The organism is Brevundimonas sp. NPDC055311, assembly GCF_053645695.1.
Map to the genome: position 1 here is coordinate 1 of NZ_JBSHMV010000005.1, position 106,216 is coordinate 106,216.

Consider the following 106,216-nt stretch of genomic DNA (forward strand, 5'->3'; position numbering starts at 1 on the left):
AGCAGGTGGCCGCTGGCGCTGGATCGCGCCCCGGCCAGCCCCGAGCCGCGCTCCTCGTCATAGGCCGAGGCGCGTAGCGACACGCTGGCCTCGCCTGCCGGCGCATCCAGCCGCACGGCCGCCGCACGGGCTTCCAGATCCAGGGGCGTGTCCGCCGCCCCGGCCGCCGCGCCGCGCACGGGCCTGTAGTCGTCGCTGGTCTCATAAAGCGTCGAGGCCGTCAGCCTCGCCCGACCGAGGTCCAGCCCCCCTGATCCCGCCAGGCGCGCCCCGCCCCGTTCCGACACCGAGGCCGACAGCACGCCGCCGCGCTCACGCTCGCGCAGCTGGATCACGCCGGTCAGGGCGCCCGCGCCATAGGGGCCGGCTCCCGCCCCGCGCACGATGTCGAGGCTCTCCAGGCTCTCGGTCGGCAGTTGCGACCAGATCACCCAGCCGCCGAAGGGATCGTTCATCGGCACGCCGTCCAGCGTCACCAAGGTCCGCCCCGCCCCCGACGGCGCGATGGCGCGCAGGGAGATCCCCTGTGTCGTCGGATTGGCCGCCAGGCTGGACGTGCGCCGGAACAGCGACACCGCCGGAACGCTCGCCAGGGCCTCGTCCAGACGCGCCGACCTCGCCAGCGCCGCCTCGTCCAGCCGGATGACCGAGAACGCCGCCTCCCCCGCCGCCGCCGGCAGACGCGCCGCCGTCACCACAACCTCGTCAACGACAACCGGCTGAGACTCAATCACCTGGCCCCCCCCTCAAACTAAACACAAGACGACGGCGACGCATGGGAAAGGCCATCAATCGCTGCCTCGATATCGGTGGCTCTGTGCAGAGTACGACCAAGGGCCGCTCGGCGCGTCATGCTCGCATCCCTGGTCGGGCCAAGCTCCCTCAACTCCGGCTTTGCGCCATGAGCTTGCGCGCTTTCGTCCGAACTCGGACCACAGCATGATTCGACGACATGTAGAGATGACCGTCTGCAGCCAGCTCACAGTTGGAAATGACCGCATCGGACGTGATCACGCCGAGGCGTTGATCGCCTTGAAATATGGACAGGCCGTCGCGGCTCGACGCCCAAAGGAAGCCCTGATCATCGAATTTGAAGCCGTCTCCGCCTTGAACGCCGGAGACCTGCCGGTCGATGTGGGTCCGGCGCGGCCCGGGCCGCCCGGCTTCATCGAGATCCCAGGCCACCCATCCAACCCGATCCGTCGCGAAAAGCGTTCGACCGTCCGGCGACAGACCGATCCCATTCGGCATGACGCCGTCATCAATCAGCGTCACGCTGTTGTCCGGCGCCAGACGAAACACGCCTGTAAAGCTCATTTCACGACGCGGAGAGTCGTGCCCGCCTTCCAGGCCATAAGGCGGATCGGTGAAATAGATCGACCCGTCAGCCGCCAGCACCAGATCGTTCGGACTATTGAAGCGGCGACCTTCATAGTGGGTGCACAGCGGAATTTTTTCACGGGTTCGCAGATCGATGCGAGCGACAGATCGATTGCCGCAGTCAGCGACCACCACGCCTCCGCGCGCCAGGATGAGCCCGTTGGTGCCCGGTTCTCGCAGACCCGGATCCTCGCCGCCTTCATAGCCTGAAGGGCTGCGCCAGATGGAGCCGCCCTCGGCGGACGACCAGCGGTGGATCGCATTGCCGCGCACGTCTGACACCAGCAGATATCCGTCAGCCCCGCCGACCCAGCATGGCCCTTCGCTCCAGATCAGCCCATCCAGCACCTTCTCCACTACAGCGTCCGGATCGATCAGGGCGTCCAGCGCAGGGGCCAGCCGCCGCACCCCGCCGACCACCGGAAAGCCGGCCTTTTCACGCCTAGGGGCCGCCGCTCCGAGACAACCCAAGGCCCCTGCGGCCGCCAGGAATACACGGCGATCCATGGAATCCATCATGTTGAGCCTCCAATTTCAGGGGATTGGCGTCAGCTTGAGCAGGGAGGCGTCGCTGGCGCCTTCCGTCAGCACCCACAGAGCGCCGTCGGGACCGACCTCGACATCACGCAGGCGCTGCTTGCGCTCGGTCAGCAACCGCTCTTCACCTACGACCCGGTCCCCATCCAGCGTCAGCCGCGCAAGATGCCGACCGGCAAGACCGGCGATGAACAGACTGCCTTTCCAGGCAGGCGCCGCATCGGAGTTGTAAAAGGCCATCCCGGACGGGGCGATCACCGGATCCCAATAGTAGATGGGCTGGAGCATCCCCTCAGCCTGGGTGATCCCGGCGCCGATCGTTTCGCCGGTATATTCGATGCCATACGTGACGACCGGCCAGCCGTAGTTGCCGCCGGATTCTGGAATGTTGAGTTCATCCCCCCCGCGCGGACCGTGTTCGTTGGTCCATAATCGCCCTGTGACCGGATGAATGGCTGCGCCCTGCACGTTGCGATGTCCGTAAGACCAGATTTCCGGCCGCGCGCCCGCCACGCCGACGAAGGGGTTGTCGGGCGGAACGCCGCCATCCCGATCGATCCGCACCACCTTGCCCAGCAGGCTGTCGAGTTGTTGCGCCTGCGGTCGTCCCTCCGGGACATACCGCTCGCCGGTCGTGACATACAGCCGGCCCTGGCGATCAAACGCCAGACGCCCGCCATAGTGCTGGCGGGAATCCAGCTTCGGCTGTTGACTGAAGATGATCGTCAGGTCTTGCAGCGATGGAGCATCTCCGTCTTCGGACAGACGCGCGCGCGCTACGGCCGATCCCGTCAGTGGCGGCTCGCCCGGCTGCGAAAACGTAAAATAGATCAATCCATTGATGGCGTAATCTGGATCAAGAACCACATCATGCACCCCACCCTGATCACCGATGTCGACGGCGGGAACGCCTTGGACCGGTGCGGATACCTCGCCCTCCGGCGTAATGATGCGCAAGGTGGTGCGCTCGGTGATCAGCAGGCGGCCGTCCGGAAGAAAGGTCATTCCCCACGGCTTGTTCAGACCCGTCGCCACCTGCTCGGTCTCGAATCTCACCCCCGCCCGCATCTCTGGCGCTCGAGTCTGCGCCTTAAAGGCGGGCTCCAGGGCGGCGGCGTTTCTCGGACGAGTCTCCAACGATGTCGAAGGCTCTCCAGCCGCCGGTTGGACCGCCCCCGACAGGATGCCGGCAAGGCCGATCAACAGAAAGCGCATGGCAAATTCCGGAATAGCGAGAATGAAAAAGGGCCTCTGGCGGCCTACCGCTGGGTCTGCAGATATCGGATGATCTCGGCGCGCTGCGCGGGCGACGGCGCGACGATGGACATCTTGGTGCCAGGCACGGCAGTACGCGGAGCGGCCAGGTAGAGCTCCAGATTAGCGACAGTCCAGGTCCGCCCCCACTCTCTCAGAGCCGGGCTGTAGTTGTACCCCGGCGCCGTGCCGGCCTTCCGGCCCACCACGCCCTGAAGCGCCGGCCCCATACGGTTCTGAGTTCCCTGAACCGTATGGCAAGAGCCGCACCGCTGGCGGAACAAGGTCTCGCCGGACGGGGATGTCTGAGCCGAGGCGGCGGTAGCCGAAACGGTCAGAGCGGCTACGACAAACCCGATCTTCAACACTGACGTCAGCATCACTAAAGCCTCACATTATCAAGGAGAAAACAAGGAATTACAGACTCATGCCGCCGTCTATGATCAGGGTGTGGCCCGTCATGAAATCGGCCTCGCCGCTGGCCAGCATGACCGCGATGCGGGCGATTTCCCGGGGGTTTCCGATCCGTCCCATGGGCTGGCGGGCGGTGAACGCGGCCAGAGCCGCAACCGGATCCGCCTGCGCCGCCATTCGCTGATGCAGCGACGGGCTTTCGACGGTTCCGGGACAGATGGCGTTGCAGCGGATTCCATCAGCGATGAAATCCATGGCGACGGACTTGGTCAGACCGATTACGGCGGCCTTCGTCGTCGCATAGACGAAACGGTCCGGCGCCGCCTTGATCGATGACACGACCGAGGCGATGTTGATGATCGTCCCATCCTTCCGTTCGCGCATGCGCGGCAAGAAGGCCTTGATGGTGTTAGCCATGGAGCCGACGTTGATACGGAAACTTCGGTCCATCTCCGCAGGTTCGTGATCGAGCACCGTGCCTGCCGCGACCACGCCTACGCAATTCACCAGCACCGCAGTCTCTGGATAGCGGCCCGCCAGGTCGGCGACTGAGACCGGGTCGGTGACGTCCAGCAACGCGCTTGTCACGCCCGCCGCCGCCGTCCATGTCACTAACGGCTGCTCGGACAAGTCAATGGCGATCACCGTCGCACCCTCGGCCGCCAAAGCCTCGGCGATGGCGCGGCCAATGCCTTGCCCAGCGCCCGTCACCACGCACGTCTTATCCGTCAAACGCTTGGTCATCTTCGCTCGTTTCATGATGTGGCTTAGAGGAGCGAGGCGGTTCGTCGCTCTCGCCCGATCAGGGCGTCAGGCAGCGAACAGGTTCGCGCCGCCGTCGACCCTGAGCACTTGGCCGCTGACGAAACGGCTCTGTTCGGAGGCCAGAAAACCAACCACGTCGGCGATCTCCTCCGCTACGGCATAGCGGTTCAGAGACGGCCCCTCCTCCATCATGATCGGATCGACCGTGCGCGTAGCCAAAAAACGCGCGGTCTTGGCCGGGCCAGGACTGACGGCGTTGACGCGCACCCCTGACGTCCTCAGCTCGGCGGCCAGGCACCGGGTGTAATGCACGACCGCAGCCTTGGCGCAGGCATAGGCCGTCTCATTGGCTGCTCCCATGTGGGCGGACACGGTCGAAATATTGATGATGGTCCCAGCCTGCCTCGCAGCCATGCCTGGTGCGACAGCGCGGCTCATCAGCATGGTGCCGATAAGGTTTCGATTGACGATCGCCTGAACGTCTTCGAGCAGAAAGTTGAGCGCCGTATTCGGATCCGGCTTTCCGCCCTGGGCGCCGATGTCGCCGCCGGCGCAGTTGACCAGAATAGTGATGGGCCCCAGAGCCGCCTCGGCCTTGGCGACCATGGCCCGCACCGCGTCTTCCTGAGAAATGTCGCCGGTGACGGCCACGGCTCGGGCGCTGGGCGTCGTCATGGAGTCCGCAACCGCCGTCAGATTGGGGAACTCTCCATACTTGGCTGGCGCGTCCTCCGAAATGTCGTGGACGGCGAGATCAGCGCCCAGCGCCATCAGAGCCCGCCCTATGATGTGGCCCAACCCCCGCCCCGAGCCTGAAACAAAAGCGACCTGCCCCTCTAGCGGCCCCCGAGACAGCGAGGATTCGACGGCCTCAGTCGCGAACGCGTCATTCATTCTTCTTCCCCTTGTCAGTTTTGATTTTTCCCAGCGCCTGGTGCGTGGGAGCGTCGGATTTCGAAGGCGCGACGCCTCGTCCCTCCAGCGTATGGCTCGCGTAGCGATCCGGGTTCTCGTAGCCCGTCCGCAGGTGCGCGATCACAGCGTCCTCGGGCGACACTTCGGATCGCCCCAAAGCCACGTCCAACAGTTCCCGATGGTGATGAAGCCGCCACTGCTTGGTCTCGACGCTGGCGTTCTCCAGCGCCTTGTGCGCGAACAGAACGGTAGCCAGCGCATCCAGCGCCTTGACCAGATAGGGATTGCCCGACGCGCGCCAGACTTCGCGGTGGAAGGCCAGATCCAACGCCGCCGCTTCCATCTCGGCGCCCTGCTCCCAGGCCTCCATCTCATTGACCAGAGCGGTTAGACGGGCTGCTTCCTCCGGCGTCATGTGGATTCGGCACAGCTTCAGCGCTTCAGCTTCCAGGACCACGCGAAGGCTGTTGATTCGCTGGACATCCTCTTCTTCCAGCATCGTCACGAACATGCCGCGACGCTCATGATTCATGACCAGTCCCTGCTCCTGAAGCGTCATCAGCGCCTCGCGAATGGGAATCCGGCTGATTTCAAAATCACGGGCCAGCTTGCTTTCATTCAGGCGATCGCCCGGCTTGTACCGGCCGGCGATGATGGCGTCCCGTAGCCGACGCAGAACGTGCGCCTTCAAAGTTGGCGGCGCAGTTTCCTTTTCATAATCAACGCTCATACCCGGGGATTTCACCTGATTCATAAAAGCTCTCCGCTGAGTTTATGGTGAAACGAGCACCCGCTCCTTCCCCGTTGACCTCACCGAATACCGCACTTAGTATACAGTTTAGCGGCCTGATGGAAAGAGGGCGAGAGACCTCGATCGTCACTGCGAACTAAAAAATTTTCGAACTCAATGCCTCAGAATGGCGCAAGGCGCACCCCCTTCGGAGCGCGGCCCGCCATCTGCGAGAACATCAGCACAACCTTGATACCTGGGGAGGGGATTTCATGAGCAGGTGCGACAAGAATGCAAGGACATGGGCGGTGCGCCCATGATGCGCCCGACCAAGGCCCGATTGGGCGTCGTCGGCTTCGCCGTCACCCTGGCCATGCTGGCCTATATTCAACGCGTCGCCATTTCACAGGCCGCCTCGCCCATGTCGACCGAGTTGGGTCTCGACAAGGGACAAATGGGCTGGATCTTCGGCGCCTTCGCCCTGTCCTACGCCCTGCTTGAAATCCCTATGGGCGCCTTGGGCGACAAATTCGGCGTTCGTCGGGTTCTAGCTCCGCTGGTGCTCATCTGGTCCGCCTTCACGGCGCTGAGCGGCGCAGCCTGGAATTTCACCTCCCTGCTGGTCATGCGCTTCATCTTTGGCGCCGGCGAAGCGGGCTGCTTCCCCAATCTGACCAAGATGCTCAGCGTCTGGCTGCCTCGCCGCGAGCGCGTCCAAGCTCAGTCGCTGATGTGGGCTTGTACACGCTGGGCCGGGGCGGTGACGCCTCCCATAGCATTGCTGGTCATCACAGCCGTCGGATGGCGCTGGGGTTTTGCGGTCTTCGGCCTGCTGGGCGCCTTGTGGGTCGTCGCCTTCTGGTTCTTTTTCAAGGACGATCCCGCCAAGCATAAAGGCGTCAACGAGGCCGAGTTGCAGTTGCTGGAGGGCTCTCGCGCCCTGGCCGAAGAAGGCGGCGGCGGCTGGTCGAAGATCTTCACCGACGTCAACGTCCTGCTTCTCGTGATCCAGTACACGGCTTTTTCGTTCGTCTGGTATTTCTACGTCACCTGGCTGCCGACCTATCTGATCGAAGCCTGGGGGCTGACCTTCGCCCAGGCAGCCGGCTACGCCATCCTGCCCCTGCTGTTCGGCGGCTTCGGCGCCCTGATCAGCGGCATGATTCCAGCCCGCATTCCGCGCCGCGCTATCGCCCTGTTCGGTTTCGTGGCGACAGCCGCCCTGTTGTTCACCGTCACCAAGATGCAGAACGCCATGGTCGCGATGGTGCTGATGGCGCTGGCCAGCTTCTGCAGCGATCTGACCATGCCCATTTCCTGGAACACCTGTGTGGAGATCGGTCGGCGCTACACCGCTACCGTGGCCGCCACCATGAACATGTTCAGCGGGCTGGCCGGCTTCGCGGCTCCGGTTCTGGGCGGCTACATTCTGTTGTCCGAGAGCCGGAACTGGGACGCCCTCCTCTACATGATGGTCGCCGCCGCCTGTATCTCGGCCGTCTGCTGGCTGTTCCTGAATCCTGACAGGCTGGCTGAAAAGAACGCTGAGATCGACGGCTCGAAGAACTGACCCCTGACGCCGCCCGGTCGTCGGGCGGCGTCTCACGCGAAACGAACGCCGCGCATCACGGCGCAGCGTTCAGGAGTAAGAACAATGCATATCGACTTGGCCGGCAGAACAGCCGTCATCACCGGCGGCAGCCGCGGCCTGGGTCGGGCGATGGCCGACGCCCTGGGCGGCGCCGGCGCGGACCTGGCTCTGATCGCGCGTGATCAGAGCATGCTGAACAAGGCCTGCGCCGAGTTGGCCGAGACGGGCGTCAAGGTGCAGGGCTTTGTCGCCGACGTCACCAACGAGGCCGATGTCGCCCGCGCCGCCCAACAGATTCAGGACGCCTTTGGTCACCCGCACATCCTGATCAACAACGCCGGCAATAATGTCCGCAAGCACCTGCACGAACTGTCGCTTGAGGATTTTCGCAGCGTCATCGACGCCAGCCTGACCTCGACCTTTCTGATGTCGCGAGCGCTGACTCCCGGCATGAAGGGGCGCGGCTATGGCCGGGTCATCAACATGACCTCCATGCTCAGCCACATCTCTCTGCCGGGTCGCGTCCCCTATTCTTCGGCCAAGACCGGCCTGCTGGGGTTCACGCGCTCCCTGGCGTTGGAGTTGGCCGACCAGGGCATCACCGTCAACGGAATCAGCCCCGGGCCGTTCGGCACGGACCTGAACAGACCCGTGATGGAGGACCCGACCGCCAACGCGCACTTCCTCGCCAATCTGCCGGTCGGACGGTGGGGCAAGGTCGAGGAGATCGGCGCCCTCGCCTGTTACCTGTGCTCGGACCTGGCGGGTTTCATCACCGGCACGGATATCGTCATCGACGGCGGCTGGACCACCAAATAGCGCGCCTGATCCGAGGCGAGCTCACAACAACGTAGGGGCAGGACATGGCGACGAGACGACAGTTTCTGGGAACAATGGCTTCGGCCGGCGTGGCGCTCTACGCGGCGCCTGGCCTGGCGCGGGGCTATGAGGAAGTCGAACTGCCCCCGAAGTCGAAGATCGGCGTGGCCAGCACCGCCATGGCCATGCATCTGTCCGGACTCGGCGCGGCGCCTGCGATGCGCGACGATCCCGTGCGCTACATCGAGTATCTGCGCTCCCTGGGCGCCGGCGGCGTCCAGCACGCCATCCGAAAGGACCTGCGGCAAGCTCGCGCCAAGCTGGAAGAGCTGGGCATGTTCTATGAGGGCGAGGCCGCCCTGCCCGCGCATCCTGACGACGACCTGAGCGCATTCGAGAACTCCATGCTTCAGGCCAAGGAGTTGGGCGCCAACTGCGTTCGCGCCGTCAGTCGCCAACCCCCCGGCGGCAACCGCCGCTATGAGACCTTCGCCACGCTCGAGGACTATCGCGCCTGGGAAGCCCAGGCCAATGCGGTGATCGCGAAGGTCATGCCCATCGTCGACCGCATCGGCGTCGGCCTGGCGCTAGAGAACCACAAGGACCGCACCGCCGACGAACACCTGGCGGTCCTTCAGCGCTACTCCAGCGAACACCTCGGCGCCCTGATCGACCCCGGCAACAACATGTCGCTGATGGAAACCGCCCAGGAGACCGTCAACAAGCTCGGCCCTTACGCCATGGCCAATTCCATGAAGGACATGGGGGTCGCCCCCTACGCCGACGGCTTCCTGCTGTCAGAGGTGCGTTTCGGCAAAGGGATCAACGATCAGAAGGCCCTGTTCGAGATCATGCGGAGCCACAACCCGCGTATCAATTTCGTGCAGGAGATCATCACCCGTGATCCGCTCGAAATCCCTGTCCTGACCGAAGGCTATTGGAAGACCCTACCGGGCATCGGCGCCGAAAGACTGGCGGCCTTCATGGCCAATGTCCGCGCCAAGGCCTCGGCCCTGCCGGTCGTCACCGGCCTCAGCCCACAACAGAGACTGCAGGCCGAAGAGGACAACAACCGCAACACCTTCGAGTGGGCCATCGCGCAATTCGGCGCCGCTTGATCAACCTTCAGCTCGAAAGCCCAAAATGTCCGCCCGAACTCCCAAACGCCCCTTCCGGTCCCGCGAATGGTTCGCCGCGCCCGAACGGGCCGACATGACCGCTGTCTATCTGGAGCGGTTCATGAATTCAGGCGTCACGCCTGAGGAGCTGCGCAGCGGCAAGCCGATCATCGGCATCGCTCAGTCCGGCAGCGATCTGGCCCCCTGCAACCTGATCCATGTTCAGCTCGCCCAGCGCGTCAAGGCGGGCATCCGCGACGCCGGGGGAATTCCGATGGAGTTCCCGGTTCATCCGATCTTCGAAAACTGTCGCCGACCGACGGCGGCGCTGGATCGCAATCTGTCGTACATGACCCTGGTCGAGATCCTGCATGGCTACCCGCTGGATGCGGTGGTCCTGACCACAGGCTGCGACAAGACTACGCCGGCCGGGATCATGGCGGCCTCGACGGTCAACATTCCCGCTATCGTCCTGTCCGGCGGACCCATGCTGGACGGCTGGTTCCAGGGCAAACAGGTCGGTTCAGGCACAGTCATCTGGCAGAGCCGTCGCCGCCTGGCCGCCGGTGAGATCACAGAAGAGGAATTCTTCGACGCTGCGACCGCATCCGCTCCGTCGCTGGGCCATTGCAACACCATGGGCACGGCCTCAACGATGAACGCCATCGCCGAGACGCTGGGCTTGTCCCTGCCGGGGTGCTCCGCCATTCCAGCGCCCTATCGTGAACGCGGCCAGATGGCCTACCGGACAGGTCAGCGCATTGTCGAAATGGCCTATGAGGACCTTCGGCCGCTCGACATCCTGACGCGCGAAGCCTTCCTGGACGCCATCGCCCTGACCACGGTCATCGGCGGCTCCACGAACGCCCAGCCCCATATCACCGCCATGGCCCGCCACGCCGGGGTGGAGATCACCAGAGAGGATTGGGTCGAACACGGTTTCCCGTTGCCTCTGATCCTGAACATGCAGCCGGCCGGCGAGTTTCTCGGCGAGCGCTTCTACCGGGCCGGCGGCGTCCCCGCCATTCTTTGGGAGCTCCAGAACGCTGGAAAATTGCATGGCGACCGGATCACCGTCAGCGGCCGCAACCTCAGCGACGCCCTGTTCGAGACCCCTGACCGCGAGATGATCCGCCCGTTCGATCAGCCGCTCAAGGAGAACGCGGGATTCATCGTTCTGCGCGGCAATCTGTTCGACTTCGCGATCATGAAGACCAGCGTCATCTCTGACGAATTTCGCGAACGCTTCCTCCGGAACCCCGGCTCCGAAAACATCTTCGAGGGCGACGCCGTCGTTTTCGACGGCGCTGAAGACTACCATCACAGGATCAACGATCCGGCGCTGGGCATAACGGAGTCCTCGATTCTGGTGATCCGTGGCGCAGGTCCTGTCGGATGGCCCGGCTCAGCGGAAGTGGTCAACATGCAGCCGCCCGACGCCTTGCTCAAGCGCGGCGTCAACAGCCTTCCCGTATTGGGCGACGGCCGGCAATCGGGCACTTCCGACAGCCCGGCCATTCTGCACGCCTCGCCCGAAAGCGCAGTCGGCGGCGGTCTCGGCTGGGTTCGCAGCGGTGATCGCATCCGCATCGATCTGAACACGGGCCGCTGCGACGCTCTGGTCTCAGATGAAGAAGTCGCCCGGCGACGCGCAGGCCCCCTGCCCCAGGTTCCCGCCAGTCAGACACCCTGGCAGGAGATCTCCCGCAACCTGGTGGGCAGCCTGGCAGACGGCGGATGTCTCGAGACAGCCGTCAAGTACCGCGACGTGGCCAAGACGACGCCACGTCACAACCATTAAAGATCAAAGCTTAGGGGTAAGCGTCCATGAAACTGTTGCGTTACGGGCCCATGGGCCAGGAACGACCTGGCCTGCTTGATGAAGACGGCGTCATTCGCGACCTGTCCGCCCACATTCCAGACATCGGTCCTGACCAGTTGTCGCCTGCAGCCTTGGCCGCCCTGGCCGACCTTGATACCGCCGCCCTGCCCATCGTCGAGGGCGCGCCTCGGTACGGCCCGCCTGTGACTGGTACGCGGAAATTTATCGCCATCGGTCTGAACTTCGCCGACCACGCTGCGGAATCCGGCGCGCCCGTGCCCGAAGAACCGATCGTCTTCACCAAGGCCACGAGTTGTATCCAGGGGCCGAACGACATCGTCATGCTGCCCCAGGACTCGGTCAAATCGGACTGGGAAGTCGAACTGGGCGTCGTCATCGGCACGACCGCCCGCTACGTCGACGAAGCCAAGGCCCTGGATCATGTGGCCGGCTATGTCCTGATCAACGACCTGTCTGAGCGCGAATATCAACTCGAGCGCGGCGGCAGTTGGGACAAGGGCAAGGGTTGCGACACCTTCGGCCCCATCGGCCCCTGGCTCGTCACCGCCGACGAAGTTGGCGACGTCCAGTCCCTGGGCATGTGGTTGGATGTGAACAGCCAGCGGATGCAGACAGGAAACACCGCCACCATGGTGTTCAGCGTGGCCGCCCTGGTCGCCTACGTCAGCCGTTTCATGACCCTCGAACCCGGCGACATCATCACCACCGGCACCCCGCCGGGCGTCGGTCTCGGCATGAAACCCACGCCTGTCTACCTCAAGCCGGGCGACACCATGCGTCTCGGCATTGAGAAGCTGGGTGAGCAGCAACAGTCGGTAATCGCCTGGCGGCCTTGACCTGCATCAGGTTTTTCTGAACATAGTATACACATTGAGATTGCAAGCGCGGCCGGACGAATTGGATCGCGCGCCGATCGAGGGGAGAGGGAATGAGACAAACAGAAGCAACAAGAATTCGCCGACGCGCGACTATCGGGTGCTCGATGATGACCCTATCGCTTGCGCTTGGCCTGTCGGCGCCGGCCGCCGCGCAGGAAGGTTGGCCGACGATCGGTCGAGATGCTGGAGGACAACGCTTCTCTCCACTCGCACAGATCACCCCGTCCAATGTCGATCAACTGAGGGTCGCCTGGACCTATCATCTCCGACCGGCGAACGACGTTGGCGGCGGCCTCCTGCCGTCGCAAACCATCCCGCTGGTCATCGGCGACACCATGTTCGTAGCGTCGCCCTACAGTCGTATCGTAGCGCTAGACTCCTCCACAGGCGCAGAGAAATGGGTCTTCCAGATACCGGATGATGACCGCCCGTCGTTGCGCGGGGTCGAATACTGGCCTGGCGACGCCACGCATGGCCCGACCATCGTCTTCGGCAGTCGCATGGGTCGCCTTTACTCGATCGACGCCGCAACCGGCCGACCGACGGCGGGCTTCGGCGTCAATGGCGTCGTCGACCTGAAAACGCCCGAAGTCATGCATACTGGCGTCGACAAGTCATACATCCTGCCCTCCCCGCCCATCGTATTCGAGAACCTGATCATTACGGGCGCCGGCCCGGGCGAAGGCCCGGGCGGAACCAACGGCGACGTGGGTCCGGCGGGCGACACTCGCGCCTGGGACGCACGCACAGGCGCGCTGGTCTGGACCTTCCACTCTGTCCCTCGCCCCGGAGAATTCGGTCACGACACCTGGGAGGGCGACAGCTGGCGCCATCGTTCAGGCGTCAACGTCTGGGGTCAGATGACCGTCGATACCGAACGCGGCATCGTCTACATGCCCTTCGGCACGGCGAACAACGATCGCTATGGCGGCGACCGTCCTGGCGACAATCTGTTCGGCAGTTCGATCGTCGCAGCCAATGCTCGCACGGGCGAGTATATCTGGCACTTCCAGGTGGTTCGACATGACATCTGGGATTACGACACCCAGGCTCCGCCCACCCTGTTCGACGTGGTCAAGGACGGTCAGACCATCCCCGCCGTGGGCATCGTCAACAAGACTGGGCTGATGTTCTTTCTCAATAGGGTGACCGGAGAACCGATCCACCCGATCGAGTATCGGGCCGTTCCACCCAGCGAGGTGCCCGGCGAACAGGCCGCGCCGACCCAGCCGTTCCCGGTTATCACCGAGCCTCTGTCGCGCAATTCGATCACGCGTGCGGACCTCTACAAGGAAACGCCTGAACACCAGGCCTTCTGCGAGGCCCTCGTTGACGATAACGACATGTATCTGTCGGCAGATCCCTACACGCCGATCAAGCTCAACCAGTATACGGTGACCTATCCCGGCACCCAGGGCGGCGTGAACTGGGGCGGCGGGGCCTACGACCCGTCCACCGGCCTGTTCGTGGTCAACATCAACAACATGGGCCAACCCATGCGACTGGTGCCCACGCCGGACGGCAAATCCTACATCAACTCCGGCGAATTCGCCGGGTTGAATCGGTTCTGGAACGCCGAAACGCGCCTGCACTGCGCCGCCCCTCCTTGGGGTCAGCTGGTAGCGGTCGATGTCCACTCGGGTCGTGTCGCCTGGCGCTCCACCCTGGGCGTCACGGACACGCTTCCGGAAGGCAAGCAGAATACAGGGCGTCCCTCTCTGGGCGGTCCAACGATGACCGCCGGCGGCCTGACCTTCATGGCCGGCACTGACGACAGTCGCTTCCGCGCCTTCGAAACCCGGACAGGCAAGGAGCTCTGGACCACCCGCCTGCCCGCCACCGCCCACAGCACCCCGATCACCTATTCGGACGCCTCGGGCAAACAGTTCGTCGCTATCGTCGCCACTGGCGGCGGTCTGCTTCGCGCACCCGTCGAGAGCGATTCCCTGGTCGTCTATTCCCTCCCGTAGACGCGCCTCCGCTCTTGCGACAAGCCGGCGTCGTCCCAACGACGCCGGCTTTTTCGCGCCATAGCGCGGCCGCGACACGTGCTCGATCAACGGCCAAAAGAATAGGCCGCCCCTCGAAGGAACGGCCTAATCCAAGAACATCGATGGACGCGCTATTTCTTGGGAAATGATCGAGCCAAATAGTCCGTGATCTGGGCCATTTCGGCAGCTGTTCCCGTCGCTCCGCGATCGCCCATGAATTGAACCAGGTCAAACCACTCCTGTCGCGTCAGATGCTTCTCGGCGACCAGTTCAACCGCATGACAGCCCGAACACACGCGGATCGTGGTGTCTCGTCCCACGCCCTCAGGCAACAGGCTGGCGGTCGCCTCCGGCGGCTGTATCTGCTCACTCTCGAACGGATGAAGCGGCGGCCCCATATCCGCCCGCTCGCTGGCTTGCGACGCAGCGCAACTCGACACGATCAGACCAGCGGTCGCGATAAGGACGCCCGTCTGCAAAAGGCTCGGCATTTTCATGGTCTACTCCCTCCCTACTCACAAAAAAGGAGGTCCGACGAACCTGAAGTTCGTCGGACCTGAAGACGTCCAGCAGGCCGTCAGAAGGCGAATCGAATACCGGTCGTATAGTAAGGCCCCACGACATCGTAGACGGCCTGATTGGTCGGATACATCTGGCCTGGCTGACCGTTGCCGATCAAAGGCGGCTTCTGGTCGAAGGCGTTGTTCACCGTCAGGAAGGCGGTCAGGTCGTGACCACGCACCGAAAAATCACGCTCGACGGTGACATCCACATAGACCACCGAGGGCACGGTCGGCTCTTCATAGAAAACTGTCCGGTCGCGCGTACGCTCCGTCTCGCCGATATAACGGGCCTGGGTCGTCAGCTTCCAGGGTCCCTGAATGTAGTTGGCCTGGACGTTGAAACGATGCTTGGCGTTGACGCCGACATTGGCGTTCTGAACCGGCGCCGCATTGATGTCGGTGCGCGTCTTCCGTCCTGGTACATAGCTGCCGATCAGCCGCAGCCTCAGATCACCATCCAGCGCCCCAACCGTCACCGGCATTCGATAGGCGAACTCATAGTCGATGCCGTGCATCGAGGAGAGCGCCTGATTGTAGGGCAACACACGCGTCGCAAGCGGGAAGTTGTCGCTCGCCGGCACGTGCGAGAACGGGAATGGCCGGATGATGTATTGGCACAGTGACGACGTGCCGTTGCTGGCGATGCACTCCTCATTGGCGTTGTCGCGGTTCAGGTTGGCGATAGCGTCGGTGATCTCGATGCTGAAATAATCAACCGACACAGAAAAACCGGGAACGAAGGACGGCTGCCAGATCACGCCCGCCGTATAGGTGTCGCCGATCTCCGGCTTCAGATCCGGGTTTCCGCTCGACAGGGTGATCACATTGTCATTGCGGCCGCTGTGCGCGTCAAAGAACCCGCCGCGCGCCGCCTGATCGCCAGCGAACAACTCATACAGCGTCGGCGCCCGAATATCGCGAGAGATGGTGTAGCGCAGTCGCACATCGTCGATCGGCGTATAGCTGAGGCCCGCCTTCCATGTGGTGACGCCGCCGCTGGTGGAGTATTCCGTGTAACGCACGGCTCCGTTCAGATCGAGCGCACGCGCCCACGGCTGATCCGCCAGGACAGGAACCGCCAGTTCCAGGAAGACCTCCTTGACGTCGTACTGCCCTTGCGCCCAGCCGACGTTGGTCGAGTTGTACTTGTTGATCGTCTGCGCAACGTTGGTTCTCAACCCGACTGTCGACGTCGGAATGGAGGGGTCGGAGTTGCTGACCTGGTCCAGCTTCTGCTTGCGGTACTCTGCACCCACGGCGAACGACAGAGGACCAGCCGGAAGGTTGAACAGCTCGCCGGCCAGTTCAGCCGCGAAGATGTCCATCTTCTGCGACACGCGATATTTCGAGACGCCGCTCACCCAGTCGAAATCTTCCTCCGTCGGGCTGTTGGCGCCGAACCAGTTGATCGGACGGCAGTCGTCCATCAGCCCAGGATGGGTGAGAGTGATGTTGCAGACGATGTTGCCGCTGCCATCCCGAACTGCGTCCAGGGAGGCGAAATATCGATCCTGATAGAAGTTGCCCGAGTGGGATGAGCGCAGCAGGGAATCCCCATGCGCATAGGTCGCCTTCCAGCTGTAATTCCCCAGGCTGCCGGAAAGTCCCGTCAGGAAGGTATAGGCGACGTTCTGCGCGACGACCTCCTTGAACGGCTGATCGGCATGGATCCGTCCGCCGCCTACACGTCGGTCATCCGCCGTGCCCCAGACGCCGTCCCGCCCAGCATAGGCGTCGAGAAGCGCCGCTGCGCCCGCCGGAAGATAAGGATTGTCGGCAAAAATGTAGAAGGCGTTGGTCTGGGTGCCCGAGCCGATTGTGACGAATGAGTTTTCGGTCTGGGCAAAGCTCAGTTGCGCGAAGGCCTTCAGGTCGTCGGTCAGATTGTAGTCGAAGCGCCCGAACAGCTGGTCCGTCACCTGACCGCCTGTCAGCGTCTTGCCGATGCTTGGCGAGCCGTCTCCGCCGATGCCGACATTGCTGCTGCCGGCCGGCGTGACGCCCGGATCGAAGGGGACCAGACTGCCATCCGGCAGGAAATGCATCCCCGCCAACGGGTTGCCGGTATTTTCGGAGAAGTTGGCGGCATGGGGGAACAAGGTGCCGAAAGTGCCGGTCTGGTAGAAGACCGGGCCTGCATTGCGATAGGGCGCCGCCGCTGTGCCGTTGCCGACCTGGGTGATCCAGTCGCCGCCGCGCGGGCGATCTTCGTTTCGCGGAATGCCGTCGCGTTGATAGTGATCGTAGCTCAGCAACACATGGCCGCGACCGTCCAGCACATCGAAGCCGCCTGCGATGTCAAAGCCAGAGGACAGGTCGTCGCCATAGTCTGAGATGCCGACCTTCGCGCTGCCCTTCACCCCTGTATAGCCCGTATCCAGGATGAAGTTGATCACGCCGCTGACTGCGTCCGATCCATAGGCGGCCGACGCGCCGCCCGTGACGACATCGACGCGCGAAACCAGAGCTGACGGGATAACATTGGTGTCCACCGTGCCCTGGAAACTGGTGGGCGGAATGCGTTGGCCGTCCAGCAGGACGAGGTTGCGGATCGATCCCAGGCCGCGCAAATTCAGGTAGTTGCCGGCATTGGGGCTCGTCGCCTGATTGCCTGTATTCTGCGTCCCGCTGCTCATTGTGAACTGCGGCAATTGATTCAGGCCGTCTGGAATGCTGCCGGGCGCTGTGGCTTGCAGTTGTTCGACAGCCACCACCGTAACGGGGGTAGGCGCCGTGTAGCCGTTCCTAACGATCCGCGAGCCGGTGACCACAATATCCCCCACTTGGGACGCGGTCGTTTCAACCGACGAGTCCTGCTGCTCAATCCCCTCCTGAGCATTGGCCGCTGACGACACAGCCAGCACGCTCACGCCGCCTAGCAGTGATGCAATAAACTTTTCCGTCTTCAATTCTTCCCTCCCCTTTTCATCAACAGCGCTCACGATTTTCTTCTAAGAATCGCTGATATTTCGCTGAAAATTTATAGAATTTCCGATTTTTATTGGAACTTATTGCGCGAAATCATGAAGAAGCGAATCCTCACATCTCGCTCGACTTCCCCGGCGCAGACCTTTCCCGATTGGGAAAGCCTAGCTTCCCATCCCTCTAACTGTATACTAAATGCATATCTCGCCGTGTCAACGGACCGTTTCACCGGCGCGGCGCGTGCGAAAATTCCTGCCGAAAAAGACGACGCCAGCGCATTGAAATATCGAGGGGAGACTCGTTGGATGAGCCCACAGCGCCTATTTGAAATGCGGACCTATCATCCGGCTGCCGGACGGATGGAGGCGCTGGAAGGCCGCTTTCGCGAGCACACGATGCGGCTCTTCGCCCGCCACGGAATAGTTTCGGTCGGTTATTGGAAAACCTATGGTTCCGATGACGTGAGGCTGATCTACATCCTGGCCTATCCGGATCTCGACAGCCGTGAGCGCAGTTGGGCGCAATTTCGCGCCGACCCTGAGTGGCAGGCGGCGGCTGCGGCGTCGGAAACTGACGGCCCGCTCGTAGCGCGACGCGAGTCGATCTATCTACACGCCACCGACTACTCCCCGCTCGAACGGTTCGCGCCGTCGACGCTGACTGCCCGTGGTCGTTAAAATTCGCATGACATCCATGACCCCGACCCGCTTGGCAATTGCTGAGAACGCCGCCTTCATCGCCGAACTGAAGCAATGCGTCGGTGCTGGACACGTACTGACTCGCCCCGCCGCGACAGAGCGTTACCGCCGCGGCTACCGTTATGGCGAAGGCAAGGTTCTTGCGGTCGTCCGTCCCGGCTCCCTGATCGAGCAATGGCGCGTCCTGCTGGCCTGCGCCGCCGCCAACAAGATCGTCCTCATGCAGGCCGCCAACACGGGCCTCACCGGCGGGTCCACGCCACACGGCGATGATTATGATCGTGACATCATCATCATCAGCACGCTTCGATTGAAAGGCGTTCACCTGATCGACAGCGGCCGTCAGGCCATTTGCCTGCCCGGCGCGACGCTGGATAGACTCGAAGCCTTGCTCAAGCCGTTGGATCGAGAGCCGCATTCGGTTATCGGCTCATCGTGCATCGGCGCCTCGGTCGTGGGCGGCGTATGCAATAATTCCGGCGGCTCCCTGGTCCAGCGCGGCCCCGCGTATACGGAGTTGGCGCTGTTCGCGCGCATCGACGCCCGTGGTCAGGTTGAACTGGTCAACCATCTGGGCATCGCCCTGGGCACGGAGCCTGAGGCCATTCTGAAGCGCCTGGACGCAGGCGACTTCACCGACCGCGACGTCAGGCACGATCCAGCCACGGCCGCATCGGATTCAGGCTATGAAGAGCGGGTGCGCGACATCGAAGCGGACAGTCCCGCCCGCTACAATGCAGATCCTGATCGCCTTTTCGAAGCTTCAGGAAGCGCTGGAAAGGTCATGGTCTTCGCCGTTCGGCTGGACACCTTCCCCAAACAATCTGGCGCCCGGACCTTCTACATCGGCGCCAACAGTCCCGACACGCTGACCCGAATCCGTCGTGACATTCTGAGCGGCTTTCGCACCCTGCCCATCGCGGCGGAATACATGCATCGCGACTGCTACGACATCGCCCGAACCTATGGAAAAGACACCTTCCTGGCGATCCGCCTTCTGGGCGTCGGAAGCATCCGCCACATCGCAGCGTTCAAGGCGCGCCTCGATGCTCTCTGCGGCCGCCTGCCCTGGGCTCCGTCGTTCTTGAGCGATCGCCTTGCCCAAGTCATCGGCAGCTGGTTTCCCAACCACCTTCCTGAACGAATGGAAGATTATCGCGCCCGCTACGAACATCATCTGATGCTCAAGGTCTGCGGCGAGGGAGTCGAAGAAGCACGCCGATACCTAGCCCACGCCCTCGATGACGACGATGCCGCCGCATTTGAATGCTCAGATGATGAAAGCGCCAAGGCCTTTCTGCACCGCTTTGCGGCAGCCGGCGCCGCCGTCCGTTTTCGGGCGATCCACCATCAGCATGTATCCGACATCGTCGCCCTGGACATCGCCTTGAGGCGCAATGACCGCGACTGGATGGAGACCTTACCCAACGATCTGGCCGCGCCCATTCTGCACCGGATGTACTATGGGCATTTTCTTTGCCACGTCTTCCATCAGGACTACATCGTCGCCAAGGGCCAAGACCCCCACGCCCTGGAACAGCGCATGCTGGCTTTCCAGGCTCAACGCGGCGCTAAATACCCCGCCGAGCACAATGTGGGCCACCTCTACGAAGCGGGAACACACCAGAAAGCGCATTTCAAAGCGCTGGACCCCTGCAATTGCTTCAACCCAGGCATAGGCCATACGTCACGCTTGGCGCACTGGTCATAGACTGGACCTCAATCGAGGGGCGGTATCTCCTGGCGTCACGCGCCCGGAGGCTTCACAGACAGGCAGCTGTAAAATGCGGCGTAAAACTCGAGCCTTGAAGGGAGCGCCCGGAGCGCTCAAACCCTTACAGGACGGTGGCTGGGGAACTAGGACTCGAACCTAGAATGACGGTACCAAAAACCGTAGTGTTACCATTACACCATTCCCCAGCGGTCCGGCGTTCTCGCCGCCGCAGTGCGTCGCGGCGAGGAGCGGTCATCTACGCCAAGGTTTCGGGGGATGCAACACCTGAAAACGAAAGAAATTTCATCGACCCGAGACTTTTTTCGGGAGGCTCATTTACCCGCTTGCGGGGGGCGGTCGGCATGGCTATAAGCCCCCTCCTCGACGCAGATGGCGGCCCACGGGTCGCATGATTTGCGAAAGTCGGAGTGTGGCTCAGTCTGGTAGAGCACCGCGTTCGGGACGCGGGGGTCGCAGGTTCGAATCCTGCCACTCCGACCATCTTTCCTTACATTGTGAAGATAGGCGACACGGCTCGGTCCGTGCTTTTTGACGTGTCGCTGCTAGGCTTGGGTCATGACCCAACTGCTCACCCCCGCCGAAGTCATCGAATTCTGGACCGACGTCGGTCCCGGAAAATGGTTCGCCAAGGACGCCGCCTTCGACCGCGCCTTCACCGACCGCTGCTGCGACAGCCACTACGCCGCAGCACGACGCGAACTGGATCATTGGATCGAGACTCCTGAGGCCGCCTTGGCCCTGATCATCCTGTTGGACCAGCTGCCGCGAAACGCATTTCGCGACACGGCCCATATGTTCGCGACCGATCCCCTGGCGCTCGGGTTTTCAAAAGAAGCGATCCAGCGAGATCACGACCGCAAGATCAATCCGGAGCTGCGCGCCTTCATGCTGATGCCGCTGATGCACTCCGAAACGCTGGATGATCAGGAGCAGTTGTTGACCCTGCTGAACCCCGAAACGGAGGCTGAGACCTACCGATTCGCCATCATCCATCGCGACATCATCGCTCGCTTCGGCCGCTTTCCTCACCGAAACGCCTGCCTGGGCCGGCCCACGAGCGAGGACGAGGCCGAGTTCCTGCGCTCCGACGGCTTCAAGGGCTGAGGTCGATCAGCGCGGCGTCTTGGGAGGATCACAAAGCTGGGCTATATCCGCCCGTTCTCGAAGAACGGGGGATTATATGAAACTCGCTGCACTGACCGTCGCCGCCCTGGCGGCCTCTACCGCCCTCACCGCCGCCGCGCCGGCCGAAGCCCAGGCCCGCCGCAGCGGAGCCCAGCGCACCCAGGATGCGCAAATGGCCCAGATTCCGCGCTGCAGCGCCAGCCTCGGCTCGATCACCATCGCGGACGGGCAGTCCGATTACTGGCGCGAACTCCAATTGTCGCCGCCGCAAAGCCTGCTGCGCGTCGTGATCCAGCGTTCGGGCTGCTTCACCCTGGTGGATCGCGGCACGGGCATGAGCGTGGCCCAACGCGAACGCGAATTGGCTTCGGGCGGCGACCTTCAGCGCGGTTCCAATGTGGGCGGCGGCCAGGTCCGGGCGGCGGATTACGTCCTCGTCGGCGAGATCGCCAGCCAGAACGCCAACTCCGGCGGCAACGCCCTGGCGGGGCTGGCCGGCGCCGCGCTCGGCGGCCGCGCCGGCGCAATCGTCGGCGGCCTGCGCACGCGCAACATGGAAGCCAACACCGTCCTGTCGCTGACCAATGTCCGCACTTCGGAAACCCAGTTGGTCACCGAAGGCTACGCCTCCAAACGCGACATGAGCTGGGGCCTGGGCGCGGGCGGGTTCGGCGCAGGCGCCCTGGGAGGAGGCAGCTATGAAAACACCGAGATCGGCCGCATCGTGGCCCAGTCGTTCATCCAGGCCTACACTGACATGGTGACCCAGATGGGCGGCCTGGAAGGCGGCTCCGCGGCCCAGGAGGCCCCGATCCAGACCTATACCGTCCAGCAGGCGGCGACCCTGCGCTCGACGCCCAACGGCGGCTCGGTCGTGCGCGCGCTTCCGGTCGGCCTGCGCCTCTATCCGACCGGCAACCGGGACGGCGCCTGGTGGGAGGTGATGGACGACAACGACAACGTCGGCTGGGTCCAGAACGAACGACTCGCTCCGGGCCGGTAAGGGGCGAACGCGAGTTAGAAGCTAGAGAGCGCCCGCTGATCCATCGGCGGGCGCTTTCTTTTCAAGCCCTACGCTCCTCTACCGCTCATCCCGGCAGACGCCGGGATCCAGTAAGAGCCGCGTTCAGAACGGCGTCCGCCGGGATGAGCGGACCTATCAGTCTGACTTTCCTGTGAGCAACCTACCGCAGCGGGTGACGACAAGACTGATTCGGCCCCATGTTCACTCCCCATGAACGCCGCCGTCGCCCTCGCCGATCTTGAAGCCCGCACGGCGGCCGTCCCCGCCGATCATCCCGAATGGCAGTATCTGAATCTGTTGCGGGATATCCTCGACAACGGCGTGCGACGCGACGACCGCACCGGCACGGGAACGCTGGGCGTCTTCGGCCGTCAGATGCGCTTCGACCTGTCCAAGGGCTTCCCCCTGCTGACGACGAAGAAACTGCACACGCGGTCGATCTTCGTCGAGCTGCTGTGGTTCCTGCGCGGCGAGACCAACATCGCCTGGCTGAAGGACAACGGCGTCAGCATCTGGGATGAATGGGCCGATACGAACGGTGATCTGGGCCCCGTCTACGGCAAGCAGTGGCGCTCCTGGGCCGCCCCAAACGGCGCGAGCATCGACCAGATCCAGAAGTTGGTCCACGGCCTGAAAACCAACCCCAACAGCCGCCGCCACATCGTCAGCGCCTGGAATCCGGCCGATGTCGACGACATGGCCCTGCCGCCCTGCCATTGTCTGTTCCAGTTCTTCGTCGCCGATGGAAAGCTGAGCTGCCAGCTATATCAGCGCTCGGCGGACGTCTTCCTGGGCGTGCCCTTCAACATCGCCTCCTACGCCCTGCTCACGCACATGCTGGCCAGGGTCGTGGGGCTGGAGCCGGGCGACTTCGTCCACACCTTCGGCGACGCCCACCTATATCTTAACCACCTGGAGCAGGCCGAGCTGCAACTGAGCCGCGCCCCCCTGCCCCTGCCCACCCTGACGGTGGCGGACAAGGACGATCTGTTCGGCTTCGAAATGTCCGATTTCGTGGTGAACGACTATCAATCCTGGCCGCACATCAAGGCCGCCGTCGCGGTCTGACGCAGCGCCTCTTCATGAAACTCTCCGAACTTCAGGCGGACGTCCTCCGCATCTCCGACATCTATGCGCGTGAGCACGCCATCGACCGTGACCGCGACTGGGCCTTGCTGAAGTTGCAGGAGGAACTGGGCGAACTGACCGCCGAGCACCTGCGCCTGACCTCCCGCGCACGCGGCGCCGCCAACGCCCAGGCTCTGGCCGATGAGGCGGCGGACGTCCTTGGCATGCTGCTGATCTATTGCGACCGGGCCGACGTGGACCTGAACGCTGCGATGGAGCGCAAGTGGCTGCGCTGGCTGAAGGCCGAAACGTAAACTCGAGTAACGCCGACTGGCGAACCTGTCGATTCGAGCGCACCCTCCGTCGATCCGCTTCGATGCGGTGACAGGAAACGGGAGGGTTCCATGGTCAAGAAGTTCGCCGCCGAACTGGTCGGCACGCTGGTTCTGGTGCTTTTCGGGTGCGGCGCAGCCGTGCTGGGCGGATTCGATCACGTGGGGCAGTTGGGCATCGCCCTGGCCTTCGGCTTCGCCCTCATCGCCATGGCCTACGGCATAGGCCCCATCTCAGGGTGTCACATTAACCCAGCCGTCAGCCTCGGCGTCTTCGCCGCGGGACGGATGAGCGCGAAAGACATGATCCTCTATTGGATCGCCCAATTCATCGGCGCGATCATCGCCGCGGCCATTCTGGGCGCGATCGCCAAGACGGGTTTCGCCAATCTGGGCCAGAACGGCTTCGATGCGGGATCGCCGGGCGGATACGGCCTGCAGGCGGCGCTGACGTTCGAGATCGTGGCGACCGCCATCTTCCTGATCGCCATCCTGGGCGTGACCGGGGCCAAGGGTCACGGCGCCTTCGCGGGCGTGGCCATCGGCATCACCCTGGCGGTCATCCACATCGTCGGCATCCAGGTGACGGGCGTGTCGGTCAACCCGGCCCGCAGCTTCGGCCCGGCGCTGTTGGCGGGCGGACAGGCGTTGAGCCAGGTCTGGGTCTTCTTCGTCGCCCCCGCGATCGGCGCCGTGATCGGCGGCTTGTTCTTCCGCCTGAAACTGCTCGAGCCGGACGCCTGATCAGGTCGAGATGGCGCTGTCCGGCGCCGTCATCGGCATCCGCGCCAGCCGGGCGCTGAGCGCATCCTTGTCTTCGGGCGCGGGCACGAGCACCACGCTGTTCTTGACCGCGCCCATCGACACCGTGGCCCGATAGGCGAAGACCATGCCTTCACGCGCCACGAAGCTGACGGTCGCAGCGTTGTTCTGCGGCCCCGCCAGACCGCCGAAGCCGGCCGACAGTTCATGCTCGCCCGGATCCACTGCAATGGCGGTGAACTTGCCGCCCTTGATCTGGGCGAACTCCCGGCGGTCCAGCGCCAGGTTCATGCCCGCCGCCATAGCCACAAACCCTTCGCGATAGACGATGACCAGAGCCTTGCCCGACGGCGGCGTCAGGCTGGCGATGTCGGCGCGCTCGGCGTCGGATGCGGCGACGCCGGCCCGGTTCCCCGCAAGGTTGGCCATGATGTAGGCCGTGAAGGCGCCCGCGAACAGGCCCGCCATCATCGGCAACACCCCCAGATCAGCCCCGACCGCTCCGCCCAGGAAGCCGACAACAAAGGAAACGACCAGCAGGACGATGAATCCGACGATCAGGGGCTTGGCGTACTTGTTCACACGGGGCTCCGAGGGCATTTGAAGGTGAAGTTCCCGCAACAACGGACAATCAGCTTGGCTGTTCCCACCATCGCCCTCGTCGTCGCCCGCGCCAGGAACGGCGTCATCGGTCGGGACGGCGACCTGCCCTGGCGACTGCGCTCGGACCTGCAGCGCTTCAAGGCCGTCACCATCGGCAAACCCTGCATCATGGGTCGCAAGACCTGGGAAAGCCTGCCGCTGAAACCCCTGCCTGGCCGTTTGAACATCATCCTGACCAAGGATGAATCCTACGCCGAGTCAGGCCTGGCCAAGGGCGCGGTGGTCTGTTCCAACCTGGACGAGGCGCTTTCCATCGCCCGCGAACAGGCCGCAGAGGATGGCGTCGACGAGGTTTGCGTCATCGGCGGCACGGCGATCTTCGCCGCCGCCCTGCCCCGCGCCCGTCGCCTGTACATCACGGAGGTCGAAGCCGAACCGCAAGGCGACGCCGTCTTCCCGACCTTCGACGAAGCCGCCTTCGTCCGCACGACGTTCGAACCACACGAAGCGGGAGAGAAGGATGACCACGCCTTCGCCTTCACCGTTCTGGACCGCCGCTGAGCCGAGGAGATTACCATGATCGTCGCGACCACCAACGACCTGACCGGTTACCGTATCGTGCGCCAACTGGGCGTGGTGCGCGGCATCACCGTGCGTTCGCGCAACGTCATCTCCGACGCCATCGGCGGGGTGCAGTCGATGATCGGCGGCAAGGTCGGCGCCTATGTCAAACTGGCCGAGGCTGCGCGTCAGGAAGCCTATGACGACCTGATCGCCCATGCGCGCGATATGGGCGCCAACGCCATCCTGGCCATGCGCTATGACGCCAACGAGATCATGCCTGGCGTGACCGAGGTTCTGGCGTACGGCACCGCCGTGGTGGTCGAACCCGCCTAGCGGGCGATTGTCACGCTGACGGGCGCGCGGGCGGCTACGGCCTTGGCCGTCGAGCCCATCAGCCAGTTGACCAGACCCTTGCGGTCTCCCGTACCCACGACGATGTGGTCCGCGCCCAGAGCGCCCGCCGCCGCGATCAGGGCGTCAGCGACGTCGTGGCCTTCCGTCGTCACCGCTTCAACCGCCTTGCAGTGACGCCGCGCCTCGGCCATCGCGCGCACCAGAATGGCGTCCTGTTCCTCGGCCTTCCAGGCCCGGATGTCGGGATGGCCGCTGGCCGAACTGAGCGGATTGACCGCCACCAGGGCCAGCCTGGCGTCATTCGCCCTGGCCAGTCGCGCCGCCTGGCGCACCGCCGTTTCAGCATGCGCGCTGCCGTCGATGCCGCAGACGATGACGGCCTTTTCCTGTTCAACCATGACGCCCTCCCTCAGAGGCCCAACGCCGCGGCGACCTGCCCGACGATTTGATGGAAACGCTCGGACGCCGGGTGCTGCGGGTCAACGGCGACCAAAGGCCGCCCCGCGTCGCCCGCGCGACGCAACGCCCCGTCTAGCGGGAGATCGCCCAGATAGGGCGCGCCAAGACGCTCGGCCTCAGCCTGGACGCCGCCGGTTCCAAACACCTCGCCGCTCATGTTCTCGATCAAACCCAGGGTCGGCACGTCGACCTTGGCGAACAAGGCGTGCGCGCGGCGCGCGTCCGCCAGAGCGACTTCCTGCGGCGTCGAAACAATTACAGCCCCATCAAGCGGTGTCTTCTGGATCAACGTGAGTTGCACGTCGCCGGTGCCGGGCGGCAGGTCGACGACCAGAACGTCCAGCGGCTCCTCTTCCGTCCCCCAACGCGTCTGGGTCAGCATCTGATTGATGGCCTGAGACGCCATCGGCCCACGCCAGATCATGGCGTCCTCGGCCTTGGTCAACAGGCCGACGGACATGGCCTTCAATCCATGCGCCACATGCGGAACCATGGCGCCGTCTTCATAGGCGGGCTGCCCCGAGATCCCCAGCATGGTCGGCAGCGACGGCCCATAGACATCCGCATCCAGCACGCCGACCGACAGACCGCGAGCCGCCAGGGCCGCCGCCAGATTGACGGAGACCGTCGACTTGCCGACGCCGCCCTTGCCGCTGGCCACGGCCAGGACGCGCTTTACATGGGCGGGGCGATCGGTCGGGACCGGCGCCTTGGGCCGCCCCTGATCGGTCGCGGCCTTCGACAGACCCGCCGTGCGGCGGGGCGGCGCAGCCACGGCCTCGGCGGTCAGGACGACGGACACTCGCTCCACGCCCGGCAGGGCCTTCAGCACCGCCTCGGCCGCGTCACGGACAGGGGCGTAGAGCGCTGTCTCCTTGGCCGGAACCTCCAGCACGAAGCCCGCGCGGCCTTCAGCCACGACCAGTCCCTGCACCAGCCCGGCGGCCGCCAGTCCCTGACCCGATTTCGGATCGGTCACGGCGTCGAGTGCGGCGAGGACGGCGGCGCGGTCGGTCACGATGGAGACTCCTTCATGGCCCGACGGACTTGCCGGACCGATGACGGACGTTCTATCGCCCTAAGCGTCCGTTCGCGAGTTGATCCTTTGTCCCAGCCTCTCGTCACCCTGATCGCCGGCCCCACCGCTTCGGGCAAGTCGCGCCTGGCGATGGAGCGCGCGCGCGCGACGGGCGCCGTCATCATCAACGCCGACAGCCAGCAACTCTACGCTGACCTGCGCGTGCTGAGCGCCCGACCTTCGATAGAAGACGAGGCTGAAATCCCGCACCGCCTCTATGGCGTCGCCGACACCGCTGACGCTTGGTCGGTCGGTCGTTGGAGCCGGGCGGTCATCGACGTGCTGGCCGAACTGGCGGCTCAGGGTCGCTCCGCCCTGCTGGTTGGGGGCACGGGCCTCTACTTCAACGCCCTGACCAGAGGGCTGGCCGAAATTCCGCCGGTCCCGATCGAGATCCGCGACGCGGTTCAGACCGAGTTCGACTGCGAGGGCGAGGCCCCCTTCCGCCGCCGGTTGGCCGAGATCGACCCCGCCGCTGAAGCTGCGATCTTTCCCGGCGACAGACAACGCCTCGTTCGGGCGCTGAGCGTGCATCGCGCCAGCGGCCGCGCGCTCAGCGTCTGGAAAGGAGAGACGCAGCCGCTGCTTCCCCCAGGCAGTTACGATGCCGTCGTGGTGGAGCCGCCCCGCGACCGCCTCTACGCTTCTTGCGACATGCGCGTGGATGCGATGATGGCGCATGGCGCGCTGGACGAGGTTCACGCCCTAACCGCCCGCAAACTGGACCCTGGCTTGCCCGCCATGAAGGCCGTCGGCGTACGCGAACTGGCGGCGCATCTGACGGGGGAGCTATCTCTGGACGACGCGGTGACGGCCGTGAAGCAGTCCACCCGCAACTACGCCAAGCGCCAGTTGACCTGGTTCCGCAACCAGACTCCCGGTTGGCGGCGCCTGACCTAGGTCAGCCGTGACGGGTCCAGGACCACATGCCGGATTCGGGTCCGATCATGGGTATAGGTGACATGGATCAGCCCGTCCGACGCCTGAAACACCGCCGGGTAGGCATAGCCATGCGGCAAAGGCTGGGTTTCCAGCGTCAAGACCTTTCGCCACGATAGACCGTCTTCCGAGAGGCCGACATTGAGGGGATAGCGCGGGCCTCTCCCCGGCCGATCCGGGTCATGGGCGGCGTGGTTATAGATGATCACGTGGCGTCCATCCGCCAGGGTGGAAGCGTCCGTACCCGAATTGGGATTAGGCAGATCGACCGCGCCGATGGGGCTCCATGTCCGCCCGCCATCATGCGACCAACTGGCCGCCAAGGCTCCCTGACGCGCACGCGCCACGGCCTGCAGCGCGCCGTTTGGATGGACCAGGACGCTGGGCTGGATGGCGTCGATATTCAGGGGCGACGAGACCGGGTCGGTCAAAGCCCAGCTGCGTCCCTGATCCGTGCTGATTTCAAAATGGAGTCGCCAATCCGCCCCGAACGCCGAGCCCATGCCTTCGCCCGCCTCAGTGCTGGACGGCGAAAGCCAGGTTCCATCCGCCAGAATGATCGGCTTGTTCTTGATCGGCCCGAGAACGCCTTCCGGCAACCGGCGCGGCGGCGACCATGTGCGCCCGCCATCCGGCGACGTGATGACCATGCCCCACCAGGAAAACGGATCGGGTCCGACCTTGTAGAACAGGATCAGGTCGCCCTGCGGCGGCTGAAACAGGACTGGGTTCCAAGTGGGGTGACGCGTCCCGTCGTCCTGCACGCCGTCCGCCACGCGCGCGCCCTCGGTCCAGCGCCCTCCTTCAAGGCGAGCGAACCAAATGCAGACATCCGGGTGCTTCTCATGCGTGCCTCCGAACCAGGCGGCCGCCATGACGCCGTCGGACGTCTCCACAATGGTCGAGGCGTGGCATTGCGGATAGGGCGCCTGCTCATAGATGAAGCCTGAGCGGACAATGGCCGAGCCTTCCGTCTGGGGCTCCGCCTTAGCGGCGGTTACAGCCGCCAGGCCGCCGCCGACCCCGGCGGCGCCAAGCCCCAGCCCCAGTTGTCTGCGCGTGATATCGCCCATGCCGCATCTCCCCTCCGGTTCATGCTCCCGATCTTGTTCACCGGTGTCAATCATTCCCGGCGCCGACTTCCCTCTTGGACAGGCGCTCGCAAGGACCTATATTGAACCTGCTCGGGTTCGCCCGAGCTATGGCGATAAACGCGCCTGTAATAAGCGGACCGGACCCGGGTGCGATTCCCGGCGGCTCCACCAACTTCTTCCCCGCGTTATCGGCGGAGGCAGCATGGGGCCGACTAGCATCGACGGACGTGTAAAGAGGATTGCTTTCGCTCGTCCTGGCCCACCGTATCGGGCCATTATCTAACTGCGAACGATAACTTCGCTGGAGAAGTCCGCCTCGCCGCGTAATGCGGTTCGGTTGATTTCGAACTTAAACTCCTAGGGGTTCAGATCCTTAGGCGGGGCCTGTCGGGAGCCTGGCAACAGAATCCCGGCGCTTCATCCCGACATCGAAATTCCTGTGCCGACGGCGACTCTTGTGTCTTCCGTCGCTCGCCCTGGACGGGTAACAGTCGCGTGTTCCCCTTTTCTGAGGCGCCGATGACGGATCAAACTCCCCCTGTCGACGAGATGCATTACGAGCAACTCGCCCAGGACGCCCTGCGCGGCGTGATCCGCCTTGCGCTGGAGCGCGCGGCCGAGCCTGAGGGCATTCCCGGCGCCCACCACTTCTACATCACCTTCAAGACCCGCGGGGCCGGCGTCAGCGTTCCGCCGGACGTCCTGGCCAAATACCCGGATGAGATGACGGTGGTGCTGCAGCACCAGTATTGGGATCTGGCGGTCGAGCCCGATCTGTTCTCGGTGATGCTGAAGTTCGGCGGAGCGCCCAAGGTGCTGACCGTTCCCTATAGCGCCGTGGTCCGCTTTTACGACCCCAGCGTGCAGTTTCTGCTGCAGTTCGACGAACCGGAAATCGTCGAGGCCGAGATCGCGCCCCTGTCGCCGCCCGCGCGGGACCCGGACGCCGCCCCGCCTCCGCCCTCGGACGACGATGGGCCGAAGGTCGTGTCCCTGGATCAATTCCGCAAAAAATAACGCCGCCCGTTTGAGGAGGCGCAACCTTTGTCGGCGGGCAAGCATTGCCGTGACCTCCCCTATCCAAGCGAGGTCGTTGTGATGCGCCTGTCTCTCATATCCGTCGCCGTAGCCGCTTTGACGCTGGCCGCCTGCAACCAGACGGAAGCGACGCCGCCCGCCGAGACGCCCGCCGCGCCGGTCGAAATCGCCCCCGCGCCGACCGACGCCGCCGTATCGGACTGGAGCGCCCTGAACGCCCAGGTCGGAAAGTATCCGAACGAGACCAAACTGCTGGAAGACAGCGCGATCACAGCCGACCTGAAGACGCTGCTGGGCGCCAAATTCGACGTCCTGGCCGCCAATATGCAGACCCAGGCGCCGCTACAGAAGGACGGCGCGGTCCTGTTCACCTCGGGCAACAAACAGCATGAGGGCGGCGTCAACGCGGCCTATCTGCTGATCGACCCGGCGACCAAGGCGCTGGAAGTCGGCCTGTGGGAAGGCGGCAAGCTAACGACCTACAAAACCCCCGGCTCGAACATCGCCAAGCCGAAGGACGTCCAGACGATGATTTCGAACGCAGAGGCCTGATCCGTCTCGTGTGATCCGAGTTCCCAGATAGGGGTCGCGCCCAGCGCAGCCCCTATTTTCGTCACCCTCTGGGAAATACGCGAATAGTGATCCGCTCGCGCTCGCCTTCGCATCGCTCGACCAACAGACGGGCGACCTGGCTGTCGTCGTGAAACAGATAGCCCTTGATGGCGTCCAGCAGGGCCTTGGCCAGGTTGTCCAAATCCATCCACGGCGGGTCGCCGACGTGCTCCATCACGATCTCGACGACATAATCCCCCCAGGAGGGGCGCGACGCCCACTCCTTGCGCATGAACTCATAGACCAGAGGCTTGTAGTATTTGGCCTGGGTGGTCAGGCCGTCGATGGTGATCTCGACCGCCTCGCCCTGCTCGCGCGCCCTGACCTTTCCGGTTCCGATCCAGCCGTCCACGCGCCGTCCGCCTTTCGTGATCAGCGGCTCGCCTTGCCCCGCCGCGCCTGCGTGCTACACCGCCCGGCATCTTCCCGCCACGCCTGAGAGACGAGTCCCGCGCACATGAGCAAAGTTCGTATCGAAACCGACACCTTCGGCCCCATCGAGGTCGCCGCTGATCGCTATTGGGGCGCGCAAGCCCAGCGCTCGCTCGGCAACTTCAAGATCGGCTGGGAGAAGCAGCCCCTGCCGGTCGTGCGCGCCCTGGGCATCGTCAAGCGCGCCGCCGCCGAGACCAACCGTGATCTGGGCAAGCTGGATCCCAAGCTGGCCGACGCCATCATCGCCGCCGCCAATGAAGTGATCGAAGGCAAGCTGAACGACCACTTCCCGCTGGTCGTCTGGCAGACGGGTTCGGGCACCCAGTCGAACATGAACGCCAATGAGGTGATCTCGAACCGCGCCATCGAGATGCTGGGCGGCGAGATGGGCTCCAAGAAGCCGGTCCACCCCAACGACCACGTCAACATGAGCCAGTCGTCGAACGACACCTATCCGACGGCCATGCACGTCGCCTGCGCCGAGCAGGTGGTCAACGACCTGATCCCCGCCCTGAAGCACCTGCATGCCGCGCTGGACGCCAAGGCCAGGGCCTGGGCCCACATCATCAAGATCGGCCGCACCCACACCCAGGACGCTACGCCGCTGACGCTGGGCCAGGAATTCGGCGGCTACGCCCATCAGGTCGCCATGGGCATCGAACGCATCGAACTGACCCTGCCGCGCCTGATGGAGTTGGCCCAGGGCGGCACCGCCGTCGGCACCGGCTTGAACGCGCCGATCGGCTTCGCTGAAAAGGTCGCGGCCCAGATCGCGGGCATCACCGGCCTGCCCTTCACCACGGCGCCGAACAAGTTCGAGGCCCTGGCCGCCCACGACGCCATGGTCTTCACCCACGGCGCGATCAACACGGTCGCCGCCTCGCTGTTCAAGATCGCCAACGACATCCGCTTCCTGGGCTCGGGCCCGCGCGCGGGTCTGGGCGAACTGTCGCTGCCGGAAAACGAGCCCGGCTCGTCCATCATGCCGGGCAAGGTCAACCCGACCCAGAGCGAAGCCCTGACCCAGGTCTGCCTCCAGGTGTTCGGCAACAACGCCGCTCTGTCGTTCGCCGGCTCGCAGGGCCACTTCGAACTGAACGTCTACAACCCGGTGATGGCCTACAACTTCCTGCAGTCGGTGCGTCTGGTCGCCGACGCGGCCATCAGCTTCACCGACAACTGCGTCGTCGGCATCGAGCCGCGCGAGGACAACATCAAGCACGGGCTGGAAAATAGCCTGATGCTGGTCACCGCCCTGAACGCCAAGCTGGGCTATGACACCTGCGCCAAGATCGCCAAGACGGCGCACAAGAACGGCACCACCCTGCGCCAGGAAGCCGTCGGCGGCGGTTATCTGACCGACGCAGAGTTCGACGAATACGTCCGTCCCGAAAAGATGATCGCACCACAGTAAGCCGCGCTTATCATCAGACGTGAAGACGCCGGCCGGGTTCGCCCCGGCCGGCGTTCTTCATGCTCAGCCCTTGTCCCGGATGGTCCGCCCCACCGGCGCCAGCGACAGTTTGGCCAGTTCGACATTCTTCAGCGCGAAGGGAATGCCGATCAGGCTGACGAATTGCGGCACGGCGATCAGGATATGCGCCAAAGCGATGTACCAACCCGCCAGCACCAGCCAGATCACGTTCAGCCCGACGCCCAGGCAGCCTGCGCCCAGATCGGCCGGGTTCGGGTCGCGCCAGACGATCTCGCGTCCGAACGGCCAGAAAGAATAGCTGGCGATCCGCCACGCCGAAAAAGCCCACGGCAGGCCGACTACGGTCAGCGCCAGCAGCAGCCCGCCGAACAACCAGGCCAGACCTGAGGCGAAGCCGCCCAGGAAGAACCACAGCAGGTTCAGGATCAGTCGGATCAAATCAATCGCCCCTTTGCGTTGCTCTTCCCTTCATATGGCGAAAGGCCCCGCTGATTGCAGCGGGGCCTGGGATGAAATCGCGGTAAGGCGACGCTAGTGCTTCTCGGTCCAGCGCGCCTTGGCTTCGTCCTTGCTCAGGCTCAAATGGACATGTTCGTCCACGCGAGACACCCAGCTGACCGGAATCATGTGGTGCTTGAGGCCTGAACCCAGGTCCAGCTTGGCGAGCTCGATCTGGTCGCCCATCACGTGATCGACACGGCCGACATGGGCGCCGTCGGAACCGACGACTTCCTGATGTTCCTTGATCATCGAGGCGTTTATCATGGTCTTCTCCATGGCTGTGCGGGACCTCATGAGAACGAGCCCGCCGGTCATGAGTTCATCGCAAGGCCGTCCACGGAGTTCACAATGTCGATGATCGTCCACCACGCGCCGCAGTCCCGCTCGACGCGTCTTCTGTGGCTGCTGGAAGAACTGGGCGCCGACTACCGCGTCCATTACGTCGACATCCTGCGACGCGACGGCCAGGGACGAACCGACCCCGCCAATCCGCATCCGCTGAAACAGGCTCCGGCGCTCGAGGTCGACGGTCAGGTGCTGATCGAATCGGTGCTGATCTTCCTGTTCCTGACGGATCGCCACCCCGAGGCAGGCCTGGCGCCGGGACCGGCCGATCCGCGCCGGGCCGGGCCGAGTATCTGTCGTGGCTGGGCCTTTACAACAATGTGCTTGAGACCGTGCTCACGTCCGGCCCTCCCGACGGCTGGAGCCAGACGCAGCAGGCCGCCTATGCCGAACTGGACCGGCGCTGGCGTACGGCGATCCAGGACGGCGGCTTTATCCTGGGCGACTTCTCCGCCCTCGACATTCTGTTCGGCAGCCTGCTGCAATGGTTCCGCGCCGCCATGCCTGCGGGCGAGCCCTATGACGCCTATGTCCAGCGCATCGGCGCCCGTCCGGCGCTGAAGCGCGCCTGGGCCAAGGACAGCCCGGACGGGCATGTCTGATGGGCGAGATCGTCAACCTGAACAAGGCGCGAAAGGCCCGCGACAAGGCCGCGGCCAAGCGCACGGCCGAAGCCAACCGCCTGACCTTCGGCCGCACACGCGCGGAACGCGACGCGACCAAGGCTGAACGCGAACGCGCTTCCGCCATGCTGGACGGCCACAAGCTCGAAGACGAGACGGACGCCTAGGCCGCCAGGACCTGGATCGAAGCGCGCTCCAGCAAGGCCGCCGGCGACTCGCCCGGCGTCATCTCGGCCACGCCGACGTCCAGTTCGACCACGAAGGGCGAGCGGTTCGTCCCCGCGTCAAAGGCTGTGCAGGCGATCACCGCCGCGATCCGCTCCGCTGTCAGGCGCGCCGCCGCATGATCCGTGGCCGGCAGGGCCAGGGCGAACGTCTCCGACGACAGGCGTGCGGCCGTATCCTCCACGCGCACCAGTCGCGAAACCATGGCGCCGATCTGAGGCATGGCGCGCTCCAGCCAACCGCCCTTCCGCACCGCCGCCATCGTCTCATTGTCCGGCACGCGCAGGACGCAGACCGACAGGCGACGATTTCGCACGCCCGCGCCCTTGGCGATCCGGGCCAGATGCGCGGCGAACAGGTCGCGGCTGAACAGACCGGTCTCCGGGTCCATCAAGTCAGACCCGCGTATGGCGTCCAGGGCGCGCCTCAACCCCTGCCGCCGGCGATGATTGCGCGCCAGGGCCAGCACCCGCTCGGCGGCCTCCTCTTCCGAGGTCTCGGCGGCGGCGACGTCTGCAAAGCCTCTTTCGAACAGGTCGATCAGGTCTGGCTCGCCCTCATCTCGCAGATAGAGGGTCAGGGGGATGTGATAGAGACGCGTGTTACGGCGCATACCGGCTGCGATCGACAGCGCTGGGGCATGGTCCCGATCGCCCCAGAGCACGGCGGCGTCAAAGGCCCTCTCGTGGAGATAATCAAAGGCCGTATAGGGGGTCGGCGCCGCCACCGCCTCGGCGCCGGCCGCCGCCAGGGCGTTCGACAAGGCCAGAAAGCGGCGGTCGGCCGCCCCCGCGGTCAGAACCTGCATCGGCCTGTCGTTCATGGCCGGTTCCGGCAGATCGACTCCGTGCGCCGCAAAGGTGGCCCGGCGCAGCATGAACTCTTCTTCGGCCACGGCGGCCCGCGTCATCTGCTCCAGTCGCAACGCCATCTGCAACGGATGAGGATCTGTTGAGACCACGAGGTCGCACGCGTCCGCCACGTCCTCCGAGGCGGCGCCCAGGCCCAGGATCGACAGATAGCGCGGAGCGGCGGCGCGGCGCAGTTGCTCCAGGCCGCTTTCGGGGACGCTTCCCAGCTGGACCACGGCCGCGTCGACGGGCAGGTCCGACACCGCCAGAAGCGCAGCGTCGAGCGAGCGCGCGGTGACAGTGCGCCAGCCCAATCGGTCCATGTCCTCGCAGAGGGAGCCCAGCTGATCGTCGGCGTCGGCGACGACCAGAACGCGCGGATCAGATTCCAAACATTGTCTCCTTGGCCTGGCCGGTTCGCCCCCGCGACCGCGCCAGACGCCGCCATGATACCGGCGCCGACGAGGCCCGCAATGGGCAAGGTCGATCATCCAATGACGACATTGGGACTTCTCACTGCATGGCGAATGGGGTTAATCCGCCCCCTTCTTTGACGATCGAGACTGCGGATTGACCTTTTCCACGCCGATCACGGCCCAACCCCGACTCTGGCTGCGCCTGACGACCCGGGCCTTCAGCCGCAGTTGGGGACGCGATGTCATGCTCTATACGGGCGGCGTGTCCTTCTTCGCCCTGCTGGCGCTCTTCCCGGCCATCGCCATCCTGATCGGCTTCTACAAGGCGGTCCTGACCATCGGTCAGGTCAGCGAGCAGGCCGCCGCCCTGGCTGACGTCATCCCCTCGGCGGCGCGCACCCTGTTCCTGAACGAGATCGACCGTTTGGCGAACGCCTCGGCGCGCACGGTCTCGGCCCAGAGCGCCATCGCCCTGGTGATCGGCGCCTATGCGGCGCATCGGGGGTTCAAGGCCTTGCTGGCCGGACTGAACCTGATTCATGACGAGACGAACCCGCTCGGCTTCTTCAAGTTCAACATGCTGGCCTTCCTGGTCGCCCTGGCGGCCTTCGTGCTGTTCACCATCGTATCCGGGGCCGTCGTGACCTCGCGCCTGATGGAGCACGCCTATGTGGATCAGCCGGCCGGTTGGCTGGCCTTGCCTCTGGACGGCATTTGGCCCGCGCTCGGCCTGTGGCTGGGGCTGACCATGCTGTATCGCTACGCCATGGCGCACGCCAAGCGCGTCGCGTGGAAGGCGGCGATCATAGGCGGCCTGGTCGCCACGGTCATGTCCAGCTTCTTCTCGTGGCTGTGCACCATCTATGTCGAGCAGATCGTCCACCTGGGCGCGACCTACGGCTCGGTCGGCGCCGTGGTGGTGCTGCTGATCTGGCTGTCGTGGAACGTCAACGCCGTCTTCTACGGCGGCGCCTTCGCCACGGAGCTCGAGATCGAGTGGGAAAGGAACGCAACCCCGCCCGAGCCGGTCGCCCTGCCCGACACCGTCGTCAACCTGTCCGAGCGGCGCCAGTCTCGACAGTAAAGCTCAGGACGCCGTCCGCCTCGTCGATCTGAACCACGCGGCCGCCCAGTTCCTGCATCAGGAAGGGCACGTCGATCCGCGCCATGGCGTCCGTAGCCAGCAAGGTCAATCGAGCGCCCGGCGCCTGGCCCTCCAGCGCCTTGCGCAGGCGCAGGCTGGGAACCGGGCATTTGTGGCCGCGCGCATCAACGGTGATCGTGACCGCGCTCATGCCGGAATGGCGTCCAGCAGGAGACCCAGAGCGGTCCGCACGCTTTCCAGCCGGACCGCGTCGCGCCCGATATCGCCGAAGCGTTTCTCGACATGCGCCGTGCGCCCGTCCGGGCCGTGGGCCGCGAAATGCACCAGGCCCACCGGCTTCTGCGGCGATCCCCCGCCCGGTCCGGCGATCCCCGTCACCGAGACCGTGATGGAAGCCCGCGAGCGCGCCGCCGCGCCTTCGGCCATGGCGCGCGCCGTCGGCTCGGACACGGCCCCGAAGCGCTCCAGCACCTCTTCCGGCACGCCCAGCATCTCGACCTTCGCTTCATTGCTGTAGGTGACAAAGCCGCGATCCAGCACGGCCGAGGAGCCGGCGATCGCCGTCAGCGCGCCCGAGACCAGGCCGCCGGTGCAGCTCTCGGCCGTGGCGATCAGCAGGCCCGCCCCTTCCGCCCGGCGGATCACGGTCTGGGCGGTCGCCTCGATGTCCTGCGGCAACATGGGAATTCGCTCCATCCTCGAGTCGTCATAGCCTCGTCGAACGGAATCAGCCGCCCGACGCCGAAAGCTGCGAATGACCGAACATATCCTGTCTCCGGCGCATCGCAGGATCGATGCGATAACACCTGCGGCCTTCGCCGTCGCTGTCTTCACCTCGGCCAGTCTGGTTTTCGTCGTCCAGCCGATGACGACGAAACTGGTGCTGCCCCTGCTGGGCGGCTCGCCATCGGTGTGGAACACCGCCATGGTCTTCTTCCAGGCGGCCTTGCTGGCGGGCTATCTCTACGCGCACCTGCTGCAGCGCATCCCCTCGATCCGGCTCCAGGCGACGGTTCATCTGATCCTGCTGGCGGCCGCCGCCCTGTTTCTGCCCCTGAGCATCACCCAGGCGCTGGGCGATCCGGACCCGTCCGCTCCCATCGGCTGGCTGCTCGGCGCGCTGGCGTTGTCCGTCGGCGCGCCTTTCGCCGTGCTGTCGGCCACGGCGCCCCTGCTGCAGGCCTGGTATGCGCGAGTCCGCGCAGGGCGGCCCGACGGGGCCAACCCCTATGTCCTCTACGCCGCCTCCAACCTGGGCAGCTTTCTGGCGCTTCTGGCCTATCCGGCCCTGATCGAGCCGCTCGCCTCGCTGTCAGGGCAAAGATGGGGCTGGACGGTCGGCTATGGCGTCTTCGCCGCCATTCTGGTGGGGCTGCTGACGCTCATGCCGCGCACCGGCGGCGTCGTTCAGGCCCGTCCGACCAAGGAGCGCAGCCCGCCCATTCCCTGGCGTCGCAAGGCGGTGCTGGTGCTGCTGGCGGCGGCGCCGTCCAGCCTGATGCTGGGCGTCACCACTCATCTTTCAACCGACGTGGCCTCTGCGCCCTTCCTCTGGGTGGCGCCCCTGGCGCTCTATCTTCTGACCTTCGTCATCGCCTTTCAGGCCAAGCCCTGGATTCCTCTGTCCATCACCTTGCTGGCCCAGGCGACCTTCACCGTCATGATCGCCGCCCTGGTCGGCATGACGACCGGCCAATGGCTGACCCTGCTGGGGCTGCATCTGCTGGGCTTCTTCTTCACCGCCCTGATGTGCCATCAGCAGATGGCGGCCCGGCGCCCAGCCCCGGACCGGTTGACGGAATTCTACCTTCTGCTGTCGCTGGGCGGCGTCCTGGGCGGCGCCTTCACCGCCCTGATCGCGCCGGTCGTGTTCGAGACGGTGCTGGAGTATCCGCTGGTCATGGTGCTGGTGTGTCTGGCCCGGCCCTGGCTCGGCGACCGCCCGACCAAGCGGACAGTCTGGCTGATGACAGCGGGACTGATGCTCGCCGCCTTCGTGCCCCTGCTGTTCGAGATGCTGCGTTACGATCCGCCGCTGAGAGCGGCCTTTAGCGATTTCGGCCTGACCACAACGGCTCAGATCATCCTGGGCGTCGCCGCGCTTTGCGCCTTCCTGATCCGGGACCGGGCGTTGATGTTCACGGCCGTCGTCGCCGCCATGACCCTCTCGGCCCATTACATCGGGCGCGGCTATGACTGGAGCCTGACCGAACGCAGCTTCTTCGGCGTCATGCGCGTGGCGGCCACGGCCGATCCCAAGATGGGAGGCGACATTCATGTGCTGATGCACGGCACAACCCTGCACGGCGCCCAGGCGCGCAATCCTGATTTCGCCTGCGCCCCGACCATGTACTATGCGCAGACCACGCCTCTGGGTCAGGCGGCGGAGCTGATCCAGGCGCGCGGTCCAGGCGCCGTGATCGGCATCGTGGGACAGGGCTCGGGCGCCATGGCGGCCTATAAGCGCGCCTCGGACCAGATGAGCTTCTTCGAGATCGACCCCATGGTCGATCGCCTGTCGCGCGATCCCAAGTGGTTCACCTTCATCTCGGATTGCGCCGACGGTCCGATCCGCACCGTTCTGGGTGATGCGCGGCTGACGCTGAACCGGGAGGCTCCCGGTTCTTATGACCTGTTGGTGATCGACGCCTTCTCGTCCGACGCCGTGCCGACCCATCTGCTCACCCGTGAGGCGATCGAGGGCTATCTCAAGCTGCTCAAGCCCACGGGCGTGGTCGTGCTTCACCTGTCCAACCGCAATCTGGACATCACCCTGCCCGCCGTCGCCGCCGCGCGCGAACTGGGCGCGGCCGAACTGCATCAGGTGTATATCGAACACCCCGAAGCGGCCCTGATGGCCGAGGCCTCGACCGAGGCCCTGGTCATCTCGCCTACGGCCGAAGGACTGGCCGACTTCAGAGCCGACGGACGCTGGCGCAAGCTGGCGCCGACGGAGGTGCGGCCCTGGACCGACGACTACGTCAACCTGTTCGGCGCCGTGATGCGAAGCATGCAGGCGCGAGCCGGCTAGGCCGCGCCCGCCACCCGCGCCAGATCGGCCGTAATCCGCTCGGCGACCTTCAGGCGGTCGTCGGGCGTCGGCCAATCGCCCTTCACGACGATCTTCTGGTCCGGCCGAATCTTCCAGAAGGCGTGGTTCTTCTGGATCAGACCCACCAGACCCATCGGGTTGGGGAAGGTGTTGTTGCGCAGGGTCAGCACCGCGCCCTTGGGCCCGATGTCGATCTTTTCGATCATGGCGGTGCGGCAGTTGGCCTTGATCCCGACGATCCGCAGAAGCTGCTGCGCCTCGTCCGGCAGCGGGCCGAACCGGTCGATCAGCTCGGCGGCCATGGCCTCGCGGTCCTCCATCTTCTCGGCGTCGGACAGGCGGCGATACAGGCTCAGACGGACGTTCAGGTCTGGGACGTAATCCTCTGGAATCAATACGGCTGCGCCGACATTGATCGAGGGCGACCAGCCGCGATCCGGTGTCGCCTCGCCCTGCTCGCGCAGTTCGGCGACAGCGTCCTCCAGCATCTGCTGATACAGTTCAACGCCGACCTCGCGGATGTGGCCCGACTGTTCGTCGCCCAGCAGGTTGCCGCCGCCGCGCTGGTCCAGATCGTGGCTGGCCAGCTGGAAGCCCGCGCCCAGATTGTCCAGCGACTGCAACACCTGCAGCCGCCGCTCTGCCGAGAGGCTCAACGGCTTGGTCGGATCGGTCGTCAGATAGGCGAAGGCCCGCGCCTTGGACCGGCCGATCCGGCCCCTGATCTGGTGAAGCTGGGCCAGACCGAACATGTCCGCGCGATGCACGACAAGCGTGTTGGCCGTGGGAATGTCGATTCCGCTTTCGACGATGGTCGTCGAGACCAGCACGTCATATTCGCCGTCATAGAAGGCGCTCATCACGGCTTCCAGCTGGGTCGGGCTCATCTGGCCGTGGCCGACGACGAACTTCACCTCGGGCACCTGTTCGCGCAGGAACCGCTCGATGTCGGGCAAATCCTTCAGGCGCGGGGCAACGTAATAGGCCTGACCGCCGCGATATTTCTCGCGCAGCAGGGCCTCGCGCACCAGCACCGGATCCCACGGCGTGACATAGGTCCGCACCGCCAGACGGTCGACCGGCGGCGTGGCGATGATCGACATCTCGCGAATGCCCGACAGCGCCATCTGCAAGGTGCGCGGAATCGGCGTGGCCGTCAGGGTCAGCAGGTGAACATCGGCCCGCAGGGACTTCAGCTTCTCCTTGTGCTTGACGCCGAAATGCTGCTCCTCGTCGACGATGACGAGGCCTAGATCCTTGAAGCCGACCTGATCGGCCAGCACGGCGTGGGTGCCGACCACGATCTCGAAACTGCCGTCCTTCAGACCCGCACGGGTCTCGTTCGCGTCCTTGGCCGTGACCATGCGCGACAGGTGGCGCACCTTGATCGGCCAGCCGGCGAAGCGCTCTGAGAAGGTCTTGAAGTGCTGGCGCGCCAACAGGGTCGTCGGGCAGACGATGGCGACCTGTTGGCCGGTCATGGCCACCACGAAGGCGGCGCGCAGGGCCACTTCGGTCTTGCCGAAGCCGACGTCGCCGCAGATCAGGCGATCCATCGGCGTGCCCTTGCCCAGATCCTCCAGCACGTCGCCGATGGCGTTCAGTTGGTCGTCCGTCTCCTCATAGGGGAAGCGGGCGCAGAACTCGTCGAACAGACCCGCGGGCGGCACGATGGCGTCGGACACCCTCAGCGCCCGCTTGGCGGCCAGAGCGATCAGCCCCTCGGCCATAGCGCGCAGACGCTCCTTGGCCTTGGCCTTGCGCGCCTGCCAGCCCGCGCCGCCCAGACGGTCCAGCTGAACTCCCTCTGCGTCCGTGCCGTAGCGCGTCAGAAGATCAATGTTTTCAACTGGCAGGTAGAGTTTGCTCTCACCCGCGTAGAGGAGTTCGAGACAGTCGTGCGGCGCCTCCTGGATCTCCAGCGTCCGCAGCCCCTCATAACGGCCGATGCCGTGATCCAGGTGAACGACCAGATCGCCCGCCGTCAGGGCAGACGCCTCAGCCAGGAAGTTGGACGCCCGCCGCTTGCGCTTGGGCCGCGCCAAACGGTCGCCCAGAATGTCAGTCTCGGAGATGACGGCCAGATCTTCGGTGGCGAAACCATGCTCGACCGGCAGCACCGCGCGCAGATAGATGCCGTCCGGCGCGCCGCGCACATCGTCCCAATCGCGCACCGCCACGACGTGCGTCAGACCGTGATCGCCCAGCATGGCCGCCAGACGTTCGGCCGAACCTTCGGACCATGAGGCGAACAGGACGCGCTTGCCCTGCCCCTTCAGCGCCTCGGCGTGTTGGGCCACGGCGGCGAACAGATTGACGCTGTCCTGCGACCGCTCGGCGGCGAAACTGCGGCCCAGACGGCCGCCCGCGTCCTCGCCCGAACCGGCGGCCAGCGGCGACAGGCGACGCACGGCGCGACCGGCCAGGGCGCTGTTCCAGTCGCCGTCGTCCAGATAGAGCCGTGCTGGCGGCAGGGCGCGATAGGCCGCACCGCCCTTGCCGCGCGCCGCCTCCTTACGCGCGTCATAGGCGTCGACGGTCAGATTCCAGCGTTCCGCGCGCGCCTGTTCTGTCTGGCTGTCGAGGAAGACCGGCGACGTGTCCGGCAGATAATCGAACAGCGTGTCCAGCCGGCCGTAGAACAGCGGCAGCCAGTGTTCGACGCCCTGACGACGCGCGCCCTCGCTGACGGCGGCGTACATCGGCTCATCGCCCGGCGCGCCGAACAGGTTCAGGTAGCCGCTGCGGAAGCGCGAGATGGCGTCCGCGTCCAGCAGGACTTCCGACACCGGCGAGAGAGAAACCGCCTTCAGCTGGCGCGTCGAGCGCTGGGTCTCGGGATCGAAGGCGCGGATCGATTCCAGCTCCGAGCCGAACATGTCGAGCCGCACCGGCTCGTCGAACCCCGGCGGGAAGACGTCGATCACCCCGCCGCGGATGGCGTATTCGCCGCGCTCCGACACGGTCGAGGCGCGCACATAGCCGTTGGCCGCAACGTAACGTTCCAGAGCGGTCGTATCGAGATCAGCGCCGACCTTGGCCGCAAACCCGGCCCCAGTGACGGCGCTGCGCGGCGGCGTGCGCTGGGCAGCGGCCGCGACCGTGGCGACCACCAGCAGCGGCGTCCTGTCCGCCGGATCGCGCGTCGCCAGCCGGGTCAGGGTCGCCATGCGCTGGGCGGCGACCGAAGCCGTCGGGCTCAGCCGGTCATAGGGCAGGCAATCCCACGACGGATATTCAAGAACTTCAATATCCTTGGCAAAAAAGCGGAAGGCCTGAATGAAGTTACCCGAGCGCTGATAGTCACGCGCCACGAACAGGACGACTCCGCCCTGCGTCTTGATGCGGTCGGCGACGATCAGGGCGTCCAGCCCCTCCGGCGCGCCGCCCAGCTCCATGTCGGTCCGCGCCAGCGCCGCGTCCATCAGCCGATGCCCTTGGCCACTTCGGCGGCGACATGGGCGCGCATGAAGGCGCGAATGCGGGCCATCATCGGCCCCTCGAATTCGGGCGGGGTCGGTTCGCGCTCGATGATCCAGGCGTAGAGATACTGATCCTCTTCATCCAGCAGGCGCTCGAACTCGGTCAATTCGTCGTCGTTCAGCGTCGGCGCGATCTGATCGGCAAACGGCCCCAGCACCATGTCGGCCTCGCGAAAGCCCCGACGCCAGGCGCGGAAGGCGATGCGGCCCAGGCGTGTCTTGCGGTCGTCAGAATTCAGGGCGTCTTCGGGACGTGCGTCGATATCGGCCACGCGGTTTCCTTGCCTGTCCGTGCATTTCGGTAAGAGGCGGATCAGATAGCGTTCCAGACGCCGCTGCGCCAGCTATGCTGCGTCATCATGAGGCCCGAGATTCTCTTTCCCCTGTTCGCGGACGTCACCACGCTGAAAGGCGTGGGCCCGCGCAGCGCGCCCCTGGTGCAGAAGGTGGCGGGTCCGCTGGTGCGCGACGTGCTGTTCCTGTCGCCCAGCGGCGTGATCCAGCGCCGCCGAACCACGGCGATGGAGGCCGTCGATGGCGAGATCGGCGTCTTCGAGGTGACGATCGACCGCCTGATCCCGCCGCACAAACACGGCGCGCCGATCAAGGTGCGGGCCATCGACGAGACGGGCTTCATCCACCTGATCTGGTTCGCCGGATCGCCGCGCCATATCGAGAGCCTGGCTCCGCGCGGATCGCGGCGGCTGGTGACCGGCAAGGTCGAGCGCTTCAACAGCGAAGTCCAGATCGCGCACCCCGACTACATCCTGCCCGTCGAGAAGGCGGACGAGATTCCGCTGTCAGAGCCCGTCTATCCGGCGACGCAGGGGCTGACCTCGCGTCAGATCCGCAAGCTGGCGCAGGGCGCGCTGGCTCTCGCGCCCGAATTGCCCGAATGGCAGGAGCCGAACTGGCTGTCGGCGCGGCGATGGAGCGGCTGGCGCGCGGCGCTGGAGGCCCTGCACGCGCCCGCGAACGAAGCCGACCTCGCGCCCGACACGCCGGTGCGCCAGCGCCTGGCCTATGACGAACTGTTCGCGCATCAACTGGCTCTGGCGCGCCGTCGCCGCGCTCGCCAGATCACGCCCGCCGCCCGCATCGCACCGGGCGAGGCGTCGGCGCGGATGCTGGCCGCCCTGCCCTTCGCCCTGACCGGCGCGCAGCAACAGGCCATTGCCGAAATCCGCGCCGATCTGACCTCGGGCGAGCAGATGGGGCGACTGCTTCAAGGCGACGTCGGCTCGGGCAAGACGGTGGTCGCCGCGCTGGCCCTGGCTGATGCGGCCTCCAGCGGCTTTCAGGCCGCCCTGATGGCGCCGACCGAGATTCTGGCGCGCCAACACCATGACAAGCTGTCGCCCCTGCTAGATCAGGCGGGCGTGTCCAGCCTGCTGCTGACCGGGCGCGACACTGCGGCCGAGCGACGCGGCAAGCTGGCCGCCCTCGCGTCCGGCGAGGCTCAGGTCGCCATCGGCACCCACGCCCTGTTCCAGGACGCCGTGCAGTTCCACCGACTGGCGCTGGCAGTCATCGACGAGCAGCATCGCTTCGGCGTGCGCGAGCGTCAGCGTTTGCAGGCCAAGGGCGACCCGGCTCTGGGCGGGGTCCACCTGCTGACCATGTCGGCGACGCCGATCCCGCGCACGCTGGAGCTGACCCAATACGGCGAGCTGGAAGTCAGCCGTTTGATGGAGAAGCCGCCCGGCCGCACGCCCGTGACCACGGCCGTCCTGCCACTGGCGCGCATCGGCGAGGTCGCGAAGCGTCTGAAGGCGGCGGTCGAGGCTGGCGCTCAGGCCTATTGGATCTGTCCTCTGGTGGCGGAATCCGAAGCCATCGACCTGGCCGCCGCCGAGGATCGGGCCGAAGACCTGCGCAAGCTGCTGGGAACCGAGGTCGGTCTCGCTCACGGCCAGATGCCGGGCGCCGAGCGCGAGGCGGTGATGGCCGAGTTTGCGGCGGGCCGTCTGCCCCTTCTGGTCGCCACGACCGTGGTCGAGGTCGGTGTCGACGTGCCGAACGCCTCCATCATGGTGATCGAACACGCCGACCGCTTCGGTCTGGCCCAGCTTCACCAACTGCGCGGGCGCGTGGGGCGCGGCGCCAAGGCCAGTTCCTGCATCCTGCTGTACGGCGGCGAGGACGGCGCCTTGGGCGAAACGGCGAAGGAGCGGCTGGAGACCCTGCGCCGCACCGAGGACGGCTTCGTCATCGCCGAGGAGGACTTCCGTCTGCGCGGCGGCGGCGACCCGCTGGGCCTGAAGCAGAGCGGCTTCCCGGCCTATCGCTTCGCCGATCCGATCCGGCATCGGTCGCTGCTGCTGGCGGCGGCGGACGATGCGCGCCTGCTGCTGGGCCGCGATCCCGACCTGACCAGCGAGCGCGGCCAGGCCGTGCGCCTGCTGGAAGCCCTGTTCGACTGGAAAAACGAACGCCCCTCAGCGGACTGAGGGGCGTCGTAAATCTCGGCGATGTCCTGAAGCGATCAGCCTGCGTTGCGGGCGATGCGTTCGACTTCCTTGCGGACCTGCGCCTCAACGATGGCGGGCAGGTTGGCGTCCAGCCAATCCTTCAGCATCGGGCGCAGCATCTCGCGGACCATGGATTCGACCGTATTGCCGCTCATGAAGTTCATGTCGGCGGCCGAAGCGATCGGCGCAGGTTCAGGCTTCTGGAAGCTGGCGGCCAGACCGGCGAAGGCCGAAGCGGCGCTGGCGGCGGCGGTTTCGCCGACCAGGGTTTCGACCTCGGCCGCAGCGACTACGGGCTGCGGCGCGGCTGGCGCGGCCTCGGTCGGGAACGGCGCGGCGTCCGCCACATCCAGATCGCCGATGGCTTCGGCGGCCGGCGCCTCATAGGGTTCGGTCAGTTCCAGCACTTCGTCCTCGACCGGAGCGGGCTCCGGCTCGGTGACGACGGGCTCGGGCTCCGGCGCCGGCTCGGGCGTCGCCTCCGCCGCCGGGGCGGTTTCGACCGGAGCGTCGTCTTCAGAGATGATCCGGCGAATCGACGCCAGAATCTCTTCCATCGTCGGTTCCTGGGCGGCTTGTTCGGTCATGTCGGAACCTCAACCTGGGTCGCTCGAACGGGGACGATCGCCAACCGATGCGGACTAAGGCAGGCGACGATGGGGACCGAGCCGCAAGACTCGCCTCCCCCTTCGAATCCTGTCGTCGCATCAACGCCCGTCGGAATCAACGGACGTTTTGTCGTTCGACCATCAGCCTTGGGGAGCAGTGCGAACCACTTCGCCCTTCAGCTGGCGGTCGACCGGGGCGTCCTCGACATCGACGGCGGGCGTCGTCGCCGGGGCGGCGATGCGGTCGATGGCTTCGATCACGCCGTCCCAGGGCAAGGCGCCGCGGTTCCGCACGGCGCGATAATTGTCCGACGGGTCGTAAGCGTCGATCGTCGGATCCAGGTTAGGGCCGCCCAGACGGCCCATGGCGGCCAGAAGCTGGGCCTGAGCGACATATTCATTGCGACGCGCGCTGGTCAGGGCGACCTCCGCGTTCCGCAGCTCCAGTTCCTGGTTCAGCACGTCCAGGGTGGTGCGCAGGCCCACCTGGGCTTCCTGACGCACGCCCTCGGCGGCCACCGAGGCGGCGCGCACCGCCTGTTCGCCCGCTAGGACGCTGGAACGCGCCGAAGCGCTTTGAGCATAGGCTGAACTGACCGATTGCAGCACCGCGCGACGCTCGCCCTCGACATTGATCTGGGCGGCGTTGGCGCGTTCCAGCGCCTGGGCCACCCGCGAACGGTTCAGGCCGCCCGTGAACAGCGGCACGGACACTGTGGCCCCGGCCGTAAAGCTGGTGCGGTCGCCCAGGTCGAAGCCCGACAGGTCATTGGCCGTCCCGCCATAGGAGGCGTTCAGGCGCGCCGAAGGCAGATATTCCGACCTCGCCGCGGCAACATTGGCCTCAGCCGCGCGCTGGGCATGGATGGCGGACAGTACGCCGGGATTCTCGGCCAGTCCGACGTCCATCGCGCCGTCAAAGTCGGTCGGCAGACCCGGCAGCATCGGCAGAGTCTGCAGATTGGACGGCGCCTGTCCCACAACGGCGGCATAGGCCGCGCGCGAAACCGACAGCTGCGCCTGAGCGCTGGCCAGGTCGGATTCGGATTGCGCCAGACGCGCTTCGGACTGGGCGACGTCGGTGAGAGTGATCTCGCCGACCTCGAAACGGGCGTTCGATTCGTCCAGTTGCCGCCGGAGGACCGCCAGGTTCTCCTGACGGATACGCAGGATTTCAAGATCGCGGGTGACGTCGGCATAGGCCTGGATGACCGACACCATCACCTGTTGCTCGACGTCGCGCAGGTTCTCGCGGCCGGCCAAGACATTGGCCTCGGCGGCGGAAATGCCGTGCGATACGCGGCCAGCGGTCCAGATGTTCTGGCTCAGGCTGACGCTGGCGGTGGCGCCGTCGCTTTCGATCGTGCCGCCCGTGGTGCTGCTGCTGCCCGGCAGCGTACCGGTCGCATCGGGCACGCCGTCGCCGTCGGTGTCGATGGGAAAGGTCTGACCGGGGATCGTCGTGGTGACGCGATCACTGCGCGTGCGGCTGTAGTCGACGCCCGCCGAAGCATTGATCGTCGGACGCAGACCGGCGCGAGCCTGGACGATGCTCTCGTCGAGGGCGCGTTGGTTCGCCCGCTGCGCCAGCAGGGTCGGATTGGTGCGATAGGCAAGGCCGATGGCTTCCTGCAGCGACTCGGCAAGGACCGGCGTCGCCCCCATCGTCAATGCGACCAGTGCGACCGAAGCGAGCGCGCGCGAGCGTTTCAACATGAACCTGTCCCTGCCTGACGCCCCCATCCGGCGCGCCTGTACTGCCTTGTACCGGCGTAGTTGGGGGCTATGCGCCCCCGACGCCAGTTAAGTTTTTTTCACGCAGCGCGACGCCCCTTCCGTCGCACCGCTGAACGCCTTTTACGGCGCGAACGTCAGCCTAGAGCGCGAACGCGGGGGCCGGAACCATTTCCGCCAGCAGGTCCGGCGCCGCGTCGAACAGCTCGCGCCGCGAAACGCCTTCGCGCCCGCGTACATAGAGCACCGCGGTGCCGCTGGCGCCTTCACGCTCCACCACGGCCAGACGGCCGCCGGGACGCAGAGCCGCAATCCACGATTCGGGGCGCTCGATCACCGCTCCCTCGCTGATGATCAGGTCATAGCCTTCGCCGTGCGGCTGGCCCAGAGGCGCCACGACGGTCTCGACCCCGGCCTCGGCCAGAGCGGCGCCGACCACGTCGAACACGGCCGCATCCGATTCCTGCGCCGTCACGGTCAGCCCCATGTGCGCCAGCACGGCCGCAGCGTAAGGCGCGGCGATCGCCAGAGCCTTCTCACCGGCGCGAGCGTCCAATCCCTGCAGCAGCTTGGCCACATCACGCGGCAACATCAGGCGGCGGCCGCCGGCGATTTCCGGCTCGACGTCGGCATAGGCCGAGAAGGCGCGGTCGGCGGCGCAGAATCGCTCGCGCTCCACGGCGCCGATGGCGGCGTGCAGCTGACGGTCGGTGACGTCGTTCACGCGGACCTGCGAGTCCAGCATCACCTTGCGGGCGGCGGCGAAATCCATAATCCGAAGTCCTTCAGGTCGGCTCAGGCGAAGAAATGTGACGCGCTTATAGGTCCGTGCGTTGCAGCGGACAATCCGATCTGATAGCTGACGGCCCTCGCGATGGCGGGGCCTCTGAAATACGGGGTCGCGGCCTGATGGCGGAGTGGTGACGCAGAGGACTGCAAATCCTTGCACCCGGGTTCGATTCCCGGTCAGGCCTCCATCGCGATGAAACATCGAGAAAGCCGCTCTTCGGGGCGGCTTTCTTGCTTTCAGCCCTACGCCTGCCTCGCCGTCGTCACGTGATGCAGCGCCACGGCGCTGGTCGCCGCCACGTTCAGCGAATCAAACCCTCCCGCCATAGGGATGCCGACGGGACGACAGCGCGCGATGATCTCGCGCGGCAACCCCGGCCCCTCGCTGCCCAACAGGATCGCCGTGCGGCGCGCCGGCTTCATGTCCGCCAGCGCCTGATCCGCCGACGGCGTCAGGGCCAACACCTCGAATCCCCTGCCCTGCAGCAGGTCGATAATCGCCTCGGCGTCTAGCCCTGCCGCCATAGGCGTTCGCAGGACCGCGCCGACCGAAACCCGGATCGCCTTCCGGTAGAAGGGGTCGCAACAGGTTCGATCCAGGAACACCGCCGCCGCTCCGAAGGCGGCGGCGTTGCGGAACAGGCCGCCCATATTGTCATGGTTGCCGATCCCGGACGCCACAACCGCCACGGCGTGCTCGGGCAAACTGTCCAACAAGACGTCTGGCGCTATCGGTTCCGGCTTGCGCCCCAGGGCGAGGATGCCCCGGTGCAGATCGAACCCAGCCACCGCGTTCAGCACGTCCTGAGGCGCCGCATGGACCGGCACATCGTCCGGCAGACCCTCCAGCACCTGCCTCAACCCCGCCAATCGCTTCTCCGCGATGAGAACGGACACCGGTGCGCAGCGTGACGCCTCGGACGCCAGGACGCGCAGCACCACCTCCCCCTCGGCGACGAACAGCCCCTGCCGCCCCGTCAGGTCGCGCTCCTTCACATCGCGAAAGGCGGCGATGCGCGGGTCATCAGGATGAAGAACAGGAATGGGCGTCATGCCGAACCTTGTAGCGCAGGGCTTTCCGAAAAAATTTGGCGATTTCTGCCTTTTACCGGTTGCATGAATCGAAATGGCGCTGCTATACGCCGGCCTCCCCCGAGGGGATGTTCCGCGGTAGCTCAGTGGTAGAGCAGCCGACTGTTAATCGGCTGGTCGTAGGTTCGAATCCTACCCGCGGAGCCATTTCTCATTTTCGGGCAAATCGCCCGTTTCCCCCTTCTTTGGGAGGGTGGATTGGGCGATGGTTTCCGACAACAAATCAAATGGTTGACGGAACTTTGCCGTAAGCTCTCCATGGGCCCAGGAGCAGTTCGAAAGTACGAGATTCAGCACCCTTCGCTTCTCTGAAGCGGAGGCCCGCTCGAAGAGATCGTGTGCTTCCCGTCCGAGACGGATCAGCGCAATCCCGTTATCGATATACTCGTCATCAGCGCTATGGTGCCGCTCAATGTCCTTCAGGCAACGATCCCGCTCCTCGCGCCATACGATTTGCATCCGGCGATAGAAGTCGTCGGAGATCACCCCGTCGAGTTTGTCTTCGTACATTCGCTCGATGCGAGCCTGTAGCCGATCGGCCTCGCCGCGGAGCCGCTCAATCGCCGCCCTACGCTCGCGGGTTTCATCCTGGAGACTTTCGCGCAAGGCGCGTTGGATCAGTTCAAAAGCAGCATCATCGAATCGCAGTTGCCGCAACAGTCCGGCGAATCGCTGCTCCAGCACCTCCTCGCGGACATACGGCTCGCCGCATTTTCCTTTGAAGCCCGTGCAGTGGTAATAAATGTATCGCTGCTTTTTGATCTCAGCGACCATCGCGCAACCACAATGACCGCACGTCATCATGCCGGTGAACGGAAAGTCGTTTACGCTGGCGCGAATGTTGGCCGCCTTGCGCCCATCTAGGACATCCTGAACCGCGCCCCAAAGGTCCTTGGAAACCAACGGCGCGTGGGAGCCCTGATAGACCTTGTCCAGCCATTCGAAGGCGCCGGTATAAATTCGGTTCCGCAGGATCGTATGGACCGTGCTTACGCCTATGGGAGCGCCACTCTTCCGGTAGGTCAGGCCAGCCTGCCGAGCCTTCTTGGAAACGTCCTTTAGCGAGTATTGGCCCGTAGAATACCACTCATATAGGCGCTGAACGAGCGGACCGAGCGCCGGATCGATGGTGATGATCTTCTTACCGTTCGGACCTTCGACGTTCAGGTAGCCGATCGGTGCGACTGTCGGCCACAGGCCCTGTTCGGCCTTCTCCAACATGCCCTTTCGGGTTTCTTCCGACAGATTGTCGATATAGTTTTTCGCCATCAGCACCTTGATGCCGTGCATGAACTTTTCTGAAGAGCGGGAGTCCTGCGAGAGGACGACGCCCTCTTTTACGAAATGAATTTCGATGTCGAGGTCGTCGACCGTCACCCAATCCTTGAGATTGCGATAGAGTCGGTCGGTCTTTTCGACCAGAAGCGTCCGAACTGTAGGGTGCCGGCGAACGTATTGCAGCATTTCGTTGAAGCTGGTGCGCCCGCTCTTCTTGGCGGTTTCAACGTCGACAAATTCCCGCGCCACCTGAATATCGTTTGCATCGGCGTAGTCTTTCATCAGCTTGGTTTGAGCCGGGATGGAAAATCCTTCCCGATCCTGCTCCTTCGATGAAACACGAGCATACATAACAGCCCGTCTTATCTCGATAACTGGTGCAGAACGCGCGACTTTCCGACTGGCCATATCTGTCTCCCGCTAAGGTCGCCGAGCAAAGGCGATAACGGCGCGGCAACGGCTCAATCCAGAAAAGAGCATCAACAACGCCGGACGCAGAATCCTAGCGACCCAGCAGAACCAATCAAGCAAATAACTCGAAAACCTAAGAATGTTGCTATATATTTCAATTACATACGAAAATGTACTGCAACGCGACACCAGGGCGTGATCCGTCTCATCACTCCTTCTTGCGTGACTTTGGAATAGACCGTCCAGGCTTTGCTCTGCGCTTCGAATCCCATTCGATCAGGATACGAAAGAAGTCCGTCAGATCGGCGAGCATCGCCCGCGCCTCGACTTCTGAAACTTCCCCTATCGACTGCTTCTGGAAGTGCGCTTGCGCGTCACGCGCGAGATCCGCGGAAAAGTGGCCGCCGCGCCGCGACGGACGAACGTCTTTCTTCGGGATGGACGACACAGAGCGGCGGTCAGGGTTCATCGTCCCAATCCCGCATCCGGTGCTGGCGGCTGCAGACCAGCTCGGCGGTGGCGCCGTCCGGCGCTGGAAACAGGGTCGCACGCTTCGGCTCCGACCAGGGGTCGTTCAACCGAACGCGGAGATAGTCTCGCGGATTCTCTCCCCGCGACGTCGCTTTCCAGGCCTCGCCGACGCGCGACCAGCCGAGCATGACGACATAGTCCGGCGAGTTGTCGTTTCGACGGTCGTCGTTCGGAACGAACCTGATTTTCCGGTCGATGAGGAGGGTTTCGATGCGGCCTTCCCAGCCGCCCTGCTTGGTCGGCTTGAACTTTCCGATGACGCCCATCTCAGCCTCCCTTCGCCTTCAGCGCCTTGGCGAACTCCCTGTCGCCGGCGAGGAAGACTTCGAGCATCGCCGGGATAAGGTCCGCGGTTTCGGCTTTGTCGCCGTATGCCTCGCGATAAACGGCGGCGTAGTCGGCCAGCGACCGATGAAGGTCCGGCGTCACGGTGATGGTGAGCTTGATCGGCGTCCGATCAGGCAGTTTGCCGAGCTTCAGCATTGGGTCTCTCCTCTCAGCGGGCCCACGGACGCAGCACGAGATCCTTGTGGACGATCACGCGCAGTGGAAATCCGGGGCGGATGGTGATGGTGGGTTGGACGTCGAGATTCCGGGTGACGATCTGTTGCCCGGCCTGACTGCTGGACTGCTGGGTCGACTCGCGGATGGCCCGGACGAGGTCGCTCTCGCCGTCGATGGTCAGCTCCGTTCCGACCCCGAGCAGGGTGGAAAGCGCGACGCCCTTGAGGAGTCGCCATGTATGGAAATCCACCTTGTCGGCGAGCCCGGCGTAGCCCGCGGCATCCGTCGCAGGGAAGTTGTCGAGCTGAATCGAAGCGCCGTCAGGCAGGATGATGCGCTGCCAGACCAGAAGCGCCCGGCTCTGACCGAAGGCCACGACGCTGTCATAGGCGCCGATCAGCCGCGCGCCTTGTGGGATAAGCAGGATGCGGCCTGTCGCGGTGTCATAGACGTTCTCCGTGACCTGGGCGGTGACGAAGCCAGGGAGATCGGAGCGCAGACCCGTGACAAGACTGGCCGCGATGACGCTGCCGGCCATGATCTGATAGGGCGAAGCCGGCTCCTGAATGCGATGCGGGTTGATCGTCGAGGACGGCCCTTGCGCCACGAAATCGATCTTGCGCTGCTGGCCGTTCGGATCGCGTTGGGGATCGATGCCAGGCTGTCCCTCCCCTGCCCCGGCGGGCGCGACCGCCGCGACCGCCCCCATCTGGGCGGCTTCTGCCGTGGCGGGAGCCTGACGCGCGAGTTGCACCATCACGCCGGACTCGCGGGCCTGGCCCGCCTGCGCCGCCTGACGCTGACGCTCCGCCTCCAGCGCCTGTTCCTCCGCCGATAGCGGCGGCGCTTCCTCATCGAGGGACGCGCGGCCTCCCACGCGCTCGTCATCAAGGATCGCCCGTCCGAGGTCGCCCGGAAGCGGCGGCCCGAGTTGCGGTATGGAGCCGTAGTCGCCTGGGAGGTCCGCGACGGCGTCGGCGGTTGCGCGGTGATCCGTCACGACCGGCTCGTCAACGGGCTCTGCGACCCGAAGCGTCGCTGGCCCCAGCGCGAGCCAGGCAACGCCGGCGATCACCGCCGCCCCGGCCGCGGCGCCGCCGATTACGACGCTGCGTTTGAACCGGACGATGCGGCGCGGCGCGGCGCGCAAGGTAAAGGCGTCGGGTGACGACTTGGGCGCACCTTCACGAGGCGGGGTGGCCCGGGGCGTGTCGGGCTCGTCGATCATCGCGACGCCCTCCGGCCACGCCGCTGATCGCCATCGGTTCGGGTAATCCGCACGACCTCCTGCGGCGCTTCGCCCATGCGCAGTTCCGCCGCAGCGAACAGCCGGTCGACGATGTAATGGTGTCCGCTGACCCGGTAATTCACGAGTTGGGCGTCGCCGAGCGGGCCGACGACGAACAGCGGCGGCGCCTCGCCCTGATCGAGTCGGGCCGGAAATTCGATATAAACCTTCGCCCCGTCGTCCCAGGCGCGGAGCGGCCGCCACGGCGGCGCATCGCCGGTGATTGCATAGCGGAAGCGCAGGTTCTCGACGGCGACAGCGGGCGCGATAGTCTGCGCCGCCGCGGCCGCATCATTTCGCCGTTGCAGCGCCAACAACCGGTCCTGCGGATAGGTCCAGGAGATCGCCGCCATCGCGGTCGCATCGGTGCTTTCGAGCGCGAGGTGATAGGCGCGACGCGTCGTGGTGATGACCATGTTGGTGTGCAGCCCTGCCGCGAAGGGCTTGACCAGAACATGCACCCGCCGACGGTCGCCGGCCCCGCTCACCGTATCGCCGATGACCCAGCGCACAGTGTCGCCGGCGGAGACCGCGATCAGCTCCTCGCCCGGCTGAAGCGCAATGTCGCTGACTCGCTCCGGCGCGGCGTAGAGCCGGTAGAGCGCCCCCTCGGTCCAAGGGTAGACTTGCACGGCGTTGACGTAGCCCCCGCGCGACGGCTCCTGCGTCGCGGCGCGGTTTGCGGCCTCGACGCTGGCCGTGGGCGAGCCGGTCTCGCGGCGCGCGGAAGGCGCAGGCTGTAGTTGGCCCGGCAGCGGCAACGGAACCGGGGTTTCTACGATCTCGACCGGGGTCGGCGGTTCCGCCGCGACGACGGCGGGCTGGAAGTCGACGGGGTCGTAGGCGATGGCGGGCGGCGGGGTCTTCCCCGCGCACGCGGCGAGCGCCAGGGCGGAGACCCCTGCAAGCGGCAAACGGATCACGGCGTATCTCCTTCAGGGGCGGCGATGGAAGGGTTGGGAAACGGCGCCGCTCCGACCGGCGACTGCGTCGCCGCGGTCGTGTCGAGTTCGCGGGACCAGTCGATCGCGTTGACGAACAGACCAAGAGGGTTCTTGCGAAGCGCGTCCGCTGTCTTCGGCGCGCGAAAGACCGTCGTCAGGATCGCCGTCCAGCGCTCGGTCCTGGCAAGACTGCCCCGCTCATAGGTCTGCTCGACCCATTTCACCTGGAACGACGAATCCGATGCGCGCACGACGCTCGTGACCTGCACCGACACGCTGCGCTCGCCGATCATGGCGAACGGGTCGTTGGTGCGGGCGTATTCATTGAGAAACCGCGCCCCGCGGTCCGTGGCGAAGTCGTACGCCTCCAACCAGTTCTGCTTGACCAACACCGGATCGGTCGAGACGGAACGGACGTTGGCGACGAAGCGCGCGAGGTGCCAGATGATCTGGCCGTCGGTCGGACGATAGTTCTGGACGGCGGGCGCGACCGACCGCGCCTCGCCCAGCCGATCGACTTCCACCACATAGGGCGCTACGCGGCTCTGGGTCGACTGCCAGACATTGCCGGCCGCGAGGCCGCCGCTGATCACGAGGCAGCCGAAGGCCATCAGCCTCCAGTTGCGGGCCTGAACGCGGGCGGAGCCGATCCGGTCGTCCCACATCTGACCGGCCCGTTGGTAGGGCGTTTCCGGCTGCGGTGTCCGGCCATAGCGTTGGATGGGGCGCTTGAATTTCATGCTAATCGTCCTTCTGACTGAGGTCGGGATTGGCGGGCGCGCCCGGACGGTCGCCGTCCTTCACGGCCTGCGCGATCATGTGCCTTCGGTGACGGGACGCCTGTTCGCTACGCATGCGCTGCGCCCAGGCCGGAGCGCTGGATGTGTCGGCATGAGCGCCGGCGCTCCCGCCTGGGACGGCTGCGCCGGAGGCGGAGCCAGCGGGCCGCGCGCTGTTCATCGCGTTCCACGCCGCGTCCTGCCCCCTCTGGGCGCTCTCGCGAAACGGCTGCGAAAGGCGCGATCCGGCGTTCCGGGCGCCCTGCCTCAGCGCTCCCGCCGCGGCGCGAGCGACGCCTGACGCGCCCGCTCCGATGGTGGACTTTCCGGCGGCGTTCTGACCGAGTTGGTAAGAGGCGCGAGCCGCCGAGCCCATTGCGGTTCCCGCGCGAAGGCTCGCCATGCCGCCGGACGCCGCAGCGCCGAGCGCCCGTGCGCCGAGCGCGGCGCCGCCGGCTCCGAGGAGAGCGGCGCCCGCGACCGTGCCGACCGCCGCGCCCGCCCCGAGTTGCGGCGCGCCGGACACGAGGCCGGAGGCGACGCCCGGTCCGAAGATGGCGAGACCGAGCAGCGAAAGAGCGGCGAGAACAAGCGTCATCGCCGAAGCCACGTCCGGCTCGCCCGTCCCGGCGGAGAGAAACATTTCAAAGAAGCCGCCGCCGATGCCGACGATGACGGCAAGCACCATGACCTTAAGGCCCGACGAGACGACGTTGCCGAGCACCCGCTCGGCGAGAAAACTCGTCTTGTTGAACAGGGCGAACGGCACGAGCACGAAACCCGCCAGCGTCGTCAGCTTGAACTCGATGATCGTGAGGAAGAGCTGGATCGCGAGGATGAAGAAGGCCAGCACCACCACCAGCCAAGCGACGAACAGCACGAGGATCGACAGGGCGTTGCCGAAGAAGGCGGGGAAGCCGAGCATGTCCTTGATCGCGGTCAGCATCGGCTTGGCGGCGTCGAAGCCTACGGCAGCGAGCTTGCCCGGCTTCAGCAAGTCGTCGGGGCCGATCGTCCCGCCGCCCGCGGTGAGGCCGAGCCCGGCGAAACTGCGAAAGACGATGTCGCCGAGTTGCTGGAAGTTGCCGAGAATGAAGGCGAAGATTCCGACATAGAGGATCTTCTTCAGGAACCGGCCCAGGACGTCCTTGTCCGCGTCCATCGCCCACCACAGGCCGGCCAGCGTGATGTCGAGCCCGATCAGGATGGAGGTGAGAAAGGCGACGTCGCCGCCGAGCAAGCCGAACCCGCTGTCGATGTATTGCGAGAAGGCCGCCAGGAAGCGGTCGATGATGTTGAGGTCCGGGGCCGGGTCCATGGTGCGCGGCCTATTGCGGCGTATAGGCGGGGCGGGTTCCGATGAACCGCCGGGTCCGCTCGTGGGCCGCTTCCATGACCTGTCGCTGGCGCGCTTGTTCGATGGCGTCGGCGCGATACTGCGCCGCCATCATCGACTGAAGCTGAAGCTGCTGACGGGCGACGAGCGCCGCCAGTTGATTGCCGGCCTGCTGCGCCTGCAAGCCGCCGGTCGCGGCCTGGCTTTGCGCGACGAGATCGGTGAGCAAGGCGCCGTCGGCCCGGACGTTCTCGACGACCTGGGCCTGAACGCGCATCGTCTGACGATAGCCCTGCAAGGACGACTGGAGCCGGGCGCGCGCCTGCTGGACGATCTGGTCGGTGCTGAGGCTTCGATCGAATGTCTGCGGAAACTGTTCGCGCAGCGCCGCGTCGGTGGCGGCGACGTCGAAGGCGATGCCTTCGGCGCGAGCCATCAGGCCGTCGATGCGCTCGATGGAACGCGTGAGCTGGTCCAGCGAAGAGAAGTCCAGACGCTGGAGCTGGCGCGCCTGGTTCTGCAACATGGTCGCCTGGTTCTGAAGCGCGGTGATCTGGTTGTTGATCTGCTGGAGGGTGCGCGCGGCCGTCAGAACGTTCTGGCTGTAGTTGGTGACGTCGAAGACCTTGAGCTGGGCGTGGGCCGGCGAAACCGGCGCGAGCGCGCCGCCGGCGGCGACGGTCGAGGCCAGAACGGCGGCGATGAGGGTGCGGGAATTCATGAGGTCGGCTCCTTCTGCTGGTTGAATGGCTCGGCAGACGCCGCGCCGGGATAATCGCTGAGGAGGTCGGCGGCCCACGGAAGGCCGCGCTCGCGCAGGAAGGCCGCGCCGAATGCCTCGGGTCCCGCGTCTTTCAGGGCCGCGTCGCTTACTAGAGCGTCGATCAAGGCCTGGGTCGCGGGGTCGGACGCGCCGCAAAGCGCGAGCGCGACCGGGCCGAGCGCGAGTTCGAACAGCCGGTTTCCGCCGCGCGACTGGAGATAATAGTGCCGCTTGGGCGTCGCCCGGGCGATGAGTTCGACCTGACGCTCGTTCAGGCCGAAGCGTTCATAGGCGGCGCGGGACTGCGGCTCGACGGCCCGGTCGTTCGCCAGGAAAATGCGTTGCGGGCAGCTTTCGATGATGGCCGGCGCAATGCTGCTGTCGGCGATGTCAGCCAGAGACTGCGTGGCGAAGACGACGCTGACGTTCTTCTTTCGGAGCGTCTTCAGCCATTCGCGGATGCGTTGGGCGAAGGTCGGATTATCGAGATAGACCCAGGCTTCGTCGAGGATGAGCAGGGTCGGACGACCGTCGAACCGGGCTTCCAGGCGGTGGAAGAGATAGCTCAGCACCGGCAGGACAAGGCTGGGCGTGTCCATCAGGGTTTCGGTCTCGAAACACAGGACGTCGGCGAGGGTCAGCCGGTTTTCGGCGGCGTCGAGCAGTCGTCCGAACGGCCCTTCCAACGTCCACGGCGCGAGCGCAGATTTCAGCGCCTGCGATTGCAGCAGGACGGACAACCCTGTCAGCGTCCGCTCTTCCGGCGGCGCGCTGGAAAGGCTCGTCAACGCTGACCAGAGCATTTCCTTCAGCTCGGGCGTCACGATCAGTTTCTCATGGCTGAGAAGTTCGGCGATCCAGTCGGCGGCCCACGAGCGTTCAGCGTCGTCGTCGATGTTCCAGAGCGGCTGGAAGGCCAGCGCGTCCCCCTCCCCGAGCGCGATATGGTCGCCGCCCATCGCCAGCGTCGCCGCCCGCGCCGACAGCCCCTTATCGAAGATGTAGACCTGCGATCCGGCGTAGCGGCGAAACTGTAGGGCGAGCAGCGCCAACAGCACCGACTTGCCCGCGCCGGTCGGCCCGACGATGAGCATGTGGCCGACGTCGCCGATATGGGTCGACAGCCTGAACGGCGTCGCTCCGCGGGTCTCCGCATAGAGAAGCGGCGGACCGTCGAGGTGGACGTTTCGAACGGGCCCGGCCCAGACCGCGGACAACGGCATGAGGTGGGCGAGGTTCAACGTGTGGACGAGCGGCTGACGGACGTTGGCATAGACATGGCCGGGGAGGCTTCCGAGCCAGGCTTCGACCGCATTGACGGACTCGCGGATGCAGGTGAAGCCGAGCCCGTTGACGATCCGCTCGACGATGCGGACCTTATTTTCGGCCGCGCCGCGATCGACGTCGGACACGGTGACGGTCGTGGTCAGATAGCCGAAGGCGACATGGTCGCCGCCAAGCGCCTGCAAGGCGAGGTCCGCATCGACCACCTTATTGTCGGCGTCGGTGTCGGTGAGCGGGACCGGCTCGTTGGTCATCACCTCGCGCATCAACTGCGCGATCGACTTGCGCTTGTTGAACCATTGGCGCCGGATCTTGGTCAGCGCCTTGTTCGCCTCGGTCTTGTCGAGACAGATGAAGCGGGTCGCCCAACGATAGGCGAAGTCCTGATGATTGAGCGCGTCGAGCAGGCCGGGACGGGTCGCGTTGGGAAAGCCCAGGATCGTGACGGTCCGCAGATGCTCGTCGCCCAGCATCGGCTTGATGCCGCCCGACAGAGGGGTGTCGACGAGAAGACCGTCCAGATGCATCGGTGTCGACGGTGCGGCGATCGGATGCCGCCGCGTCGAGATCGTCGCGTGGAGAAATGACAGCGTTTCTGCGTCATCAAGGCCACGCACCATCGGCATGAAACCGGAGAGGAGATCGAGGACGCGATCGGACTCGGCGACGAACGCCCGCAGCTCTTGAAGCCAATCGCGGCCGATGTCCGGGGTGTCCCGCTCCAGAAGCGCGCGCTCCGCGCGATTGACCTGATCGGCGGGCGGCAAGTAGCAGAGCGTGAGATGAAAGCGGCTCTCGAAATGCTGCCCGCGCCGTCCATCGAAATGCGCCCGCCGCTCTTCATCCACCAGCCAGGACGCCGCATCGGGAAAGGCGCTGTCGGGGTAGCCGAGCGCTTCGACGCGGACCGCATCGAAGAACAGCGCCCAGCCCGAGCCGAGACGGCGCAAGGCGTTGTTCGCCCGCGCGCAGACCGAAACCAGTTCGGCCTCCGTCGCGGATTCGAGATCGGGACCTCGAAAGTGCAAGGTGCGCTGGAACGCCCCATCCTTGTTGAGGACCACGCCGGGCGCGACCAGGGCCGCCCAGGGCAGATGATCGGCGAGAAGGTCGGCGGTGCGGCGGTATTCTCCCAGGTTCAGCATGACCACCACCCCTTCTGCCGGAGGTGGCGGACGCCGACGGCGGCGAAGTCCGGGTCCCGCTTGGCGGCGAAGACCGCGAGGCTGTGTCCGACGAGCCAGATGATGAGGCCGGCGATCCACTGCTGGAGACCGAGCCCTATCGCGGCGGCGAGCGTCCCGTTGAGGATCGCCACGCCGCGCGGCGCGCCGCCGAGCAGGATCGGCTCGGTCAGCGCGCGATGCAGCGGAACCTCGAAGCCTTCGACACTCATGCGATGAGCGCTCCGCCGCCGAAGGAGAAGAAGGACAGGAAGAAGCTCGAGGCGGCGAAGGCGATCGACAGGCCGAACACGATCTGGATCAGCTTGCGAAAGCCGCCCGAGGTTTCTCCGAACGCCAGGGCGAGCCCGGTCGTGATGATGATGAGGACCGCGACGATCTTGGCGACCGGCCCCTGAACCGACTCCAGCACCTTCTGGAGCGGTTCTTCCCAGGGCATGCCGGAGCCTGCCGCCAGCGCGACCGCCGGAATGAGAAGGACGCTGACCGCGGCGAGGGACAGGGTGGCGCCGGGCGTCTTCGGGGCGACCAGGCGGGCATTCGAGGAACGCGTCATGGGAGTTCTCCTCTGAGAAGGGCCTTGAGTTGAGGGGGATTGAGGTCGGTCACGGCGTAGGCGCCGTCGCTGTCGAGGCCCGTCACCTCGGCGACGGTCTCGATCCGCCGCCCGACGCCCCGACCGCGGATGAAGACGACGAGATCGATGGCCTCGGCGATCAGGCGGCGCGGCACGGTGACGACGCCTTCGGCGACGAGTTGTTCGAGCCGGTAGAGCGCGGCGTGCGCCGAGTTGGCGTGGAGAGTGGCGATCCCGCCCGGATGGCCGGTGTTCCAGGCCTTGAGCATGTCGAGCGCTTCGGCCCCCCGCACCTCCCCGACCACGATCCGATCGGGCCGAAGGCGAAGGGTCGAGCGCACGAGTTCGGCCATGCCGGCGACGCCGGGCCGCGTACGCAGCGGGACGGTGTCCGCCGCCGCGCATTGCAGCTCGCGGGTGTCCTCGATGAGGATGATCCGTTCGTCGAGCCCGGCCATCTCGGCGAGCAGCGCATTTGCGAAAGTCGTCTTCCCGGACGAGGTGCCGCCGGCGATCAGGATGTTCTTGCGATCCACGACCGCACGCCGAAGGACGTCGGCCTGAACCGGCGCGAGCATCCCGTCCGCGATATAGTCGATAAGGCGATGGACCTTCACGGCGGGCTTACGGATCGCGAAACAGGGCGCAGTGGCGATCGGAGGGAGAAGGCCTTCGAACCGTTCGCCGCCGCTCCCGCCGGGCGACGTCGGAAGTTCAGCCGAGACGATGGGCGCGTTAGGATGGACTTCCGCACGGACGTGATCGGCGACGAGACGGACAATCCGTTCAACGTCATGCGGCGTCATCCTCACGCCGGTGTCGATGCGGCCTTCGCCGAGCCGATCCAGCCGCAACGCGCCGTCCGGATTGACCATGATCTCGATGACCACAGGATCGGCCAGTGCTTCGGCGATCGCGGGCCCCATCGCCGTACGCAGCATAGCGCGGCGTCGGCCGAAGGTGACGGGGTTGGCGCCGGTCACGCCGCGTCCTCCTGGACGGTCGGCATGTCGCTCGCCTCAGTCCCGGCGATGCGTCGCCCGACCTGATCGATGAATTTCTGGAAGCGTTCGCGCCCGACCGCGCGGGCGGCCGCATCAGGCTCGGGAATCTGCGCGGTGAGGCTGAACTGGAAGCTGAGGAAGAGCGAGACGCTTTCCAGCAGCACGTTCATGTCGCGGGCGAGACGCCGCTGATCCGCCGAGATGCGGTCGAGACGCAGCTTCAGCAGGTCGTCGACCTCGCGCATTCCACGGCGACGGAGATGCTCGCGCAGCGCGCCCGCAACGATCGCCGATTTCGACGTCCCCGGTCCACGCGCGAGCCGATCGAGCTCGGCGGTGAGTTCGTCGTCGAGATAAACGTGGTGGCGCGGCTTCATGCCCGTTCCACCGGGGCAGGAAACCGGCTGACTTGGGCGCCTTTGGCACGATTGTTCATGAGCCTCGTCCGTCGGCCGTCGCGACGCGCGACGGGTCGACACGAAGATCAGGCGAGGCGGCTTAGGCCGTTACCCCTGTTATTCTCACGCAAATGCACGGACGCAGTCGATGACGGCGCTTATCATCATCCGCATTACTCAACCCTGGCAGCCGCCTGCTGCGACTTCAGCTTTAGGGACGGATTTCAGGATCGCCTTCGATCGCCTCTGGCCATAGCCTCGGTCATGGGCGGAGGACGTGACCGCTGTCACGAGACAACAGGACGGGACGACGTAGATCTTGTTACCGTCGTTCCTAGATGCGAACGAAACGGTAATGTCGGTATCGGCGAGGCGCATCGCCAAGCGTGGTGCATCTCGTCGTCCCCTTGGGATCGGAGTACGCCAGGAATGCACGACCTAGAAATCGGGCAGCAGATCGTCTCCCTTGCCTCTCGCCTCATTCATCGCGTGAGCGCGCGCGACATTGCTCAGCGCCGTCATCGCGCGCCGATCCAGCGCCGGATCGCCATCGTCCTCGCCGGGCGCAGCCGCGTCGTGAACTTCGGGCTCGCGCATCGCGTCGGCGCCTTCCTCGGCAAGCCCCGGATGTCTTTGCTGTTGAAGACCGCCCTCCTCTGCGATCGCCGCGATCAGGCCGTCCTCATCCGGCGCGGCGAGCGCGACATGCGGTTCGCGCACCTGACCGCCCCAATCGTCGGAACGCGCAGCGGGGCGGTCGGCATAGCCATCGTCCGCGAGTGCGGGAGGGCGCAGAACCCGTGACTTGAAGTTCCGGTCCTCATAGTAGCGCAGCTTCTTCGCCCGGATCGGCGCGAGGCCGGACACCATCACCAACTCGTCGGAAGGCGGAAGCTGCATGATCTCGCCGGGCGTCAACAGCGGGCGCGCCGTCTCCTGCCGGCTGACCATGACATGGCTGAGCCAGGGTGCGAGGCGGTGGCCGGCGTAATTGCGCTGGGCGCGCAGCTCCGTGGCGGTGCCGAGCGCGTCGGATATCCGCTTGGCGGTCCTCTCGTCGTTCGAACTGAAGGCGATGCGTACGTGGCAGTTGTCGAGGATGGCGTTATTTTCGCCATAGGCCTTCGAAATCTGGTTGAGGCTCTGCGCAATCAGATAGGCGCGAATGCCGTAGCCGGCCATGAAGGCGAGCGCCGTCTCGAAGAAGTCCAGCCGGCCGAGGGCGGGAAACTCATCGAGCATCATCAGCAGGTCGTGCCGCCGGCTCTTCTTCGGATCGCCCTCCAGCCGTTCGGTCAGGCGCCGTCCGATCTGGTTGAGGATCAGGCGGACAAGGGGCTTGGTGCGGCTGATGTCGGACGGCGGAATGACGAGGTAGAGCGAGACCGGCGCCGCAGCATCCACGAGGTCGGCGATGCGCCAATCGCAGGCCGAGGTCGTCTCCGCCACAACCGGATCTCGGTAGAGGCCGAGGAACGACATCGCCGTGGACAGAACGCCGGACCGCTCGTTCTCCGACTTGTTCAGCACCTCCCGCGCCGCTGACGCAACGACCGGATGAACGATCGGATTTTCAGGGACGCCGAGATGGTTGGTCTCCATCATCCGGCGCAGGGTATGGGCGAAGCTGCGCTGAGGATCGGACAGGAAGCTGGCCACACGCGCGAGTGTCTTCTCCTCCTCCGCATAGAGGACGTGGAGGATCGCGCCGACCAGAAGGGAGTGGCTGGTTTTCTCCCAGTGGCTGCGCCGCTCAAGCGCACCGTCCGGGTCGACGAGGATATCGGCGATGTTCTGCACATCGCGCACCTCGTCCGGGCCTTTGCGCACCTCCAGGAGAGGATTGTAGCGCGCGGAGCGCGGGTCGGTGGGGTTGAACAACAAACAATGCGAAAAGCACGCGCGCCATCCCGCGGTCAGCGTCCAGTTCTCGCCCTTGATATCGTGGATGACGGCCGATCCGGCCCACGACAGCAAGGTGGGAACGACGAGTCCAACGCCCTTGCCCGAACGGGTCGGAGCAAAGGCCATGACATGCTCAGGGCCGTCGTGGCGAAGATAATCGCCGTCCTTCGCCCCGAGGAAGACGCCGGTGTCGCCGAGCAGCCCGGCCCGGCCGATTTCGCGGGGAGTCGCCCAGCGCGAGGACCCGTAAGTCGTGACCTTCCGGTTCTGGCGCGCGCGCCAAAGCGATCCAACGACGGCGGCGGCGCAGGCCATGAAGCCGGAGGTGCCGGCCAGCGCCCCCGCTTTGTTGAAGACGTCAGGCGCATAGGCCTCGTAGTGGAACCACCAGCCGAATAGCGCCCAGGGTCGGTAAATTGGCGTGTCGAATGCGACGAACAGAGGGAGGCCAAGTTGCGGCTGATGCCCAAGCATCGCAGCGGCCCATTGCGTCGCCCCCCACACCCCGAGGATCACGATCGCGAAACAAACGAAAATCTGTCCGGCAAGAAGCTTGGTGGGGGTCATGAGCGCTCTCCACGCCCCGCGCGGAAGCCAGCGAAGCTCGCTCACACCATCAAGGCGCCCGTAATCGACGCAATCGCGCTTATCCGCACCCAACTGCACCGGCCGTCATAAGAGTTCGTGCGAAAGGTCGCCGCCCGTCGTCCGAGAAATTTCCGAACCGGTAGAGACAAGCTTTACAGTTGATTAGGGCAAATATCGGATGCAGCGCGTTCGATAGGGGGGAATCGAATCCATGAAGATCGTCTATCTGGGCCGGCAAAGCCGACGCCACACGCTTACGCCCACGCCCGAAGGCGACGCCCTCGAACTTCTAGCGAACAACTGGGACGACTTCGGGAACAAGACAACCTTCGCGACGGCTTGCCGGATCGGAGACGAATTAATCGGCCTCGGACATCTGAAGCTGATGATCGAGGGCGAGCCGACAAGCGAAACCTACCTAGATCGGCTTCTGAAAGAAGGATGGGACGGCGCCTTCCCGATCCCCAACGCCAACTATGTCTCGCTTCCGGCAGAAATCACTTTCTATGAACATATACGGGATCGCCTGACGCTGGAGGCCGCGCGAGACGCCGCCATCAAGCTGCGCGACGCCAGTTACCTCGTGCATCTTCAACAAGATCCTGCCGCTCTCGCTCTGACCGACAGCGAGCCGTTTCGGAAATCGCTTTTGCGCGAGCGGAGCGAAACTAAATCCTATATCGACGGCTGGAAGCTGTTCTCCGCCGAGACGATGTCCGTTCTCGACCTCGGATTTCAGTTCGAAGATGTGTTCGGCGACACCTCCACCCTCCACCTGAAATTCAAGCAGACAGGAATTCTCCCGCACGGCGTCAACGTCCTTATCGGACCCAATGGTGTCGGGAAGTCCCAGATTCTCCATCAAATGGTTGAAGACTGGCTCGGCACCACGCCGGAAAAGCGGGCCGGAAAAATAGGCTTCGTCGAGAAGCCCAACCTCAGTCAGATGGTGGTTGTTTCCTATAGCCCGTTCGAACGCTTCCCCGTCGATCTCGAAACCCAGGAACTGCAAGACAAGGACGTATACCGATATTTCGGATTTCGCGGCCGATCCATCAGCCGGACGCCCGGCCGCCTAGCGGGCATCTCGCTGAGCCATCAGGCGCCGAAGAAAAACGCCGCGGCATCCCTGCTTGACTGCCTGGAAGACGACATCCGTTACAAGGGGCTGCGCAGCTGGGCGAACAAGCTGGCGACAGCCGAGCGCGTGCTGCGCACCGCCTTCACTTTCGACTATGCCACGGTCAATGTCGGTGAAGTCTCCGGCTCGGCCAAAGGCTTCTACTCCGACTCCACCTTCATTGACGATCTTTCGTTCGACGTGGATGACGTACGCTATATCCCGATCAGTTCCGACCGCATCGACGAACTGAACGTCGACAAGGTTCGCAAGGCCCTTAATGCCGCCGACGGCGTGACCTTCTTCCGCGATGGTAATATCGTTCAGCTCAGCTCGGGACAGAAGCTGTTTTCGTTCATCGTGATCAACATTCTCGGCGCGATCCGGCGCGACAGCCTGATCCTGATTGATGAACCCGAGCTGTTCCTCCACCCGACCCTGGAAATTCAGTTCATCGACATGCTGAAGGCGATCCTCGATCGCTTCAACTCAAAGGCGCTGCTCGCCACCCATTCGCTCGTCACCGTCCGCGAAGTCCCAACCGACTGCGTCCATGTCCTGGTGCGAACCAAGGACGGCCTCTCAATTCGGACTCCTCCGTTCCAGACGTTCGGCGGGGACATGCAGCGCATCAGTTCCTATGTCTTTGGCGACCATGACGCATCCAAGCCCTTCGAACGCTGGATCAAGGATCAGCTGGAAGAACTCGGATCGGCGGATGCGCTGATCAATGCTCTCGGCGACGACATCAACGAAGAACTCGCCATCCAGATCCAGGGCATGGAGCGCGAAGGATGGTGATGAACCTGCCCCTGCCGATGACCGCGGCGGAGCACCGCGATCTGATCGACGCCATTGTCGCGGAGCGTGTCCGCGAACCGAACAAGACCTTCTTCAATTCGATTGCAACCGAGTGGAAACAGCGTGTCGATGACTATGTGACACTCTGCGGCTCACCAGGCCTCGTGCCCGAGTGGCCGGCGATCATGGGTCGCGCGACATCATTCAAGACGCTCTACTCCCATCCAAAAGATGGATCGCCACAGGGCGCGATGCTTGATGACCTGCGCGACTATGAGTTCGACATCTGCCCTTGGTGTGGCAGTCCGATGAGCGAAGAAACGCTAGATCACTTTCTCCCGAAGGGCAAATACCCACATTTCGCGGTGGCGCCAGCCAATCTCACGCCGATGTGCGACCCCTGTCAGCGCCACAAGGGAGAGAAGACCGGCGACGCGGCGACCCCGCGCTTCTTCATCCATCCCTATTTCGACGCCTTCTCCCTCGCCCAGATCGTCCAACTCAGCATTGACGCGCCCTACGCCTCCCCGACCTTCACCATCGCACCGCATCCCGGATTGTCGGCCGCGGAGACGCAATTGGTCACCACGCATCTGCGAGAACTCAAGATCGCCCGGCGATACATCCGCTTCTTCCGCAACGAGCACCGCCGGCTGCTGCGCGGCTCAGCGAAGATGCGCGCGGCAAGATTGGATGTCGTGGCGAACATTGCGACGTGGCGGGAGCAATCCGCCGATCCCACACCGAACAGCTGGCAACATCTATTCTACGACGCCGCCATGAGAAACGCCGGCTACCTCGCGCATATGGTCGACGGTCCGCTTCCGACATATCCGTAAGTCCGAGCTATGACACCGACGGCCCCGTGCGTCCGACCGTCCAGCTGATCCCGCCACCCTTCATCACCCCCGACACCGTGCGTCCGATGTGGCGATCCAGAACCGGCCGCCAGGGCACGAGGGTGAATTCGCGGGACTTCTCGATCAGCGCGACGCGCCCCGAGGCCAGGTCGACCGGACGGCGATAGACGCCCTCGATCCGATCGCCAGATCGGCTCTCGACATAGCCCAGACCGAGTTCGTCCGAGAGGGTCCCGGCGACGCGGCTCATCTCGCGCCGCCTGAGCTGGGCGAGCATGTCTCGGCGAAAGGCGATCTTGCCCTGATCCTCCTCGGCCAACTGTTGGCCGACGAGCCAGCGCATCCGGCGGGCCTTCGCCGCCGCGATCTCCTGCCCGAACCCCGCGTCGCGCGTCGCCTCGGGCGCGGACGCAACCAGTTCGCGGTCGAGCCAGGTCGCACCGTCGAACCGGACTTGTCGTTCGAGCGGGATGGCGGAAAGCGTATCGACGACCACCGGCGCGGCCCTGGCGCGCCCGGCCTCGAACCCCGCCGCCCGCGCGACATGATCGGGCGCGATCGACCAGCGCCCGTCGGGTTCGCGCGCGACCCCGGCGCCGGCCTTGCGCATGGCTTCGAGCCGGCGAACATGCGCCTCGGCGAAGTCCTGCGTCGCAGACGCATCGTGACGGAGATGAAGATCGACGCTGTAGCGGCCTCCGTTCACCGACGCGATCTCGGCGACGGTGCGGTCGGCGGCGCGGGCGTCCGTGGGCGTCGCTCGGATGCGCACGACCGCGCCCGTCGGAAGCGTTTCCGTCGCCTCGCCCCGTCCGATGTCGACATAGTGGAGGCGGCCGTCGGCGGCGTCGACGATCAGGTAGTGACGATCATTGAGTTCGTCGGACAGGCCGCGCTCGATCACCCGTCCGACGATCGGATGCATCGAAGACGGATCGGCGATCACGGCGTCCAGGCCCGGACGTTCGACGCCATGGTCGGTGAAGGCGCGCTGCATCGCGCGGATGATGTCGCCGCGTTCTCCCATACTCCGCAACGTCTCCTCGCAGTCCGGCGCAAGCGCCCAGCGCCCTGCCCCCAGCTCGCGCGCCAGGCCGAGACGGCCGAGCGTCTGCAACCGGCCGGCCCGCAAGGTCTGCTGGAACGGATCGCGCTCGAACGCCACGACGACGCCCCCGGCGTCAAGGTCGCGAAGGAGCCGCCGGTCGAGGCTGGTCAGCCGCTCCTGCGACACCTCCGCACGAAGCCGATCTGCGATCTCGATGTCGCTGCGCGGACCCAGGTCGAGCGAGACGAGTTCGGCGGCGCGCTCGCGCATCCCCTGCGAGAGATAGTCGCGCGCGATGACGAGGTCCTTCCCGCGATCGTCCTTTCCGCGCACGATGATATGGGTATGCGGATGGGCGGTGTTGAAGTGATCGACCGCGACCCAATCGAGCTTCGTCCCGAGATCCGTTTCGACCTGCGCCATCAGGCGGCGCGTCAGGGATTTGAGATCGTCGTAGGATGCGCCGTCCTCGGGCGAGACGATGAAGCGCATGTGGTGCCGGTCGCCGTCCTGACGGTCGATAAAGGCCCGGCGGTCGACGCTGTCCGCGTCCGCCGAATAGAGACGGCCTGGTCCTCCATCGCGCGTCGTTCCGTCGCGTTCGACGTAGCGCAGGTGCGCAAGCGCCGGAGCGAGTCCCTTGGGACCGTCGAGGCGCACGATGCGCGTCTTGATGATCACCCGGCGCTGACGCAGCGCCGAAAAGCGGTCGCGTGAGGCGAGGACGCGGCCGACGCCTGCGCCGCGTCCGATCCGCGCGCCGGAGAAACCCCGTCTGCCCCGTCCGGACGCTGCGCCGCCGCGCGCCAGGTTCGCCGCCTTCACGACGCGGCCGACATAGCTGCGCGCCCGGGCCTTCCCGAGCGAACGGATGCGGCCGAGGCGCGGTTCAAGATCGTCGTCGTCCGACATGGCGGCTCCTTTCGGCGGGCGCGAGACCGCGCCCGAAACCCCGACATGGCGCGCCCGAACGCCCTTGCCTATTGGCGCCATCGCAAAGCCCGGATTTGCGAGCTTTCAGCGCCCTATGGCGCCATCGCGCCGGTCATGGCGCTACTCAATCTTAGAAAAAACGATGTGCAGACAAACACTTGCAGCGCCATCCCGGGAAGATGGCGCTGTTGTTTTATCTTGCCCTGCACGCCTTGATGCACCCCGCGGAGATGAATACCGATGCCCCGCCTCCGAAATTCTGGGCGATTCCGCCCGCTTGCCCGAATCCGGCCTTCGCCCCTACGAGGGTTGCAGCATCCTAGGAGGGCAGGACATTTTTACGCGACGCGAGACATCCTTTGGGCTCCTGGCGACCGGCATCGCTTCACTGGCCTGGCCTGCATCAGCTCACGACGGCGGAGTGGCGTCGCGGCTTGCGGAAGCCGCCCTGCCCTTCGATGCGGCCCAAGATCTCGGGCAGGATGCGAAGCTTGTAGAGGCTCTCGCTGCGGTCATCGGGGATCGCGATATCGTCATGCTGGGGGAGCCAAGCCATGGCGACGGCAGTTCAATCCGGCTGCGGGGCCGTCTGGTTGAGCTCCTGCATCGTCGCTTCGGCTTCGACGTCCTCGCATTCGAGGCCGACTTCTGGTCGCTCACCCGCGGCTGGGAAGCGATAAGCGAGCCGGCGCAAATCCGGCCGTTCGCGGACGGCAACCTCTACGACTTCTGGGGCCGCGCCCCGGCCGTCGACGGCCTTTGGACCTATGTGGAAGCCGTATTCGCCAAGGGCGGCCGCCTCGATGTGTGCGGTTTCGACTGCCGCTAGAAAGGCGAAATGGCACGCGAAAACCTGACGGTGACTCTCCGTTCCACCGTCGGGGCGAACCTCTCCGACGAACAGTTCAAGGCCTTTGCCGACGGCTACGCGGCGCTGCAAACCGCCGAGTTCGCCGTCCCTCCGCCAAAGGAATTGCAGGAGGGCTATTTCGCCTCGATCGATCAGATGATCGCTGCGCTTCAGCAGGAAAACGTCTCGACCGATGCGGTTGAACAGGCCCAAGCCGAGCTGCTCAGTCTGGCGGCCTGGGCCCGGGTGGCTTGGGAGGGCCGCTCGAGAGACGAGGCGATGGCCGCCAACCTGGAATGGCTGGTCACGCAGAAATTCCCCGGCCGCAAGGTCATTGTCTGGGCGCACAACAACCATATCCTCAAGGACCCCACGGTCTATCTGGACATTCGCGACCCCGGCCCCGCTCAACAGATCGCGGCGATGAGCGAAGCGCAGAAGGCCGCCCTTTCCTATGTCGGCAGCGTCTCTTCCCGAACCTTTCCCGGCAGGGTCTGCGCCATCGCCACGACCCTGGGACGAGGTGAAACCAGCGCCCTGTTCTACAAGGCGCTGGACGGCTCGCAGATCGATTTCACCGTGACCCGCCCCGTGCCCGCCCATGCGTCGGATTCGATAGAGGCCCTGCTTTTGGAAAAGAACGCGGAGGCGGCCCTCCTCGACCTGCGCGACCTGTCGCACGCAGACTTCTTCCGATCGCGCCTGATCGATCTGAGCTATCCCGCCGACGCGCCATTTGGGCGCGGCTATGACGCCGCCATCTATCTGAGAGATGGGCGCGGGCTCGCCTGACCGGCCATTTCCACGACCGGGGACCGCGCCGGTCGTCGGCGCGGTCGTAGCGGCTCATCCCCCCTGCTCCAGAAGCTCGAGCGACGCCGTTTCGAGCATCGCCCGCTGGGCTTCGGCGGCCTCCAGTTCGGCTGCGATCTGACGCAGTTCGCGCGGATCGAGGACGCCCCGAAGCTCGGCGCGCAGTTCTTCGATATGCTGTTCCAGGGTCATTTGTGCCTCCTGTCGAGTGAAAGACAGGGGTCGTTTCCGGCGCGGGGCGGGCCGGGTCAGGGACCGCGAAGCGGCCGCGCAGCGGCGATGGGGGAAACGATTTTTCCCGGCGCGCCCGGCGTTCGATCGGGAGGGCCGTCGTCTGTCCGCCGGGAAAAATGGTGGGGCCCCGTCGTCCTTGAGGCGGCCCGCCCCGCGCCGGATGATGGGGGAGTCCGAGCGGACATCCCCCGCTCCAGCACGGGCGCCGCCGCCCTGCTTTATGCGCCGCGCCGAACCACTGCGGCCGTCGAGCCATCCAGCAGCGCGAGGTTCTCGTAGCCGAGCCGCTGACAATGCGGCAGGAGTAGTTCGAAGACGGCGAGCGCCTTCTCGAAGGCGCCGGTGCAGCACCACATCATCACCTCCCCCGGCTCATCGATGACGGTTGAAAGCACCTCGAAACGATCGCCCGGCCCCTCTTCGTCGGCATAGAAATATTCTTCAGACTTCGGCATCTCCGTCTCCCTTCGCCGATTGACGGATGCAGCGACCGGAGCGGAAGGGCCGGGTCAGGGACCGCGCAGCGGCCGCGAAGCGGCGATGGGGGAAACGATTTTTTCCGGCGCGCTCCGCGCTCTACGGATGCGCGCCGACGCCTGCCCGCCGGGAAAAATGGTGGGGCCCCGTCGTCCTTGAGGCGGCTCGCCCCGCGCCGGAGGCTGCATCCCATTGTCGACAACCCGATAGCGACGAGGCGCGCCGACCGACGCGAATGGCGTCGCAGTTAAATTCGCGCGCCACCGCGACCCTCCCCTTACGGATGGTCGCCTAGCGGCCGTCGCACCGCGAACAGACTGTCGGACGCCGTCGCCTCCGGCGGGGCGGAGGTCGACGCCTCAGGCCGGACGAGCGCGAAGAACAGGCTCTCGCCGGACAGAACGGCGGGCGGCATCTCGCGTGTCGCAGGCGCGCGGGCGAGCTGGGCGATATAGGCGCGCGTCTCGCCGGGAAGCGGCCGCCCCGTGGCCAGATGCTCGGCGTAGCGGCCAGGACCGGCGTTGTAGGCGGCGAACAGACCGGGATAGCCGAAGCGGTCGTGCATCAGCTTCAGATAGGCGGTCCCCGCCATGATGTTGTCGCGCGGATCGTGCGGATCGGACCCGAGACCGTAGCGACGGCGCATCGCGGCGTAGGTGCCGGGCATCACCTGCATCAGGCCCATCGCGCCCGCGCGCGAGGTGATCGGCCGCCCGTCGAGATGGGTCCGGCCGCCGCTTTCGGCGCGCATCACGGCGGCGATCCACGCCTCGGGGACGCCGAACCGGCGCGAGGCTTCGCGGATCAGCGGCGTCCAGCGCGCGACGGCGGGCGACATCACGACAACCGCGTCCGGGACGGCGGGCGCAGGGTCGGCGACGGCGGTCGCGCCCGTCATTCCGAGCACGACCGCGAGCGCGGCGAGCCTCAGCGCAGCCACAGCGGGGTCGCCTTTCCGATCACGGCGGCGCGCGGGACGGGTCCGAAATATCGGCCGTCGAAGGAGCCCGGCGCGTCCATCAGCAGGAGGACCGCGCCGTTCTTGAGGCGGCGACATCCGCGCCACCAGGGCAGCGGGCGGCCGAGCCGGTCCGCCTCGCGGCGGGTCGCGACGAGGCGGGCGTTGACGTAGATCCACGGCCCGAGCGCGCAGACGAGGTCGCCGTCGGCGGCGACCACGCGCTTGAGCAGCGGCACGTTCGTCGGCAGGTAGCGGCGCTCGGCGGCGAGGCGGCGGACGCTCGCGGGCGTCGCCGCCAGCACCATGTCGCCGACGCCGTAGGCGGCGTGCGGATCGATGCGCCATAAGCCGATCGGCGCGCTGGCCGACGCGTTCCAGACGAGGCGGGGCGCGGGGCGGACGCCGAAGTCGAGCGCGGCGGCGACGCCGATGAGCGTCGCCCCGGCGGCGGCCGCGCCGAGCCAACGGCGCGCACGGCGGTCCGCGGCGCGGCTTCGCGCCAGCCAGCGGACGAACGGGAGCGGGGCGCGATCAGACATCGAACCGCCCCCGCACCTTGCTGCGGTTGGTCAGCGACCAGTCGTCGAGATCGTCGATGTGATAGCGGACATAACGTCCGTGGCGGCGGGGGCGCGGCCCCTCGCCGCGCCCGCGCATATTGTCGAGGGTGCGGCTGTCGAGGCCGAGATACCAGGCCGCCTGCGCGGTCGAGAGAAAGGGGCTGCCCTTGCGGGCGCGCGCGGCGCGCGCCACGGCGTCGTCGTCATCCTTGTCGATCATGTCTGTCTCCTTTCGCGGGCCGGACCGGCCCAAGGCGGGTCCGGCTGCGCGCGAATGGAGACGGGACCGACGCCCTGCGGCAGGCCCGTTCTGGCGGACCCGCCGAAACGTCCGGGGTGCAGACCGAACGTGAAAAGAGACCCCCGCGCCGGTGAGGCGCGGGGGCTGCGACGTTCAGACGACGCTGTTGGGGATGATGGCGAAGACGTCCTCGTCATCCTGCCCGGCGGCCTTGCCGAGGGTGGCGTAGATGGGCTGGTCGCCGATCTGCGGGTGGAAGATGCGGACCGAGACATAGGGGCGTTTCAATTCGCGCCCTTCCCTCACCCACGCCCCGCCGAGTTCGCTGGGGCCGGACCAGATGCGGTAGTCCGGCTGGTTCTCGCGCTTGTTCTCCTCGTTGGGAACGATGGCGATGGGAAGCGGCTGGCGGCGGCCCAGGAGGGCGAGTCCGCCGGCGTAGCTGTTGGTTTCGGGGTTCAAGACGACGGTTCCGAGCGACATGATGCGGTTCCTTTCCGATCGTGCGTCGGGGCCGATCCCCGACGACAGGCGAACCGTTTCGGACGGGCGGGGCCGCACGAACCCCGAGCGAAGCGGCGGACCGGAGGCGCGGGCCTGTTTTGGAGCAAGCGGCCGCGAGGAGGCGGCGCAGCCGCCGGGGAAAAGAGGCCCGAGCCCCGGTTTCGGGCGGCACGGCGCGGACGTAGGTTCAAGCCCAAGTCGGATGGATCGGCTCGCCGCGCATGGTCGGGGCTACCGCCATCGCGCCGGATGACGGCGCATGACACGCCCCGCCAACGCTTCACGGCGCGCACATCGCCGGGCCGGCGCACCTTCACTCCGTGACAGGCTTCCCCCGAGGGGCGACGCGGCGTTCCGGTCAGCCGCTCGTCTTGGCCCCGCGCGGCTTGCGGCCGGGTTTGGCGGGCGCCGGCGACGCGACCGTCTTCGCCGGCCGGCCCGCGCGCTTCGGCGTTTGGCCGGACTTGCCGCCGAGGCCGATGGCCATGGCGGCGACGCGACGCTTCTCCGAATAGCCCGGCGCGACCATCGGATAGTCGGCGGCGAGGCCGTAGCGGGCACGGTAGTCGTCCGGCGTCAGATCGTGGGCGCGAAGGTGGCGCTTGAGGCTGGCGTAGGGCTTGCCGTCGATCATCGAGAGGATGCGGTCGGGGTTCGCAAGAGACTTGCGGACCGTGACGGCGCGGACCGGCGCGGGCGCGTCGGCGACCGTTTCATCCGGCGCGGCGGCCCCGGCGAGCGCCTCGTGAACCGAGGCGATCAGGCGCGGCAGTTCGGCGGCGGCGACCGTGTTGTTGGCGACATAGGCGGCGACGACATCGGCCGTCAGGTCGATGAGGCTGGCGGTCGGCGCAGCGTCGTCGGTCATGAACAATTCCCCTTCCCAGCGTTCGGAAGGGCGGACGCTAGACGAACGACGCGAGGGATCAAACAGAATCCCGGCGACGCCGGGCGCCTCCCGCCGTGGCGAGGGAACCCGACCCCGCGCCTGAACGCTTAGCGGCTGCAATTCCGCGCTCGGAAATGCATTGCGGCCCGGCGTGTCATCTCGCACCCCCTGCGGCGCACCGGGCCGCTTCCCCATGGACCTCGTGACGATTCCCGCTAGGCTCCGCTCGCCGCTGTTCCGGTGCCGCGGCCGGCGGCTCGGGGCGTCCTCGTGGGACCCGCACTCCGAGCCGCCACCGGCCCGAGCGAACGCCTCGCGGCGCGCTACATTCGTTTGCAGTCTCGCGGCGCATCCTGACCTAGGGTCATGGCGAGCGGGGAAGCATCGACGTGACGGAAACCTCGGGTTTTGAAATGATCGCGGCGGCGTGGCTGGAGCGGTTCGGGTCGCCCATGCCGGTCGCGGGCGAGATCGAACTGGCCTGGCGCATCCTCAAAGAGAGCGGCGTCGACCTGCCTCCCCCTGCGCCCCCGCCTCTGTCTCCCCCGGAGAACGTTCAGGACGACCCTGCGTCCGAAGATTGACCAAAAGAATCGCCGCCCGTCGTCCCGGAGGGGCGCGGGCGGCGCGCGATTTTCGGGCCGCTGAAACGGGCGGCGGAGGCCGCCGCCCGTCCCGTTGCTATTCCGCCGCGATGGCGTAGGGCGCAGGTTCGAGCGCCTGCGGGGGCGGCAGCCGCCGCATGGCGGTCTTGACCGCGCCCCACCGATCGACCGGGGCGTAAATCCGGTCGGTGTAGCGGGCGGGCGGAAAGGCCATCCATTTCGGCGTCCAGCCGTCCACCTTGGCGCGTCCCCCCGTCCCGGCGAGGAAGTCGCGCAGGATGATTTTCTGCGTCTTCACATTCTCGGCGATATTGGCGTCCGCGATCCGCTTGCCGCCGACGTCGCGCAAGAGAGCGTTGGCGACGGCGCGGTCGCGCAGCAGGCCGAAAAAGGCGTCGTCGGGGGCCCACCAATCGGCCATATCGACCTTGAGATAGGCCCCGACCGCCTCGACCAGCGGGCCGCCGACCGCCAGCGTCTCGCCCATGACCACGGCGGCGACGGCGAACACCTCGTCGTCGGACAGCTTCACCAGCCGCGCGAACAGTTCGACGACCGGCATCTCGCGCGCCTGCGGGCGGGCGACGGTTTCGTCCTCGGCGTCGAAACCGAGCAGGGCGAGGACGGCGCGGCGCTTGGCGTCGAAGACGGTTTCGGCGCTCGTGGTCTCGACGCTGTCGGCCATGGCCTCGTTGCGGGCCTTGCGGTCCGCCGTGCGGACGCTCCACAGCGACGACCCGGCGACGGCGTGGGCGACGAGCAGGCGGAAGGCGACGGCGGGATGGTCCGCCAGCACCGCGCGCACGGCGGCGTGGCGGTGCAGATCGATATAGTCCTGCATGACGCCGGTCGTCTCGGGCTTGCCCGCGCCGGGGGGCAGGCCTTGCGCCTGCGCTTCGGCCTTGGCGGCGGCGGCGCGGGCGCGCCGGACCTCCTTGCCCGAAAGATAGCCTTCATGAACGGTCACGTCGCCGCGCCCGCTCACCGAAATGATCACCTTGCCGCCCTTGTCCTTGGGCGTCTTCTCATGGTCGTAGCTGTAGAAATGCTCGCCCGTATCCATGATCTCGACGGCGGACCAGCCGTCCTCAAGGTAGCGGTCGCGCAGCGCCGCCACCGCCTCGTTCTGCATCGTCCAGAACAGGTCGGCGTCCTCGAAAATGCCGTCTTCCCCGAACAGGTCGGCCTTGATCCGGCCCGGATAGGCGTCGAGGTCGAAGAGGGCGACCTTGGTCGGGATCGACTGGCCGCCGAACAGCCACGCCTTCAACGACTGGCCGGTGGGCGCATATTGCTGGGGGTCGTCGTAGAGGGCGAGCCAGTCCTTCTGCTGACTGCGGCTGGCGAGCGTCAGATGACGCACGGTGGCCGCGTCGATCTTGTCGGCGGCGTAGAGGGCGCGGATGCGCGGCAGGAGATTGCCGAGCGCGAGGATGCGCCGCACGTAGAGCAGGGTCAGGCCGAAGGTCTGGCCGATCTGTTCGGGGGTGCGCCCTTTGCGGATCAGTCCGGCGAAGGTCTCCCACTGGTTCACCTCGTCGGGGTCGAGGCGGGCGATGTTCTCGATCAGCGAGGCCTCGAGCGCGGCGGCGTCGTCGCCGGGCTCCATGATGGCGCACGGCAGCGGTTCGACCTCGCCGCCTTCTTCAAGGACGGTGCGCGCCGCGAAGTAGCGGCGGCGGCCCGCGACGATCTCAAAGGTTTCGCCTTCGCCGGAGCGTCGGACGAGAAGCGGCACGAGGACGCCGCGCGCGCGGACGGTCGGCAGGATGTCGGAGACATCGGGCGGGGCCTTGCCGTGGCGCATGTTGAGCTTGGACACGCTGAGCTTGCCAAGGTCGATGTTTGCGAGTTGCATGACAGTCTCTCCTTCGGGAGTGACCGGCCCCGTCCGTTCGATCTATCTGACGGACGACGGGCGGGGCCGGGATACGCGGGAAGAGCCGCGCGCTCATCCTTGGCCGGGATCGGCGTTCGGATCGGGGGACGCGCCGGGCGGGCTGGCCCGGCGCAGAAGGGCTTCGGCGCGGATGATCGACCCGGCGCGGCGCGCCCAGGCGGACCAGACCGACAGCCGGAAATGGGTCGAGAAATGCAGGTCGCGCTCGATGGCGAGCCCGAACGGCAGGCGGACGCTCTCGATTTCCGAAAGGCTGAACGATCCGAGTTCGGGGGTTCCGAAGCCGAGGTCGGCCAGCCCGAACACGGTGTCGCCGTCTTCGTCCAGTTCGGTGGCGAGCCATGTCGCCGCGCCGATGGGATTGAAGAATTTGACGACCGGAACGGGATCGGGCTCGGGCTTTTCGGCATCGAGCGCGGCAAGCCGAGCCTCGGCGTTGGCGTGCAGGCGGTCACGCAGATCGGGGGTCAGGAGGATCATGCCGCCGCCCTCCCGGTCTCGCAGGCGACGCTCGCCGCGGCCCCGTCCGCCTCGGGCGCATAGGCCAAGAGATAGTCGGCGGCCTTGGACGCCTGCCCTGCGGCGCGGAAGATGGCGCGATTGTCGGAGCGAAGGACGGTCAGCCAGCTGGCCAGATAGTCGGCGTGGCGGACGGTCGGGACGACGCCGAGCGCGGCGCACAGGAAGGCGGAGCCGAGTTCGGCGGCCAGTTCCTCGCGAGCGTAGGCGGGTGTTCCGAGGCCGCCCGACTGGTCGCGACGGAGCCGGGTCGGGTGGCCGGTCCAGTGGGTCAGTTCGTGCAGCGCCGTGCGATAGTAGTTGATCTGGTCGAAGAAGGCGGGCTGCGGCGGGATGCGGATATAGTCCTCGCCGGGGTGATAATAGGCGCGCTCGCCGCCGATGCGGACATCGGCCCCGCTGGCGGCAATCAGGGCTTCGGCGCGCGGGACGATCTCGCGTTCGGGAAGCGGCGCGGGCCCAAGGTCGGCATTGACGGCGAGCCGGTCCAGTCCTTCGCACTGGTCGAGATTGAAGACGGTGAAGCGCTTGAGAAAGGGGACGACGCGGGCGTCCTCGCCGGTTTCGCGGGCGCGCTCCTTCTCGGCCTCGGGGGTGAAGCGGTCGGCATAGACGACGGTCGTCCCGCGCTCGCCCTTGCGGACGCTGCCGCCCGCCGCGAGGGCCTGACGGAAGGTCAGCCAGTTCTGCGAGGCGTAGCCTTCGGAAAAGCCCGCGCCCCACAGCAGCAGGACGTTGACGCCCGAATAGCGGCGGCCGGTGGCGGCGTTGCGCGGCAGGCCGGGGCGTCCCGCCCCGGCGCGGCCCCATGGCCGGACCCACGGAAAGGTCCCGGCTTCCAGTTCGGCGATGATCTTGGCGGTCACCTCGTCATAGAGGTTGGCGCGCGGTTCGGCGGCGGGCGAAGCCCGCCCCTTTCCCTTGCCCTTCCCGTTCGGGCGGCGCTGCGGCTGGCTGTCCTTACGCATGGCGATCCTCCTTCCCCGCCCCAAACCCCACAGCCTCTCCCGGAAGCGGGGGGTGGACGGCGAAGGCGTCCTGCAGGACGCGCCCTGCAAGGCGGGCGTCACCCAAGGGGCCGGAGCGGAGCGGAGGAGCGGCCAAGGGCCGCTTGGCGCGCGCCGGGGCGCGTCCAGAAGGGCGCGTCGGCCACCTCCCGCTTCAGGGAGAGGCCCAAACAAAGCCGCCGCGCGTCTGCGCGGCGACCGTCAATGGGGAGCGTTGCGGGGGGCGAAGCCTCCTGCTCGAAGGGGTAGCGGGAGACCGCGCGCGGGCTCCCGCTCAGGGGAAGGCCTTCCCCTCTTCCTGCATCAACGGCGCAAGGTCATAGGCAGCCCCTCCCTGGTCGTCATGACCCGGATGTCCTTGCGATCGGCGGCGCAGCGGACGACGGTCGCCCTTTCGCCGAGCCAGAGCAGGTCGCCGTCGCAGGGCGCGCCGTCTATCTCGGCGACGATCAGGTCCCGCACAAAACCGACCTTGACGACCTCGCCGTGGAAGGCGCCGATGGAGCCGGCCATCCAAAAGGCGGCGGGAAGCGCCGGGATGATCGTCACCGCGGCTTCGAGCCAGCGGGTATTGGGCTTGGCGATACGGGCGTCGAGAATGATCCGGGCTGCGGCGACCGTGGCGATGAAGACGAGGACCAGGCGCAGGGGCAGGCCGAGTGGGCCGACGAACCAAAGCGCGCCGCCGACGATCGCGACGATCCAGAGCGCGATGGTCACGGAAGCGCGCGGCGTCTCCCGATAAAGCCAGCCGCCCGCATAGGCGAACATGACGGGTACGCACAGCAACGCGCCGAGGACGAAGGCGAGCATGACGCTGGGAGCCGCGGTGTCGGCCATGGTGATCAGCTGAAGCCCAGACAGCCCCCATTGGCCGAAGATCGAGCACAGGAACATCATCAGGACGGTGAAGCCGCCTACCGACAGGAGCGGCAGCAACAGGAGCAGGCGCGTCAGATTGAGCGGCAGCGTGGGTGTTTCCCGGGAGGCGTCGGTCATGGCTTTCTGCTTTTGCAAAAAGCCGCTCCGCTTATCGGCGCCGCACGATTCGGCCAAGGTTAAGGATGCATCGCACCGGAATGTCGACGTCATCGATCCGGGCGATGTCAGGTCGGATCGCCGCCCCACAGGACGACATGCTCGCCTGTGGAGCGGAACGGGCGAAGCCCCCTGCTCGAAGGGGTAGCGGGAGACCGCGGGCGGGCGCCCGCTCAGCGGAAGGCCTTCCCCTCCCGCGCCTCCCGAGCGATTGCGGTTGGGCAAACATGCGCGACGGCGTTCGGCTCCGCCCGAAGGCGGCGTTGCCGATTCTTAGGCGCTCAGCTTGCGAACCTCGATCCGGCGCGAGGCCGCCTCGACGCTGATTTCGAAATGCTCCGCCTGCACGACCTCGGTGACGCCGACCGGTCGGTAGGCGACGATGTTGCATCCGCCGCGATGGCGCAGGCTGTCGTAAAGAAGCCCCGACGCCAGGGACGCCCGTACGCCTTCGCCGAAAGCCTGTGCAGCGTCGTAACTGTCGGAGGCGTAGGCTTCGGGCAAGGCGGTCTGTCGGCCGCGAATGTCGCGATAGTCGCCGATCAAGGCAGCGGTATAGTTGCGATAGGTCCGCCGCATTCCCTTCACCGATCGCGCCACAGCTTCGCGACGCAGGTGGTGGCCGACTTCGGCGGCCGCGGTGACGATCGACGCCGCCGCATACCAGGCGCCGAGGTCCGGACCGTTGAACCGCATGCCTCCGGGCGCGACATGGAGGAAGGACGCCATGACGATGCTGGCGTTGGCGCGACCGTAGACCCACTGATCGCGCGGAAGGCGGTCGATCCGTTCAGCGACCAGACGGTCATTGGTCCAGCCCGCCAGCTCCATCACCGCCGCCGCGTCGGCCGCCGTGGCGACGGTGTCGAACAGGCCGATCGGCGGAAAGCGCGACGGCACCAGCCGGTGGGCCGGACGGGGCGCGGCGACTAGCTTCTCCATCAGCTGAAGACGATCTCGCTGTCGTCATAGGCTTCGAACGCCGCATCGAGGGCGTTGGGTGCCATGTAGGCCCCGCCCCGCGCGGCGTCGAGGAAGCGGCGCACCGTCATCAGACCGTCCTGGGTCCCGTTGGTCACGAGGTTGATAGGCGGATGCCCGCCGAACACCGCCGCATCATGCGGCCGAAGCAGCCAGTCGACGCCTTCACGCTCATCGGCGAACAGAACGCCCAGGGCCTGATGGATGCCCAACAGCGCCGAGATCCGCGTCAGCACATCGACGTCGAGCGTGATCTCGCCATGCTCGCGCGCTTGCTTGCACCAGTTGTGATAGGTCGAGCGGGACGGGTAGCCGAGGATCAGGCGGCGCTGCTCCTCGTTCAGTCCCCATAGATCGGCGATGGCGGTGAAGGTGCGAAGCGCGGGCGCGCTCAGACGGCGCCGGTTCGCCGGGGCGAAGCGCGCCACATCGAGGCGCGGCAGCTCCGCTTGAGGACCGCGACCGGAAACGATGCCTATTGCCATGACCATCTCCTAACAATTCTGGACATAGTCCATATTCGGTCAGATATCAACCAACCAGCTTCGGCTCGCCCGCACGGTTCTCGGCCACGAACAACCGGAGGCGCTTAAGCGTATGGTCAGCGAGACTCACGGTCGTTACCGTGCCGCAGGCGAGGATAAAGGACGACACAGATATGCGGACCTTCGGACTGACGATGATCGCAATCGCTCTCGTCGGATGCACCGCCCCTTCGTCGCCGGACCAGGGCGTCGGCCCTGCCCCCGGACCGGCATCAGCCCGGGTTCCCGCCGGCGCGACCATCGGGGCGGACGGCTATGCGACGCTCCTGAGCGCCCCGCCCTCGCCTGCGCCGCCGCCGCGATCCCGGCAGCCCAAGCCTTCGGAGGACGACGAAAGCCTCCGCAATCCCGAAGAGGCGGCGATGCGCGACGCCCAGGCGCTCGACCGGCGTCTGAAGGCGGCCGAGCCGGGGAACTATATCGGCTACCGCGTCGTGCGCGATCCTTCGCCGCGTTTCGCCTTCCAGTTCCGGCGCGACGCCGCCGCGACCCTGGCGCGTCATACGCGCGATTCCCGCTTCGCTTCGCGCGAGGGCGGCGTCCCCACCGCCGAGCTGCAACCGATCTTCGATGAGTGGTTTCCCCGTCTCGCGGCCAAACGGCTCGTCGGCGGCGGCTCGGTGATGGAGTTCGACGGCGTCGTCGCCTTCGACATGACCGTGGACGAAGCCGCCTTCCGCGAGATCGCCGCCGCCGAGGGCTGGACCTTGCCCGAGCGGCTGCGCCTGGACTTCGGGCCGTCGCCCAATCCGCGCGCGATCGATCCGGCGCTCGCCGCGCTGGTTCGCCTCGTCCCTCGCTCGGATCGTCTGCCGGGCGCCGTCAACCAGGCGGCGCTGTCGGGCCGGATCGTCCTGCGCGACGGCTGCTTCCGCCTCGCCGATCACGGCGGCGGCGGCGAGCCGCTGGTGCTGTTCGACAGGGACGCCGAGATCGGACTCGACGCCGACAACCGCATGACCGTCACGGACGGCGGACAGACGGTTCGGATCGGCGAGAAGGTCATATGGGCCGGTCCGCGCGGCGCGAATGAAGCCGACGCCGGCGTAAAGGCGCTGCGGGCTCAGTGCGGCGCGGGGCCGATCATTCCGATCGGCGCGCCGAGCAGCGCCGCCCATTTCCCACCCCGATGACCGACATGCCGCACCACTGCGACCGCCAGGCAGACCTTATGAAGCAAGCCCTTCTCAACATCGACATCCAGTCCTCCAGCTCGGCGCGCGCGCGCCGCCTGCTGATCCTGTTCGCCTGCGCGGCGCTGACCGCTTGCGGGCAAACGCCGCCGGAGGCCGCCCCGCAGCCCCGCACCACAGACAGTGATGCCGCCGCGCCGGTCGATCGCGAGGCTCCCGCCGCGACGGTCGCCACCCTGTCGGGCGAATGGCGCGTGGCCGCGATCGACGGCCGCTCTCTCGACGAGCCTGTGGGGATCGCCATCAGCGGCGACGAGGCCTCGGTCTGGTGGGAGCCGGCCTGCGCCGGCGTCGCGCGCCGCTATCGGATCAACGGCGGGTCGGTCTCCTTCTCGTCGATCGGAGCGAACGGAGGCCGGAAGGAAGTTTGCGAGATCGCTCCACCCCCGCGCTTTGACGATGTCCTGCGCGCGCTCGATGAGGCCGATACGATCGCGCGCACGCCCAGCAACGGGGTCCGTATCTCGGGCACGCGCCACGACGTGACCCTGTTCTCGCAATAGTCGGTCAGGACGGCTCGCGCCGAAGCATTCCGGGTCCGGCGCCAGCGACGAGGCGTTCGCCCGTTCTGACGAGCCGCGCCACCCGTTTGCGCATGTGGTCGCCCGCCGCCCAATCCGAGGCGACGCGCGCCCCGCCGAACAGGGCGACAGCGATCTCGCGCTGGCTCGCGCCGGCTCGCCCGCCGTCCCAGGCCTGCAAGGCCATCGCCCACCGCCTCGCCCGCGGCTCGATACGAAAGAGGCCGGACGGCAGTCGGTTGAGGCGATGCAGGGCGACGAACTGGCCGAGCGCCTGAAGGCGGATGTCGATATCGGCGAAGCCGGCGAGATCATAGGTCAGCCGGACAGGTCCTTCGAGCAGGGTGCCTGCCCGCACCTCGAGGCGGATCGAATGCGTCCCGCCGCCGATGATGATCTGTTCGCGCCCGTCGCCAAGCCGTCGGATGACCGCACGACAGGGCAGACGATCAAGTCGAAAAGCGTCGGGGTCGGCGTCGGCCACAGGCGCTGCCCGGACGGGAAGAACCGCGGGGTGGAGGTCGGCGCGCCAGAAGACGAGCGGGGACCGCGCCCCGAGGAAATCGCCACCCCCAGACCTCCCGTTCATCCACGGCCGGGGTCTCGATGAGCCGGATCGTCGGGAAGCGCCCGAGCTGTCGGTTCGCCTTCACCGGCAGGATACGACCGGCGTCATCAGGTCGACGCCGGAGCGCTTCCCAAGCCCACCCGGCGAGGTCGAGCGCGACCATCCGGTCATAACCCTCTCGATCGCCCCATTCCGGGCGATAGCCATCGCTCCCCGCTTCGCGCATGCCCCCTCCTTGCGGCCGCCGCTTGAAAGTCAGTTGGGATGATCCCCCGCCGGTCGGCCGCGCGCGGCGCCGCTCAAATTCAGCACGGCTCCCCTGTTGGCGAAGCCAAGGGAACCTCGTCTACGCCGTGGGCTGACGCAGCGCCGCGCCGGGCGATTTCCGCCGCGATATGGGGCGCCGCCCGTATACGGCGATGGTGATAGGTTCGCAGTGCTTCGCAGAACGCTTGGGGCGCGCCTTCATCCGCCAGGACTTTTATGCGATCCGCCTCGACATCGACGTCGATGAAGACGATCCGCTCGGCCTCCAGGACCTGCCGCAACTGCACACCGACACGCTGATAGGCGGCAAGAAGCACAGCATTTCCCGAGCGCCGCACGACATCCTCGAAGATCCTCTGGAGATCCGGCGCCGCCGTGGCGTCCGTTCGCGAGCGCCGCCGATATCCTGGAAGGTCAGCAGTGAGATCGAGCGCCGCCAGCAGGCACGTCAGACGAAATTCGTAGCGATCGCGCAGGGCGCCTGCGTCAAAGCGCGGCGCAACGAACCCGCCGCACGGCCCTCGCTCGACCAGACCCTCTCCGCAAAGGCAGGAAAGCGCCTCACGGATCGGCGTCGTTGACAGACCCAACCGGCGCGCTTCGTCCGCGATCACGATTGGCTGCGCAGGCGGATAAACGCCCTTCAGCATGTTGGTCCGGATCACCTCCAACGCCCTTAGGAAGGGATCCCGCTTCTTGGCCATGGCGCCCTCCAACCACAGAAGCGCCGCGATAACGCGCGGCGAAGCTTGTTCGCCAACACGTTGCAAGCTCGTCCGATGCGAACCCGCCGGACATCGTCGGCCTCACCGCCCGTTATCGACGGGTCGCCTTTTTTGGACCCGACGAAGAACGTCGTTACGGTGAGGGCCAGTGATCGTCAGCAAAAGGAAGGCAGCCATGGATTCCATGCGCAGGCAGCCCCAGCGCGACAACGACGTGCTGTCCCGAGCCCTCAAGCTGGTGCGTCGCCACCGCGGCATGACTGCCCGCGCCGTGGCAAAGGCGATGCACATGCCGCTTCGCACCTATGAGCGTTTCGAGGCGGGCGGGAGCCGGCTCAATATCGACTACATCCATCGCTTTGCGGCGGCCACGCGCAGCGATCCCCACGCCGTCATCATGGCGGTCGCCATCGGCTCGCCTGAGCTGGCCTGGCGCAGCGCCGACAACAAGCTGGTCACGGCCTTGACCATCGGCGGCAAGCGCCTCAACGGCCTTCTGGGCGATGGGATCGCGAAGCTGGACGGTCGCGCCGTCATTTTGGCCGTGTGCGCCATGTATGATGATCTGCTGGCGGAAAACGAGCGTCAGGAGATGGCGGCGCGTTGGCTCGAGAAGGGCGTCGCGGAACTTACGCTCGCACGTCCCCAACCCGGGCGATGAAATATACGACAAATATAGTTTTGAGTACCGACGTCTAGGGCGCTTACTCTCTGGGCTACGTCTGTAGCGATCAACCAGGGAGTGACAGAAATGACCAAGCTCAAACTGCGCCTCGTCAGCTTCGGCAGCGCCAAAGCTCTGACGCGCGATGGACTGGGCATCCAGTTCATGGAAGGCGCCGTCCGAAACGGTCTCTACCCGACTGGCGGCTGACGACCCTGCGGGCGATCACGAAAGCGGTCGCCCGCAGCGTCTCCGCTACTTTGGAGGCCGCAGAAGACATGCCCACATTATGGCTCCAGCGGAATGTCCACACTGCGCAGATCGCAACGGATATCGTGGTTCTCGACGTTGAGGCTGATCGGTACAGTTGCCTGCTCGGCGCAGCGTTGTACGTCCGCCTCGGCCAAAACGGTCGCCTAGAGGCGGCGAATGAGGATGTCGCAGGAGCGCTGGAGGCTGCGGGATTTGCGACAAGAAGCCCGCTTTCGACTTCACACATGCCTCCGACGCCGGCCAACCGGGAATTGTCGATGGTATCGAATACGTCCAGAATCGAGACTGTTCGCGCCAGCCTCGCCTTCCTCGCAGCGAAGTGGATATTCAAGGACAAGACCCTAGGCGAACTTATTCGATTTCATGACGCCGTCAGGCGGCGAAGCGATCCCATCGCCGAACCTCGGCTAAGCGAGTTTGTCAGCGCAGCCCGCCGGGCGCGCCCATGGACGCCGTTCGAGGGAGAGTGCCTTCAGAGGTCGTTCCAGCTCCGCTGCTATCTCGCGTCGCACGGCGTGGCGGTAGACTGGATCTTCGGCGTGCGCACTTGGCCGTTCTGCGCGCACTGCTGGCTCCAGTTCGACGACATCGTCGTCGGCGATCGGCTTGATCGTGTGGCGCGATATACGCCGATCCTGAAGGCCTGAGCATGGGCGACTACGTGCTCGTTTGTAGACCGCACGATGAGGGGGCGATGCTCGAACGCTCGGCCGTCCTCGCCGCAAAAGCTCGGCAACAGGGTTACGCTGTGCAAGACCTGAATCCGCACGCGTGGTTCGGGGCGCTCGGCCCAAACCCGCCCAAGAGGATGCAGGTCGGAGGGTGGACCTTGATCGGCGACGTCATCAACAGACGTTCGCCTCATATTCCTTCCTGCTCGGACAGTGATCAATGGAACTACGAACGCAAACTGGTCGCCCGTTTCTGGGGCCGGTTCGTGGGCGTGCTGTTCGGAAGCAAGGACCAACCTACTGCTTTTCTCAGGGACCCGTCCGGTGCGATGGAATGCGTGGTCTGGCAGGACAGGGGCCTGACCATCGCCTGCTCATCGGCCGAAGCTTGGCTTCTACCTCCTGTCGGCGTGTGGCGCATCGATCATGATCGCGTTTCTGACGCCCTTCATGATCTCATCGCCCCCACCGGCCCGTTGATGCTCGACGGGCCTATCGCGTTGCAACCTGGCTCCATTCAGCCTCTTCCACTGCCGCAACGCGCTGAGTTGATATGGCGTCCGCGCGACTTCGCACAGATAAGTCTGGGGGCTGCGCCACGAACCCAAGAGGCCATGGCGCGCCTCGAAGGGGCGATCGATGAAGCCGTTACGGGTCTCGCTGATCTGGGCGGTCCTTTAGCAGCCGAAGTCTCCGGCGGGCTCGATTCCGCTCTTGTGGCCGCCACGCTGACGCGCCGACGTCCCGGAGCGACCGCGCTCTGGATTAACACCTTCGGCCAGACCACGGAGTCCGATGAGCGCCGCTATGTCCGCGCGCTTGCTCGGACGTTGGATTTCGAGCCGCATTGCCAGCCTCACGTCGCCAAGCCCATGACGGCTGATTGGATCGACGCGATTTCAGGCGGCTTCCGTCCAGGGCTGAATGGCATGGACTATCCTCAGGACCTCGCCTGGGCGAAGCAGATCGAAGCCCATGGAGCGAGCGCCGTCATGAGCGGCAAGGGTGGAGACAGCATTCTCCTTCAGGCCGCGACGACCGACATCTTCATCGATCTGTGGCGTCAGAGGAGATGGCGAGCGTTCGCATCGGAGGATGTTCTGGAACTGGCCGCGGCTAATGAAGCGTCCATATGGACGCTATGGCGCGAAGCTCTTCGATATCGAGGCGGCCTCACTCAGCCGCTGCGGCGCGCACACCCAATCCTCACGCCTCGCGAAAACGACGCCGGGTTGCACCCGTGGCTCGAGGAACTGGAGGCCTTTGGGCCCTCCAAATGCTTCCAGATCGCCGGCGTGGCCGACAGCGTCTCGCACCACGGTCCCAGCGCGCTCACCCGCGCCGTGGACGTCCGGCATCCGCTTTGCGCACAGCCGGTCATAGAGACATGCTTAGCCCTGCCCGCCTGGGTTTTGACCGTGGGCGGACGGGATCGTGGACTGGCGCGGCGGGTCTTTGCGGATCGACTTCCCACTGAGATTCTAGAGCGTCGGTCAAAGGGCGAGATGACGCGAGTGTACGGCCAGATGATCGTGGAGAACCTTGCTTTCATCCGATCCTGGCTGATGGACGGCCGACTAGCCGCCCTCGGCCTGATCGACCGTGAGGCCGCGGACGGCGAACTGACGCCCGAGGTCTTGATCTGGCGGGGTCAGTACGCAACCTTGTTCACGATGGTGACGATCGAAGGTTGGGTTCGGTCCTGGGAAGGGAGACTGGGGCAGACGGCGTGACCGTCTCAGTCCCTCGCAGGACCCGCTCCAACCAGCCGAAGATCTGTCCGTAGTAGTCCCTGATATTCGCCGGGCTCCACAGTAGGTGCTGTTCTCCCCAATAGGTCACCATGCGCGCCTCGCCCCCTGTGCGTAGAATGGCGCTGAACATTCGCTCGGCCTGCGTCGCCGGCGTGAAGTCCATGTCAGCCGTGAGGAACAGGACGGGCGCCCTGATCCGATCGGCCCTGAGAAACGGGCTGGAAGCGGCGTAGTCATCGGGTTTGACCCAAGGCGGCGCGCCAAGCGCCGCTTGAGTCGTCTCTGTCCACCCCTGATTGAGACGGAAGAGTCCGCCGTCTTCGGGCATGATTCTGGCGCCGGGATCGAACTCCCCCCAGACGCCTTGCATGTCGCTGTAGGACGAGGAGGCGATGTAGCCGCGGAACCGTTCGGACCGGGTAGCGATCTCCAGCGTGGCGTAACCGCCGAAGCTATGCCCCCAAAGAACCAGTCTATCCCGAGGCAGCTGCGGCTCCGCTTTCAGAGCCGCGTCAATGGCGAGGTCTACCCCCTTCTCAAAGGCCTCGCCTCGCCCCGCCGCTGGCTGGTCTGCGGGAAGGAAGGGGCTCAGATAGGCGTACCCTGCCGCGACGAAGACAGCAGGCCGCGTACTGTAGGTCATGGTCCACGGGTCCGCCCAGACGAGATTGTCCGCCCACCCCGGGTAAACCTTGACGATCACGCCCTTGATGTCTGCGCCGTCCGGCAAGAACAACCAGCTGGTCACGGGACGCCCGTGGATATCGAGATGGGAGACGGCCTTCGGGGTCGGCAGGTCGATGCCGGCGAGGCCTGCATTAACGACGTCGAGCTGACGGCTTCCAAGGCCAGTTTGGACAATCAGGTTCTCGGCGAGACCGACGCGTCGCAAGACCACAGCCCTGTCTCGCGACAGCGCGAGCACGCGGTCTTCGCCGATCGGACCGAACGGGGCGGACAGCACCCTTCCATCGGCCGAGATGACGACGCCTTCGTCGTTCTCGTCCAAACCGACCGACCACGGCCTCCTGGGCGGCTCATTCATCTTTTGCCGACGCGGCCGATAAATATCGCCGGCTTGCACCGCCTCACGCACAACCGCGTCGCCGACCGCAAGCGGTCGCACGCCTTGCGCCGTCATTTCCCAATAGCCGCCGTCAGCGAAGACATAGGCGGCGGTTCCGGTCGAAGCGGAAATCCGGCCGGGCGGAACGCGGAGCTCGGCCGTCAGAATGGCTGGAGTCCCGTCCGATGAGAGCCGGTGCCAGTCTCGTCGTTCGCTGTCGGGCGTCCGCGCTTGAATCACGGGCGAGCTCCCAATCCATTCCGCCTTAACGCCCGCCGTCACCTCTGCGGAGGTTCCCACGACGAGATTCGCCAGGTTGAAGCGGGTGGTCTTCTGCGCGCTCAAGGACCAGAGCGCTCCGTCCCGCCATCGCTCTCCGTCCTGGCGCGCCCAAACCAGCACGGCGCGAGCGTCAGGCGACCAACGCATCAGATGCGGCGCCACATCCAAGCCGGCGAAACTCGTAACATTGCGCTGTGCGTCGAGGTCGATGATCGACAGCCTGAGCCTGCTTTCATTCTCCAGCTGGACGAGTTCCGGCTCCGACAAGGGCACGGCGTCCCCCTTCCATGTCACAGCGACAGACGTCCCGTCCGGCGCCACCGCGAAATCCGCAACCCTGCCCTGCATGAGGGTTTTCCGCTCACCGGTCAGGGCGTTGAGGCGAACAAGCACATTTTGCGGAGACGGCGTCTCGGGAGACAGGACGCCATGGCGCGCCTCGATCACGGTGCGTGCGGGCTCCCGGCCCCGGGCCGTCGCCGCCCAGGCGCTCGAACGCCTGGCGGTCATATCCCGATCATAACGGAGACTGGCGGGAAGCCGCCCGTCCGCCGAGGCGAGCAGGATAACCGTGTCATGAGCCGCCCATTCGGCGAAGGCCCCGTTTGCGGGCATATCAGGGGTCAGGCCGGTCCATTGCACGGCCCGGTCCCGCAACGTCACGATTCCGTACTCGAACCGGTCCCCTTGCAGACGTGTGATCAGCAAGCGCTCGCCGTCCGGCGACCACGCCACCCGCTGCAGGCCCAGGCCCTCATTAGGAACCAGTCTCGTGGGCGGCGCATCGGAACGAAGATCGACCAGCCAAAGGTCCATGATGGTCCAGACCGACCGACCGCCGAATTCGACGCTCGGCAGACTGTCGTAGGCTCCCCGTTTTTCATAGACCAACCAACGGCCGTCGGGCGAAAGGTCCGCGCGCTCAATCGACTCGAGACCGAGAATGTCGTCCACCGTCAGCGAAGGGGACCGGTCCGTCGTCTGGGCGAAACTGGCCGAGGCCAGGCAGGCGAGCGCCGCCAAGGCTCCGACGAGCGAGTTCAGGAAGGTTCTCATGGCGCGTCACCAGCGCCGGATCAGTTGCAGCGAAACGACGCGGCCGAGGGGATTGGCCTGCCCGGCGTCGAACCCGTACCCCGAGGGAGAGTCATAGAAGGGGGGATCCTGATCGAAGAGGTTCTGAGCCGTCAGTTGGAGCCTCAGACCGCCAAGCCGGCGTCCGGTCGGGGACCAGGCGATCGAGGCGTCTGCGGTGTTCCAAGCGTCGATCCGCGAGCCGACCGCGTCACGATAGGCGTCCACAAAGTTCCATGCGCCCCCGACCTGCCATTCCCCTCGCGACCACGTCAGGCCCGTCCTGGCGCGCAGATCCGCCGGGTAGCCCAAGCGGCCGGCCAAACGCTGGACGGGCGCGGCGGGCGTTGACCGGCTCGCGTAGTCCAGGATCCAGGACACCGAGGCGTCGAAGGCCAAATCACCGTGAGCGAAGCGCCACGCATGCCGCCCGGCGATATCCACGCCCGACACGCGGACGTCACCCGTATTGACCCAACGCGTATCGACGATCGCACCGTAGGCGGTCGTCGGAAATGCCGGTGAGAATCCAGGCGATGCAGCGTAGCTTTCGACCAGCGCCAGGTCAGCTGGCACAGAGGTCGGGTTCACGAAGACGACAAACGGTCGAAGCGAGGGATCGATCAGAGCGCCATCGAAATTGGCGTTCACAGGCTGGGCGATCCGATTCTCAAAGCGCGTCTCGAACACGTTGACGCTCAGGTTCGATCCGGTGGCGAAGCGATAATCGAACCCCGCCGTGAGGGTCTGCGACGTCTCCGGCTTCAGATCGCGATTACCGCCGATGAGCAGCAGAACCAGCGCCTCAGAGCCGTCTTCCCGGTCAAGGAAGGCGGGCGACACCGCCGCTTCCTCAAAAATCTGCTGCAGAGCGCCCGCCCGAAAAGACGTCCCCCATGAAGCCCGGAGGGTCAGGCGTTCGAGCGGAGACCAGACGACGCCCAGCTTCGGATTCGTCGTGGTTCCGAAATCATCGTAGTCCTCGACCCTCGCCGCCACGGACACGTCAAGGCTTTGGAGGCCAGGTCGTGCGTTGTCCGGACCGACAAGCGGCAATCGCGCCTCGGCGAAAAGCGCTGAGACGGATCGCTCTCGCGTGGGGCTCGGAAAAAGGCGCGGCGTCACTCCGACGAGGAAGGTCTCGCCGCGATTGTCGAACACCTCCTGCCTGACCTGGGCGCCGACCGCTACGGACATTTGACCGCCAGGCAGGTTGAACCAATCACCCTGGATCAGGACGTTGGCCGAGCGGGCCTCGCTTTCGTTGTTCACCCGGCCGTAGCCGCCGCTGATGAAGTCGAGCACCGCACGGTTGTTGGCCGCTCCGGCGCCGAAAGGATTGAAATAGCCGTCGACAGCCGGATTGAATCGGGTTTCGGGATTGTCAGGGACATTGCCGAGCGCTTCGGCCAGGAAGGTGTTGTTCACCCGATTGGTGAAACCGTATTCGGCGGTCTCCGTCGCCTCCGCCAGATAGGTCTCCAGAGCCCAGTTGTCGGAAAGCTCGTAACGAAGGCCCACCGTCAGCCCAAGACTTTCCGACTGGGCGTAGCTCCGCGCCGGACCGAGATCTCGCGCGAACGAATAGCCGATCATGTGGGAGGTCGCGCCGACAGGCGACACGAACCAAGGATTGGTCGTCGAGACCGAAAACACCGATGTCGTCGCCGAAGAGGCGATCTCATTGTCCCGGCGACTGTAGCGGAGGTCCGCCGTGAGTTCGAGGCGGTCGCCAAACGCATGACGCACCCGCCCGTAAACGCTATGGCGCTCCACCGCAGGAAGCAGGTCCACGTCCAGCATGGGGGATTGAAGGTTCGGCTGTCCGGGCGCGAAATCGGCGGCGACCTGCGCGGTTCCGCTGGCGTTGGGTCGAATGCCGAAGCGGGTCACATAGGCTGAGACCGCCGGGTCGAACTCCACGATATTGCCCGGACTGCTGTAGAAGGTGCGACGATCCGATCCTCCGAACGGCCGCAGGTCGCCGTCCGCCGTATACGGGCGGTCCAGAGCGCTGAGGCCGTTGGCCGTCTGATACTCATAGGAGAGATAGGCTGAGCCTGACGCCCAGCTCTTGCCGAAAAGGTGGGACGCCTGCACGTCCTCGCCGCCGCTCCGTGCGGAAGCGATGCGAAGCCGGCTTTCCTGTCCGTCGAACGAGCGACGCATCAGAACATTGACGACCCCGGCCACCGCGTCCGCCCCATACAGAGCCGACGCCCCATCGAGAAGGATATCGACCCGTTCCACCGCCGCGGACGGCAGCGCTGAAATGTCCGTGAATTCCGCGCGGGCGCCTGTGCCGGCCAAGCGTCGGCCATTGACGAGAACGAGCGTCGACGCCGCGCCCAGGCCGCGCAGATTGACGCCCGTCGAGAACACATTGTTCGATGTGCTGACGTCGGACATCGTCGCCTGCGAGAGCGGCGTCGACGTGCCGTAGTTCTGCGGGAGAGCCGCAAGGGTTTCGGCCACTGTCCCATATCCTCGCCGATCGAGTTCGTCGCGGGTCAGGATCGTGATCGGCGAAGCGGGATCGCCCGAAGACCGCAGCAGGGTGCCCGTCACCACCACCTCGTCCAGGACGGTGACTTCGTCGTTTGTCGCTGGAGCCGTCCTCTGCACCACGAAGACGCCGGGCCGCCTCTGGGACCAGATCAGGCCGCTGTCGAGCAGCAGGCGGCTCAGAGCCGCCTCGGGCTCCATCCGTCCGCTGACGCCGGGCGAGCGGCGGCCCGCGACGACGTCCGAGGCAAAGAATATCTGCTGGCCGGACTGGGCGCCGAAGGCCGTCAGGGCGTCGCGCATCGGTCCTGCGGCTATGTCGAAATCGCGTGCGGACTGGGCGCAGGCGGGCGTCCCGGCAGAGAAGAGGCAGGCGACCGCGGCGGCGCCGGATAGCAGACTCGAACGGCTCATAGACAGGTTTCCTCCAACGCCCCCTCTGGCGTCGAAGAAAGAGACCAACGAGACCCCGGCCTACCCCGGAGCCGAAACCCAATTAATTTCCGCGGCGGACCAATCCGACGGATCCGTCCGCCTTGGGAACGGACTTCAGGCCCAAGCCGTCCGAGGCGGCGGAAACGAAGGCGTCGCGGTCTCCGACCAGAAACACGCCGTTGATCGACACCGTCCGGATGCTGGGATCGTCAAGCTCGATCTTGTCGGTCAGATAGCGGTTCATCTCGGAAACGGCCTGCTCCAACGGAATGTCGGAGAAGATCAGCCGTCCAGAGGTCCAACTGGTCTCGGCGGCGACATCCACCGCCCGGGTCGAGATCGCGCTGCGCGAGACCATGGTCTGCTGGCCCGCCGCCATGCGGCGCTCGCCTGTCGCCATTTCCGGCGCCGCGACGTCGATCACTCCCGAGACGAGCGTCACGCTGACTGTCTCCCCTGCCCTGCGGACGTCGAACACCGTGCCCACTGCGGTGACGCGCGCATCGCCCGCATAGACGACGAAGGGCCGCTCGAGCGCCGGCGCCACATCAAAAAGCGCTTGGCCATGATCAAGATCGATCCGCCGCTCCCCATTCGTGAACCGCACCCGGATGCGGGAATCGGTGTCCAGATTGACCTTGGAGCCGTCGGCGAGCCGGATCACGCGCTGCTCGCCGACATCGGTCGCAAACGCGCCCCGTCCGCTCCACAGCCACGCTCCTGCGATGATGAGCAAGGCGGTCGCGCCCGCCAGCCCCCCGATCAGGACGGACCGTCTGCCCAAGCCGCTGCGGCGGGCGCGATCACGCGCGCCGTCGAGCGCCTCCGCGATCGCCGGATCAGAGCCCAGGCCCTGGCTTTCGCGCCAGACGCGATCGACGCGGCGATAGGCGTCGGCGTTGCCGGGTTTCGACCGCCATTCGAAGAACTCTTCGATGGCGCCGGAGTCGATGGAGGTCGCGCCGAAGCGGGCATGCCACGCGACCGCTTCCTCTTCCGCCTTCTCAACCCTGTTCGGGTTGGCCATGTCGCGCCTCATTCTAGCGCCGGAGTTGGGCGGCGCAGTGGGCCAGGGCCCGCGTCATGCGCCATTCGACGGTCTTGGGAGAAATGCCCAGCCTGTCTGCGATCTGGGCGTTCGTAAGACCATCGATACGCGACAATAAAAAGACATCCCGAAGAGATTCTGGCAAGCCGAGCACGATCTGAATGAGCATGACCCGGTCGGTCTGGTCGGCGTCGATGCAGTCGCGCACCGCCACCACGGCCTCCGCCCGCATCGCCAGTTCGCGCCGCCGACGCCGCGTCGACGCCAGGTTGGTCGCTATCCGCAGCAGGAAGGCTTTCGGGTGACGGATATCCGAAAGCGAGACCGCCGAAGCCAGGCGCAGCCAGGTTTCCTGAGCCAGGTCCTCAATGTCCTGATCGCCGAAGCGGCGCTTGAGCGATCGAGCCAGCCACCGCTCGTTCTCGCGATAGAGAATGGACAATTCGGCGCCGCCTTCGCCTTCCATCCGCCTGCTTTGGTCCGACACGGGCCCGCCTCCTTTCGCAAAGAGGCGGGCCCGGCCGATGCCGGGTGTTGAGAACGTGATTGAGGCACGCGCGAGCGCCTTTAGCCCCATTGGAGCCTGGACATACGCGCCCGCCACGCCGAGCACCGGAGAGTGTAGGTCGAACAGTTCAATCGAGGTTCTCACGCCTCGGCGTCCATACGAACGCAACAGGATTCTGGTCCAAATCCCAGATCCTGACAAGGGGCGGTTTCCGACAACGCCCTCATGTCGTAGGTTGCAACGTCCGTCCGGATCGCCGTCGTCGTGTCCAAGCGCTCTGCGCCAAGGGCGGCGGCCATGCCAACAGTCATGATTTCTCACTTTTCGGGCGGACGCCTAAACCTTCCATGGCTAAGGTTCAGTCGCCCCCGACGGCGCCCACACCCCGAATGTGGTCATGCAAACCAGCCGTGCTAGAGTCGAAGTCATGAAGGACGCCCTCGATCATCTGCCTGAGCGTCAGCAGCGCGAGCTGGCCCGAATCCGGTCGATCCTGCTGGAAGAGTTCGACCGTGCGATCCATGCCGGCGGCGGCCCGACCCAATCGTGGCGTCGCGACGGCAAGATCCTGAAGATCATCCTGTTCGGTTCGTATTCGCGCGACGATTGGGTCGATGCGCCCGAGACCGGTTATCTGTCCGATTTCGACATCCTGGTCATCGTCAGCCACGAGAAGCTGACCGAGATCGCCAACTACTGGTACGTCGCCGAGGACAAGATCGAGCGCGACCCGGCCATCGGCCGGATCGTCAACGTCATCGTTCACACCATGGCCGAGGTGAACTCGGGCCTGACCCAGGGCCAGTATTTCTGGACGGGCGTCATCAAGGACGGCGTGGAACTCTACGCCCTGCCCGGCCATCCCTTCGCCATGCCAAAACCGCTGACGCCGCAGGAGGCGGCGGACATGGCGGAAAAGTACCAATCAGAATGGCTCGGAAAAATCTCTGAAGCCTTAGCTGGGGCCGAGTTCTACGCCGCACGTCAGAACGTAAAGGACGCGGCTTTCCTCCTTCACCAGGCGGTCGAGCGCGCCTATGCGTGCTTCCTCCTCGTCCACGCCTTCTATTTCCCGCGCTCTCACAACATCAAGTTCCTCCGCTCCCAGGCCGAAACCCTGGACAAGGCGCTGATCGCCGCCTGGCCGCGTGAGCATCGCGCCGACCGCCGCCGGTTCGAGATGCTGAAGCGCGCCTATGTCGAGGCCCGCTACTCCGACCAGTACGACCTCAGCGTCGAAGACCTAGCCTGGCTAACGGACGGCGCTCGTCGCCTGCGCGATCTCGTCGAAGCGACCTGCCGCAATCGGCTCGCCACGCTGCGACGCGAGGCCGGACGAGACTGAAGGCGCAGCGCTGCGACTCAGGAGGATTTGGTTCTCCATCTCGGGCAAGCCGTTCGCGGCCTGCGGGTTGAAGCCGGCCTCACTCAGGAAGAGTTGGCCTTCCGATCCGGAATGAAGCGGAGCTATCTCAGCGATCTGGAACGCGGCGCCCGCAATCCGACAGTGCGCGCGCAGAGCCGTTTGGCCAAGGCATTGAACGTACCGCCAACCCGTCTTCTAGAATAACCACTCCGCGCGCTGGATTGGCCGCAAGAGCAACTCAAGCGTCCCGTTTGGGTCGTCGCGCGGCGCCCCGGAGAGAGAGCACAACTCCGACATCAATCTCCTTCGCTATTAAAAGACTTGATGCTTCGCGAAGAGCATAAGTCGCACCCGCCAACCTAACATTCCCGTGAATATCGCGCCCCAAGCTTGACCATTCCCTTCCCTCCAGAGAAACCGTGATTTCTGAGATGGGAGGGCGAAATGATCGGTCGGACAGCATTTCTGGGGGTTGCCGTGCTGGCAGCCACTGCGGCAAGCGCTTCTGCGCAGCAGACGCAGACCTACGCTTACGACGTGCATGGTCGCCTGACTGGCGTCACCCGTACGACGGGCTCTGCGAGCCAGACGACGACCTATGTTCTCGATAAGGCCGATAACCGTGCGAGCAGAGCGACGGGAGCTTCGACGACCGCCTTCACGAACCCGGCTCAAGTCCAATCGGTCGATCTCCGAGAGACGTCGGCAGAGTTAGAGGCAGAAGCTCCCGCTCACCCCGAGACTGGAACCCCTTCGACCTCCCCCGACGCTTTGGGAGGCGTACAATGAAGACCACGCTCAAACTCGCCTTGCTGGCGAGCAGCGCTCTTTTCGCATCTTCCGCGTGGGCCCAGCAACAGCCGACACCGCCCGAACACTATACGCTCGACGCCAACGGCGTGGATCTGGTGACGGGTCAGTTCGCCTATCAGGTTAATGACATTGTGATCGGCGATCCGGCCCAGGGCGGGATCGCCCACGGCCGTATCTGGACCAACGGCGGCTGGCGCGACACCCTGGCAGGGACGATTCGCATCGCGGGATCGGTCTATACGGCGTCCCTGGGCGGCGTCTCTGAGGTCTTTACGAAATCCGGCTCAACCTTCATCCCAGCCTCGAATCGGGGAGCGACACTGACTGAGTCGGGCGGCATATTGACCCTAACGACCTCAGACGGAACGAAGGTTGAGTACACGACCGGGTATAGTAATTACACATCACCTTACGCCGCAACCAATGGCATGATCAGAAGCGTTAAACGCCCTAGTGGGGAGCTTCTGACCTATCACTGGAGAGGCGCGACCTATTGCACCTTTCGGGATCGCATCGTTGGTCCCGACGAAAGTCTTCCGCCCTGCCTGAGATGGGCAAGCGTGGTGCGTCTGGAAGCGGTCAGCAATAACTTCGGCTATCAGATCAATTTTCAATATGCCGCCGACGACGTCCCGGAGACGGCGAGAGAAGTCCATTCGACCTGGCTGAGGCGTATCGGCGCAACAGGCATTAATTTAGCAGTTTCCGGCTGCTCTCCTAACGGCGGCGGTTGCCCAGAGACCGGCAACTGGCCGAGCGTGAGCTATGACTCGGGCGCATATGGCGGTCGGATCACGACCAGCACGGATCAAGTCGGCAGAACGACCAGTTACGGCTACGACAGCACCGATGGGCAGCTGATATCTGTCCGCCTTCCAGGCTCTGCTGTCGATGACCTGACGATCGCCCACGCAGCTGGCAAGACATCTTCCGTCACGACGGCGAGCGGCACATGGAACTACGCCTACGCGGATGCCGGGACGACGCGGACGACGACAGCCACCGGCCCGCTGGGGCAGATGCTGACGGTCGTTTCGGACCAGACGGTCGGCCGGGCGACATCGGTGACCGAAAGAGTTTCTACGACGCCGGCCGTCAACCGCACCACGTCCTACACCTACGACCCCCAGCGCCGCCTGAAACGGGTGACGCAGCCGGAAGGCGACTACGGCGAACTGACGTACGACGCGCGCGGCAACGTCACCCAGGTGCTGCACGTCCCGAAGCCAGGAACGGGGCTGGCCAACGTCACCACCTCGGCGGTCTATCCGGCGACCTGCGCCAATCCGGTGACCTGCAACCAGCCGACCTCGACGACGGACGCGCTCGGAAACACCACCAACTACACCTACGACGCCACGCACGGCGGCGTGCTGACCATCACCGCGCCGGCGCCCACCGCAGGGGCGGCGCGGCCGCAGACCCGCATTACCTATGCGCCGCAGACGGCCTGGCACAAGGACTCCTCAGGCGTGCTGGCGGCTGCGACGTCGGCCGTGACCTTGCCGGTGTCGGTCTCGGCATGCACGACCGGCACGACCTGCGCCGGAACTGCCAATGAGGTGAAAACGTCGATCGTCTACGGAGCCTCGGGCGTGGCCAACAACCTGCTGCCCACCTCGGTGACGACGGGGGCCGGGAACGGTTCGCTGAGCGCCACGACCACGATGACCTATACGCCGAACGGCGATGTGGCCACGATCAACGGCCCCTTGGCCGGGACGGCCGACACCACGATCTATCGCTACGACAATGCGCGCCGATTGATCGGCGTCATCGGCCCCGATCCGGACGGAACCGGTCCGCTGCTGCGACGGGCCGAGCGCTACACCTACAATCCACGCGGCCAGGTCACACTCGCCGAAGTCGGTACAGTGACGGGGACGAGCGACGCCCTCTGGGCTGCCTTCGCCCCGCTTCAGAAGACGACCACGACCTACGACAACTATGGCCGACCGACGCATCAACGCCTGCAGTCCGGCTCGACCACCCATGCGCTAGTGCAGACGAGCTATGACGCCGCAGGCCGGGCCGACTGCGTGACGACGCGCATGAACCCGGCGATCTTCGCCAGCCCGCCTGCGGCCTGTTCGGCCGGGACCGTTGGAAGCTTCGGCCCGGACCGGATCACGAAGTACGGCTACGACGCCGCTTCGCAGTTGACCTCGACCATCTCGGGGGTGGGCGTGGATCCGATCACCGAGCGTGCGACCTACAGCCTGAACGGCAAGCCGATCAGCCTGACCGACGGCAAGGGCAATGTCACGACGCTGATCTATGACGGCTTCGACCGGCTGGCGAGGATGAACTATCCCAACGCCGCAGGCGGCGGAACGTCAGACATCTACGACTATGAGCTGTATTCCTATGACGCCGCCGACCAGTTGCTGACCTATCGCAATCGCGGCGGCAACACCTTCACCTCGGGTTACGACGCCCTGGGGCGCCAGACGTCGGTGACCGGCGGCAGCATGGCGGCGCGCGCTTACGCCTATGACAACCTGGGCCGTCTGACATCGGCCTCGATCACCGCCGGCGGATCGATGACCCGGACTTGGGATGCGCTCGGCCGTCTGACCAGCGAGACCCAGAACCCGCTCGCCAAGACCGTCAGCTATCAATACGATCTGGCCGGACGCCGCACCCGCCTGACCTGGCCGGACGGCTTCTTCGTCAACTACGACTACAACACCGTCGGCGACCTGACCGCCATCCGCGAGAACGGCGCGACCGACTGGACCCTCGCGGCGTCGAACTACGACAATCTCGGCCGGCGCACCGCCATGACCCGCGCCAATGGGGCGAGCACCACCTGGACCTATAACGCGGCTGGACACCTCAGCCAGTTGAAGCACGACCTGCCGGGCACGGCCGATGATCAGACCCTGACCTACACCTATAATCCCGCCGGGCAGATTGTGACGCGGGTGATGTCGAACACGGCCTACGCCTATGCGCCCGCTGCAGGTACGGTCAGCTACGCCAACAACGGCCGCAACCAGGTGACCAACGTTGGCGGCTCGGCGGTCGCTTACGACGCCCGCCAGAACATCACCTCGGCCCCGTCCATGGGGACCTATGCTTACGACAACCTGAACCAGATGACCTCGGCCACGGTCGGCGGCACGGCGACGAGCTTCGCCTACGATCCCGCAGGCCGGATGAGCCAGATGGGAACGACCCGCCTGTTGCACGACGGGGCGCGGCCGATAGCCGAATACAACGCGGCGGGCGCCATCCTGCGCCGCTATGTGCCCGGCCTCGCCATGGACGAGACGGTTACGGCCTATGAAGGCGCTGGCCTGACCGACCGGCGCTGGCTGCTGGCGGACGAGCGGTTTTCGGTGACGGCCTACACCAACGGAACCGGCGGGATTCTGAGCCGCAACACCTATGACGAGTACGGCCAGCCAGGCTCGGGCAATGCGGGCCTGTTCCAGTACACCGGCCAGATATGGCTGCCTCAGGCTCAAACGTACAACTACAAGGCTCGCGTCTATGCGCCCCAGCTCGGGCGCTTCATGCAGACCGATCCCATCGGCTATGGCGACGGCCCCAACCTCTACGCCTATGTGGGCGCAGATCCACTAAACTTGGCGGATCCGTGGGGGCTGTGTGAAATCGTAAGCATGGATGGCTTTGATAAGATTGACCCATCTTCCCAATCTGAATGCACGGTGACCGCGAAACGATCGGTAACCATCGGCGGGCCTAGCATTAGTTTTGGCGACGCCGGCCGCACTGGAAGCGGCGCCACCGGTGGAGGCGGAATGGCCAAATGGCTAAAGGAAACAGTTCGAAAAGAGGTTTGCCGCCTACCAGAGTTTGATCTGGGATATGGGGCTGATGCATATCGTGGATTCGGTTTCTCAGTATCTGGTGGTGGTACCATTGATATTGCGAACGGTAGAGTTGGCCTATCTGGTTTAGTAGGTGTTGGTTTAGGCTTGGGCTTGACTAGAGGCCCCCAATTCCAATCCGGCACTAATTGGAATATGGCTCCCCCCAGCGGACGAGCTGTTTCAGCAAACGTAGGCGTATCTGCAACGGTTGTCGCTCTCGCTGGCTTCACTGGAAGCTATAATTTTATAGGCACCGATCCGGGATTTAGTGGTGGATCGATCAATCGAGCTGGCGCGGTTGCAAATGCAAATTTGAATGCAAACGTCGCCATGCGAACGCCAAAGCTTTACGATCTTGGATGCGAATGATGAAAATCAGTAAAAACATATTCGCAACAGCCGTTGCTTCAATGATTATTTGGGCAGGATTTATAAGTTACATTGTTAGCGATGGGTGGATCGCGAGAATAGTTACTTTTCTATTCCTAACAATCCCATCCACTTGGCTCTCAATAAAGCAGTATAAAAAATCCCATTTAAGCAAAGGAAATTCAGCTAAAAATGACTCGCCTCATCGCTTTTAGCGAAAACTAGGAAGCGACCACCAGCAGATCTAGCTTAGCGGTAGAGATGGTCCTCATCTTCCACTCTGCCTGGATTCGCCTCGCCGCCCAGAATATCCACGGATCTGCACGTTGTCGTGACTGCGCGTGCCGCGGATTATCGGCCTGTGGCTGACGCGGATCGAGTTGCTTGCGCATACGCAACCACAAGATCTGGCGATGCAGTCCCCGCCGTCCCTGAACCAAAACGAGCGGACCGTGCGCCGCACGGGTTCGGACCCGCTAGGCGAGGACGAGATGGATCTTCCCGACCGCCGCTCGTTATCCACAAATATCAGTAACATCACTTTTGAAAACTGAGGTTCTGTCGCCTACACCTGATGCAAGCGTAACAGTGTTGGGGGCGTCGGTATGGACTTCGATTACAGTCAGCTCGTGCGGAGGCGGCTGCCGATGTTGATGGCCGGCATCCTAGCCGTTGCTTCATCGAGCGCCGCCGCACAATCCGCTGCGACCTACGAGTATGATGCACTCGGCCGCCTCGTCATGGTGGCTCGTTCCCCCGGGCTTACAACGACCTACGTCTACGACGCCGCCGGCAACCGCACGCAGCGAACCACGGCGACGGCGGGTGTGACGCCTCAGCCCTTCCATCTCGGCGGACCCACGAGCGCCGCCTCTGGCGCCTGGGCGGCCTCGAACACGATTACGGTCAGCGGCATCAGCGCCGCCGTGCCGGTGACGATCTCGAATGGTCAGTACCGCATCAACGGCGGCGCCTGGACCAGCGCCTCGGGCACAGTCACGGCGGGCCAGACGGTTCAAGTCCGCGCCCAAGCCCCAGCGACCGGGGGCGGCAGCGTCACGGCGACGCTCACTATCGGCGGGGTCGCCGGAACATTCCAGGTCAAGGCGCTCGTGGACACCACGCCGAACGCCTATGACCTAGGGCCTGCTCAAACCGTCGCGCCCCATACGTGGGCGCAATCCCTGAGCCCGGCCATTTCAGGCATCAACGCGCCGACGCCGATTTCCATCTCCGGCGGCGAGTACCGCATTAACGGCGGCGCCTGGCAGACCTCCGCAGGCACAGTGACGAACGGCCAGACGGTTCAAATCCAGGTTCGGGCCATTGCGGCCGGCTATTCCACCTCCGGCACGCTCACCGTCGGCGGCGTCGCGCGAACCTTCCAGGTGACCTCGACGGGGACCATCACGCCTCCTCCGGGCTGCACCCCGCCGCCGGGGAAGGATCACTGCATCCAAGTGTGACCCGGTTCGAGGCGGGGCCCGGAAAAGGCCCTGCCTCGACATCGGCTTCCCACCAAACCAGGCAAGCGCCGCGCTGTAGCGCGCCTTCAGCCTCCCCGCTGAACAAATCAAAAAAGGGCGCATCATGAAACGCCTCGGCTATCTTATCGGAACATCGGCTCTAGCGATCACGCTGGGCGGGGGCTTTGAAGCTCAAGCTCAGAACGCCATGCTGACGCCGCCGCCGACGGACTACAGCGTCGATGGGCGCGGCGTAGACCTGCTGACAGGACGTCCCGTCCGCAACACCAGCCTGATTTCGATCGGACAGCCTGGCGCAGGCGGGCTGTCCTATGACCGTACATATGTGAGCGGCTTTTGGCGCGACAACGTCACCGGTACGATGACGGCGACAGGCACGAACCGTTCCATCCTGTCGATCAGTATCGGAGGCGTCACGGACGTCTTCACCAAATCCGGGACAACCTACACGCCGGCCCGCAATGTCGGCCAGACGCTCACCCTATCCGGATCGTCCTACACCTATCGAACCAGCGACGGCGTAGAGTACCGCTTTGATAAGAATCTGGCTGATCAAAGGCTGGGCGTCCGTGTTCACCTCGCCGATGAAGCACGCTTAGCAAATATCCGCCGACCGAATGGCGAGACTATCTCCTTCTACTATGAAATAGCCGAGGAATGGGGCGAGGTTCAGGGCACCCCGGAAGACCAGAAATTCTGGGTTATCCGCCTGCGCGAGGTCAGCAATAACTTCGGATACGCGCTGCGCTTCGACTATCAGCTCGCCTCAAATCCCAACTACCTCACCTATTCGCAGTGGCAGAACCTTAAAAGCGTCACCGCCTACAACAAGGCTCAATGCGGCGCTGGTCCGACCTCTTGCGCGGAGACCTGGCCGAGCGTGACCTTTGACGGCGGCAAGATCACGGACCAGAGCGGCCGCGTCACTTTCTACGGCTCGAACGGGACCAACCAGCTTGTCCTGCGTCTGCCCCAAAACCCCACGGTGGATGCAGTCAAATACACGATCGACAGTACGCGCGTCACCTCGGTGACGCAGGGCGGGTCTGTCTGGAACTACGCCTACAGCGAGGCGGGCGGCGTCCGAACGGTAACGATCACCGATCCGAACGCCGGCGTGACGACCGCCCTGGTCAATACGACGACGGGTCTGCTGACGTCCCTCAAGGACCCGCTTAATCGCACGACAAGCTACGCCTACGACTCCAATCGCCGGGTCACCAAGGTGACCTATCCGGCCCTGAACGCCACCAGCTACACCTATGATGCGCGCGGCAACGTCACCCTGACCACAGCCACCCCGCCGCCCTCGGTAACGGCGACGCCGCTGACGACGTCTGCGACGTACCCGGCCAGTTGCGCCAACACCGTCACCTGCAACCTGCCGACCTCGACGACCGATGAGCGGGGGAACACCACCAACTACGCCTACGACCCGACCCACGGCGGGATAACCAGCATCACCCTCCCGGCGCCGACCAGCGGCGCGGCGCGGCCGCAGACCCGCATCGCCTATGCCCCGCAGACGGCGCGATACCAGAACGCCTCGGGCGCCCTGGTCGCAGCGTCATCATCCGTGACCCTGCCGGTTTCGATCTCGGAATGCACGACCGGCACGAGTTGCGCGGGCGCGGCCAATGAAGTGAAGACGTCGATCGTCTATGGCGCGGCCAACGTCGCCAACAACCTGTTGCCCACCACGGTGACGACGGGTGCGGGCGACGGCTCGTTGAGCGCCACGACGACGATGACCTATACGCCCAACGGCGACGTAGCCTCCGTCAACGGCCCGCTGGCTGGAACGGCGGACACCACCCTCTATCGCTACGACAACGCGCGCCAGCTGGTGGGGGTCGTCGGCCCCGACCCCGATGGGACCGGTCCGCTGCTGCGCCGATCGCAGCGCTACGCCTATAACGCCAACGGTCAGGTCACGCTTGCCGAGGCGGGCACCGTGACCGGGACGAGCGACGCTCTGTGGGCCGCCTTCGCCAGCCTCCAGAAGTCCGCAACGACCTACGACACCTATGGACGGCCGACGCATCAGCGGCAGCAGTCCGGCTCGACGACACACGCGCTGGTCCAGACAAGCTACGACGCGCTTGGGCGGGTCGACTGCGAAACGGTTCGCATGAACCCGGCGACCTTCGCCAGCCCGCCCGCCTCGGCCTGTTCGGCCGGGACGGCGGGAAGCTTTGGCCCGGACCGGATCACCAAGTATGGGTACGACGCCGCCTCGCAGCTGATTTCCACAACGGCCGCAGTGGGCGCCGGCGATGTCGTCGAACGTGCGACCTACAACGCCAACGGCAAGCCGGTTACTCTGACGGACGGCAAAGGCAACGTCACGACCCTGATCTATGACGGCTACGACCGGCTGGCGAGGATGAACTATCCCAACGCCACGGGCGGCGGCTCCAACATCAATGACTATGAGCTGTACTCCTACGACGCCGCCGGCCAGTTGCTGACCTACCGCAATCGCGGCGGCAACACCTTCACCTCGAGCTACGACGCCCTGGGGCGCCAGACGTCGGTGACCGGCGGCAGCATGGCGGCGCGCGCCTACGCCTATGACAACCTGGGCCGTCTGACCTCTGCGTCCATCACCGCCGGCGGCTCGATGACCCGGACTTGGGACGCGCTCAGCCGGCTAATCAGCGAGACCCAGAACCCGCTCGCCAAGACCGTCAGCTATCAATATGACCTGGCCGGACGCCGCACTCGCCTGACCTGGCCGGATGGCTTCTTCG

At 65.4% G+C, this 106,216-nt stretch carries 99 protein-coding genes, 4 tRNA genes, 1 other RNA gene and 2 pseudogenes; 45 read left to right on the plus strand and 61 right to left on the minus strand.

Annotation, left to right across the window (positions count from 1 at the left end; all coding sequences use genetic code 11):
* The 7 genes from ACWIDZ_RS14495 to ACWIDZ_RS14525 form a co-directional block, all read right to left on the minus strand.
* On the minus strand, positions 1-734 hold a 734-nt coding region (locus ACWIDZ_RS14495; RefSeq protein ID WP_453990022.1), incomplete at its 3' end, for a TonB-dependent receptor.
* 148 nt (positions 735-882) lie between these two features.
* Positions 883-1,899, minus strand: coding sequence for an SMP-30/gluconolactonase/LRE family protein (locus ACWIDZ_RS14500; protein WP_453990020.1), 1,017 nt, complete (start codon positions 1,897-1,899; stop codon positions 883-885).
* Positions 1,900-1,914: 15 nt separating this feature from the next.
* Positions 1,915-3,132 (minus strand): PQQ-dependent sugar dehydrogenase, encoded by a 1,218-nt coding sequence (locus ACWIDZ_RS14505; protein WP_453990018.1) that lies wholly within the window; start codon positions 3,130-3,132, stop codon positions 1,915-1,917.
* A gap of 44 nt (positions 3,133-3,176) precedes the next feature.
* Entirely contained in the window at positions 3,177-3,551 is a 375-nt protein-coding gene (locus ACWIDZ_RS14510) for a c-type cytochrome (RefSeq protein ID WP_312219130.1), read from the minus strand.
* Positions 3,552-3,588: 37 nt separating this feature from the next.
* On the minus strand, positions 3,589-4,329 hold the full coding sequence (locus tag ACWIDZ_RS14515) for an SDR family oxidoreductase (protein ID WP_453990016.1): 741 nt from the start codon (positions 4,327-4,329) through the stop codon (positions 3,589-3,591).
* 66 nt (positions 4,330-4,395) lie between these two features.
* On the minus strand, positions 4,396-5,244 hold the full coding sequence (locus ACWIDZ_RS14520; RefSeq protein ID WP_346487715.1) for an SDR family NAD(P)-dependent oxidoreductase: 849 nt from the start codon (positions 5,242-5,244) through the stop codon (positions 4,396-4,398).
* A complete protein-coding gene (locus tag ACWIDZ_RS14525; protein WP_338575200.1) occupies positions 5,237-6,019 on the minus strand; it encodes a GntR family transcriptional regulator in 783 nt (260 codons plus the stop codon). The genes ACWIDZ_RS14520 and ACWIDZ_RS14525 overlap by 8 nt, the downstream gene beginning before the upstream one ends.
* 292 nt (positions 6,020-6,311) lie before the next feature.
* Between ACWIDZ_RS14525 and ACWIDZ_RS14530 the strand changes: the two genes are divergently transcribed.
* The 6 genes from ACWIDZ_RS14530 to ACWIDZ_RS14555 all read left to right on the plus strand — a co-directional run bounded on the left by ACWIDZ_RS14530 (position 6,312) and on the right by ACWIDZ_RS14555 (position 14,214).
* Positions 6,312-7,565 carry an MFS transporter gene (locus ACWIDZ_RS14530; RefSeq protein WP_453990013.1) on the plus strand — a complete coding sequence of 418 codons (1,254 nt, stop codon included), beginning with the start codon at positions 6,312-6,314 and terminating at the stop codon, positions 7,563-7,565.
* 84 nt (positions 7,566-7,649) lie between these two features.
* Positions 7,650-8,405 carry an SDR family NAD(P)-dependent oxidoreductase gene (locus ACWIDZ_RS14535; RefSeq protein WP_453990011.1) on the plus strand — a complete coding sequence of 252 codons (756 nt, stop codon included), beginning with the start codon at positions 7,650-7,652 and terminating at the stop codon, positions 8,403-8,405.
* 44 nt (positions 8,406-8,449) lie between these two features.
* The gene (locus tag ACWIDZ_RS14540) at positions 8,450-9,523 is read left to right on the plus strand and encodes a sugar phosphate isomerase/epimerase family protein (RefSeq protein ID WP_453990009.1); all 1,074 of its coding nucleotides are present in this window, start codon (positions 8,450-8,452) and stop codon (positions 9,521-9,523) included.
* A gap of 25 nt (positions 9,524-9,548) precedes the next feature.
* A complete protein-coding gene (locus ACWIDZ_RS14545; protein WP_453990007.1) occupies positions 9,549-11,324 on the plus strand; it encodes an IlvD/Edd family dehydratase in 1,776 nt (591 codons plus the stop codon).
* Between the two features lie 26 nt (positions 11,325-11,350).
* On the plus strand, positions 11,351-12,202 hold the full coding sequence (locus ACWIDZ_RS14550; protein ID WP_453990005.1) for a fumarylacetoacetate hydrolase family protein: 852 nt from the start codon (positions 11,351-11,353) through the stop codon (positions 12,200-12,202).
* 149 nt (positions 12,203-12,351) lie between these two features.
* Positions 12,352-14,214: a pyrroloquinoline quinone-dependent dehydrogenase gene (locus tag ACWIDZ_RS14555; RefSeq protein WP_453990003.1), complete on the plus strand. Its 1,863-nt coding sequence runs from the start codon at positions 12,352-12,354 to the stop codon at positions 14,212-14,214.
* A gap of 152 nt (positions 14,215-14,366) precedes the next feature.
* On the opposite strand, the gene ACWIDZ_RS14560 is transcribed toward ACWIDZ_RS14555, so the two are convergent.
* Entirely contained in the window at positions 14,367-14,732 is a 366-nt protein-coding gene (locus ACWIDZ_RS14560) for a hypothetical protein (protein ID WP_453990002.1), read from the minus strand.
* Between the two features lie 80 nt (positions 14,733-14,812).
* Entirely contained in the window at positions 14,813-17,740 is a 2,928-nt protein-coding gene (locus ACWIDZ_RS14565; RefSeq protein ID WP_346487720.1) for a TonB-dependent receptor domain-containing protein, read from the minus strand.
* Positions 17,741-17,821: 81 nt separating this feature from the next.
* Between ACWIDZ_RS14565 and ACWIDZ_RS14570 the strand changes: the two genes are divergently transcribed.
* The gene (locus ACWIDZ_RS14570; protein WP_453990000.1) at positions 17,822-18,400 is read left to right on the plus strand and encodes an NIPSNAP family protein; all 579 of its coding nucleotides are present in this window, start codon (positions 17,822-17,824) and stop codon (positions 18,398-18,400) included.
* 16 nt (positions 18,401-18,416) lie between these two features.
* Positions 18,417-20,132: a D-lactate dehydrogenase gene (gene dld / locus ACWIDZ_RS14575; RefSeq protein WP_453989998.1), complete on the plus strand. Its 1,716-nt coding sequence runs from the start codon at positions 18,417-18,419 to the stop codon at positions 20,130-20,132.
* 135 nt (positions 20,133-20,267) lie between these two features.
* Here dld and ACWIDZ_RS14580 read toward each other — a convergent pair.
* Positions 20,268-20,341 (minus strand) — tRNA-Gln (locus ACWIDZ_RS14580).
* A 218-nt stretch (positions 20,342-20,559) separates the two neighbouring features.
* Here ACWIDZ_RS14580 and ACWIDZ_RS14585 point away from each other — a divergent pair.
* From ACWIDZ_RS14585 to ACWIDZ_RS14610, 6 genes are all read left to right on the plus strand, one after another.
* Positions 20,560-20,636, plus strand: a tRNA-Pro gene (locus ACWIDZ_RS14585).
* Positions 20,637-20,711: 75 nt separating this feature from the next.
* On the plus strand, positions 20,712-21,260 hold the full coding sequence (locus ACWIDZ_RS14590) for a DUF924 family protein (RefSeq protein WP_453989996.1): 549 nt from the start codon (positions 20,712-20,714) through the stop codon (positions 21,258-21,260).
* Between the two features lie 76 nt (positions 21,261-21,336).
* Positions 21,337-22,284 (plus strand): CsgG/HfaB family protein, encoded by a 948-nt coding sequence (locus tag ACWIDZ_RS14595; RefSeq protein WP_453989994.1) that lies wholly within the window; start codon positions 21,337-21,339, stop codon positions 22,282-22,284.
* Positions 22,285-22,515: 231 nt separating this feature from the next.
* Entirely contained in the window at positions 22,516-23,373 is an 858-nt protein-coding gene (locus tag ACWIDZ_RS14600) for a thymidylate synthase (RefSeq protein ID WP_453989992.1), read from the plus strand.
* 14 nt (positions 23,374-23,387) lie between these two features.
* On the plus strand, positions 23,388-23,687 hold the full coding sequence (locus ACWIDZ_RS14605) for a phosphoribosyl-ATP pyrophosphohydrolase (protein WP_453989990.1): 300 nt from the start codon (positions 23,388-23,390) through the stop codon (positions 23,685-23,687).
* A gap of 90 nt (positions 23,688-23,777) precedes the next feature.
* Entirely contained in the window at positions 23,778-24,449 is a 672-nt protein-coding gene (locus ACWIDZ_RS14610; protein ID WP_291775867.1) for an aquaporin, read from the plus strand.
* On the opposite strand, the gene ACWIDZ_RS14615 is transcribed toward ACWIDZ_RS14610, so the two are convergent.
* A complete protein-coding gene (locus ACWIDZ_RS14615) occupies positions 24,450-25,049 on the minus strand; it encodes a hypothetical protein (protein ID WP_453989988.1) in 600 nt (199 codons plus the stop codon).
* Between the two features lie 54 nt (positions 25,050-25,103).
* Between ACWIDZ_RS14615 and ACWIDZ_RS14620 the strand changes: the two genes are divergently transcribed.
* Together ACWIDZ_RS14620 and ACWIDZ_RS14625 are read left to right on the plus strand one after the other, a co-directional pair.
* Positions 25,104-25,631 carry a dihydrofolate reductase gene (locus ACWIDZ_RS14620; RefSeq protein ID WP_453989986.1) on the plus strand — a complete coding sequence of 176 codons (528 nt, stop codon included), beginning with the start codon at positions 25,104-25,106 and terminating at the stop codon, positions 25,629-25,631.
* A gap of 15 nt (positions 25,632-25,646) precedes the next feature.
* On the plus strand, positions 25,647-25,967 hold the full coding sequence (locus ACWIDZ_RS14625; RefSeq protein WP_453989985.1) for a YbjQ family protein: 321 nt from the start codon (positions 25,647-25,649) through the stop codon (positions 25,965-25,967).
* On the opposite strand, the gene ACWIDZ_RS14630 is transcribed toward ACWIDZ_RS14625, so the two are convergent.
* Positions 25,964-26,386, minus strand: a complete 423-nt coding sequence (locus ACWIDZ_RS14630) for a universal stress protein (RefSeq protein WP_453989983.1) — start codon at positions 26,384-26,386, stop codon at positions 25,964-25,966. The genes ACWIDZ_RS14625 and ACWIDZ_RS14630 overlap by 4 nt on opposite strands.
* A gap of 11 nt (positions 26,387-26,397) precedes the next feature.
* Positions 26,398-27,465 carry an Mrp/NBP35 family ATP-binding protein gene (locus ACWIDZ_RS14635; RefSeq protein ID WP_453989981.1) on the minus strand — a complete coding sequence of 356 codons (1,068 nt, stop codon included), beginning with the start codon at positions 27,463-27,465 and terminating at the stop codon, positions 26,398-26,400.
* Positions 27,466-27,552: 87 nt separating this feature from the next.
* Here ACWIDZ_RS14635 and miaA point away from each other — a divergent pair, with 87 nt between their 5' ends.
* Positions 27,553-28,425: a tRNA (adenosine(37)-N6)-dimethylallyltransferase MiaA gene (miaA, locus tag ACWIDZ_RS14640; protein WP_453989979.1), complete on the plus strand. Its 873-nt coding sequence runs from the start codon at positions 27,553-27,555 to the stop codon at positions 28,423-28,425.
* On the opposite strand, the gene ACWIDZ_RS14645 is transcribed toward miaA, so the two are convergent.
* Positions 28,422-29,537 (minus strand): sialidase family protein, encoded by a 1,116-nt coding sequence (locus tag ACWIDZ_RS14645; RefSeq protein ID WP_453989977.1) that lies wholly within the window; start codon positions 29,535-29,537, stop codon positions 28,422-28,424. The two genes, miaA and ACWIDZ_RS14645, sit on opposite strands and share 4 nt — an antisense overlap.
* A 70-nt stretch (positions 29,538-29,607) precedes the next feature.
* Between ACWIDZ_RS14645 and ssrA the strand changes: the two genes are divergently transcribed.
* From ssrA to ACWIDZ_RS14660, 3 genes are all read left to right on the plus strand, one after another.
* Positions 29,608-29,975, plus strand: a transfer-messenger RNA (tmRNA) gene (gene ssrA / locus ACWIDZ_RS14650).
* Positions 29,976-30,077: 102 nt separating this feature from the next.
* Complete coding sequence (locus tag ACWIDZ_RS14655) at positions 30,078-30,575, plus strand: SspB family protein (RefSeq protein WP_046652932.1); 498 nt, start codon at positions 30,078-30,080, stop codon at positions 30,573-30,575.
* A gap of 81 nt (positions 30,576-30,656) precedes the next feature.
* On the plus strand, positions 30,657-31,148 hold the full coding sequence (locus ACWIDZ_RS14660; protein WP_453989974.1) for a hypothetical protein: 492 nt from the start codon (positions 30,657-30,659) through the stop codon (positions 31,146-31,148).
* A 61-nt stretch (positions 31,149-31,209) separates the two neighbouring features.
* On the opposite strand, the gene ACWIDZ_RS14665 is transcribed toward ACWIDZ_RS14660, so the two are convergent.
* Entirely contained in the window at positions 31,210-31,560 is a 351-nt protein-coding gene (locus tag ACWIDZ_RS14665) for a RusA family crossover junction endodeoxyribonuclease (RefSeq protein ID WP_346522469.1), read from the minus strand.
* Positions 31,561-31,665: 105 nt separating this feature from the next.
* Here ACWIDZ_RS14665 and fumC point away from each other — a divergent pair, with 105 nt between their 5' ends.
* On the plus strand, positions 31,666-33,057 hold the full coding sequence (gene fumC / locus ACWIDZ_RS14670; RefSeq protein ID WP_453989972.1) for a class II fumarate hydratase: 1,392 nt from the start codon (positions 31,666-31,668) through the stop codon (positions 33,055-33,057).
* A gap of 63 nt (positions 33,058-33,120) precedes the next feature.
* Here the strand turns inward: fumC and ACWIDZ_RS14675 are convergent, their stop codons facing one another.
* On the minus strand, positions 33,121-33,516 hold the full coding sequence (locus tag ACWIDZ_RS14675) for a YccF domain-containing protein (RefSeq protein WP_200167394.1): 396 nt from the start codon (positions 33,514-33,516) through the stop codon (positions 33,121-33,123).
* 93 nt (positions 33,517-33,609) lie between these two features.
* A complete protein-coding gene (locus ACWIDZ_RS14680; protein ID WP_291776148.1) occupies positions 33,610-33,843 on the minus strand; it encodes a DUF2171 domain-containing protein in 234 nt (77 codons plus the stop codon).
* 90 nt (positions 33,844-33,933) lie between these two features.
* On the opposite strand from ACWIDZ_RS14680, the pseudogene ACWIDZ_RS14685 reads away from it, so the two are divergent.
* From ACWIDZ_RS14685 to ACWIDZ_RS14695, 3 genes and pseudogenes are all read left to right on the plus strand, one after another.
* A pseudogene (locus ACWIDZ_RS14685) lies at positions 33,934-34,107 on the plus strand (glutathione S-transferase); the annotation flags it as partial.
* A 149-nt stretch (positions 34,108-34,256) separates the two neighbouring features.
* Positions 34,257-34,526, plus strand: a complete 270-nt coding sequence (locus ACWIDZ_RS14690; RefSeq protein WP_453990024.1) for a hypothetical protein — start codon at positions 34,257-34,259, stop codon at positions 34,524-34,526.
* Positions 34,526-34,714 (plus strand): DUF4169 family protein, encoded by a 189-nt coding sequence (locus ACWIDZ_RS14695; protein ID WP_291775834.1) that lies wholly within the window; start codon positions 34,526-34,528, stop codon positions 34,712-34,714. The genes ACWIDZ_RS14690 and ACWIDZ_RS14695 overlap by 1 nt, the downstream gene beginning before the upstream one ends.
* Here ACWIDZ_RS14695 and ACWIDZ_RS14700 read toward each other — a convergent pair.
* Positions 34,711-36,015: a diguanylate cyclase domain-containing protein gene (locus ACWIDZ_RS14700; RefSeq protein WP_346487735.1), complete on the minus strand. Its 1,305-nt coding sequence runs from the start codon at positions 36,013-36,015 to the stop codon at positions 34,711-34,713. The two genes, ACWIDZ_RS14695 and ACWIDZ_RS14700, sit on opposite strands and share 4 nt — an antisense overlap.
* Positions 36,016-36,193: 178 nt before the next feature.
* Here ACWIDZ_RS14700 and ACWIDZ_RS14705 point away from each other — a divergent pair, with 178 nt between their 5' ends.
* Positions 36,194-37,123 (plus strand): YihY/virulence factor BrkB family protein, encoded by a 930-nt coding sequence (locus ACWIDZ_RS14705; protein WP_291775829.1) that lies wholly within the window; start codon positions 36,194-36,196, stop codon positions 37,121-37,123.
* Here ACWIDZ_RS14705 and ACWIDZ_RS14710 read toward each other — a convergent pair.
* Both ACWIDZ_RS14710 and ACWIDZ_RS14715 read right to left on the minus strand, forming a co-directional pair.
* Complete coding sequence (locus ACWIDZ_RS14710) at positions 37,089-37,334, minus strand: sulfurtransferase TusA family protein (RefSeq protein ID WP_312219168.1); 246 nt, start codon at positions 37,332-37,334, stop codon at positions 37,089-37,091. The genes ACWIDZ_RS14705 and ACWIDZ_RS14710 overlap by 35 nt on opposite strands.
* Positions 37,331-37,825 carry a CinA family protein gene (locus tag ACWIDZ_RS14715; protein WP_453989968.1) on the minus strand — a complete coding sequence of 165 codons (495 nt, stop codon included), beginning with the start codon at positions 37,823-37,825 and terminating at the stop codon, positions 37,331-37,333. The genes ACWIDZ_RS14710 and ACWIDZ_RS14715 overlap by 4 nt, the downstream gene beginning before the upstream one ends.
* Positions 37,826-37,898: 73 nt before the next feature.
* Between ACWIDZ_RS14715 and ACWIDZ_RS14720 the strand changes: the two genes are divergently transcribed.
* Positions 37,899-40,175 carry a spermidine synthase gene (locus ACWIDZ_RS14720; protein ID WP_346487737.1) on the plus strand — a complete coding sequence of 759 codons (2,277 nt, stop codon included), beginning with the start codon at positions 37,899-37,901 and terminating at the stop codon, positions 40,173-40,175.
* On the opposite strand, the gene mfd is transcribed toward ACWIDZ_RS14720, so the two are convergent.
* Positions 40,172-43,621, minus strand: a complete 3,450-nt coding sequence (mfd, locus tag ACWIDZ_RS14725) for a transcription-repair coupling factor (RefSeq protein ID WP_453989966.1) — start codon at positions 43,619-43,621, stop codon at positions 40,172-40,174. The two genes, ACWIDZ_RS14720 and mfd, sit on opposite strands and share 4 nt — an antisense overlap.
* Positions 43,621-43,950, minus strand: a complete 330-nt coding sequence (locus tag ACWIDZ_RS14730; RefSeq protein WP_453989964.1) for an FAD assembly factor SdhE — start codon at positions 43,948-43,950, stop codon at positions 43,621-43,623. Before ACWIDZ_RS14730 ends, mfd begins: the two co-directional genes overlap by 1 nt.
* An 87-nt stretch (positions 43,951-44,037) precedes the next feature.
* Between ACWIDZ_RS14730 and recG the strand changes: the two genes are divergently transcribed.
* A complete protein-coding gene (gene recG / locus ACWIDZ_RS14735; protein ID WP_453989962.1) occupies positions 44,038-46,128 on the plus strand; it encodes an ATP-dependent DNA helicase RecG in 2,091 nt (696 codons plus the stop codon).
* 35 nt (positions 46,129-46,163) lie between these two features.
* On the opposite strand, the gene ACWIDZ_RS14740 is transcribed toward recG, so the two are convergent.
* The 3 genes from ACWIDZ_RS14740 to ACWIDZ_RS14750 all read right to left on the minus strand — a co-directional run bounded on the left by ACWIDZ_RS14740 (position 46,164) and on the right by ACWIDZ_RS14750 (position 49,263).
* Entirely contained in the window at positions 46,164-46,736 is a 573-nt protein-coding gene (locus tag ACWIDZ_RS14740; RefSeq protein ID WP_453989960.1) for a DUF2497 domain-containing protein, read from the minus strand.
* A gap of 162 nt (positions 46,737-46,898) precedes the next feature.
* On the minus strand, positions 46,899-48,473 hold the full coding sequence (locus ACWIDZ_RS14745) for a TolC family outer membrane protein (RefSeq protein ID WP_453989958.1): 1,575 nt from the start codon (positions 48,471-48,473) through the stop codon (positions 46,899-46,901).
* A 160-nt stretch (positions 48,474-48,633) separates the two neighbouring features.
* Positions 48,634-49,263, minus strand: coding sequence for a protein-L-isoaspartate O-methyltransferase family protein (locus tag ACWIDZ_RS14750; protein WP_291775808.1), 630 nt, complete (start codon positions 49,261-49,263; stop codon positions 48,634-48,636).
* 131 nt (positions 49,264-49,394) lie between these two features.
* On the opposite strand from ACWIDZ_RS14750, the gene ACWIDZ_RS14755 reads away from it, so the two are divergent.
* A tRNA-Cys gene (locus ACWIDZ_RS14755) sits at positions 49,395-49,468 on the plus strand.
* Positions 49,469-49,523: 55 nt separating this feature from the next.
* On the opposite strand, the gene ACWIDZ_RS14760 is transcribed toward ACWIDZ_RS14755, so the two are convergent.
* Positions 49,524-50,333, minus strand: a complete 810-nt coding sequence (locus ACWIDZ_RS14760) for a TrmH family RNA methyltransferase (protein WP_453989955.1) — start codon at positions 50,331-50,333, stop codon at positions 49,524-49,526.
* A 111-nt stretch (positions 50,334-50,444) separates the two neighbouring features.
* Here ACWIDZ_RS14760 and ACWIDZ_RS14765 point away from each other — a divergent pair.
* Positions 50,445-50,519 (plus strand) — tRNA-Asn (locus ACWIDZ_RS14765).
* On the opposite strand, the gene ACWIDZ_RS14770 is transcribed toward ACWIDZ_RS14765, so the two are convergent.
* The 15 genes from ACWIDZ_RS14770 to ACWIDZ_RS14840 form a co-directional block, all read right to left on the minus strand.
* On the minus strand, positions 50,505-52,058 hold the full coding sequence (locus ACWIDZ_RS14770) for a recombinase family protein (protein WP_453989953.1): 1,554 nt from the start codon (positions 52,056-52,058) through the stop codon (positions 50,505-50,507). The genes ACWIDZ_RS14765 and ACWIDZ_RS14770 overlap by 15 nt on opposite strands.
* A gap of 211 nt (positions 52,059-52,269) precedes the next feature.
* Positions 52,270-52,530 (minus strand): hypothetical protein, encoded by a 261-nt coding sequence (locus ACWIDZ_RS14775; protein ID WP_253107876.1) that lies wholly within the window; start codon positions 52,528-52,530, stop codon positions 52,270-52,272.
* The gene (locus ACWIDZ_RS14780; RefSeq protein ID WP_253107877.1) at positions 52,520-52,858 is read right to left on the minus strand and encodes a DUF736 domain-containing protein; all 339 of its coding nucleotides are present in this window, start codon (positions 52,856-52,858) and stop codon (positions 52,520-52,522) included. The genes ACWIDZ_RS14775 and ACWIDZ_RS14780 overlap by 11 nt, the downstream gene beginning before the upstream one ends.
* Before the next feature lies 1 nt (position 52,859).
* A complete protein-coding gene (locus tag ACWIDZ_RS14785) occupies positions 52,860-53,075 on the minus strand; it encodes a DUF2274 domain-containing protein (protein ID WP_200165115.1) in 216 nt (71 codons plus the stop codon).
* Positions 53,076-53,088: 13 nt separating this feature from the next.
* Entirely contained in the window at positions 53,089-54,324 is a 1,236-nt protein-coding gene (locus ACWIDZ_RS14790) for a TrbI/VirB10 family protein (RefSeq protein ID WP_453989950.1), read from the minus strand.
* The gene (gene trbG / locus ACWIDZ_RS14795) at positions 54,321-55,307 is read right to left on the minus strand and encodes a P-type conjugative transfer protein TrbG (protein ID WP_453989948.1); all 987 of its coding nucleotides are present in this window, start codon (positions 55,305-55,307) and stop codon (positions 54,321-54,323) included. Before trbG ends, ACWIDZ_RS14790 begins: the two co-directional genes overlap by 4 nt.
* Positions 55,304-56,068 carry a conjugal transfer protein TrbF gene (gene trbF, locus ACWIDZ_RS14800; protein WP_253107881.1) on the minus strand — a complete coding sequence of 255 codons (765 nt, stop codon included), beginning with the start codon at positions 56,066-56,068 and terminating at the stop codon, positions 55,304-55,306. Before trbF ends, trbG begins: the two co-directional genes overlap by 4 nt.
* Before the next feature lies 1 nt (position 56,069).
* Entirely contained in the window at positions 56,070-57,425 is a 1,356-nt protein-coding gene (trbL, locus tag ACWIDZ_RS14805; protein WP_453989946.1) for a P-type conjugative transfer protein TrbL, read from the minus strand.
* A gap of 10 nt (positions 57,426-57,435) precedes the next feature.
* Entirely contained in the window at positions 57,436-58,164 is a 729-nt protein-coding gene (gene trbJ / locus ACWIDZ_RS14810) for a P-type conjugative transfer protein TrbJ (protein ID WP_453989944.1), read from the minus strand.
* Positions 58,161-60,635: a conjugal transfer protein TrbE gene (trbE, locus tag ACWIDZ_RS14815; protein WP_453989942.1), complete on the minus strand. Its 2,475-nt coding sequence runs from the start codon at positions 60,633-60,635 to the stop codon at positions 58,161-58,163. The genes trbJ and trbE overlap by 4 nt, the downstream gene beginning before the upstream one ends.
* A complete protein-coding gene (locus ACWIDZ_RS14820) occupies positions 60,629-60,886 on the minus strand; it encodes a VirB3 family type IV secretion system protein (RefSeq protein WP_253107885.1) in 258 nt (85 codons plus the stop codon). Before ACWIDZ_RS14820 ends, trbE begins: the two co-directional genes overlap by 7 nt.
* Positions 60,883-61,230, minus strand: coding sequence for a TrbC/VirB2 family protein (locus ACWIDZ_RS14825; RefSeq protein WP_346508375.1), 348 nt, complete (start codon positions 61,228-61,230; stop codon positions 60,883-60,885). Before ACWIDZ_RS14825 ends, ACWIDZ_RS14820 begins: the two co-directional genes overlap by 4 nt.
* Positions 61,227-62,192: a P-type conjugative transfer ATPase TrbB gene (gene trbB, locus ACWIDZ_RS14830; RefSeq protein ID WP_346508748.1), complete on the minus strand. Its 966-nt coding sequence runs from the start codon at positions 62,190-62,192 to the stop codon at positions 61,227-61,229. Before trbB ends, ACWIDZ_RS14825 begins: the two co-directional genes overlap by 4 nt.
* 38 nt (positions 62,193-62,230) lie before the next feature.
* Positions 62,231-62,632 (minus strand): ribbon-helix-helix domain-containing protein, encoded by a 402-nt coding sequence (locus tag ACWIDZ_RS14835; protein ID WP_453989940.1) that lies wholly within the window; start codon positions 62,630-62,632, stop codon positions 62,231-62,233.
* Between the two features lie 459 nt (positions 62,633-63,091).
* Positions 63,092-65,125, minus strand: a complete 2,034-nt coding sequence (locus tag ACWIDZ_RS14840; RefSeq protein WP_453989938.1) for a conjugal transfer protein TraG — start codon at positions 65,123-65,125, stop codon at positions 63,092-63,094.
* Positions 65,126-65,357: 232 nt separating this feature from the next.
* Between ACWIDZ_RS14840 and ACWIDZ_RS14845 the strand changes: the two genes are divergently transcribed.
* Both ACWIDZ_RS14845 and ACWIDZ_RS14850 read left to right on the plus strand, forming a co-directional pair.
* Positions 65,358-67,067 (plus strand): ATP-binding protein, encoded by a 1,710-nt coding sequence (locus ACWIDZ_RS14845; RefSeq protein ID WP_453989936.1) that lies wholly within the window; start codon positions 65,358-65,360, stop codon positions 67,065-67,067.
* Positions 67,061-67,906: a hypothetical protein gene (locus ACWIDZ_RS14850; RefSeq protein WP_453989935.1), complete on the plus strand. Its 846-nt coding sequence runs from the start codon at positions 67,061-67,063 to the stop codon at positions 67,904-67,906. Before ACWIDZ_RS14845 ends, ACWIDZ_RS14850 begins: the two co-directional genes overlap by 7 nt.
* A gap of 7 nt (positions 67,907-67,913) precedes the next feature.
* Here ACWIDZ_RS14850 and rlxS read toward each other — a convergent pair whose 3' ends face one another.
* The gene (gene rlxS / locus ACWIDZ_RS14855) at positions 67,914-69,887 is read right to left on the minus strand and encodes a relaxase/mobilization nuclease RlxS (RefSeq protein ID WP_453989933.1); all 1,974 of its coding nucleotides are present in this window, start codon (positions 69,885-69,887) and stop codon (positions 67,914-67,916) included.
* Between the two features lie 442 nt (positions 69,888-70,329).
* Here rlxS and ACWIDZ_RS14860 point away from each other — a divergent pair, with 442 nt between their 5' ends.
* Together ACWIDZ_RS14860 and ACWIDZ_RS14865 are read left to right on the plus strand one after the other, a co-directional pair.
* Positions 70,330-70,737: a hypothetical protein gene (locus tag ACWIDZ_RS14860; RefSeq protein WP_453989932.1), complete on the plus strand. Its 408-nt coding sequence runs from the start codon at positions 70,330-70,332 to the stop codon at positions 70,735-70,737.
* Between the two features lie 9 nt (positions 70,738-70,746).
* On the plus strand, positions 70,747-71,550 hold the full coding sequence (locus ACWIDZ_RS14865; protein ID WP_453989931.1) for an erythromycin esterase family protein: 804 nt from the start codon (positions 70,747-70,749) through the stop codon (positions 71,548-71,550).
* A 54-nt stretch (positions 71,551-71,604) separates the two neighbouring features.
* Here the strand turns inward: ACWIDZ_RS14865 and ACWIDZ_RS14870 are convergent, their stop codons facing one another.
* From ACWIDZ_RS14870 to ACWIDZ_RS14900, 7 genes are all read right to left on the minus strand, one after another.
* Positions 71,605-71,763 (minus strand): hypothetical protein, encoded by a 159-nt coding sequence (locus ACWIDZ_RS14870; RefSeq protein ID WP_312220863.1) that lies wholly within the window; start codon positions 71,761-71,763, stop codon positions 71,605-71,607.
* A 260-nt stretch (positions 71,764-72,023) separates the two neighbouring features.
* A complete protein-coding gene (locus ACWIDZ_RS14875) occupies positions 72,024-72,260 on the minus strand; it encodes a hypothetical protein (RefSeq protein ID WP_253107896.1) in 237 nt (78 codons plus the stop codon).
* Positions 72,261-72,559: 299 nt separating this feature from the next.
* Entirely contained in the window at positions 72,560-73,180 is a 621-nt protein-coding gene (locus ACWIDZ_RS14880; protein ID WP_453989928.1) for a lytic transglycosylase domain-containing protein, read from the minus strand.
* A 29-nt stretch (positions 73,181-73,209) separates the two neighbouring features.
* Positions 73,210-73,782: a S26 family signal peptidase gene (locus ACWIDZ_RS14885; protein ID WP_253107898.1), complete on the minus strand. Its 573-nt coding sequence runs from the start codon at positions 73,780-73,782 to the stop codon at positions 73,210-73,212.
* On the minus strand, positions 73,775-74,023 hold the full coding sequence (locus ACWIDZ_RS14890) for a helix-turn-helix transcriptional regulator (protein WP_253107899.1): 249 nt from the start codon (positions 74,021-74,023) through the stop codon (positions 73,775-73,777). The genes ACWIDZ_RS14885 and ACWIDZ_RS14890 overlap by 8 nt, the downstream gene beginning before the upstream one ends.
* 174 nt (positions 74,024-74,197) lie before the next feature.
* Positions 74,198-74,527, minus strand: coding sequence for a DUF736 domain-containing protein (locus tag ACWIDZ_RS14895; RefSeq protein ID WP_453989925.1), 330 nt, complete (start codon positions 74,525-74,527; stop codon positions 74,198-74,200).
* 379 nt (positions 74,528-74,906) lie between these two features.
* Entirely contained in the window at positions 74,907-75,416 is a 510-nt protein-coding gene (locus ACWIDZ_RS14900; RefSeq protein ID WP_346522502.1) for a MucR family transcriptional regulator, read from the minus strand.
* A gap of 410 nt (positions 75,417-75,826) precedes the next feature.
* Here ACWIDZ_RS14900 and ACWIDZ_RS14905 point away from each other — a divergent pair, with 410 nt between their 5' ends.
* Positions 75,827-76,021 (plus strand): hypothetical protein, encoded by a 195-nt coding sequence (locus ACWIDZ_RS14905; protein WP_453989923.1) that lies wholly within the window; start codon positions 75,827-75,829, stop codon positions 76,019-76,021.
* 97 nt (positions 76,022-76,118) lie between these two features.
* Here ACWIDZ_RS14905 and ACWIDZ_RS14910 read toward each other — a convergent pair whose 3' ends face one another.
* The 6 genes from ACWIDZ_RS14910 to ACWIDZ_RS14935 form a co-directional block, all read right to left on the minus strand.
* Positions 76,119-77,900, minus strand: a complete 1,782-nt coding sequence (locus ACWIDZ_RS14910; RefSeq protein ID WP_453989921.1) for a ParB/RepB/Spo0J family partition protein — start codon at positions 77,898-77,900, stop codon at positions 76,119-76,121.
* 93 nt (positions 77,901-77,993) lie between these two features.
* Positions 77,994-78,422: a DUF2958 domain-containing protein gene (locus ACWIDZ_RS14915; protein WP_346522918.1), complete on the minus strand. Its 429-nt coding sequence runs from the start codon at positions 78,420-78,422 to the stop codon at positions 77,994-77,996.
* A complete protein-coding gene (locus tag ACWIDZ_RS14920; protein WP_453989919.1) occupies positions 78,419-79,429 on the minus strand; it encodes an ArdC family protein in 1,011 nt (336 codons plus the stop codon). Before ACWIDZ_RS14920 ends, ACWIDZ_RS14915 begins: the two co-directional genes overlap by 4 nt.
* Positions 79,430-79,771: 342 nt before the next feature.
* The gene (locus ACWIDZ_RS14925) at positions 79,772-80,467 is read right to left on the minus strand and encodes a hypothetical protein (protein ID WP_253107904.1); all 696 of its coding nucleotides are present in this window, start codon (positions 80,465-80,467) and stop codon (positions 79,772-79,774) included.
* A 312-nt stretch (positions 80,468-80,779) separates the two neighbouring features.
* Entirely contained in the window at positions 80,780-81,448 is a 669-nt protein-coding gene (locus tag ACWIDZ_RS14930; protein WP_253107905.1) for an RES family NAD+ phosphorylase, read from the minus strand.
* Positions 81,448-81,972 carry an MbcA/ParS/Xre antitoxin family protein gene (locus tag ACWIDZ_RS14935; RefSeq protein ID WP_200165142.1) on the minus strand — a complete coding sequence of 175 codons (525 nt, stop codon included), beginning with the start codon at positions 81,970-81,972 and terminating at the stop codon, positions 81,448-81,450. Before ACWIDZ_RS14935 ends, ACWIDZ_RS14930 begins: the two co-directional genes overlap by 1 nt.
* Positions 81,973-82,394: 422 nt before the next feature.
* Between ACWIDZ_RS14935 and ACWIDZ_RS14940 the strand changes: the two genes are divergently transcribed.
* Positions 82,395-83,165, plus strand: coding sequence for a hypothetical protein (locus ACWIDZ_RS14940; RefSeq protein WP_453989917.1), 771 nt, complete (start codon positions 82,395-82,397; stop codon positions 83,163-83,165).
* Positions 83,162-83,728: a hypothetical protein gene (locus ACWIDZ_RS14945; RefSeq protein ID WP_453989915.1), complete on the plus strand. Its 567-nt coding sequence runs from the start codon at positions 83,162-83,164 to the stop codon at positions 83,726-83,728. The genes ACWIDZ_RS14940 and ACWIDZ_RS14945 overlap by 4 nt, the downstream gene beginning before the upstream one ends.
* Positions 83,729-83,732: 4 nt before the next feature.
* Here the strand turns inward: ACWIDZ_RS14945 and ACWIDZ_RS14950 are convergent, their stop codons facing one another.
* Positions 83,733-84,230, minus strand: a complete 498-nt coding sequence (locus tag ACWIDZ_RS14950) for a DUF2285 domain-containing protein (RefSeq protein WP_253107909.1) — start codon at positions 84,228-84,230, stop codon at positions 83,733-83,735.
* A gap of 389 nt (positions 84,231-84,619) precedes the next feature.
* Entirely contained in the window at positions 84,620-85,285 is a 666-nt protein-coding gene (locus ACWIDZ_RS14955) for a GntR family transcriptional regulator (protein WP_253107910.1), read from the minus strand.
* Between the two features lie 196 nt (positions 85,286-85,481).
* On the opposite strand from ACWIDZ_RS14955, the gene ACWIDZ_RS14960 reads away from it, so the two are divergent.
* From ACWIDZ_RS14960 to ACWIDZ_RS14975, 4 genes are all read left to right on the plus strand, one after another.
* A complete protein-coding gene (locus ACWIDZ_RS14960) occupies positions 85,482-85,967 on the plus strand; it encodes a helix-turn-helix domain-containing protein (RefSeq protein ID WP_200165154.1) in 486 nt (161 codons plus the stop codon).
* A 90-nt stretch (positions 85,968-86,057) separates the two neighbouring features.
* Positions 86,058-86,180: a hypothetical protein gene (locus ACWIDZ_RS14965; protein ID WP_262923268.1), complete on the plus strand. Its 123-nt coding sequence runs from the start codon at positions 86,058-86,060 to the stop codon at positions 86,178-86,180.
* Between the two features lie 68 nt (positions 86,181-86,248).
* On the plus strand, positions 86,249-86,890 hold the full coding sequence (locus ACWIDZ_RS14970) for a lasso peptide biosynthesis B2 protein (RefSeq protein WP_269298642.1): 642 nt from the start codon (positions 86,249-86,251) through the stop codon (positions 86,888-86,890).
* Between the two features lie 2 nt (positions 86,891-86,892).
* A complete protein-coding gene (locus ACWIDZ_RS14975) occupies positions 86,893-88,647 on the plus strand; it encodes an asparagine synthase C-terminal domain-containing protein (RefSeq protein WP_269298639.1) in 1,755 nt (584 codons plus the stop codon).
* Here the strand turns inward: ACWIDZ_RS14975 and ACWIDZ_RS14980 are convergent.
* The 4 genes from ACWIDZ_RS14980 to ACWIDZ_RS14995 form a co-directional block, all read right to left on the minus strand.
* A complete protein-coding gene (locus ACWIDZ_RS14980) occupies positions 88,583-91,072 on the minus strand; it encodes a prolyl oligopeptidase family serine peptidase (RefSeq protein WP_453989911.1) in 2,490 nt (829 codons plus the stop codon). The genes ACWIDZ_RS14975 and ACWIDZ_RS14980 overlap by 65 nt on opposite strands.
* A 6-nt stretch (positions 91,073-91,078) precedes the next feature.
* Positions 91,079-93,898, minus strand: a complete 2,820-nt coding sequence (locus ACWIDZ_RS14985) for a TonB-dependent receptor domain-containing protein (protein WP_453989909.1) — start codon at positions 93,896-93,898, stop codon at positions 91,079-91,081.
* A gap of 193 nt (positions 93,899-94,091) precedes the next feature.
* On the minus strand, positions 94,092-95,057 hold the full coding sequence (locus ACWIDZ_RS14990) for a FecR family protein (RefSeq protein WP_453989907.1): 966 nt from the start codon (positions 95,055-95,057) through the stop codon (positions 94,092-94,094).
* Positions 95,058-95,070: 13 nt separating this feature from the next.
* Positions 95,071-95,730 (minus strand): RNA polymerase sigma factor, encoded by a 660-nt coding sequence (locus ACWIDZ_RS14995; RefSeq protein ID WP_453989905.1) that lies wholly within the window; start codon positions 95,728-95,730, stop codon positions 95,071-95,073.
* Positions 95,731-96,013: 283 nt separating this feature from the next.
* Between ACWIDZ_RS14995 and ACWIDZ_RS15000 the strand changes: the two genes are divergently transcribed.
* The 5 genes and pseudogenes from ACWIDZ_RS15000 to ACWIDZ_RS15020 form a co-directional block, all read left to right on the plus strand.
* On the plus strand, positions 96,014-96,931 hold the full coding sequence (locus tag ACWIDZ_RS15000) for a HEPN domain-containing protein (protein WP_453989903.1): 918 nt from the start codon (positions 96,014-96,016) through the stop codon (positions 96,929-96,931).
* 27 nt (positions 96,932-96,958) lie between these two features.
* Complete coding sequence (locus tag ACWIDZ_RS15005; RefSeq protein WP_453989901.1) at positions 96,959-97,156, plus strand: helix-turn-helix domain-containing protein; 198 nt, start codon at positions 96,959-96,961, stop codon at positions 97,154-97,156.
* Positions 97,157-97,737: 581 nt separating this feature from the next.
* Positions 97,738-101,976, plus strand: coding sequence for an RHS repeat domain-containing protein (locus ACWIDZ_RS15010; RefSeq protein WP_453989899.1), 4,239 nt, complete (start codon positions 97,738-97,740; stop codon positions 101,974-101,976).
* Between the two features lie 740 nt (positions 101,977-102,716).
* The gene (locus tag ACWIDZ_RS15015) at positions 102,717-103,442 is read left to right on the plus strand and encodes a hypothetical protein (protein ID WP_453989897.1); all 726 of its coding nucleotides are present in this window, start codon (positions 102,717-102,719) and stop codon (positions 103,440-103,442) included.
* Between the two features lie 124 nt (positions 103,443-103,566).
* Positions 103,567-106,216 (plus strand): annotated as a pseudogene (locus ACWIDZ_RS15020) (hypothetical protein); the annotation flags it as partial.

Bases quoted from the DNA above. Each gene is read 5' to 3' on its own strand.
- ACWIDZ_RS14500 (WP_453990020.1), bottom strand. From the start codon at position 1,899: ATGATGGATTCCATGGATCGCCGTGTATTCCTGGCGGCCGCAGGGGCC.
- ACWIDZ_RS14505 (WP_453990018.1), bottom strand. From the start codon at position 3,132: ATGCGCTTTCTGTTGATCGGCCTTGCCGGCATCCTGTCGGGGGCGGTC.
- ACWIDZ_RS14510 (WP_312219130.1), bottom strand. From the start codon at position 3,551: ATGCTGACGTCAGTGTTGAAGATCGGGTTTGTCGTAGCCGCTCTGACC.
- ACWIDZ_RS14515 (WP_453990016.1), bottom strand. From the start codon at position 4,329: ATGACCAAGCGTTTGACGGATAAGACGTGCGTGGTGACGGGCGCTGGG.
- ACWIDZ_RS14520 (WP_346487715.1), bottom strand. From the start codon at position 5,244: ATGAATGACGCGTTCGCGACTGAGGCCGTCGAATCCTCGCTGTCTCGG.
- ACWIDZ_RS14525 (WP_338575200.1), bottom strand. From the start codon at position 6,019: ATGAATCAGGTGAAATCCCCGGGTATGAGCGTTGATTATGAAAAGGAA.
- ACWIDZ_RS14530 (WP_453990013.1), top strand. From the start codon at position 6,312: ATGATGCGCCCGACCAAGGCCCGATTGGGCGTCGTCGGCTTCGCCGTC.
- ACWIDZ_RS14535 (WP_453990011.1), top strand. From the start codon at position 7,650: ATGCATATCGACTTGGCCGGCAGAACAGCCGTCATCACCGGCGGCAGC.
- ACWIDZ_RS14540 (WP_453990009.1), top strand. From the start codon at position 8,450: ATGGCGACGAGACGACAGTTTCTGGGAACAATGGCTTCGGCCGGCGTG.
- ACWIDZ_RS14545 (WP_453990007.1), top strand. From the start codon at position 9,549: ATGTCCGCCCGAACTCCCAAACGCCCCTTCCGGTCCCGCGAATGGTTC.
- ACWIDZ_RS14550 (WP_453990005.1), top strand. From the start codon at position 11,351: ATGAAACTGTTGCGTTACGGGCCCATGGGCCAGGAACGACCTGGCCTG.
- ACWIDZ_RS14555 (WP_453990003.1), top strand. From the start codon at position 12,352: ATGACCCTATCGCTTGCGCTTGGCCTGTCGGCGCCGGCCGCCGCGCAG.
- ACWIDZ_RS14560 (WP_453990002.1), bottom strand. From the start codon at position 14,732: ATGAAAATGCCGAGCCTTTTGCAGACGGGCGTCCTTATCGCGACCGCT.
- ACWIDZ_RS14570 (WP_453990000.1), top strand. From the start codon at position 17,822: ATGAAGAAGCGAATCCTCACATCTCGCTCGACTTCCCCGGCGCAGACC.
- dld (WP_453989998.1), top strand. From the start codon at position 18,417: ATGACCCCGACCCGCTTGGCAATTGCTGAGAACGCCGCCTTCATCGCC.
- ACWIDZ_RS14590 (WP_453989996.1), top strand. From the start codon at position 20,712: ATGACCCAACTGCTCACCCCCGCCGAAGTCATCGAATTCTGGACCGAC.
- ACWIDZ_RS14595 (WP_453989994.1), top strand. From the start codon at position 21,337: ATGAAACTCGCTGCACTGACCGTCGCCGCCCTGGCGGCCTCTACCGCC.
- ACWIDZ_RS14600 (WP_453989992.1), top strand. From the start codon at position 22,516: ATGAACGCCGCCGTCGCCCTCGCCGATCTTGAAGCCCGCACGGCGGCC.
- ACWIDZ_RS14605 (WP_453989990.1), top strand. From the start codon at position 23,388: ATGAAACTCTCCGAACTTCAGGCGGACGTCCTCCGCATCTCCGACATC.
- ACWIDZ_RS14610 (WP_291775867.1), top strand. From the start codon at position 23,778: ATGGTCAAGAAGTTCGCCGCCGAACTGGTCGGCACGCTGGTTCTGGTG.
- ACWIDZ_RS14625 (WP_453989985.1), top strand. From the start codon at position 25,647: ATGATCGTCGCGACCACCAACGACCTGACCGGTTACCGTATCGTGCGC.
- ACWIDZ_RS14630 (WP_453989983.1), bottom strand. From the start codon at position 26,386: ATGGTTGAACAGGAAAAGGCCGTCATCGTCTGCGGCATCGACGGCAGC.
- ACWIDZ_RS14645 (WP_453989977.1), bottom strand. From the start codon at position 29,537: ATGGGCGATATCACGCGCAGACAACTGGGGCTGGGGCTTGGCGCCGCC.
- ACWIDZ_RS14655 (WP_046652932.1), top strand. From the start codon at position 30,078: ATGACGGATCAAACTCCCCCTGTCGACGAGATGCATTACGAGCAACTC.
- ACWIDZ_RS14660 (WP_453989974.1), top strand. From the start codon at position 30,657: ATGCGCCTGTCTCTCATATCCGTCGCCGTAGCCGCTTTGACGCTGGCC.
- fumC (WP_453989972.1), top strand. From the start codon at position 31,666: ATGAGCAAAGTTCGTATCGAAACCGACACCTTCGGCCCCATCGAGGTC.
- ACWIDZ_RS14680 (WP_291776148.1), bottom strand. From the start codon at position 33,843: ATGATAAACGCCTCGATGATCAAGGAACATCAGGAAGTCGTCGGTTCC.
- ACWIDZ_RS14695 (WP_291775834.1), top strand. From the start codon at position 34,526: ATGGGCGAGATCGTCAACCTGAACAAGGCGCGAAAGGCCCGCGACAAG.
- ACWIDZ_RS14710 (WP_312219168.1), bottom strand. From the start codon at position 37,334: ATGAGCGCGGTCACGATCACCGTTGATGCGCGCGGCCACAAATGCCCG.
- ACWIDZ_RS14715 (WP_453989968.1), bottom strand. From the start codon at position 37,825: ATGTTGCCGCAGGACATCGAGGCGACCGCCCAGACCGTGATCCGCCGG.
- ACWIDZ_RS14720 (WP_346487737.1), top strand. From the start codon at position 37,899: ATGACCGAACATATCCTGTCTCCGGCGCATCGCAGGATCGATGCGATA.
- mfd (WP_453989966.1), bottom strand. From the start codon at position 43,621: ATGGACGCGGCGCTGGCGCGGACCGACATGGAGCTGGGCGGCGCGCCG.
- recG (WP_453989962.1), top strand. From the start codon at position 44,038: ATGAGGCCCGAGATTCTCTTTCCCCTGTTCGCGGACGTCACCACGCTG.
- ACWIDZ_RS14740 (WP_453989960.1), bottom strand. From the start codon at position 46,736: ATGACCGAACAAGCCGCCCAGGAACCGACGATGGAAGAGATTCTGGCG.
- ACWIDZ_RS14745 (WP_453989958.1), bottom strand. From the start codon at position 48,473: ATGTTGAAACGCTCGCGCGCGCTCGCTTCGGTCGCACTGGTCGCATTG.
- ACWIDZ_RS14750 (WP_291775808.1), bottom strand. From the start codon at position 49,263: ATGGATTTCGCCGCCGCCCGCAAGGTGATGCTGGACTCGCAGGTCCGC.
- ACWIDZ_RS14760 (WP_453989955.1), bottom strand. From the start codon at position 50,333: ATGACGCCCATTCCTGTTCTTCATCCTGATGACCCGCGCATCGCCGCC.
- ACWIDZ_RS14770 (WP_453989953.1), bottom strand. From the start codon at position 52,058: ATGGCCAGTCGGAAAGTCGCGCGTTCTGCACCAGTTATCGAGATAAGA.
- ACWIDZ_RS14775 (WP_253107876.1), bottom strand. From the start codon at position 52,530: ATGAACCCTGACCGCCGCTCTGTGTCGTCCATCCCGAAGAAAGACGTT.
- ACWIDZ_RS14780 (WP_253107877.1), bottom strand. From the start codon at position 52,858: ATGGGCGTCATCGGAAAGTTCAAGCCGACCAAGCAGGGCGGCTGGGAA.
- ACWIDZ_RS14785 (WP_200165115.1), bottom strand. From the start codon at position 53,075: ATGCTGAAGCTCGGCAAACTGCCTGATCGGACGCCGATCAAGCTCACC.
- ACWIDZ_RS14790 (WP_453989950.1), bottom strand. From the start codon at position 54,324: ATGATCGACGAGCCCGACACGCCCCGGGCCACCCCGCCTCGTGAAGGT.
- trbF (WP_253107881.1), bottom strand. From the start codon at position 56,068: ATGAAATTCAAGCGCCCCATCCAACGCTATGGCCGGACACCGCAGCCG.
- trbL (WP_453989946.1), bottom strand. From the start codon at position 57,425: ATGGACCCGGCCCCGGACCTCAACATCATCGACCGCTTCCTGGCGGCC.
- trbJ (WP_453989944.1), bottom strand. From the start codon at position 58,164: ATGAATTCCCGCACCCTCATCGCCGCCGTTCTGGCCTCGACCGTCGCC.
- trbE (WP_453989942.1), bottom strand. From the start codon at position 60,635: ATGCTGAACCTGGGAGAATACCGCCGCACCGCCGACCTTCTCGCCGAT.
- ACWIDZ_RS14820 (WP_253107885.1), bottom strand. From the start codon at position 60,886: ATGAGTGTCGAAGGCTTCGAGGTTCCGCTGCATCGCGCGCTGACCGAG.
- ACWIDZ_RS14825 (WP_346508375.1), bottom strand. From the start codon at position 61,230: ATGACGCGTTCCTCGAATGCCCGCCTGGTCGCCCCGAAGACGCCCGGC.
- trbB (WP_346508748.1), bottom strand. From the start codon at position 62,192: ATGCTGCGTACGGCGATGGGGCCCGCGATCGCCGAAGCACTGGCCGAT.
- ACWIDZ_RS14835 (WP_453989940.1), bottom strand. From the start codon at position 62,632: ATGAAGCCGCGCCACCACGTTTATCTCGACGACGAACTCACCGCCGAG.
- ACWIDZ_RS14840 (WP_453989938.1), bottom strand. From the start codon at position 65,125: ATGACCCCCACCAAGCTTCTTGCCGGACAGATTTTCGTTTGTTTCGCG.
- ACWIDZ_RS14845 (WP_453989936.1), top strand. From the start codon at position 65,358: ATGAAGATCGTCTATCTGGGCCGGCAAAGCCGACGCCACACGCTTACG.
- ACWIDZ_RS14850 (WP_453989935.1), top strand. From the start codon at position 67,061: ATGGTGATGAACCTGCCCCTGCCGATGACCGCGGCGGAGCACCGCGAT.
- rlxS (WP_453989933.1), bottom strand. From the start codon at position 69,887: ATGTCGGACGACGACGATCTTGAACCGCGCCTCGGCCGCATCCGTTCG.
- ACWIDZ_RS14865 (WP_453989931.1), top strand. From the start codon at position 70,747: ATGGCACGCGAAAACCTGACGGTGACTCTCCGTTCCACCGTCGGGGCG.
- ACWIDZ_RS14870 (WP_312220863.1), bottom strand. From the start codon at position 71,763: ATGACCCTGGAACAGCATATCGAAGAACTGCGCGCCGAGCTTCGGGGC.
- ACWIDZ_RS14875 (WP_253107896.1), bottom strand. From the start codon at position 72,260: ATGCCGAAGTCTGAAGAATATTTCTATGCCGACGAAGAGGGGCCGGGC.
- ACWIDZ_RS14880 (WP_453989928.1), bottom strand. From the start codon at position 73,180: ATGACGGGCGCGACCGCCGTCGCCGACCCTGCGCCCGCCGTCCCGGAC.
- ACWIDZ_RS14885 (WP_253107898.1), bottom strand. From the start codon at position 73,782: ATGTCTGATCGCGCCCCGCTCCCGTTCGTCCGCTGGCTGGCGCGAAGC.
- ACWIDZ_RS14890 (WP_253107899.1), bottom strand. From the start codon at position 74,023: ATGATCGACAAGGATGACGACGACGCCGTGGCGCGCGCCGCGCGCGCC.
- ACWIDZ_RS14895 (WP_453989925.1), bottom strand. From the start codon at position 74,527: ATGTCGCTCGGAACCGTCGTCTTGAACCCCGAAACCAACAGCTACGCC.
- ACWIDZ_RS14900 (WP_346522502.1), bottom strand. From the start codon at position 75,416: ATGACCGACGACGCTGCGCCGACCGCCAGCCTCATCGACCTGACGGCC.
- ACWIDZ_RS14910 (WP_453989921.1), bottom strand. From the start codon at position 77,900: ATGCAACTCGCAAACATCGACCTTGGCAAGCTCAGCGTGTCCAAGCTC.
- ACWIDZ_RS14915 (WP_346522918.1), bottom strand. From the start codon at position 78,422: ATGATCCTCCTGACCCCCGATCTGCGTGACCGCCTGCACGCCAACGCC.
- ACWIDZ_RS14920 (WP_453989919.1), bottom strand. From the start codon at position 79,429: ATGCGTAAGGACAGCCAGCCGCAGCGCCGCCCGAACGGGAAGGGCAAG.
- ACWIDZ_RS14925 (WP_253107904.1), bottom strand. From the start codon at position 80,467: ATGACCGACGCCTCCCGGGAAACACCCACGCTGCCGCTCAATCTGACG.
- ACWIDZ_RS14930 (WP_253107905.1), bottom strand. From the start codon at position 81,448: ATGGAGAAGCTAGTCGCCGCGCCCCGTCCGGCCCACCGGCTGGTGCCG.
- ACWIDZ_RS14935 (WP_200165142.1), bottom strand. From the start codon at position 81,972: ATGGCAATAGGCATCGTTTCCGGTCGCGGTCCTCAAGCGGAGCTGCCG.
- ACWIDZ_RS14940 (WP_453989917.1), top strand. From the start codon at position 82,395: ATGCGCGACGCCCAGGCGCTCGACCGGCGTCTGAAGGCGGCCGAGCCG.
- ACWIDZ_RS14945 (WP_453989915.1), top strand. From the start codon at position 83,162: ATGACCGACATGCCGCACCACTGCGACCGCCAGGCAGACCTTATGAAG.
- ACWIDZ_RS14955 (WP_253107910.1), bottom strand. From the start codon at position 85,285: ATGGCCAAGAAGCGGGATCCCTTCCTAAGGGCGTTGGAGGTGATCCGG.
- ACWIDZ_RS14960 (WP_200165154.1), top strand. From the start codon at position 85,482: ATGGATTCCATGCGCAGGCAGCCCCAGCGCGACAACGACGTGCTGTCC.
- ACWIDZ_RS14965 (WP_262923268.1), top strand. From the start codon at position 86,058: ATGACCAAGCTCAAACTGCGCCTCGTCAGCTTCGGCAGCGCCAAAGCT.
- ACWIDZ_RS14970 (WP_269298642.1), top strand. From the start codon at position 86,249: ATGCCCACATTATGGCTCCAGCGGAATGTCCACACTGCGCAGATCGCA.
- ACWIDZ_RS14975 (WP_269298639.1), top strand. From the start codon at position 86,893: ATGGGCGACTACGTGCTCGTTTGTAGACCGCACGATGAGGGGGCGATG.
- ACWIDZ_RS14980 (WP_453989911.1), bottom strand. From the start codon at position 91,072: ATGAGAACCTTCCTGAACTCGCTCGTCGGAGCCTTGGCGGCGCTCGCC.
- ACWIDZ_RS14985 (WP_453989909.1), bottom strand. From the start codon at position 93,898: ATGCGCGACGCCCTGACGGCCTTCGGCGCCCAGTCCGGCCAGCAGATA.
- ACWIDZ_RS14990 (WP_453989907.1), bottom strand. From the start codon at position 95,057: ATGGCCAACCCGAACAGGGTTGAGAAGGCGGAAGAGGAAGCGGTCGCG.
- ACWIDZ_RS15000 (WP_453989903.1), top strand. From the start codon at position 96,014: ATGAAGGACGCCCTCGATCATCTGCCTGAGCGTCAGCAGCGCGAGCTG.
- ACWIDZ_RS15010 (WP_453989899.1), top strand. From the start codon at position 97,738: ATGAAGACCACGCTCAAACTCGCCTTGCTGGCGAGCAGCGCTCTTTTC.
- ACWIDZ_RS15015 (WP_453989897.1), top strand. From the start codon at position 102,717: ATGGTGGCTCGTTCCCCCGGGCTTACAACGACCTACGTCTACGACGCC.